The sequence below is a fragment of the Mesorhizobium quangtriensis genome (assembly GCF_040081925.1).
Taxonomy (GTDB): Bacteria; Pseudomonadota; Alphaproteobacteria; order Rhizobiales; family Rhizobiaceae; genus Mesorhizobium_K; species Mesorhizobium_K quangtriensis.
On record NZ_JBEBMF010000004.1, the window covers coordinates 461991 to 570475 of the forward strand.

The window sequence follows — 108485 nt, forward strand, 5'->3', positions numbered from 1 at the left end:
TTACATTGTGCCGGAGCGCTTCGGCGACACCCTCGCGAACCAGGCGCTCAATGCTTCCTACGGCGTGAAGATCGTTCCCGAGAACGTGTCGGTCACGGCGCGGACGGATTTCGAGGAACAGAGCGTCGTATACGCCGAGGACATCATTCCCTTCACAGTCGACCGCAAGGTGGACAAGGCCTTCGAGGACGCAGGCTACGCCGGCGAGGACGCGACCGGCATGGCCGACGCCATCGCCAAGCTGCTGAATGCCACGGCGCTGAAGGCCGGAACGGTCCTGCGCGTCGGGCTCGAGGTCAAGGGCGAGGTCGCCAAGGTCGTGCGCACCAGCGTCTACGATCGTCAGACCCACCTCGTCTCGATCGCGCTCGACGACAGGGGCCAGTTCGTCCCGGCCGCAGAGCCCGAGCCGAACCCGGAATTGCTTACCGCATTCGACGAGAACCGCCCGAAGCCTGCGGTGCGAGGAAACCTGCCCTCCGTCTATGACGGCATCTATCGCACAGCCTATTCCTACGGCATGTCGAAACGCCTGACCCAGCAACTGGTCAAGCTGCTGGCGTCGGATGTCGATTTCCAGTCCCGCCTGAAACCCGCCGATACGATTGAGGTCCTCTTCTCGCAGCCCGACAGCAACGATGAGGTGTCGGACGATTCGGAACTGCTCTTCGTCTCCGCGACGTTCGGCGGCAATACGCGCAACCTTTACCGCTTCCAGATGGAAGACGGCAGTTTCGACTATTTCGACGAGGACGGGCGGAGCGCCAAACAGTTCCTGCTGAGGAATCCGCTGCCCAACGGCAAGTTCCGCTCTGGCTTTGGCAGCCGCAGGCACCCGATTCTCGGCTATACGAAGATGCATACCGGTGTCGACTGGGCCGCGCCGACGGGATCGCCGATCATCGCGGCTGGCAACGGCGTTGTCGAGAAGGCAGGCTGGGCCGGCGGTTACGGCAAGCAGACGATCATCCGCCACGCCAACGGCTACGAGACATCCTATAACCACCAGAGCCGCATCGGCGACGGCATCAAGGCGGGCGCGCGTGTCCGCCAGGGACAGGTGATCGGCTATGTCGGATCGACCGGCCTGTCGACCGGCGCGCACCTGCACTACGAGCTTATCGTGAACAACCGCAAGGTGGACCCGATGCGCGTGCGCCTGCCGGTTGGCAAGGTGCTGAAGAACAAGGAGCTCGAAGCCTTCAAGCGCGAGCGGACCCGCATCGACGAGCTGCTGAAGGACGGCGACGGCAACTCGATGAAGATGGCGAGCGCCAAGCTCGGCGGCTGAGCAGCCTGTCCTCCGAAAGTGAAAGGCGCCGCGAGGCGCCTTCTTGATTCGCCTCCCCTACTCCACGAACTCGACCGGCACGCCGGGCTTGACCAGCTTGGCGAGTTCCTGCGCGTCCCAGTTGGTGAGGCGTACGCAGCCGTGGCTCTCGGTCTTGCCGATCTTGGAAGGGTCGGGCGTGCCGTGGATGCCGTAGGTGGGCTTGTCGAGCGCGATCCAGACATTACCCACCGGCCCGTTAGGTCCCGGCGGAATGGTCAGGATTTTGGTGTTCTCGCCCTGCTTGAAGTTGAGATTCGGATTGTAGGTGTAGTCGGGATCGAGAACCACGCGCGAGATCGCATGCGTGCCCGTCGGCGACGGCGTGTCGGTGGAGCCGATCGTCGCCGGGTAGGACACGACAAGCTTGTTGCCCGCGTCGTAGCCGAAAACCTGCTTCTTGCCCTTGTCGGCGACGATGCGCGTCACCTGCCGCGTCGCCGGCTGGCCGATATTGGCGACCCGGATAATGGTGCCGACCCGGCCGAAATTGGCCTGCGGATTAAGCGCCTTCAGATAGGCTTCGTCCATGTGGAAACGCTCGGCCAGCATCTCGGAAACCGAGGTGTAGCTCATCTTGTCGAGCTTGGCCTTCTCGCCATAGTCGGACGGAACCGAGGCCACAAAAGGCCCGGCCGCGTCGGATGCGGTGATCGTATAATTGATGAAGGGGTCGCCGCCCGATTCGGCCAGCGCCTTCTTGATTCCCTCGGAGTCGGTGGATTTGAGGTTGTCGCTGTTGATCGAACGATAGGCGACGATGGCCTTGTCGACATTGGAGCCGAACCGGCCGTCGATGACACCGGGCGACGCACCGCGACGGTCGAGCAGGATCTGCAGCGCGGCGACATCCTCGCGCTGGCCGAGCTTCAACGATGGATCGATGGCCCCTTCGACGATATTGGGCGTGGCGGGCTGAGGGACTTCGGCGACGGCCGGCTCCTGCGGCTCGCGCGCGGCATTGTCGAGCGGTCGGCGCTCGATGGACCCCTGGGAACCGGGAGCCGGCTCACGGGCGTAGACATCCGGCGGCGGCTCGTCGGGGAAAGCGCGGCGAGGCGCTTCGGGATAGTCGTCGATTCCCCCGGGAAACTCGCGCGAATAATCCTGATAATCGTCGACGGGCGGGCCGGGAATGATGCCGGCGTCGCGCAGCTTCTGCTGGCGCAGCCGCTCCATGTCGCGCGGGTCGTCCAGATAGTAGCGCTCCTGGTCGCCACGCATGGCGTCGCGGCGCTCAAGCATCTGCTCGCGGCGTTGACGGCGCTCGTTGTTGCGTGGGCGCTGCACGGCAATGACCTCGCCGGTATAGGCATCGACGATGACACGGCGACCGAACTCGTCGTAATAAATCTCGACATCGCCATCCTGCGCGAGCTGGATGCGCTCGGCCGCGATGCGCGGCGCGGGCCGAGCGTCGCCGGCAAAAGCCGAGGCGGAAGCCGGCGCGCAGAAGGCGGCAAGGCCGGCCGAAAACGCCAGAAGCGCGATTGTACTGCGGATCATACTGTCCTCTGTCCGTCCAATTATCCGTCCATCTTCCACTCTTAAGCCCCCGCCAGGCGCACCCTACGGGCCGAAGCTGACGCAGGAATGGATTCGAAGGCTATCGGTTGCAACATGAACGGGGCATGAAGATGGCGCGGCCGGGCGTCCGTCATCGCCTCCCGCCGCCGGAAGCGGCCTCGGCCAGCGCGTCGGCGATCTCCTGCCTGGTCTTAGGGTCCAGTTCGTCGATGAGCTTGCAGATGCCATCGGCGATCTGCGGAAGTGCCGGCACAAGCAGGTCGACGAAATTGTCCACCGCCGCGCAGGCGAACACGGACATCTGCGCTGCGCGCAGCATCGTCTCGTCGGAAAGCCCCCCGCCGCAGGACAGCGGCGGCGCTCCGGCGATGGTCAGATGGCACTGACCATCCATCTGGCAGGCGCGCCGCGGGCAGCGTGCCGGTGCGCCGTCGATGGCAAGTGCGAAGCGGAGCGCAGGCTGCCACGTCATCGCCGCGATCATGTCGCGAAATGCGAACGGGCCTCTTTCCACCCCCTCCACGGTTTCCCTGAACGCAGCCCGAGATTTACGCGGCGGTTTTCCGGCAGTGGCCTTTCTTGTCTTTGGCATGGCTTGCTCCTCTGGGCTGGCCGGTTTCGATGGTCGGGTTCGGTCCGGCATGGGCGCGCGAAAACGTGTTGCCGCCGCAAAAGCGGACGGCAAGCGGAAGACAGGCAAGTGGGAGGCGGACACAGGAACCGCGCCTCACTCATATGAAAATGCGGCGCGGTCGTCGGCGTCCGCCGGCGCTTTCACCTCCGGTGACGATGGGGTGGACTTGGCATTCGCGCCTCCACCGCTGACCATCACCGGGGCCCGGGTCTTGGGGATCGACTCCCTAAACCGCGCTACCGATGGAGCATGATCGCCAGAGGCGGTTTCCCACCTTCGCGATCAGCTCCGGCGCTGCCGGCCCGGACACCGCCACCCTCCCCGTCATCCGGTTCATGACCCGGGCTCCCGCGAGGGCGGTGAGCGAATTATGCGGGAGGGGAAATGGGTGTGAAGAAAAGGGGCGCGGATTTTTTTTGAGGAAAGCGCCAAGGGGTTGAGAGGGTTGGGGAATTTTTGCTGGCGAGAGTGGAGGGTGGGAAAATCACCTCACGTTTTGGGTGGGTGAGGTAGGATGAGCATGACGGCATCGGGGTGGGTTCCTGCTGTCCGCTTTTGGCAGTTGCGGTTAGGATGACAGAGGCTTGACGCCAAATGGCTGTTTGCAGTGTAAGCGCCACCTATCGAGCAAATTTAGTTACCATTTAAAAGCCCACATCGATCATATTGACAGCTGTGTTAGAGTAAACTTGACCATGACCAAGAGTACGCCAGCACTGATCAACCCAGCCATCCTGCGATGGGCTCGGGAGCAGGCCCGCCTCAGCCCCGAGGCGGCCGCCGAAGGCATTGGCGTGAGTGTCAACAAGCTGCTCGCATGCGAGGCCGGCGAGAAATATCTCACTTTCCCCCAATTTCTCACCGCCGCCAATTTCTATAAGCGCGCGCCTGCGATCTTCTATCTCGACGAGCCACCTAAAGGTTTCCAGCCTATCCAGGATTTCCGCCGCTTGCGGGAGACGCCCGAGGACGCTTTCAAGTCCGGCCTTGAGTGGTCCATCCGCCAAGCCCAAGAACGCCGCGAACTGGCGCTCGAGCTGCACAGGGACGTTGGCGAACCGATCCAAGAATTTAGGTTGCAGGCGACCGTCAATGACGACGTGGAAAAGATCGCCTCTGCTATTCGCGAATATCTCGGAGTGACCCGGACTGGCCAACAGGGTTGGCGTGCGAAAGCGTTCGACAACTGGCGCACGGCGATCGAGAGCAAGGACGTGCTGGTATTCATGGTGCCACGCCTGGCACTAACCGAAATGCGCGGCGTCGCCATCGCCGAGACTCAGTTGCCCATCATACTGATCAATTCCAAAGATCGCACCAACGGGCGGACATTTACGCTGTTGCACGAATTCAGCCACCTTGTCGTTCGCGCCAGCGGCATCAGTGGTATTGACTTTGTTGCGCCCCAGCCGGCGAGCGCCATCGTCGAGCAATTCTGCAACGCCGTCGCCGGAGCGACCCTCGTCCCGGCCGAATGGCTGCTCAGCGAGCAGTTGGTGCGCGCCAAAGGTAACGCCATCACCTGGGATGACGAGGAGCTAGCTGCCCTCGCCAGTCGGTTTGGAGTCAGCCGTGAAGTCGTGCTGCGCCGACTGCTAACGCTCGGACGGACCACCCAAGCATTCTATGAAAGCCGGCGAGCCAGCTTCCAAGCCGAGTACGACGCTTTGGCGGACAAAAGAAGCAGCGGCGGACCAGAGCGCCACCTGGTTGTTCTCAGCCAACTCGGCCGCAACTTCACCCAGTTGGTGTTCCAAGGTTACTATGATCGGGCGCTGACGCTGCGCGATGTTGCCAACCACCTCAACATGCAAGTCACCGCCGTTCCCAATATCGAGCGCGCGGCCTTCGGGCTGACAGGGTAGCGTGCGTGCCAACGATCTATTGTATCGACACATCGGCGCTGATCGCCGCCTGGTATGAGCGGTATAAGCCGAAGCGCTTCCCAAAGCTGTGGGTGCAGTTTGACGGGCTGATCGGCGAGGGTCGTATGGTGTCATCGACGCTGGTGCTGGCCGAATGCGAGAAGCGCTCTCCGGAGCTGTATGCGTGGCTCAGAGAGCGGAATCACATGTTCATCGCGCCGGACGAGTCGGTCCAGAGGAACGTTCAAGTCGTGCTCAACAAATACACGGGCCTAGCGATGGCCGGCAAAGAGAAATTTGCGGCCGACAGCTTCGTAATCGCCACCGCAAGCTATCACGGTCACACTGTCGTTACGGAGGAGACGGGACCGAACAGCCTCCGCAAGATCCCCGGTGTCTGTCAGGATATGGCCGTGCCCTACTGCAATCTGATGCAGCTATTCGACGCCGAAGACTGGATGATCGGCTAGCCGCGCTTACGCCTGATGCGGATCTAGCGTGGGTTGCGGACATAGTTTCGGATCTCAGCCCAGCGAAGCCAGTCGCAAGCCGCGCAACACTACCCTGCAAGCCCTCACGCAGCCGTCATTCAACGGGCATTAATTCTTCAGGCTTATACTTGCCACCCGTCGGACGCCTCGTGCGAGGATTGGACCGCTTCCGCTATTTCGGCCCTTATCGCCAGCAGGCAAGCATTGCATGACGAACGCCACGCTTCTCGAGATCGACAAGAATGACGCCCGCGTCGGCATGTTCATCCATGGATTTGGCAATCAATGGCTAAACAGTCCCTTCGCGCTGAGCCAGTTCAAGCTGAGCAGTGCGACTGAGCTGAAAGCGCTTCGCGAAAGTTCGGTGAGCACCCTGATCATCGACCTGTCCAAGGGAATCGGGCCCGCCAATGCTAAGCCCGGGCAGCCGAACGCCCGGCAGAGCGCGGCAGCGTCGGGCAACGGCGGGGCAACACTGACACAGGCGACCGGGATGGTCCGCTCGATCTTCAGCAGCGCCTTGTCGCCGACAGGCATCGACCGCGAGCAGGTCGAGGCGGTCGTGGATGTCGTCGATCAGCTCGTGTGCACGCGCCCTGCAACGATTCTGAACCTCACCAAGCTCAAGACGAAGGATGAGACCAGCTTTCAGCATTCGATAGCTGTCTGCGCGCTTGTCGGCCTGTTCGCGCGACATCTGAAGCTCGACGCGAATCTGGTCCGGATCCTGTGTATTGGCGGCCTTCTGCACGATATCGGAAAGGTTCGCATTCCGACTGCGATCCTCGCCAAGACCGGGATGCTCACGTCCCAAGAGGCGGCGGTCATGCAGACCCATCCGAGCAGAGGGTATGAGATTCTGGCGAAAGGAAGCGGCCTCCCTGACATCGTCGGGAAAGCCTGCCTTCATCATCACGAGAGGCTGGATGGGAGCGGCTACCCAACTGGCCTGAAGGGCGACGAAATCTCGGCGGCGGGTCGGATCGTCGCAATTTGCGATGTCTTCGACGCCTTGACGTCCGTCCGGCCATACAAGCGGGGTTTCGCGCCGGAAACCGCAGCGGCGATGATGGCGACATGGACGGGTCATTTCGACGAAATGCTTCTGAAAAAGTTCTTCAATTGCATCGGCCTTCGGGGGACTGACGCGGGAATGGTCACACCAGACAGAACGCAGGCAGCTGACGGGACGGCTGGGCTGACCCAGGCGGACCTGGACGATTTCAACTTCGCCTCCCCCGGCTTCGCCGCGTAACGTTTGCATGCGATCCAGACGGCAGGCCCTATGAGCGACCGCTACGTCCACCACAATCTCCTTGGCGGAGGATGGGACCACCGGCAAGACAACCTGGTCCTCCTCGGCAGGCATCTCGTGCTCAATGCGCAGGCGATCAGGGCGGGCGGCGGGCTGGGTTTCGACGAGAGCATGGGCGCGTTTGCGTCGCCGCAAAGCGTCGCGGCGGGGAATGGAGGCGGGCTGCCGCCGCTGGCCCATGGTCCGCGTGCCGGCCTGCCTCCCCAACCGGACGAGGACTGGGCCGGCTATTGCCGCCGTGTCTTCGGCATCGGCGACGAACGCGGCCTGCTGACATGGCTGCAATCGCCGCTGTGGAGAAAGACCGATCCCAGCCCTGAAGGCGCGGCGCTGAGGATCGCCTACCTCCTGGACTATGGCCTGCCCCACGACCACGTCGAGATCGCGATGGGCCAGGCCTACAGCGACTACGACAGCAGCGGCTTCCTGTGGGAAAAACTCAACCTGTCGCCGCCTGCTCATGCGGATGGGGAAAAGCCCGTCGGAAGGCGCAAGCGCCCCGCCTGGATCGGCGCCGTGGAACTCAACCGACGCAGGGCCGAGGCGCGGAAGGGCAGCTATTTCCTTCCGCCGGACGAAGCGCCTTTCTCCGCAGGGGTGCCGCCTGAACGGCTCAGGGCGCTGGAAGCGCGTTTCGGGCCGCTGCCGGCGACCTACCACGACTTTCTGCTGCTGTCGGGTCGTCGGGTGGGCGGCGGCGATAGCGGCGCCTACGCGGACCGGCTCGACGCAATCGACCGGCTGGCGCGCCAACGCATCTTCGCGGGCGAGCGGAAGGACGACGATCCGGTGCCGCAGGACGCGATCTTCATCGGCCTGGCTGACGGCAGGCATCCGGAGTTCATCCTGGCCGGCAAGCGAAGCGACAGCCCGGTCTTTCGCTTCGATGCCAATGACGGCCGGGTGACCGAGGTGGCTATCAGCGTTTTCCCGTGGATCGAAGCGTTCATGAAGAGCGCGAACGCACCGCCACCGGATGCCGTCAATGCGCCGGCGGGTAACGAGCGCTCGCTGTTCGGCATGGTCCGGAAGCTGTTTCGCTGAGGGCCGGCCTGCTTTTCCGGTGTCAGCCCGTCTGTTCGGCGAGGCATTTTTTGCCCGCCGCCATGGCCTTGTAGGTGCCGGTCAGGTCGACGACGAACGCGCCCGCCGTCTGCGGGAAGACGGTCATCGTGTATTGCTTGGCCACGGCGCGCTTGAAACCAGGATCGTCTGTCAGGATGTAGCCGCCGGAATATCCGCCTTTCAGCTGGCCGGTCGTGGTCGTGACGACGCCGGCGTAGAGTTTGCCACCGATTTCGACGAAGATTTCATTAGCTCCGTTCTGGATGCCGATATCCAGTGTGGTGAAGACGCCAAGATAGCCGATGGCCTGGTCATCCGCCGCGACGCCCATCTGCACCGAGGCGGGACCGAAGGAGCTGACGATCAGGCAATCCCCGCGCGTCTTGTTGGCGTAGACGGTCCAGCCCTCGATGTCGGGCCCGAACCGGACAAGCTGGTCGGTGGCGAGCGGAAGCGGGTTCTGTTGCTGCGCCCAGACTGCGGTGGCGCATGAGAGCGACAGCGAAGCCGCCGCGATGAGTTTCGAGAGATTTTGCATTCCATACCTCCGTCATCGCCGTTTCCAGAGGCGAGCACCTGGAATTGGCATGGCGGAGCGAACGGGCGGAAGTAACTTACGGTAAAGAGGAAGTGCTTGGCGCCGCCCGAAAACGCAGGCCGTCGACGAGCAGCATCACCATCCGCCGTGCCTCGTCGGCCCCGCCGTCGCTGGCCGGCGTCGCCAGCCTGAGCGCGGCAAACAGCAACTCACGCGCGTCGACATCGCCCCGGACTTCGCCGGACGCAGAAGCGGAATCCAGTAGCTGGCGCAGCGCGGGGACAAGCTGCCCCTGAACGTAGTCCGGCAACGATTGATAGGCCGGATCGCCTGAATGAAGCGCAGGGCCCAGACCCCGTTTGATGCTGACAAAATCCACGAGACGGCTCATCCATTCCGCGAGCGCTTCGCCCGGCGGCAGGACTTGGCTCAGGCTGGCGGCTGCCTCCACGCAGTCGTCGACCTCCCGCTGGATGATCGCCTTGATGAGATCCGAACGCTGGGGAAAATGCCGGTACAACGTGCCAACGCCAACCCCCGCCGCCGACGCGATCGCGCGCATTGGCGCATCCACACCCGACGTCCCGAACACGGTCATCGCCGCTTGCAGGAGCGCGTCGACGTTGCGGCGCGCGTCCGCGCGCATCGGGCGATCGTGCTCGTCGCGAGCGTCATTGACGCCGGAATCGTTCTCCAAAACACACCCCCCTTGATAAACGGAACAATGTTCCATATAAATGGACGCCCGTTCCGTTTATATATGACATTCCACGGAATGTCGCCAGACGTTCAAGGAGACACACATGCAATATCGTCCGCTCGGCCAGACCGGCATACAGGTCAGCGCCTATTGCCTGGGCACCATGATGTTCGGGAAGATAGCCAATCCCGACCATGACGAGGGCATTCGCATCGTCCACAAGGCGCTCGACTTCGGTATAAACTTCGTCGACACCGCCGACGCCTACAGCCAGGGCGAGTCGGAAGTGATCGTCGGCAAGGCGTTGAAAGGCAGGCGTGACAATGTGGTGCTCGCCACCAAGGCTGCGCTTCCAATGGGCGATGGCCCCAACATGCAAGGCGGTTCACGACGCTGGATCACGCGCGCGGTCGACGATTCGCTCAAGCGCCTGCAGACCGACTACATCGACCTGTACCAGATCCACCGCCTGGCCCCCGATACCGATATCGAGGAGACGCTCTCGGTTCTCACCGACCTGATGCGGGCTGGCAAAATCCGCACATTCGGGGCCTCGACGGTTCCCGCTTCCGACATTGTGGAGGCGCAGTGGACGGCTGAACGGCGCGGGCTGGCGCGCTTCCGCACCGAACAGCCGCCCTATTCGATCCTCAATCGCTCGATCGAGCGCGAGGTGCTTCCCACCTGCCAGCGCTACGGCATGGGCGTGCTGGCATGGAGCCCGCTGGCCAAGGGCATGCTGACCGGCAAATATCGAAAGGGCAAGGAACAGCCGGACTCATTGCGCGTAAAATTCTTCCCGAAGGCGATGTCAGACGAGGCGAGCCTGAACGCGGTCGAGGAACTGATTCCGCTGGCGGAAAGCGCCGGCATTTCGCTGATGCACATGGCGCTTGCCTTCGTGGTGGCGCATCCCGCGCTGACGTCAGCCATCATCGGCCCGCGCACGATGGATCAACTCGATGGCCTGCTCGCCGGAGCGGAGGTGAGGCTCGGCGACGACGTCCTCGACCGCATCGACGAGATCGTCCCGCCCGGCACGGATGTCGCTCCGCTCGAGCGCGCGGCATATCAACCCCCGGCGATTTCGCAGCCGTCGCGACGCCGTCGGCCAGTGGATGAACGGGCGGCCGCCTAACACGCCACATAAGATGATACGAAAAGGCCCCGCCTTTCAGCGGGGCCCTCTTCTTCAGTCTTGCCTGGGCGGTCAGGCCGCTTCGGATTCTTCGTTTACCACTGAGGGTTTTGCCCGGAAGTTCAAACGGTCGGAGCCGGCCGTGATCTTCACGACGGAACCATCTCTGATATCGCCGAGCAGGATCTTCTCCGCCAGCGGGTCCTGAAGCTCCTTCTGGATGACGCGCTTCAGCGGACGCGCGCCATAGGCCGGGTCGTATCCTCTGTTCGCAAGCCAGTCGATCGCTTCCGGATCGAGGTCGAGCGTGATCTTGCGCTCCTCCAGAAGCTTCTCCAGCCGCTTGAGCTGGATCTCGACGATGCGGCCCATGTCTTGACGGCGCAGGCGGTGGAACAGCACGATCTCGTCGATGCGGTTATAGAACTCCGGCTTGACGCTCGCCTTGACGATGGCCAGCACCTGATCGCGCACCGACTGCACGTCCTCGTCCTCGCCGAGATTGACGAGTATCTCCGCGCCAAGATTGGACGTCATGATGATCAGCGTGTTCTTGAAATCGACCGTGCGGCCCTGTCCGTCGGTCAGGCGACCGTCGTCCAGCACCTGCAGCAGAACGTTGAAGACATCCGGATGCGCCTTCTCGATCTCGTCGAACAGCACGACCTGATAGGGACGCCGGCGCACCGCTTCGGTAAGCGCACCGCCCTCCTCGTAACCGACATAGCCGGGAGGAGCGCCGATGAGCCGGGCGACGGAATGCTTCTCCATGAACTCGCTCATGTCGATGCGCACCATCGCAGTCTCGTCGTCGAACAGGAAGTTCGCGAGCGCCTTGGTGAGTTCGGTCTTGCCGACGCCGGTGGGGCCGAGGAACAGGAACGAGCCGATCGGCCGGTTCGGGTCCTGCAGGCCCGCACGGGCACGCCGCACGGCCTTCGACACGGCCTGAACCGCCTCGCCCTGGCCGACGACACGCTTGGCGATCTCGTCTTCCATGCGCAGCAGCTTCTCACGCTGGCCTTCGAGCATCTTGTCGACGGGGATTCCCGTCCAGCGTGAGACGATCTGCGCGACGTTGTCGGGCGTCACCGTCTCCTGCAGCATGCCGCCATTGTCGCCGCCGGCTTCGGCCTCGCGCAACTGCTTCTCAAGCTCCGGGATCGTACCATAGGCAAGCTCGCCGGCGCGCTGGAACTCGCCCTTGCGCTGCGCGATGGCGAGCTCGTTGCGCGCCTCTTCCAGCTTGCCCTTGAGGTCGGCGGCGAGGCCGAGCTTCTGCTTCTCGGCCTGCCACTTGGCAGTGAGCGCATTGGATTCTTCCTCAAGGTCGGCGAGGTCTTTCTCGAGGCGCACGAGGCGATCCTTCGAGGCGTCGTCCTTCTCCAGCTTGAGCGCTTCGCGCTCGATCTTGAGCTGCATGATGCGGCGGTCGATCTCGTCCAGCTCTTCCGGCTTAGAATCGACCTGCATGCGCAGGCGCGACGCGGCCTCGTCGACGAGGTCTATCGCCTTGTCGGGCAGGAAGCGGTCGGTGATGTACCGGTTGGACAGCGTCGCAGCCGCGACCAGCGCGGAGTCTGCAATGCGAACCTTATGGTGCTGCTCGTACTTCTCCTTCAGGCCGCGCAGAATGGAGATGGTGTCCTCTACCGTGGGCTCGTCGACGAAGACGGGCTGGAAGCGACGGGCAAGTGCGGCATCCTTCTCGACGTGCTTGCGGTACTCATCGAGCGTGGTCGCGCCGACGCAGTGCAGCTCGCCGCGCGCAAGCGCGGGCTTCAGGAGGTTGGACGCATCCATCGCGCCATCGGCCTTGCCTGCGCCGACCAGCGTGTGCATCTCGTCGATAAACAGGATGACGCCGCCGGCAGCCGCGGTGACCTCGTTGAGGACGGCCTTCAGGCGCTCCTCGAACTCGCCGCGATATTTCGCACCGGCAATCAGCGCGCCCATGTCGAGCGCCATCAACTGCTTGTCCTTCAGGCTCTCGGGCACGTCGCCATTGACGATGCGCAGCGCGAGGCCTTCGGCGATGGCGGTCTTGCCGACGCCGGGCTCTCCGATGAGGACGGGATTGTTCTTGGTGCGGCGCGAGAGAACCTGGATCGTGCGGCGGATCTCGTCGTCGCGGCCGATGACCGGATCGAGCTTGCCGCTTCTGGCGTCAGCCGTGAGGTCGCGCGCGTATTTCTTCAACGCGTCGTAGCCCTGCTCGGCCGACGCGGTGTCGGCCGTGCGGCCCTTGCGCAGATCGTTGATCGCGGCGTTGAGCGCCTGCGCGGTGACGCCGGCCTTGGCGAGGATGTCCGACGTCTTGGCCGACTTCTCGACCGCGAGCGCGGTGAGCAGGCGTTCGACCGTGACGAAACTGTCGCCGGCCTTCTTCGCCATTTCCTCGGCGGTGGAAAACACCTTGGCGAGCGGCTGCGCGAGATAGAGCTGGCCATTGCCGCCCTCGACCTTCGGCAGCGCATTGAGCGCCGTCTCGACGCCCATCTGCACGGCCTTCACGTCGCCGCCGGCGCGCTGAATGAGCGACGCGGCAAGACCCTCCTGGTCATCGACCAGGACTTTCAGAAGATGCTCTGGGGTGAACTGCTGGTGGTTGCGGGAGAGAGCCATGGTCTGCGCGGACTGAATGAAGCCGCGCACCCTCTCCGAGTACTTTTCAATATCCATATCTGTCTCCTATCCATCTCTCGGCCCGCTTCGCGGCGCCGGTCAGGCTGGTTGACGGACCCCCTCCTTCGGAGCAGGGCCCTTATTGTCTGTTTTAGCATGATCTTATCCGAAAACCGGTTCCCACTTTTCGGGATCATGCTCCGCCCGATATGGGTATATCTCCCTATTCCCTCAAGATGCCTTGACCCTGGTCAATAAAGAAAAAGCGGCGGAGACTTTCGCCTCCGCCGCCCGGACCACCACCCCAAACCCTTACGGGTCGCGTATCAATTGTCGGCGTCGGCCAACGCCGGGTCGCCGCCGGCCTGCGGTGCGGCCGGCTGTTCCTGCGGGACTGCCGCCGAAGCGCCGCGCGACAGCGTCGCCGCAAGACCCTCGGTCGCAACCGTGTCGTCGGCACTGTCATTGGTATCCGGCCGGCTGCGCTCGCCACGGCGGGGACGCCTGCTGCGGCGACCGGCCTCTCGGCCTTCACCGTCGTTTCCGTTGTTGCCATTGAAGGAACGTTCGCGCTGAGCGCCGTTGCCTTCGCCCGCCGCTTCCGGATTGAGCGCAACCTCGGCCGGCATGCCCTCTATCTCGGGCTGCGGGCCGGAACCGGCTTCGGAGCCCGCGTTGAACTGCTGCGGCTGCTGATAGTCGCCATTGCCGCCCTGCGGCTGACCCTGGTTGGCCTGCGCGGCCTGCCCGGGATTGTTCCCGGCGTCGAACTCATCGCGCTCCTCATCGTCCTCGTCGGACTGGTCGCGCTGCTGCTGAACGTTCTGGATCGGCATCTGCGCCTGCGCGGCCGCGATTATGCGGTTGTAGTGCTCGGCGTGCTGGAGATAGTTCTCGGCCATCACGCGATCGCCGGAGCTCTGGGCATCTCGGGCGAGCTGGGCATACTTCTCGGCGATCTGCTGCGCGGAGCCGCGAATCTTAACGTCCGGGCCATTGCTCTCGTAGTTGCGCGTGAGGGGATTCGGGCCCCTGCGGTTGTTGTTATTGTTGTTGTTATTATTGTTGTTGTTGCCGCCACCATTACGGCCGCGCATGCGCCTGTTCTGCTGTTGTGGCCTCATCAGTCTCTCTTGGGTTTACAAAGCATCGGAGGCGGAGCGACGAAGCCCGCTGTTCCATGTTGATCTAACGGTGCTCGCCCGCGTCTGCGTCGGCGCCACGTCTTCCGTTCCAGTTACGTGTTTAACTGCCGGACAATCCCCCTGCACGAAGCTAAGGCGTCGTCATCGCAAGAAGGCAGACTGTCCTTTTGGAAAAACCCGGTGGTGACAGCACTGCCTGCTTCGTCTCATCCGGTTGGCCGGACCCTAGCTGCATTCGCAAAGCTTGCCAAGCGGTTTTTATGACAGGTTCACGGGCTATTTTGTGGTCAACTTGGGGTCAACTTCCTGCGAAAACCAGCACCCTGTCACGACCTCCAAAGTCTTGTCTTGTTTCCAGAAGACGATAGCCCCGGCCCTCGAACAGGCTGATGACATCCGCCTTCTGGCTATAACCGATCTCGACGCAGACGAACCCGTCCTGCTCGAGATGCTTTCGCGAACCTTCCGCTATCGACCTGTAGGCATCGAGCCCGTCCGGTCCGCCATCAAGGGCCTTTGCCGGATCATATTCCCTGACCTCGTCCTGCAAGGTCACAAGCTCTTCGGTGCTTATGTAAGGCGGGTTTGAGACAATTGCATGGTAAGTTCCGGAAATATTTTCGAACCAGTCTGAAAGAGTGGTCTGAAACCGGCCGGAAAGCCCGTTTTCCAAGGCGTTGCGGGTAGCGGCAGCCAGCGCGTCGGCGGAGATATCGACAGCTATGGCGCTGGCTTGCGGCAGGTTCGCGAGCAGGGCAAGCGCGATCGCGCCGGTGCCCGTGCCGAGGTCGAGAATGCGCAAAGCACCATCGCTCGCGGGGCTCTGGCGCAGCCGCTCCAGCGCGGCGTCGACCAGCGTTTCGGTATCCGGACGCGGCTCCAGCGTCTCGGGTGAAAGGTGAAGCTTCAGGCCGTAGAATTCGCGAAAGCCTATGATGCGATGAACCGGTTCGCCGGCAAGCCTGCGCAGGATGGCTGCGCGTACGGCTGCGACCTTGTCGTCAGCTACGGACAGGTCCGGACGAGCGATGGCGTCGGTGCGGGTCGTCTGCGAAAAATGCTCGACCAGCAACCGTGCATCGAGATCGGCATCGCTGATTCTGCCTTCCGCAAGGGAAGCGCGCGATTCGGCGTGCAGGGCGGAAAGCTTCACAAACCTTCCGCCGCCAAAAGCTTCGACTGGTGGTCTGCGACCAGCGCATCGATCAGCTCGTCAAGCTCGCCCTCGATCACCCTGTCCAGCTTGTAGAGGGTGAGGTTGATGCGGTGGTCGGTGACGCGCCCCTGCGGGAAATTGTAGGTTCGGATGCGCTCGGAACGATCGCCCGATCCGACCTGAAGCTTGCGCGCGTCGGAGCGTTCCTGATCGGCACGCGACCGCTCAAGATCATAGAGACGGGCGCGCAGCACCTGCATGGCGCGGGCTCGGTTCTGGTGCTGCGACTTCTCGGCCTGGACGACGATGATGCCGGTCGGAATGTGCAGGATGCGAACCGCCGTCTCGGTTGTGTTGGCATGCTGGCCGCCCGAACTGGAGGCCCGCGTCGTGTCGATGCGGATATCCTCTGGCTTGATCTCGATGTCGACTTCCTCGGCCTCCGGCATGACGGCCACGGTGGCGGCCGAGGTATGGATGCGCCCCTGCGCCTCGGTGGCGGGAACGCGCTGGACACGATGCACGCCGGATTCGAATTTCAGCTTGGCGAAGACGCCTTTGCCCGAGACGCTGGCGATGATTTCCTTGTAGCCGCCGGCGTCGCCATCACTCGCCGACATCAGTTCCATGCGCCAGCCCTGGTTGGCGGCGTAGCGCTCGTACATGCGAAACAGGTCGCCGGCGAAGATCGCCGCCTCATCGCCGCCGGTGCCGGCACGGATTTCGAGGATGGCGTTCCTCTCGTCGGCAGCGTCCTTCGGCAGGAGGAGTATCTGTAGGTCCTGGCGCAAGGCCTCAATGCGCTTTTCGACATCAGGCAGGTCGGCCTCGGCAAGAGACCGCATCTCGGCGTCGGTGGATTTGTCTGCGACCATGGCCTCGAGGTCTGCAAGCTCGCCTTCGGCCTTGAACAGTTCGCGGATCTTGCCGGCGATGTCCTGAAGCTCGGAATATTCCGAAGCCATCTTCACATACGCATCCGCATCCGGCCCGGCCGCCATCTGCGCCTCGAGCATGTCGAAACGCTTGACGAGCTGGTCCATACGGTCGCGGGGAAGAGAGATCATCAGGTCTGGTACCCAAAAGAGACAGCGAGGGCATTAGCCGAGAATGCCGCAAACCTCAACGAAGGCGACGACCTTCAACGCAGGAAGATGATGCCCATGCCGATGGCGACCAGTACGGCACCGATCCATGCGCCGCCGGCAGGGCGCTCACCGGTCTTGAGCCAAAGCATGGGCAGGATGATGACAGGCGACGTCGCCGAAAGCGTCGAGATAACCCCGACATTGCCGCCCGACAGAGCAAAGAGCAGAAGCGTCATTCCGACTCCGAGCCCCAGTACGCCCACCAAGACGGTCACGGTCGCCACTCCAGGCGTCACGGGCGCCTTTGGCTTCGCCACCTGGATGGGCAGGACCATCAGCACGGTGAGGCAGGTGGCGGCCACACCTACCCGCACCATGGAAGCCAGGAATGGATCGACACCTGACGCCATCACCGGCTTTGCAATCACCGACCCGACCGCCTGACCCGCTGCCGCCCCCAATCCAAAGAGTATTCCGATCCAGAGCGGCCCCTTGACCGCTTCCCATGCGTGAAGCTGGTCACGCCGCTTGCCGAAAATGATCGCGAGGACCACGCCGCATACGGTGAGCGCGATGCCAACGACGACCTGCACCGGCAAACGTTCGCCAAGCAGGACGAAGCCGAGCAGAGCCGCCATGGGTGCATTGAGCGCGAAAATCACGCCAGCCCGGCGCGGACCAAGTCGATTCAGGGTCGCGAAAAGCAGCGTGTCGCCGAGAAAGATACCCATCAAGCCGGAAATGGCGAGCGGGCCGATGGTCGCCACGTTCAACTGGTGCCAGACGCCGGTCGCCAGCATGACGATAGCAAGCAGGACGGTGACTGATACCTGCCTTATCCAGTTGAATGCCCATGCGCCGAGGTGGCCGGCGGGACCAGCAGCAATGATCCCGGTGAGGGCCCAGCATGTCGCGGCACCAACGGCTGCCAGTTCATAGATCGGCATAACTCCCGTCCGATTTCCGGGGAAAAGACTCCCGCTAGTCTCTCAAAGAGGTATGCCGCGGTCGTCGGCGAAGGCCTGCAGGAGCGCGCGCATGGGGAGGTTGGCGGCGTTGCCGGCGAGGTTCTCGTCGAAGAACTTCGTCAGTTCCTCGACGGGCAGTTCGGTCAGCATGGCCTTGACCGGGCCGATCGAGGCCGGCGACATGGATATGGATCGGAAACCGAGGCCGATCAGCGCCATCGCCGAGATGGGCTTGCCGGCGAGTTCGCCGCACAGTGTGACCTGCGTATGGTTGCGCGCGCCGGCGTCGGCGATCTGCTTCAGCACGCGCAGGAACGGTACGGACAGTGTGTCGAATCGGTCGGCAAGCTGGGTGTTGCCGCGATCGACCGCCATGACGAACTGGAACAGGTCGTTCGAGCCGACGGAAACGAAATCGACGGCCTGCATCAGCTCGTCGAGCTGCCAGAGAAGGGCCGGAACCTCCAGCATCGCGCCGAGCTTGAGGCGTGTCGGCAGGTGATGCGCGAAGCGGGACAGATGGCGCACTTCCTTGTCGATGATGTCGCGCGCCTGCGCGACCTCGGAAAGCACGGTGACCATGGGCAGCATGAGACGCAGTTCGCGCCCGCCGGCGGCTTTCAGCAGCGCGCGGATCTGAGTGCGCAGGAGGCCGGGGCGGTCAAGCGTCAGGCGGATCGCGCGCCAGCCGAGCGCCGGGTTCTCCTCATGCGCGATATTCTTGAAATAGGGGAGGATCTTGTCGCCGCCGATGTCGATGGTGCGGAAGGTGACCGGCTTGCCCTGCGCGGCATCCAGCACATCCCGATAGAGGCCTTCCTGCGCCTCGGCGCGCGGGAAGGTCGATGCGACCATGAACTGCAGCTCGGTACGGAAAAGCCCGATGCCGGCCGCGCCCGATTCGGCAAGCTGCGGCAGGTCGACCGCCAGCCCGGCATTCATCAGAAGATCGATATGCACGCCGTCCTTGCTATCCGACGGCTTCTTGCGCAACTCGCGGTAAAGCTCCTGCCGGCGCGCACGGAAGCGCACCTTCTCGGCATAGGCGGCTTCGAGGTCGGCCTGCGGGCGAAGATGGATGACGCCCTCATCACCATCGACGATTATGGCGTCGCTGTTTTCCGACATGGAAACCGCGCCCTTGACCTGGCCGGCGACGGGAATGCCCATGGCGCGCGCCACGATGACCACGTGGCTGGTGGCGGCGCCGTCCTCCAGCACAAGACCGCGCAGCTTCTCGCGCGGATAGTCGAGCAGTTCGGCAGCCCCCATCGAGCGCGCGACGACGATCGCATCCTTCGGCAAGGCCGCCGCGACATCGTCGGGGCTACGGCCTAGCAGCATGCGCAGAAGGCGGTTGGCGAGATCGTCGAAATCGCTCATCCGCTCGCGCAGATAAGGGTCGGTCATGTGCATCATGCGCGCGCGCATGTCGCTCTGCACCTTCTCGACAGCCGCCTCGGCCGTCAGGCCGTTGCGCACGGCTTCATCCAGCCGGCGCACCCAGCCCTGATCGTTGGCGAACATGCGATAAGCTTCGAGGACGGCGCGATGCTCGCCCTCGAAGGCGACGTCGCGGCGCGACAGCATGTCGTCGATCGAGAGACGCAGCGAGCCGAGCGCGGCCTCCAGCCGGCGCATCTCCTCTTCGGAATCCTCATTGAAGAGGTTGGTGACGACGATGCGCGGCTCGTGCAGCACGACATGGCCAAGGCCGACGCCTTCGTTGAAGGAAATGCCCGTGAAACTGACGGGGCGGCGCAGATCGAGTTCGAGGCCAGGGCGCGTGAGGCGCGTCAGTTCGCCGGCTGCGATCATCTCCGCGATCACCATGGCGGCCGTTTCGAGCGCCTCGACCTCGTCGTCGCGGTACTGGCGCTGGGTGCGGTTCTGCACGACAAGCACGCCCAGTGTGCGCCCTGCCCTCAGCACCGGCACGCCGAGGAAGGAGTTGTAGATCTCCTCGCCCGTCTCCGGCAGGTAGGCGAAGGCGGGGTGCTGCTGGGCTTCCGACAGGTTGAGCGCGCGGGCCGACGCCGCAATGGTGCCGACGAGACCCTCGCCGAGCTTCAACTGGGCAAGGTGGACGGATTCGCGCTTCAGACCCTCGGTGGCGTAGAGCTCGAGTACGGAATCGGCGCGTAGCACATAGAGCGAGCAGACCTCGGCAACCATATTTTGGGCGATGTCGTGCACGATACGATCGAGCCGCTCCTGCGGCTCGAGCGCCTCCGCCATCAACTCGCGGAGCCGTTTCAAAAGAACGCGCGGGCCTGAGGCCATGTCACGCATCAAGCGGCTCTCCATAGGCAAGGGCAAAAACGCGCCCAAAACCTCCGATGCCGGATGATTCCGGCGCAAACAGAATAACCGTGTAAGCTAGTGCTTATCCAGCCCGTAGACGGAATGCAAAGTCCGCACGGCAAGTTCCGTATAGGGCCCGTCGATCAGGATCGATATTTTGATCTCGGACGTGGTGATGGCCCGAATGTTGATCGACTTCTCGGCCAACGCCTGGAAGGCGGTCGCCGCGACGCCCGCGTGGCTGCGCATGCCGATGCCGATGACCGAGACCTTGGACATGCCTTCGTCATGCTGGAGGACGTCGAAACCGACCGTTTGCCTGACCTTCTCAAGCACGGCGAGCGCCTTGGCGACGTCGCCGGAAGGCACGGTAAACGTCATGTCGGTCGACTTGCCGTCCTCGGAGATGTTCTGGACGATCATGTCGACATTGATGTTGGCCTCGGCCAGCGGCCCGAAGATGCCGCCGGCGACGCCCGGCCTGTCGGCCACGCGCCTGAGCGAGATCTGCGCTTCGTCCTTGGCGTAGGCGATACCGGTGACGACCTGCTGTTCCACGATTTCATCCTCGTCGCAAATGAGCGTTCCGGGCGGATTCAAGAGATCGCCCATTCCCGGCGCGTCCGGGTCATCGAAAGAGGAACGCACGAAGGTGCGCACCTTGTGAACCATGGCAAGCTCGACCGAGCGCACCTGAAGCACCTTGGCGCCGAGCGAGGCCATTTCCAGCATTTCCTCGAAGGAAATCTTCGGCAAGCGGCGCGCCTTGGGCTCCATGCGCGGGTCGGTCGTGTAGACGCCGTCCACGTCGGTATAGATGTCGCAGCGGTCGGCCTTCACGGCGGCGGCGATCGCCACCGCGCTGGTATCGGAGCCGCCGCGGCCAAGCGTGGCGATGCGGTTGTCGGGCGCGATGCCCTGGAAACCGGCGATGACGGCGACCTGGCCTTCGCCGAAGCGCTGGACCAGAAAGGAGCCGTCGATGTCCTCGATGCGAGCCGCGCCATGCGCGTTGTCGGTGCGGATCGGTATCTGCCAGCCCTGCCATGAACGGGCATGAATGCCCATGGACTGCAGAACCAGCGCCAGCAGGCCGGACGTGACCTGTTCGCCGGACGCAACGACGGCATCGTATTCGCGCGCGTCGTAGATGTTGAAGTTCGAACCTTCGGCCTTCGAAGCGTCCTGCACCCAGCCGACGAGCTCGTTGGTCTTGCCGGACATGGCCGAAACGACGACTGCGACCTGATGGCCTGCATCGACCTCGCGCTTGACGTGGCGCGCGACATTGCGGATGCGGCCGATATCGGCCACGGAGGTTCCGCCGAACTTCATCACGATGCGCGCCATGGAAACCGAATGCCCTGGCGGGGCCGGGAGCCCCGGAATTGCCTGAAAGTCTGGGGCCGAAGATGGCTCCCGGATGTGCGCGGCCTCCATATCCAATCGAGCACCGGCAAGCAAGGGCGCTTGGTCGCCAAACGGGCAGAAGCTTAATCCCTGCAAGGGATAAGCTGGCTATGGAATCGCATACACGCGTACCTCGCGCTCAATTCCGCGAAGCGCGACATTGCGGGACTGGGGCGCAAGAGCGTGGCTCTTCAGGAGTTCCGCCGTCTTTCGGTCCTCGACCACCGGGCCAGTGGCGAAGATCGCCTGTGTGTCGGCAAGCCCCTGCACGCGAGAGGCCAGATTGACCGTCTGGCCGAAATAATCCTGCCGCTCGTTCAGCGTGACGGCGATGCACGGGCCTTCGTGAAGGCCGATCTTCAGGATGAGATCCTCGCGGCTGTTGCTGCTGTTGAGGTCGCGCATAGCCTCACGCATCCGAAGCGCCGCCGAAACCGCGCGGTCGGGCGTCGGGAAGGTCGCCATGACAGCGTCGCCGATGGTCTTGACGACCGCGCCGGCCTCCGACGCCACGATCTCCTGCAGGACGTGGAAATGCGCCTTGACCAGATCGAAGGCAACGAGATCGCCGACGCGTTCGTAAAGCTCGGTGGAGCCGCGCAGGTCGGTGAAGAGGAAGGTCAGGCTGGTGATCTTGAGGCGCTGGTCGACGTCGAGCGTGTCGGTGCGATAGAGGTCGCGGAAGGTCTGGTTGGACAGAAGCCGCTTTGCCGTGAGGAAGGGCTGGCGCTTGCCCAGCATTTCATGCAGGGCCTCGCCCGCAATGCAGATGCTGGGAAGAACGCGCACGTCGGTGCGATTCTCGAGGCTGAGGCGCAGCGGTCCGGGCTGCATCTCCAGCGTCTGGTTGTGCATATGCTCCCGGTCGAAGGTCAGCGACAGGGTCTGCCGTTCGCGGGTTGGCTCGCCCTTCACGTCGATGAACTGCGCCGAGTGGGTAATCGGCTCGAACACGATGACGAATTCAGGCGGAAGCTGGATAGACAGCACACCCTTTTCGCCGGGTGCGAGTTCGACATGATCGATGACGAAGGAATCCACCGTCTCATTGTAGTTCTCGGGAAGATCGACACCCGAACCCCAATAGAGCTGCCGGTAGTATTCCGTCAGCGGCAGCGATTTCGGATCGTGCGCCGCGATTCGACGCACGCGCGGGCTGACCGTGAAGGTGACATCCACCATCTCGTCCAGCGTGGGTTCGTAGGAATCGGCGCAGAGCGCGCAGGTATATTCCGCCTTCTGCACGGTCTTCAGCGTGGCGTTGGTGTCCAGCACGCCGCCGCAACCCGGGCAAAGGACATTCCAGGCCATGTCGAACATCCCGATGCGTGCGCCGTGCAGGAAGGCGGCGATCGTGCTCTCCTCATCGAGGCCCCTTCCTGCGGCGAAGGCCAGCGGGTTGACGCGGCAGAGCTGATGATCGACGCCTTCGGCGACCAGACGCTCGATGGCATCGACGGTCGGCCCGTCGGCGGACTGACGCAGCAAGGCGAAGAGATTCGTGATTTCATTCATCACAGCACCCTGAGAGCCGGATACTCGCCACCTGCCGCCATCATAGCGGAAAACCGGCGGCGGAAGTTTGGCAGGCTCCGGGTTGACATTACGCCCCCCGTGCACGACTTCCTAGCGCCACTTCACCACCACGGAGAACAGGAATGGCCGAAGCGAAGCGAACGACGATCGACGCCGCCGAGGTCGAGCGTTTTTCGGCGATGGCGGCGGAGTGGTGGAACCCGAACGGGAAATTCCGCCCGCTGCACAAGTTCAATCCGGTGCGCCTCGCCTATATCCGTGACCAAGTGGCGGCGCGTTTCGGCCGCGACCCCCACGCTGCGCGCCCCTTCGAGGGCCTGCGCTTCCTCGACATCGGCTGCGGCGGCGGGCTGCTGTGCGAGCCGATGGCGCGGCTCGGCGCGGAGGTGGTCGGCGTCGATCCTTCCGAAAACAACATCGAGGTGGCCAGGCTGCATGCGGCGGAATCGCGCGTGACGATCGACTACCGCGCAGCGACCGCCGAGGACCTGGCCGATGCGGGCGAAAAATTCGATGTCGTGCTCAACATGGAGGTGGTCGAGCACGTTGCCGACATGCCGCTCTTCGTCGCGCGCTGCGCCGAGATGGTGAAGCCCGGAGGCATCATGTTCATCGCCACCATCAACCGCACCCTGAAGGCGCTGGGCCTGGCGATCGTCGGCGCGGAATATGTGTTGCGCTGGCTGCCGCGCGGCACCCACCAATTCGGCAAGCTGGTGCGCCCGGACGAGCTGGAGAAGGCGCTGGCCGACGCAGGGATGACAATCGCCGACCGCACCGGCGTCAGCTACAACCCGCTGGCCGACCAGTGGCGGCGCTCAAAGGACATGGACGTGAACTACATGCTGCTGGCGGAGAAAGCGGGGTGAGGCGTTAGGCTGCCTATCCCGGATACGTTATTCAGTTCGGGCCTGCGCCTTCGTCGTCACCATGACGCCGATGCAAATGACTGCCGCGCCGAGCCAGGTGAGCAAACCGTAGCGCTCGCCGAGAAAGAGCGTTCCCGACAGCAGCCCGACCGCAGCCGCAACGTAGCCGATCTGGCTGAGATAAACGGGGCCGCCAACCACCTGCAGGCGGAAAAAGAAAACGAACATCGCGGCGGATGCGGCAATCTGGGCCAGCACGAGCAGCGGCATGGCAGCGAGCGGGCTGAAGGCCGCACCGCCTGAACTGACGAGGACTCCCGCAAGCAGGACGAGGGCGGCGGCGAGGTTGCTGCCTACGGCAAGCTCCGTCGGCGCGGTTCCCTCCGGCCAGTCGGCCGTGCGGTAGATGTTGCCCGCCGCGAGGCTGACCGGAATGAGCAGCGCTACGGTCACCCAGAACAGCGACGCGGGCGCGCCAAGTTGTCCTCTCGTCGTGGCCACCATGATCGCGCCGAGAAACCCGATCGCAATGCCGGCGATGCCGAGGCTGTTCGGACGCCGGACACCGGACAGGATCGAGAACACCAGCGTCATGATCGGCGACAGCGTGTACATGATGCCCGCGTAACCCGCACCGACATGCGGCATGACAGAGAAAAGCAGCAGGTTGGGGATGGCGTAGGTGATGATCGCCGTGACCAGGAAATAGCGCAGCTTGTGGCGGGTGAAGTGAAAGCCGTGCCCACGCAGAAGCATGCCCAGCATGATCGCACCGCCCCCACCGGCCGAGATGACGAAAGCCCAGACGACCGGCTCAACGCCAGCCGCCGTGGCGATTTTCCCGAACGGCAGGGAGAGGCCGAGCAGGCTGCCCGTGATGATCAGCAGACCGAAGGCGGATTTCCAGATCATGTCCATGGCGGCGAATTAGGGTCACAGGCCCGCTCGCGACAGGGTCAGCACGGGTCGATCGACTGCGTCAGCGGTCGATCGACCTCAGCCCAGCAGGCTTTGCCCGGCGCCAAAAGCCAGCAGGGCGAGCGCGGCGAAATAGACGATGGTGAGCAAGATCATCACGTAGCCGGCGGCGACCACCAGCCCGTCGCGCTGCGAAATGCCGGTCGACAGGAAGAGGATGGCGAGGCCCGGCAGGGTGTTGGAGAAGGGGATCAGGCCAAGCGGCAGCATCAGCAGGGCGCCTGCGCCGATGAGCGCGAGGCCATTCACGCGGTTCATCAGTCCACCCGACGTCAGGGCCGACAGCCTCGGCTTGAAGAAGTGGTCTATCCGCCGCAGGAATTTGACGCCGCGCTCAAGCACGGGCAGAAGCTTCGCGCTGTCGAGCGGCCGGTCGGCGAGCCGGGCCGGGAGCCAGGGCAGCCGGTTCAGTGTGACCGCAACGGCGATCAGGATGATGCCCGCTCCGAAGACGGTGGACACGCCGGGAATTGAGACGGGGAACAGGAAGGGTAGAGACAGCAGGCCACAGACCAGAAGCAGACCGTTCTCGCCCATGATGGCGAGAAGCTGGCGCAATGTTATGTCCTGGCCATGAAGTGACCGGATAACGTCTTCAAGCAGTTCGCTGGTCTTGCGGTCGGTGTCCCCAAGTTCGATCGCCGCCGTCATCGCATTCCTTCTTTATCAGTCCGTCGATCGACGACGGAGCAAGCTGGCCCGGTCAACTCTACCTGCCGGTTAGCGCCAAACCTAGCCTCCGGGGCCGCGACGAAACGGCTTGGATGTAACCTGCCTTACCAGTTCCTTCAGCAGGCCGCTGCGGGCTTCGGTGAGTGACTTCAGTGATTTCACTTCACGGCGAAGCATCGTGACGGCTGCATCCATGTCAGGCAACACCCCGGCATCAAGCGGATCACCTCCGGATGAATTCAGACATCTCTCGGCAATCGCGTAGATTACCGACTGCTGGAGGAGCTCGTCTGCAGGCATATGCATATTTGCCAAGCGTACACCAAAATGCTCGACTTCCAGGAAATCCGCCTGCGCTTCCACAGGCCTGTAAACCGCGAAGGTGCGCGCCAGCGAAGAGGTAGCGCCGCTTTCCAATGGACCGACCCAGTTGACCTTTCGATCATAAAACGAAGGATGGCTCATCCAGAACTCAAGTTGGCGCGCCGTCAGAAAGCAGCAGCCGGAGTGCGGATTTCCGGGCATCTCGAAATCGATATCGAAGCCGCGCCAGTTTCCATTCAACTGCGTTGGGCTGCGCGGCTTCGCGAACAGGGGCTCAGGCTTCTTGACGGGGTCGAGCAAGACCTTGCGGATCACGCCGCGCCTTGAGATTTCATAGCGGTGGGCCTGCAACAGGGTGGTCTCACCGAAACTTTCGCAGAACCATTGTATCTTATCGAGGAACAATGGATCGCGAATGGAGATGTCGTCCTCCATCACGCCATAGATGTCATAGTCCCCGAAACGCTCGCGAAGAACACGCTGCGCCTCGAACTGGAGCATCATGGGCTCGCAGTCACAATACTCGACCGTCACATGGCGGTCGTCGACGCCGACGCGGTCAACGATAGAGGCCCCTTCCTTGGCAACGATAACAATGTCGACCTTGCTTTCAGGCCTGACCGAAACGGCATGCGACCACTGAGGTGTCCGAAAGGGACCGAAATAGGCGAATAGCGACTGGATCTGCTCGCTCATGGCCACGATTCGCGGCAGGACGAAAGCGCCACTCCCAAAGGGAGAATTGGGATCGATCCTAGCCGAAACGAAATGCGGAATTACGACGAGAAGCCGCATACAGCACTCAGTTCTGGTCCTCGGGGAAAACCGGGATCGGCATGAAGCCGACGCCGTCCTCGGCGAGGCCCTTGGCTTCGTCGAGCGTCGCCTCGCCATAGATGCCGCGCGCTTCGGTCTCGCCGAAATGAATCTTGCGCGCTTCCTCGGCGAACTTGTCGCCGACATAGTCGGAATTCTCCCGGATTTTCTCCGACAGGGCCTTCATCTCGGCCATGGCCTTCTTCTGCATCTCGTTCATGGCGAGCGCGATCGTTTCGCGCTTGCGGCCAGTCGAGACGGCAGGCGCCATCAGGGCCTTGTCGACCTTCTTCGACCCGCAGGAAGGGCATTCGACGAAACCGCGCTTCTTCTGCTTCTCGAAGTCGTCATTGTTGCGGAACCATGCCTCGAACTCGTGGTCGTGGTCGCAGATCAGCGAGAAGCGGATCACGATGCCGCCCTCTGCGCGCGCCACTCCACGTTGGCGACGGCGAATTCGCGAGCGTTCCTGAGATTGGGAATCTTGCCTCGAGCGGCGGCGGACTGCGCCGTGTCGATCTCGGCGATCGCGACGCCCGGCTCGTCGCCGTCTACCTCTGCGAGCACGCGGCCCCACGGATCGACGATCAGGGAGTGGCCATAGGTCTCGCGGCCATCTTCATGCAGGCCGCCCTGCGCAGCGGATATGACAAACGCGCCGTTCTCGATGGCGCGGGCGCGCTGCAGGACATGCCAGTGGGCTTCGCCAGTCTGGCGCGTGAAGGCGGCGGGCGCACTGAGAACCTCCGCGCCCGCAAGCGCCTCGGCACGGAAAAGCTGCGGGAAGCGAACGTCGTAGCAGATGGCGAAACCGAGCCTGGCATTGCCGATATCGGCGACGACGCCTTCGCTGCCGGGCTCATAGGTCGCGGATTCGCGCCAGCTCTCGCCATTGTCGAGATCGACGTCGAACATGTGAATCTTGTCGTAGCGCGTAACCAGCGAACCATCAGGTGCGAAAAGGAACGCACGGTTGGCGATCTTGCGGTCGTCGCGCAGGATGCCGGTGGAGCCGACATGCAGGAAAATCCCGAGTTCGGCCGACAGGCGGCGGGCGGCGGCGACGATGACGTCGCTGCCCTCCGGCCGGAAAGCCTGCGCGCGGTCGGCCTTGTCGCGGATGATCGCGCCGGTCATCTCCGGCGTCTGCACGTAGGACGCGCCCTTGCCGGCGGCCTCGCGCACCAGCGCCTCGAAATCCACGACGTTGCGGCCCGGCTCCCTGCCGGAGCGCATCTGGACGGCGGCGGCCTTGAAGATGCCCATGCGACTGTTCCTAATTCAATTGTCCGCTTTCGAGCAGGCCGTCGAGACGGCCCTCGCGCTCGAGTTCGTGCAGGTCGTCGGACCCGCCGACATGATAGCCGCCGACGAATATCTGCGGAAAGGTGCTGCGGCCGTTGGCGCGGGTGATCATTTCCCGCCGAAGTTCCGGCGAGAAACTGGCGTCATGCTCGGTATAGGCGACGCCCTTGCGCTCAAGCAGCCGCTTGGCAGCTGCGCAGTAGCCGCACATCATGCGCGTATAGATCGTCACGTCGACCATTTGTGGTTCCGCAAACCCTTGAGGCCAGCGCCTTTCAGGACATTGTCATTTGTCGACTATATAGGGTCAACCTCCTCGGCCCGGAAGTCCCCCACAGCCAGGTCGTGCAAATCGCCAGGCAGGACGCGCGCGAAGGTCAGCACATCGACGGCGCTGGCGCCGCTTTTCTTCAGCGTCTTTGCCACCGCCGACACCGTCGCACCCGTGGTGTACACGTCGTCGACGAGCAGGATGCGGCGCCCGCGAACGGCGATGTCCTGTTCCGGCGGAACGCGAAAGGCGGCGCGGACATTGTCCTGCCGCTCGGAAAGCCCAAGCCCCACCTGCTGCTTCGTCACCTTGACGCGACGGACCGCCATCGGCTCGAACGGCTTGCCCGAAAGCGAGGCAATCGCCCGCGCAAGCTCCGCTGACTGGTTGAAGCGACGGGAAAAGAACCTCCGCCAATGCAGTGGCACCGGCACGATGACGTCGGCATCTGCAAGGAGTTCGGCGCCAGCCCGCAGCATCCAGCGCGCCATCCACGGGGCGAGGTCGGTGCGGTCGGTATATTTCAGCGCCTGCACCATACGCCGTGCCACGCCGCTGTAGGCCACGGCGGCCCGCGCCCGCTCAAAGGGCGGCGGGTTGGCGATCGCCTCGGCCGAAAGGAAACCCTCGCCCATGTCGTTGATGAACGGCGTTCCCATCACCGCGCACCACGGTTTTTCGAGGAAACGCAGCTTCGGCCAGCACGAACCGCAGAGCGTGCCTGGCGAGGAAACCAGCCTGCGGCAGCCGGCGCAGAGCGGCGGGAAAAGCAGCCGGGACGGCAACGCCAGCGTCTGCCCGACCAGCTCTCCCATCCTCGACGCCATCGTATGCCCCTTGCGAACCCCGCCGGAGAATAGCAGAACGACCGCCATTGCGAGCGGATTTTCCGCAATCTGGACGAGATGACGTGACCCAGGCGCCGGAAAAGATCATCGATACCGACCTGCTGCTCCAGCGCAAGCGACGTGCTCTCGCGCGCAACATCGCGGGCGCGGACTTCCTGATGCACAGGACAGAGGAGGACATGGCCGACCGGCTGGCCGCGGTCAGCCGGCGCTTCGAGCGTGCGGCGACCATCTTCTGCGGGACGCCAAGCGTGGCGGAAACTCTGCTTGCGTCCGGCAAGGTCGGCGAGGTGCTCCAGATCGAGGCTGACACGGCGTTTCTAGGCCACCAACCGGGCACGGTGGCTCTGCCGGGCGTCATTCCGCTGAAGCCGCAAAGCATCGATCTCGCTGTCTCGCTGCTGTCGCTGCAGGACGAGAACGACATTCCCGGGATGCTGGTGCAGATACGCCGCGCGCTGAAGCCCGACGGCCTGTTTCTTGCAGCGATGGCCGGCGCAGGGACACTGGCCGAACTGCGCGAAAGCCTGCTTGCGGCGGAGGTCGAAATGTCAGGCGGGGCGAGCCCGCGCGTCCTGCCATTCGCGGATGTGCGAGAGGCCGGCGCACTTTTGCAGCGCGCCGGCTTCGCCCTTCCAGTCACCGACGTGGAGCCGGTGACCGCCCGTTATTCGACATTGTTCGACCTGATGGCCGATTTGCGCGCTATGGGCGCAACCAGTTCGCTGTCGGCACGCTCCCGCAGGCCCTCGACAAGGCGCTTCTTCACGCGCGCAGCCGAGATATACGCGGAACGCTTCTCGGATGCGGATGGAAGGATCAGGGCCACTTTTTCGCTGATCTGGGTCTCGGGCTGGGCTCCGGCCGAGTCACAGCAGAAGCCGCTGAGGCCCGGTTCGGCCGAGGTGTCACTGGCGCGCATCCTCAAGCCTGGCGGCGGAGAGTGACTAGCGATTGAAGGCCCGCTGCAGTTCCCGGTCCTGATTGCCGAACATGTCGCCGACCTCGTTGCCGACGGCCCCGACCCCCGCCACGATGGCGAGCGTTATCAAGCCGACGATGAGCCCGTATTCAATGCCGGTGGCGCCGCTCGTGTCTGCCAGGAATTCACGGATCCGCTGCATGACGTCCTTTCCCTCTTCGGCGATGACCCTAACCGGGACCCATTAAGAAAGGTTAACGACGCAGCGTTAAGAAAGTTTAAGGCCGTGGCCTGAGAATTGACCGAATGAGGTCAGCAGTCGCCGCTCTGACGGCCGTCAGCGCGAATAATGCAGACAGCGCCTGTCTTCTGCAGCACGCTACGGCGGATGGTGTAGCTGTTCGAAGGCGCGATCGACCCGGTGGACATGTAATCCACGCCTTCGATGGCGGCGGACTGGGTTCTGGAATAGCGATCGGCGACCGGAGCGAGGATAAGTGCGAGCGCCGCGGCGGCCGAACCGAACAGCAGCGTCACGCGCAGCACGCTCATGCCGGCAGAACCCAGCAAAGGCACGCTCCGCTTGCGGATGGAATCCCAATCGTCCTGCATCATGTCGACCATCCCCTTGGCGCCACGGTCGGTGACTGGCCTGATCCTCGAACGAGGCCGGCAGATGGCTCAATTTTCCATATTTGCCTGAACGCTTTGTTAACGCTGATCGATGTCGTTCACAGCAGGTCGATCAGATGCGGGATCAGCGGCAGGTCGGCCGGGGGCATGGGATAATCCCGCATATCGCGCGGCCGGACCCATTTCAGGACCTGCCCCTCCCTCGGTTCAGGAATTCCCCAGAAGCGCCGGCAGACATAGAGCGGCATCAACAGATGGAAATTCTCGTAGGAATGGCTGGCAAAGGTCAGCGGCGCGAGGCAGTCGACCTTGGTCTCGACGCCGATCTCCTCGCGGATCTCGCGCACGATCGTCTCCTCCGGCGTCTCGCCGGGCTCGACCTTGCCACCCGGAAACTCCCAAAGCCCCGCGAGGGACTTGCCTTCCGGGCGCTGCGCGAGAAGCACGCGGCCGTCGGTATCGACAAGCGCGACTGCCGCGACGAGCAAGAGTTTTCTTGGAGTTTCCATAGTGATCAATCGTCGGCGCGGCGTCGGTAGTGATAGCGGTAGACCTCGCTGAAGCCCAGCGTCTCGTAGAGACGTCGCGCCGCGAAATTGTCGGCTTCGACCTGCAGCCACGCCCGACGCGCGCCGCGCAGCCGCGCCCATTTCAGCGCCGACAGCAGAAGACGCCGGCCATGTCCCTGCCCGCGTTCGGCCGCGGCGGTGGCAACCTCGAACAGACCGGCGAGATTACCATCATGCACGCAGATGGCGGTAGCAAGCGGCCGCTCGTCCTCCTCCAGCGCGAAGAGGCCGACTTCCGGCTGGATCGCGCCGATGATCTCCGAAAGCCCGGGGCGCAAGGCTGGGTCGGTGCCGTGAGTCGCCATCGAGGCCGAAACGAAACGGCCCATGTCCTTCAAAGGAATCTGGTCCATCGCATCTTGGACGGCTTCGTGGTCGAGGTCGGCCTGCATGACGAGCGACTCGCCGAACACCGCCATGCCTTCGGCATCGAGCAAGCGCGGCAGGGCGGAGCCCGCCAGCGGCGACAGCCTGAACGTCAGCGGCCGGCCATAAGCCTCGAACCGCCGCTCGGCGCGCATGATGCGGTCGGGCAGGTCCTTCATGTCGTGCGGGTCGAGCGGATTGACCGAGTTCAGTCGCTTGGCGGGATGGCCAGCCGTTAGCCTGATCACCCAGGTACCGTCATAGTGCACGGCAGCCGCCGGCCAGGCGCGAAAGCCCGCCGCCTCGAACTGGCGCACGACCGCGAGTTCCGTCGGGTGTGGCCGTCCGGCCATCCCGTCAGCTCCGGTAATCGCCGTTGATGGCGACATATTCCTTGGTGAGATCGCAGGTCCAGACCGTCGCCTTGCCCCTGCCGATGCCGATGTCGGCGCGGATGCGGATATCTTCGCCCTTCATATAGGCGGAGGTTTTTTCCTCGGAATAGCCGGGATCGCGTTCGCCTTCGTGGGCGAGGCGGTTGTCGCCGAACCAGATCGACAGGCGGTCGCGGTCGGCTGGCTCGCCGGACTTGCCGACAGCCATGACGACGCGACCCCAATTGGCGTCCTCGCCGGCGATCGCCGTCTTGACCAGCGGGGAATTGGCGATCGACAGCGCAATCCGCTTGGCCGAACGGGTCGACTTCGCACCGGTGACGGTGACCTCGACCTGCTTGCGCGCGCCCTCGCCGTCGCGCACGACCTGCAACGCAAGCGACTTCAGCACCTTGCCAAGGCCGCGCTTGAAGGCGGAAAGGCGTGGGTCCTTCACGTCGTCGATACGCGGCGCGCCGCGCTTTGCGGCCGCCCCCGTGGCGAAGAGCAAAAGCGTGTCGCTGGTCGAAGTGTCGCTGTCGACGGTGATCGCGTTGAAGGTCTTGCCGACACCGCCCGAGAGCAGCGACTGGAGAACGGGAGCGGCGATCGGCGCGTCGGTGGCGACGAAGGACAGCATGGTGGCCATGTCGGGCGCGATCATGCCCGCGCCCTTGGCGATGCCGTTGATGGTGACGTCGGTCGCGCCGAGCTTCAGCGTCACGGTCGCGACCTTGGGATAGGTATCGGTGGTCATGATGGCGCTGGCCGCCTCACGCCAGAAATCCGGCTTCGCCTGCTTGGCCATGTCGGCGAGCAGGTGCGAGAAGCGGGTGGCGTCGAGAGGCTCGCCGATGACTCCGGTGGAGGCCAGGAAAACCTCGCCTTCGGCGCATTTGGCGGCCTTGGCCCCGGCCTTGCCGGTGATCGCCGTCGTCTCACGACCCTTCTTTCCCGTGAACGCATTGGCGTTGCCGGAATTGACGACCAGCAACCGCGCCTTGCCGCCGGCAAGGTTCTGCCGGCACCAGTCGACCGGGGCGGACGGGCATTTCGACTTGGTGAAGACGCCGGCGACCTGCGTTCCCGCGTCGAACACCATGACCAGAAGGTCAGTGCGGTTCCTATATTTGATGCCCGCCTCGGCCGTCGTCATGCGGACCCCGTCGATGGCCGGCATTTTCGGATAGTTTTTGGGAGCGAGCGGGGAGACGGTCGTGGACATGGAAGCCTCGGCGGATTGACCTGTGCTGCGAGCGCCCCGTTTGCCCCATGAAAAAAGGCCGCGCAAGCCAATTCAGGGCTGCGCGGCCTTGATTTCGGGCGAGGACGGTCAGGGGGTCGATGCGTCCATCGCGTCGACCGCCGTCTTCAGCTCGGGGTCAGTGATGTCCACATTGCCGTCCTTGCGCAGCTGGTCCACCAGCGCGAAGTATTTTTCGCGGAAGACGAGGTTGCGGATCTGGTCCTTCACTTGCTCGAAGGCCGGCGGCTGTTGGGCGCGCTTGTCCTCGACCTTGATGATGTGCCAGCCGAACTGGCTCTGCACCGGCTCCTTGGTGTAGCCGCCGACTTCCAGTGCGAAAGCCGCCTTCTCGAACTCAGGCACCATCTGGCCCGGTGCGAAGTAGCCGAGGTCGCCGCCGCTCGTCTTGCCGCTAGGATCCTTGGTGTGCTCGTTGGCAAGCGCCACGAAATCGGCACCGCCTTCGAGCTGCTTGATGATCGCCTCCGCTTCTTCCTTGGTCTCGACCAGGATATGGCGGGCATGGACCTCGTTGACGGGCGGAGTCTCGGAAATCTGCTTGTCGTAGCGGGCGCGAACTTCGCCGTCCGTGATCTTCGCGGCAATATCCTTCTCGATCACCTCGCTGTGCAGGGCACGGTCGCGCAGGAAGGCCATGCGCTTTTCGAAGTCGGGATCCTTGTCGAGCCCTTCGGCAACCGCGCGGGCGGCGAGAAGCTTGATCTCCAGAACAGCCATGAAGGCCGCAGCGCGCCGCTGTTCGGGCGGAAGCTGGGCATATTGCTGGTCGACGCTTGCCAGCGCCAGCGCCATGTCAGCCTCGGTGACAGGCTGGCCGGCGATCGTGGCGACGACCTTGTTCGGGTCAGGCTGGGCCGGCGCGGCCGGTGCCGGTTGGGCAGCTTCGGCCGGAGCCGGTTCGGCGGGCTGGGCTTCCTGCGCGGCGGAGGGGAAGGTCAGCGCCGCTAGCAGCGAAGCCGAAAGCGCCAGTTCTGCTAGCCGGGACTTGTGCCGGGGCCTGACAGGCAAGGCGCGGCGAAACGATAAGGACATGGAGTTCTCCAATCGGGAATTCGAGACGCCCTGAAACGCGTCCAATTGTGGCGGAATTCAGCGCCGTTTGGGACGGATCGGCGCGTTGACATCGATTGAGGCCCCTCTTATCTGTCCTGCGTCTTTGCGTCCAGAAGGGTTTCCGGGCGCTTTTCGCTGTTTTTCGGGTCCGCCACACCCGCCCGGCCCAGGCGGATCATGCCGACGCCAGTCGGCCAAACCACGGTTGAAAGGACCATTGTATGGTCAGTCTCGGCGTTCTCGCCCGCAAGATCTTCGGCTCCTCCAATGACCGCCGCATCAAATCCACGCGACCGCGCGTTGAGTCGGTCAACGCCATGGAAAACGAGCTTCGGGCGCTGTCCGACGAGCAGCTCGCCGCCCGCACCCAGCAGTTCAAGGCGGATATCGCCAACGGCGCCAGCCTTGACGACCTTCTTGTGCCGGCCTTCGCGACGGTGCGCGAGGCTGCCCGCCGTGTGCTTGGCCTGCGGCCGTTCGACGTCCAGCTCATCGGCGGCATGGTGCTTCACAATGGCGGCATCGCCGAAATGCGCACCGGCGAAGGCAAGACGTTGGTGGCTACCCTTCCCGTGTATCTCAACGCTCTGGCCGGCAAGGGCGTGCATGTCGTCACCGTCAACGACTACCTGGCCAAGCGCGACTCCGAATGGATGGGTCGCGTCTACAACTTTCTCGGACTGACGGTCGGCGTGATCGTCCACGGTCTCTCGGACGAGGAGCGCCGCGAGGCCTACGCGGCCGACGTGACCTACGCCACCAACAACGAGCTTGGTTTCGACTACCTGCGCGACAACATGAAATACGACCGCGCCTCGATGGTCCAGCGCGGCCACAACTACGCAATCGTCGACGAGGTGGACTCGATCCTGATCGACGAGGCGCGCACACCGCTGATCATTTCCGGTCCGCTCGAAGACCGCTCCGAAATGTACAACACCATCGACGCCTTCATCCTCAAGCTGAACCCGTCAGACTACGAGGTGGACGAGAAGCAGCGCACCGCGATCTTCACCGAGGAAGGCACCGAGAAGCTGGAAGGCCTGCTGCGCGAGGCCGGCCACCTGAAAGGCGACGGACTCTACGACGTCGAGAACGTCGCCATCGTGCACCACGTCAACAATGCGCTGAAGGCGCACCGCCTGTTCCAGAAGGACAAGGACTACATCGTCCGCAACAACGAGATCGTCATCATCGACGAGTTTACCGGCCGCATGATGCCTGGCCGCCGCTATTCGGAAGGCCTGCACCAGGCGCTGGAAGCCAAGGAACACGTGGCGATCCAGCCGGAGAACCAGACGCTGGCCTCCGTTACCTTCCAGAACTACTTCCGCATGTACAAGAAGCTGGCCGGCATGACCGGCACGGCGCTGACGGAAGCCGAGGAATTCGGCAACATCTATGGCCTCGAAGTGACCGAGGTGCCGACCAACCTGCCCGTCAAGCGCCTCGACGAGGACGACGAGGTCTACCGGACGGTCGAGGAGAAATACAAGGCGATCGTCAAGGACATCCGCGAAGCGGCTGAGAAGGGCCAGCCGATCCTCGTTGGCACGACGTCCATCGAGAAGTCCGAGCAGCTTGCCGAACGCCTCCGCAAGGAGGGTCTAAAGGACTTCCAGGTCCTGAACGCCCGCTACCACGAGCAGGAAGCGGCGATCGTCGCCCAGGCCGGGCGGCCGGGCGCCGTCACCATCGCCACCAACATGGCCGGCCGCGGAACCGACATCCAGCTCGGTGGCAACGCCGACATGCGCATCCAGCAGGAGCTCGGCGACCTGGAGGCAGGGCCGGAGCGCGAGGCCAAGGAAAAGGCGATCCGCGAGGATATCCAGCGGCTCAAGGAAAAGGCGCTTTCGGCCGGCGGCCTCTACGTGCTTGCCACCGAACGCCACGAGAGCCGCCGCATCGACAACCAGCTTCGCGGCCGCTCGGGCCGCCAGGGCGATCCCGGCCGCTCGAAGTTCTACCTGTCGCTGCAGGACGACCTGATGCGCATCTTCGGCTCCGACCGCATGGACGGCATGCTGCAGAAGCTCGGCCTCAAGGAAGACGAGGCGATCATCCATCCGTGGATCAACAAGGCGCTGGAAAAGGCGCAGAAGAAGGTTGAGGCGCGCAACTTCGACATCCGCAAGAACCTGCTGAAGTACGACGACGTCGCCAACGACCAGCGCAAGGTTGTGTTCGACCAGCGTCTGTCGCTGATGGACGGCGAAAACCTCTCCGAAACCGTCGCCGAGATGCGCAACGACGTGATCGAGGATCTCGTCGCCAAGCATATCCCCGAGAATGCCTATGCCGAGCAGTGGGACGCCGCAGGCCTGAAGGAGGGCGTGCGCTCCGGCCTGAACCTCGACCTGCCCATTGATGAGTGGGTGAAGGAAGAAGGCATCGCCGAGGAGGAAATCCGCGAACGCATCACCGCCGCCGCGGATGCCGCCGCGGCCGACCGCGCCGGCCGCTTCGGACCGGAGGTCATGACCTATGTCGAGCGCTCGGTCATGCTGCAGACGCTTGACGCCCTGTGGCGCGAGCATCTGGTCAATCTCGACCATCTGCGCTCGGTGGTGGGCTTCCGTGGCTACGCCCAGCGCGACCCGCTCCAGGAATACAAGCAGGAAAGCTTCGAGCTGTTCCAGACGATGCTGGCCGGCCTGCGCCAGACGGTGACGGCCCAGCTGATGCGCGTCGAGCTGGTGCGCGAGGCTGCCGAGGCCCCGCCCCCGCAGGCGCCGGAAACCTACGGCCACCACATCAACGAGAGCACCGGCGAGGACGAGTTCGACGGCTTCGGTGACGCGCAGGTGGCGACGACGCTGACGGCAGCCCGCACAGTTGCACCCGAAGAGCGCGATCCGAACACCCCCGCGACCTGGGGCAAGGTCGGCCGCAACGAGCCCTGCCCCTGCGGCTCAGGCAAGAAATACAAGCACTGCCACGGGACTTTCGCCTGAATCCGAGCAGTATCTGAGCCGTTCAGAGCACCATCAACGTAGCCAGCGCCAGCATGAGACCCATGCCGGCGATGTCGGTGCCGGTGGTGAGGAAGATGCTGGAGGCCGTGCAGGGATCCGCGCCGAAGCGCCTGAGCGCCAACGGCACCAGCACGCCGAACAGGCCGGACGCCATGCAGGCACCGGTCATGGCGAGCAGGATGACCAGACCGAGCATAGGTCCTTCAGCGCTGGAGAAACCGCCTGAACTCCAGATCATCGCAAGTCCCGCGACGAGGCCCGTCAGGAAGCCGTTCAGCGCTCCGAGGATCAGTTCCTTTCGGATAAGGCTGCGCACGGGGTAGTGGTTTAGATCGCCGAGCGTGATGCCGCGCAGCGTGATCGCCAGCGCCTGGCATCCGGTGTTGCCGCTCTGGCCCGCAAGAATGGGCAGGAAAGCCGCCAGCGTGACGATCTGGGCGATGGTGCCCTCGAACATGCTGACGACGGCGCCAGCTGCGAACGCGGTCAGCAGATTCACCTGCAGCCAGCCGTGGCGCATCTTGAACGCCGGCCAGATGCCGGTGTAGAGCCGCTCTTCCTTGTCGACGCCGACCATCTGGCCGGACTGGGCGCTGATCTCGATGGCCTGGCGCTCGAACAGCCGCCAGCCGCGCACGACGCCGATGACATGCATGTCGGCATCGACGACGGGATAGACTGGGTAGTGGCGGTGGATAGCTGCCTTGTCGGCCTCGGCAAGGTCCATGTCCTCCGTCAGCGCGAACGGCTCCGGCAGCATGACCGACGCCAGTGTTTCTTCGGGTTTGGCGAGGATGAGGTCGCGAATGACGATGAGGCCGGCGAGTTTCTCCTCGCTGTCGGTGACATAGAGATAGGTGATCAGCCGTGGCGTCTCGTGGTTGCGCAGGAAATCGATCGCCTCGCGCACCGTCATCGTTTCAGGCAAGACCGCCAGGGCAGGTTCCATCATGGCGCTGACGGTTGCTTCCTCGGTCTCTCCGAGCGCTCCCTTTATCTGCGACTGGAGTTCGGCCGGCAGATACATCCGGATGTGGTCGGCGAGAACCTGCGGCAATTCGGCGAACACCGCCTCGATGCGCTCCGGTGTCTCGCGGGAAAGCAGCTTGGCTGCATCGAGAGGAACCCGCCCACGCACCGCCCTGACGAGGTCCGTGATCTCGACTTGCCCGCTCATGGAACACTCTCCGATCGAGGTGCATTGCCGGTTATTCGCTGCGCGACATTGGGATCGAACCGGCGGATTCGGCAAGCAAAATCGCTCAACTATGCCGCGAAATCACAGCATTCCCCTGCTGGAACCGTAGGCGAGCAGGCTGCTCGCACAGCAGGCGCCGAACCGTTTCTTAAAGACTCTCGAATAGCTTGCGGCCATTGACGGGAACCGGAGTGAGGGCGTGCGCTTTTCCGCGGCGACGACCGCTGACAAGCTTTTGCCGCAGCGCATCGCGCTGCGCGTACGGCCGTTCCTGGGACGCATCGACGACATCCTGATGGCCGAGGACGAACGCGGCGAGGCCGGTCGCATGTCGGCCATCGCCTTCGCCATCCGGCTCGTCAGCGCCGCCATCGCCTTCATCAGCCAGGTACTGCTCGCCCGCTGGATGGGCGTTTTCGAATACGGCATCGTCGTCCTCGTCTGGACGACGATGGTCATCGCCGGCAACGTTTCGTGCCTCGGCTTCCACACCACGGTCATCCGCTTCATCCCGGAATACCGGGAAAAGGGCATGCTCGCGGAATTGCGCGGCGTGCTGGTCGCAAGCCGGCTGTTCGTGCTGGTTGCCTCCACCACGATCGCGGTGATCGGAGCGCTTGGCGTCCTCCTGCTGTCGTCTTACCTGGAAAGCTATTACGTCGTGCCCTTCGTGCTCGGCTTCGTCTGCCTGCCGATGATCGCGTTCTCCGACCTGCTGCAGGGCGTTTCACGCGCCTATGCCTGGGCCGTGTTCTCGCTATCGCCGACCTATCTCGTTCGCCCGGTCCTGATCCTCGTCTTCATGGCGCTGGCGCTCGCACTCGGCTATCCGGCCGACGCGAAAACGGCCCTGATTGCGGCGATCCTCGCCACCTGGGCGACGACAATCTGGCAGCTCGCCAGCACCACCGGCCGCATGAGCCGCAGCCTTCCGCCGGGGGCAAGCAGTTTCCGTTTCCGCGAGTGGATGGTCGTCTCGCTGCCCATCTTCCTTGTCGAAGGGTTCTTCTTCCTGCTGACCAACGCCGATGTGCTGATGGTGGGCTTCTTCATGCAGCCCGACGACGTGGCCGTGTATTTCGCCACGGTAAAGACGCTGGCGCTGGTCCATTTCGTCTATTTCTCGGTCAAGGCCGGCGTCGCGCAGCGCTACGCGGCCTATGCCCACAGCAGCCCCGAAAAGCTGGCGGCCTTCGCACGCGAGACGGTGGCTTGGACGTTCTGGCCGTCGCTTGCCATGGGCATCATCGTGCTGGCGCTAGGCGAACTCATGTTGATGCTGTTCGGTCCCGACTTCGTCGCCGGCTACCCGCTGCTCTTCCTGCTTGTCGGGGCGGTCGTCATGCGCTCGACAGTGGGGCCATGCGAGAGCCTGCTCACAATGACGGGAAACCAGAATATTTGCGCTTTCATCTATGCCCTGACGCTGGCATTGAACGTGGTGCTCAGCGTCATCCTGATTCCGGCAGTGGGATTGTGGGGCGCGGCGATCGCGACGGCCGCCGCAATGGTGTTCGAGGCCGCTGCACTTTCCTTCACGGTATGGAGCAGGCTGGGCGTGGTCATGGCAATTTTCCTTCCGGCTGGAAGCAGACGCTGATGGCAGCCACTCCCCTCCTCGAAGAAAGCAATGGCGGCCCCTCCGGGGCCATGATCGCCGAATTCGCCGGCGTGGGCGACAGGCCGATCGACCCAGCGCTGGTCGAACTGCTTGCCGGCAACCGGCCGGAACGCCGGCTCGCCATCTACCCGGCTGCTGCCGGCTTCGAGCTGATCGAGGAACTTGATTATCTCTGCGTCCGCACGGTCGAGCCCAACATCTTCTTCAACCCGCATTTCCTGGCGCCCGCCATGCCGCGTCTCGAGGACCGGGAGGTTCGCCTCGCCGTTATCCGCGACGGCGACGAGTACAGGAACCGGCTGCGGATGCTGGTTCCCTTCTCGATCGAGCGGCCGCCCGTGCCGCTCGGCATTTCGGTGATGCGGACCTGGGCAAGCCCCTTCGGTCCATTGGGGACGCCGCTGCTCGACCGAGACGATCCGGTCGGCGTCGTCGAGGACTTCCTCGCCATGCTGTCGCGGCCGCACCTGAAGCTGCCCAAAGTGCTGATGCTGCCGGATATGCGGCTCGACGGGCCGGTCAGCGCGATTTTCCGCACCGTCGCGGAAACGCAGGGGCTGCCTCTCATCACGACAAATGCGGAAGAGCGGCCATTCCTCGAAAGCAGCCTCGACGGCGACGCGTACCTCAAGACCACGCTGAGCAAGCATCATCTGAGCGAATACCGAAGACTGAAACGCCGGCTGGCCGAGCAGGGCAAGCTTGTCCACAGCGTGGCGCGCGGCCCCGAGGACATGCGCCCAGCGATAGAAGGCTTTCTCGCCCTTGAAGCGTCCGGCTGGAAGGGCCGCAAGCGCACCGCCATGGCGACGGACCGCTACCGCGCGGCCTTCGCACGCGAAGCCGTCCATGGGCTCGCCGAGCACGACCTCTGCCGAATCCACTCGCTGACGCTGGACGGCAAGCTCATCGCCAGCCTGATCGTCTTCGTCGAGGCAGGCGTCGGCTATACCTGGAAGACAGCCTATGATGAGGCATACGCCGCCTTTTCGCCCGGCGTGCTGCTGATGATCGAGGTGACGCGGCAGCACCTGGAAGACCCCAACATCGAGCGCACCGATTCCTGCGCCGTGCCGGACCATCCCATGGTGTCACGCCTCTGGAGCGAACGCCGGCCGATGGGGACGCTGCTGATCGGCATGACGCCGGCGGCGGACCGGATCACGCGGCAGGCTGCCTCGCAACTGCATTTCTACCGCGAGACGCGCAACTTCGTTCGGCTGGTGCACAGCCGCGTGCGCGGATTGCTCAGGCGTCGCTGACGGGGTTTGCGCCCGTTACAGGCGTAGCCTCGCGCCGGGCGCGGTCACGGAAAATCCGCCTTATCACCTTGCCGGTGGTGGTGAGCGGCATCGAATCCACGAACTCCACCTCGCGCGGATACTCATGCGCGGAAAGCCGTTCGCGCACCCACTGGCTGATCTCGGATGCGAGTTCCGGGCTACCTGACACCCCATCCTTCAAGACAACATAGGCCTTCACGATCTCGGTGCGCAGGAGGTCCGGCTTGCCGACGGCAGCCGCGAGCGCAACGGCCGGATGGCCGGTCAGGCAGTCCTCGATCTCGCCCGGCCCGATACGGAAGCCGGCCGATGTGATGACGTCGTCGTCGCGGCCGAAGAACTGCACGTAGCCGTCCTCGTCCTCTACGCCCTGGTCGCCCGTCGTCATCCAAACACCGATGAATTTTTTGGCGGTGGCCTCGGGGGATTGCCAGTATTCGAGGAACATCACCGGGTCGGGCCGCGCCACCGCGATCTGGCCGACATGGCCGGGCTTCACCGGTCTGCCCTCGGCGTCAATGATCGCGACGCGGTGGCCCGGCACGACCTTGCCGATCGTGCCGGCGCGGCTGACGCCTATGCCGGCGCAGGAACCAAGAACGAGGTTGCATTCGGTCTGGCCGTAGAACTCGTTCGGCGTGATGCCGAACGCATCACGGGTCCATTCGTAGGTCTCGCGTCCGAGCGACTCGCCGGCCGAGCAGATTGAGCGGAGATCGAGGCTGAAGCGGCGCGGGATGTCCGTCACCGATTTCAGCATGCGCAGCGCCGTGGGCGGGATGAAGGCGTTGCGAACCCGCATCTTCTCGACCAGCACGAGAGCCGTTTCGGGATCGAATTTCTCGAAACGCGCGGCGACGACGGGAATGCCGAGATAGAGCGCGGGCAGCAGCGCGTTGAGCAGCCCGCCCGCCCATGCCCAGTCGGCCGGAGTCCACATCAGGTCGCGTGGCTGCGGCGGAAACTCGTAGGCCATCTGGAAACCCGGCAGATGCCCGAGGAGGACGCGATGGGGCAGAAGCGCGCCCTTTGGTGGCCCGGTCGTGCCCGAGGTGAAGATCATCAGCGCCGGATCGTCCGGGCTCGTGTCCTCGGCTTCGAAATCAGAGGAATGATTCGCGACCATGCGGGCGAAATCGTCTGGGTCAGCCCCATCTCCGGCAATGACGATGCCTTCCAGCCCCGTCAGCCGCGCCGCGACGCGGGACAGCTTTGCAGCGCCCGCCGGATTGGTGACGACGATCTTCACGCCAGCAGTCTGCAATCTGTATTCGAGAGCTTCCGCGCCGAAGAGCAACGCCAGAGGCACGGCAATCGCGCCAAGCTTGTAGACGGCGAGGTGGGCGATGAGTGTCTCGAAGCCCTGCGGCAGCAGGAGCGCGACACGGTCGCCACGCCGCACGCCGCGTGCCCGCAGCGCGTTCGCGAAGGCGTTGGACCGCCGCGCCAGTTGGTAAAAGCTCAGCCGCTCCGGTTCGCCGTCAGCGCGGTAGTCGAGAAGAGCCGTGCGTTCCGGATCCTGCTTCGCCCAGCGATTGGCGACCGCGACACCGATGTTTAAGCGTGTCGGAATCTTCCAGCGGAAATCAGAATAGAGCGAGGTGTAGTCATCGCGCCGTTCGAGCATGGACGGGCCGGTCTCCGCTCCTCCGCGCAGTTGAGTGGCTCAGCAGCGGATGCGGCCGAGCGCGCGGAACCTAACGGCGCTGGCTCGGGTTGTCGAGGCCGTCGCCTAAGGCTTTAGCCACGACTTGCGGCAGTTGGTGCCCCTGGCCGGGGTTAGGCTCAAAATCGACCCTATCGTAAAGAGACACAAAAACAGGTATTTAGATGCGCATCCTAGGAAAGCGTTCCAGCGCAAGGGTACCTGGATGGATCGAGAGATTGTACCTCTCGTGAACAGAGGCGCTAGCCGCAGCACGGCTGCCCCGCTTTCGGTGAACCGCACGCCGACTTCGACGCTTCCTCCACAAGCCAGCGGTCACGCGGCTTGCAGCTTGCTGGTCGGGGAGAAAGGTTTACGTGCACCTCCCCCTCACCAAGCACGGGCGTTGCCGCTCGATGCAGTTGCATGGGGCGAACACCGTCGCTCACTTCAAACGTCAGCCTGGCCAACTGATCTAGCGCAACGTGATCGGCAACCTTCCGTATGATCGCCGCGAACTTGCCAGCGGCCATGTGCCGACGCTCATCCTCGTTCACGTCCCACAACTGTATGAAAATCTCGGTCCATGCTTCTGCGTTTGCCCCGCAGTCAAGCGCAGCAAACTGTCCGGCCTTGACCTCTGTAACATGGTAGCCGGGTTTAACGGGACGCCCTTCGTAGAAAAATACGAGCGGCAAGTCCGCATGTGAGCCAAGCGCCGATAACAGGCTGCCTATCGTAATGTCATCTGCATCGCCTTCAACTGTCGCTGCGATTTTCTCATTGCTTAGGGCGAGCATGTCAGCTATTCCTCATTTCAACATTTCAAGGATTATTGAATTATGGACGAGCGTCAAGCTCTGATTGCATTCGGTGCTCTCTCCCAGGAGAGGCGGCTGCGCATCCTCCGCCTGTTGGTGACTGCTGGACCTGAAGGCGTAGCGGCAGGGTCGATTGCCGAAGGCGTCGAGGTGTCTCCGTCGAATGTCAGCTTCCACCTGAAGGAGCTTGAGCGGGCTGGGCTTGTCTCCGCCAGGCGAGACAGCCGGTCCATAGTGTACAGCGCCGAGTACGACGCACTAACCGGCCTGATCCGGTTCCTCATGGAAGACTGTTGCTCCGGCAAACCTGAAATCTGCGCACCTGCAATTGCGGCGCCGTGCTGTTCTCCAGCAGGCGAGGGATGCGTGCAATGAAAGCCGAGCGGCTGTCCGATGTGCCAGACGACATGACGGCAGCCTTGCTTGCAGCCGGTCTCCCTGTCGATGATCTGGCCGAAGATGGCCGCACCTTCTATCGCTTCTTGCTGGACGGCCAGACAGTCGGCTTTGGTGGCTACGAACGGTATGGTGAAGCCGCCCTGCTCCGCTCTATCGTTATTGCTCCTGGCAAGCGTGGCGCGGGTCTAGGGCGTGCCTTCACGGAAGCTCTCATGACCGATTTATCGGCGCAGGGCGTGACCGATGCGTACTTGCTCACCACGACAGCGAGCGGCTTCTTCCAGGCTGTCGGGTTCACCGAAACCGATCGATCAAGCGCACCCGCCGCGATACTGGCGACCCGTCAGGCGTCCGCCTTATGCCCGTCCACAGCTAGTCTTCTTTCTCGATCAACGAAACGGTGAACGCCATGTCCGATCGCATGTACAATGTCCTGTTCCTCTGCACCGGGAACTCTGCACGCTCCATCCTGGCGGAGGCAATCCTAAAGAAGGATGGTGCAGGCAGATTTCGTTCGTTCTCGGCGGGCAGCCAGCCCAAAGGCCAGGTTCACCCGCTCGCGCTGAAGGTACTCGCTGCCCTCGACTATCCGACAGATGGTTTCCGGTCGAAAGCATGGGACGAGTTTGCGGTACCGGGCGCTCCCGTCATGGACTTCGTTTTTACCGTCTGTGACAACGCAGCGGGCGAAGCCTGTCCAGTATGGCCGGGACAGCCCATGACGGCGCATTGGGGCATTGAAGACCCCGCCGCCGTAGAGGGAACCGACATTGAGAAGGAGCGCGCTTTCAGCCTTGCGGCCCGATACATGAAGAGCCGTATAGACGCTTTCCTGTCCCTGCCGCTGGCGTCGATTGACCGCATGGCGCTGGGAACCAAGCTGCACGGCATAGGAGCGATGGAAGGCACCACGTCCGCCACCCAGAAGGCTGGGTAGTGGGCTTCGATCTTTCGCGTCGGCTGGCTGCTGAAGGCTTGGGAACTGCGCTGCTCGTCGCAACCGTGGTCGGCTCTGGGATCATGGCCGACAAGCTCACAGACGACAGCGCGCTCGCGTTGCTTTGCAATGCGCTAGCCACTGGGGCCGTGCTCACGGTGCTTATCACGGTCCTGGGGCCAGTTTCCGGCGCGCACTTCAACCCTGCGGTATCGCTGGTGATGCGATTGAGACGTGAGCTAAAGCCACGCGATCTTGCAGCCTACGTCGTGGTCCAGATCATGGCTGGTATCTTGGGTACGGTTATTGCTCACACAATGTTCGGCCTTCCGGTGTTCACGTTGTCAGGCGCGGTCAGAACTGGCGAGGCGCAGTGGTTCTCCGAGGTCGTTGCCACATTTGGGCTGGTTGCCATCATCCTTTCAGGTGCACGGTTCGCAAGAGAGGCGTTGCCCTGGCTGGTCGGTCTGTACATCACAGCGGCCTATTGGTTTACCGCCTCAACGTCGTTTGCCAACCCTGCGGTCACGATAGCGCGCTCGTTGACGGACACGTTCTCAGGTATCCAACCGCGTGATGTCCCGGCATTCATCGCCTTCGAGTTGGCCGGTGCTCTGTTGGCTCTCGTGTTCATCGGCTGGCTGCTGCGTCCCCTTAACAGTTCTCCGGTCCGTACGGGGAGCTAGCCTGCTTGGAAGCTCCGGCGTCGTCGTCTCACAACCGCTCCGTACTGGTATCTGCACTAGGCATCACGCAAATCCTCGCCTGGGGTTCCTCGTATTACCTGCCCGCTGTTTTGGCCGGGCCTATTGCGGAGGATACGGGCTGGTCTCTCGCAGCGGTTGTGGCCGGGCTGTCGTGCGGCTTGTTGCTCGCAGGCATCGTGTCACCCACAACGGGTCGCCTGATACAGCGTCATGGTGGGCGACCTGTGTTGGTGGCAAGCTCGCTATTGTTTGCCAGTGCCCTTGCGCTGATGGCGATATCGGAGGACTACCCGATCTACATCCTCGCCTGGCTGCTGATGGGGCTTGGGATGTCGAGCGGCCTCTACGACGCAGGCTTTGCTACGCTGGGGCGTCTCTACGGTCCAGGGGCCAGAAGTGCCATCACAACGCTAACGCTGTTCGGCGGCTTCGCTAGCACGGTTTGCTGGCCGCTTAGCGCCTTTCTGGTCGAGAGCTATGGATGGCGGACAGCCTGTATAGCCTACGCTGCAATTCACCTGCTCATCTGCTTGCCGCTTCACGCTCTGCTTGTTCCTAAGCTCGCGTCCGTAGCCGTCCTGCGCAGCCACGATCCTTCTCCGGTGCGCACAACAGAACCCAGCGTGCGCAATCGCTTCGTGCTGCTCGCAGTCATCTTGACCTTAGCTGCTCTGATTGCATCCACGTTGTCCGTGCATCTGATAGCTGTGCTTGAACTAAGAGGCTTGGACCTGGCCGTTGCTGTAGGCTTGGGTGCTCTCATCGGTCCTTCCCAGGTTGCTGCTCGTGTCGTGGATCTAGTGGTCGGACGCAATCGACACCATCCAATCTGGACGATGCTCGCCTCTGTAGCTCTCCTCGCAACAGGAATTGGATTGCTGATTGTAAGCCTGCCGCTCACTGCTCTGGCGCTAATCCTGTACGGTGCTGGCAACGGCATTCATACGATTGCCAGAGGTGCGCTGCCCCTGATTATCTTCGATCCGAAAGAGTATGCAGCAGTGATGGGAAAGCTGGGTATGCCTAGCCTGCTCATACAGGCTCTCGCGCCATCGCTAGGAGCTATTCTGCTGGCTCACAGTGAGACCAGTATGCTTGCGGTCCTGTTCAGTTTCGCAGTTCTGAACGTTGGGCTCGTTGTAGTGCTAGCTCGTACTCTACGGTAGCCGATTTTCAGTGCTAGATAGCTTTGCGTCTCGTGTACTTGGCACTAGCGGAGCGTGTTTCAACTTGTTCATACCCCAGGCTACCCTCCGAGCTAGATACTGTTCTCTAGCGTCCGCTGAACATGTTTCAACGCGAGCCTCATAATGCACCCTAAAATGTACCTTAAGAGGCGCATCCGCCTGTTTTCGTTGCTTTTATTGACCTCACCCTGGGTAGGTGGTGCCCCTGGCCGGGATCGAACCAGCACTCCTTGCGGAACTCGATTTTGAGTCGAGCGCGTCTACCAATTCCGCCACAGGGGCCAAGCCCTTAGCGAGCCTGAACGGCTTGCCGACTACTTGAGACGCGCTTCGCCGTCAACTGACGAGCAGCGGAACCCCTTAAATTTGTCGATGCCCTAGGCATCCGATGGTGCTGCGGCCTTTGCGCGCAAGCGTGCCCGACAGCGCGAGTTCAGGCCAGTTTGCCATCCCACGGTCATTGTGCGGCGCAAGAATTCTTCCTAGAGGTTCGGCGGCGACCGGCAGGGCCCGCTTTCGAAAGGATCTAACTGGAATCCCGCATGCTTCGAAGGCTTTACGACTGGACGTTGTCGCTGGCCGCCCGCAATTCGGCGGAATATTGGCTGGCCTTCATCGCATTCATCGAGAGCTCCGTCTTCCTGGTTCCCGCCGACGTGCTGTTCGTACCCATGGCGATCGCGCGGCCAGACCGCACCTACCGCTACGCGATCATCGCGACAGTCGCCTCGGTTCTGGGCGGCGTTGCCGGCTGGATGCTCGGGCACTTTGCCTATGAGGCGCTGGCGAAGCCGATCCTGGAATTCTACGGCAAGCTGGACGACTTCGAAGCGCTGATGCCGAGCGGCGGGTCGGTCACGGGATTCATCCTGCTGATGCTGGTTACGTCGGGCCTGGCGCACCTGCCGCCGATCAAGGTGGTGACGATCCTCGCGGGCGTGCTCGGTTTTCCGCTCGGCTGGTTCATCCTGTCGGCGGTGGTGGCGCGCGGCGCCCGCTTCCTGTTCCTGGCGTGGCTGCTGCGCCGCTATGGCGAGCCGATCCGCCTTTTCATCGAAAAGCGCCTCGGCCTGCTTGCGGCAACGGCGGCGGGCGTCCTAATTCTGCTCTACTTGTTCATCCATTACCTGCGCTAGCACGCAGCCTGCGGACACTTTCAATGACATCCATCACAGCACAAACCGGCAAGCCGCACCTCGCCACGGCCATCCTCCTGACCGTCGGCATGGCCGTGGTCGTCGGAAGCGCGCTCGGCTTCGAGCACATCGGCGGCTACATTCCCTGCAAGCTCTGCCTCGAGCAGCGCATCCCCTATTATGTCGGCATTCCGGTCGGGGCTCTTGCAGCGATCTCGGCATCGCTGCGCTGGCCGCCCGTCCTGACCCGACTTCTGCTGCTGGTCGTCGGGCTGTTGATGGCCTGGAGCCTGTTCCTCGCCGTCAAACACTCAGGCGTCGAATGGGGATGGTGGGCTGGCCCTACCGACTGCGGCGCGGTGGCGGCTCCAGCCGACACCGGCGGACAGGGCGTGCTCGACGCCATCGACACCTTCGTGCCGCCGTCCTGCGACAAGGCGGCGCTACGGGTGCTCGGCCTTTCCTTCGCCGGATGGAACGCGGTCGCCAGCCTGATTCTGGCGGCAATAGCGTTTCGCGGGGTCCTGAAGAGAGGCTGAGGCCGCTTACGGCTCCAGTTCGACGTCCCAGTAGAGATAGTCCATCCAGCTTTCGTGCAGATAGTTGGGCGGGAACAGCCGGCCGTTGTTGTGCAGATCGTGCACGGTCGGCTTGTAGGGCTTCTGCAGCGGCCACATCTTGGCCTGCGAAGTCGTCATGCCGCCCTTCCTGAGATTGCAGGGGGAACAGGCCGCGACGACGTTTTCCCATGTCGTGGCGCCGCCGCGATGGCGCGGAACGACATGATCGAAGGTCAAATCCTCGGGCGTGCCGCAATACTGGCACTGGAAGCGGTCGCGAAGGAAGACGTTGAAACGCGTAAAGGCGGGATGGCGCGACGGCTTCACATAGGCCTTCAGGCTGACGACGCTCGGAACCTTCATCGAGAAGCTGGCCGAGGACACCTTGTGCTCGTATTCAGCGACGATGTTGACGCGATCGAGGAACACCGCCTTGATCGCATCCTGCCACGACCAGAGCGAGAGCGGGTAATAGCTGAGCGGCCGGTAGTCCGCGTTCAGCACCAGCGCAGGCAGCCCGTCAGGGGATACCGCGATCGTCACCTGCGATTCCCTCCTTGGACCTCAATGCGATGCGCCGGGATATTGTAAGCAGGAGGTGACAGGAATGTGAAGCGGCCCGCTGGCCGCGGGACGCGGAAAAACGCCGCGAATTCAGCCGTGATCGATGCGTTTATGAAGGCGGAGCGCCCTCCCTTCCTCTGATTTGCCGATAGTAGGCCCAGAAAAGCCGCGACGCTACCCCCCTGTGGGGCGACCATGATTCGGCGATTTCGATGAGCTGTTTCTCACCCGGACGAGGCGCGATTCCAAGGGCATGGCCGACCGCCGACTGCAAGGCGACATCCCGCGCCGGGAAGACATCCGGATGGCCGGCGGCGGTGAGCAGGTAGACTTCCGCCGTCCAGCGACCGATGCCGGAAACCGAAGTGAGCAAGGCAATGGCCTCTTCGGCCTGGAGGTCGCAGACACGGCCGAGATCGAGCCCGTTCATGACCGCCTCGGACAGGGCGAGCAGCGAGCGCTGCTTGGGACGGGACAGGCCAGCCTCGCCAAACAGGCTATCGTCGGCAGAAAGTAGCATTTCGGGCGAAAGCGGGTCGGCAAGCCTGGACAGGCGCGCAAGGATGGCGCCCGCGCTGGCGCGCGAGACCTGCTGGGCGACCACAATCGACACGAGGCTGGCAAAACCGGGATCGATTCGCCGGAGCGGCACGTCGCCGGCTCCCGCGCGCACGACTTCGAGGCGCGGATCGAGGCGGCAAAGAGCGTCGAGGCCGGCGGCAATGTCCTTCAGGGTCGAAATCGGCCGCATCCGCGCTTGCTCGTCACTTGTGAAGTCACCGGCCGAGGGATAGCAATCGGCTGAGGACGGCGACAACCCGAAAACATGCCACCTCCCGGACGCGGTTTCGCACATGACAACGCCAGTTTTCCGCTTTGCGCCAAGCCCGAATGGCGAATTGCATCTCGGCCACGCGCTGTCCGCCCTGCTGAACCGGCAAATGGCCGATGCGGTCGGCGGCAGGATGCTGCTCCGCATCGAGGACATCGACACGACACGCTGCACGCCTGAGTTCGAGGCCGGCATCTACCGCGACCTCGAATGGCTCGGGATCGACTGGGAGAGGCCGGCGCGACGCCAGTCGGAGCATTTCGTCGACTATGCAAAGCTTCTGGACAGGCTGATCGCCGATGACCTTGTCTATCCTGCCTTCATGAGCCGCAGCGAGGCGCGCGCCTGGATCGTTGAACACGGCGAAAGCCGCGACTGGCCGCGCGATCCCGATGGCGCGCCGCTTTATCCGGATGCGGACAAACGGCTGTCTAAGCGCGAACGCAGGCGGCGGATCGCCGAGGGGGCGCCCTTCGCCTGGCGGCTCGACACGGAGAAAGCTTTGGCTGGATTGGCGGGACCACTGTCATGGACGGAGTTTTCCGACCCGCAGTTGGGATCGACACGTAAAGTGGACGCGCAACCGGAATTGTGGGGCGATGTCGTGCTTGCCCGCAAGGACGTGGCGAACAGCTATCACCTTGCCGTGGTTGCAGACGATGCGCTGCAGGGCGTGACCCATGTCGTGCGCGGCGAAGATCTGTTCGCGGCGACCGGCATCCATCGGCTGCTGCAGGAACTGCTCGGTTTCCCGCCGCCCACCTATTTCCATCACTGGCTGGTCACGGACAGGGAAGGAAGAAAACTGTCAAAAAGCGAGCAGGCGACGGGCCTGAATGCATTGCGTGCGGCCGGAGTGACGCCGGAAGAGATCAAGGAAATGGTCGGACGGTAAAGGCCGGCAATTGCGGCAACGGCTCTAAATCTTGGCGATCGCGGCCTTGAGCATCGCCAACATGCTAACCGTGGCGAACGCGCCGCCGAGTCCGTAGGCCATGGCAAGCTTCAGGTCACGCAAATTGATGCCGAAAGAGTTGGCGATCAAAATGGCTGCAAAGAAGCCAATCGTGAACAACACCATGTTGCCGATCGGGCCGAAGCCGTCCTCGCGCATGATCGCGTTCAGCGCGGCGCCGAAGAACATCGCGAGCACGGCGACGGCGGCAATAGCCATCATCAGCCAACCCGTATCGAGATTCCAGATCATGCGCAGCCCCCTTGCCGCCCACGGCAATCCAAACAGGGGTTCCTGTTTCAATCTGGCTCATCATAAGCATCAATCGTTTAGTTTTGCTTGATGAGAAGCCGGGCATTAGACCGACCACACGCCATGACATCCTCGTACCGCCTGATCCCGGCACTCTTCGTCTTCCTGTGGGCCACCGGGTTCATCGGTGCGCGCTATGCCATGCCCTGGGCCGAGCCGTTCGCCTTTCTCGCCGTGCGCTTCGTGCTGGCGTTCGCCATACTCGGTGTAGTGGCGCTTGCGCGGGGGTCGGCAAGGCTGTCGCCGCGCGATATCGGGCTGGCGGTGGTGGCGGGCGTGCTGATGCACGGCATCTATCTCGGCGGCGTGTTCTGGGCGATCCGCAACGGCATGCCGGCTGGGTTGTCCGCCCTGATCGTCGGGTTGCAGCCGCTGATCACCGCCGTGCTCGCCGGGAGCCTGCTCGGCGAAAAAATCCTGCCGCGGCACTGGGCCGGGCTGGCGGCAGGCTTCGTCGGCGTCGCCATTGTCCTTGAACCGAGGCTCGGGGCGATCGGGGCGGGCGTGAACTGGGAGACGCTGATCGCGTCCTTTGTCGCCGTCGCCGCCATGAGCGCCGGGACCGTGTGGCAGAAGCGCTTCCTGACCGGGAGCGACCTGCTGGCCGGAACCTGCTGGCAATATGCGGGCGGCGCGGCGCTGATGATCGCGCTTTCGCTCGCATTCGAAACGGGAGAGTTCGTCCTCACCGGGGAACTCGTCTTCGCCATGGTCTGGGCGGTTCTGGTTCTGTCGATCGGCGCGATCGTCCTTCTGATGGTCATGATCCGCGACGGCGAGATTTCGAAGGTCGGCTCGCTGTTTTATCTCGTGCCGGCGGTGACGGCGCTGATCGCCTGGGTGCTGTTCCGCGAGCAGCTCAACTGGATACAGATCGGCGGCATGGCGCTGACCACTGCAGGCGTGGCACTGGCGACCGCACGGCGAGAACCAGCCGCTGCCGCCTAGAGCCAGTCCGGGACGGAATCGAGGGCGATCAGTTCCTCGTAGGTGCCGCGCGGCCGCACGACATGGAAGCGGTCGCCGTCGACGAGGACTTCGGGAACGAGCAGCCGAGAATTGTAGGTGCCGGACTGCACCGCGCCATAGGCGCCGGCGGTACCGACCGCGATCATGTCGCCGGATTTCAGCCTGGGCAGGTCACGGTCGAGACCGAGGAAATCGCCGGTCTCGCAGACCGGGCCGACCACATCGACCCTGAGACGCGGCGCATCCGCGGGCTGCTCGACCACCGGCCTGATGTCGTGGAAGGCGTCATAAAGCGTGGGGCGGACGAGATCGTTCATAGCCGCATCGACGATGAGGAAATTCCGCGCGTCGCCTTCCTTGGTGTAGATGACCTCGGAGACGAGTATACCGGCGTTGCCGACGATCAGACGGCCAGGCTCGAAGAGCACCTTAACGCCGAGCGGCCCGATGCGCCGGTTGACGATCTCGCCATAGGCGTCGGGCAAGGGTGGCGGGTCGTTGTCGGTGCGGTAGGGGACGCCGAGCCCGCCGCCGAGGTCGACATGGCGGATGTCATGACCATCGGCCTTCAGCGTCGCGACCAGTTCGGCGAGCAGGGCAAAGGCGGAATCGAAGGGCTGGAGGTCGGTGATCTGGCTGCCGATATGCATGTCGATGCCGGAAACCTTGAGGTTCGGCAGTTCGGCGGCGCGGCCGTAGACGGCACGCGCGCGCTCCCACGGAATGCCGAACTTGTCTTCCTTCTTGCCGGTCGAAATTTTCTTGTGGGTTTTGGCATCGACATTCGGGTTGATGCGCAAAGACACGGGCGCAGTCACGCCCAGTCGCATGGCGCGGGCCGACAGCAGTTCCAGTTCCGGTTCGGACTCGACGTTGAAGCAGAGGATGCCCGCGTCGAGCGCGAAATCGATCTCGCGCGCCGTCTTGCCGACACCGGAAAAGACGACCTTGCTTGCCGGGATGCCGGCGGCCAGCGCGCGGCGCAACTCGCCTTCCGACACCACATCCGCGCCAGCGCCGAGCTTTGCCAGCGTGCGGATGACGGCCTGGTTGGAATTGGCCTTCATTGCGTAGCAGACCAGGCTGTCCATGCCCGAAAACGCCTTGGAGAAGACGTGGTAGTGGCGGGTCAGCGTGGCCGTTGAATAGCAGTAGAACGGCGTGCCAACCGCCGCCGCGATCGACGGGATGGACACATCCTCGGCGTGCAGGACGCCGTCACGGTAATGAAAGTGGTTCATGGCCTGTCAGGGACGAAAGAGGTCTAGAGAAGCGGATCGAGAATGAACTTCCTGTCCTCTTCCGGTTTCTCCGGCTCGGGCGGCAGCGGGGCGCCGGTCCTCTCTGCTTCCTTTCGCGCGTCGACCTGTGCCTGATACGGCGTATCGAGGCCCGACTTGCGACCACAGCCGGCAATGACGCTTGCCGCCAAGACAAGGGCGACCACCGCGAAAATCCTGCTGCCGTTCATAGAGCCATCCGTCCGATCAGAAAACCGTCCGCTGCTTGTAGCGAAGTTTTTTTGCCTTTGCATCCGGCAAATCCGGCGTCGCGATCAAAGCTTCGCCAGCCGCTTCTTCCAGGCGCGGACCTGCTTGCGGACCTCGGACGGCGCGGTGCCGCCATAGCTGGTCCGGCTTTTCACCGAGTTCTGCACCGAGAGTACCGAGAACACGTCGGCGGTGATGCCCGGGTGGATCGCTTGCAGGTCGGCGAGATCGAGCTTTTCCAGTCCGATCTTTTTGCTCTCCGCCAGCGCCACGGCGCGCCCGGTGACGTGATGCGCCTCGCGGAAGGGCAGGTTCAGCGTGCGCACCAGCCAGTCAGCGAGGTCGGTGGCCGTCGAGAAGCCTGCGCCGGCCGCGCGCTTCATGGCGGCGGTGTCGATCGTCATGTCGCGCACCATGCCCGTCATCGCCGCCAGCATGAGGTCGAGCGTCTCGGCGGCGTCGAACACCGCTTCCTTGTCTTCCTGCATGTCCTTGGAATAGGTCAGCGGCAGGCCCTTCATGACCGTGAGCAGACCGACCAGATGGCCGTTGATGCGGCCCGTCTTGGCGCGCACCAGTTCGGCCGCGTCCGGGTTCTTCTTCTGCGGCATGATCGAGGAGCCAGTGGAGAAACTGTCCGATAGCCGCACGAAGCCGAACTGCGGCGTCGACCAGATGACGATCTCCTCGGCCAGTCGCGACAGGTGCGTGGCGCAGATCGCGGCGACCGACAGGAACTCGAGCGCATAGTCTCGGTCGGAGACGGAATCCAGCGAGTTGCGGGTCGGCTCGCGGAAGCCGAGCGCTTTTGCCGTCATATGACGGTCGATCGGGAAGCCGGTGCCGGCGAGCGCGGCCGCGCCGAGCGGGCTTTCATTCATGCGCTCGACCGCATCCTTCACCCGCGACAGGTCGCGCGCGAACATCTCCACATAGGCCATGCAGTGATGGCCGAAAGTGACCGGCTGCGCCGCCTGCATGTGGGTGAAGCCGGGCATGACGGACGCTGCGTGCTCTTCCGCGCGTTCGAGGAAAGCCGCGATCAGTCCCTTCAGCGCCTCGGCGACGCGCAGGAATTCGTTCTTCGTCCAGAGCCGGAAGTCGACGGCCACCTGATCGTTGCGCGAGCGCGCCGTATGCAGCCGACCGGCTGCGGGTCCGATCAGCTCGGCCAGCCGCGCTTCCACGTTCATGTGGATGTCCTCCAGCTTTTCGGAGAACGCGAACGTACCGGCCTCGATCTCGCCGAGGATCGTCTTCAGCCCCTTGGCGATCTTCTTCTGGTCCGCCTTGGTGATGATCCCCTGCTCGGCCAGCATCTCGGAATGGGCGATCGAGCCGCGGATATCCTCGGCGAAAAGCTTCCTGTCGAAGGAGATCGAGGCATTGATCGCCTGCATGATCGCCGCCGGACCCGAGGCAAAACGTCCGCCCCACATCTGGTTGCCAGCTATGTTACTGGTCTTGCTGTCGCTCATCGTGATAACCGGGCGCCTGAATTTCGTGGATTGCTTCTATGGCCGAAAAGAAAAGATCGATGTTCCCGCCGTTGCGCCCGATCCTCGTGGCGGGGATCGCGGGCGCGCTTGCCGGCGCGGTGGCGGTATATGCCACGAGCCGCATGGCTGGCAACACGCAGCCGGAGACGCCGGCCGTCGTTGCCGCGGGCGATGCAACCCCCGACGCCTGCGCAGCCAAGGCAGATCGCGCAAAGCAGGTCGCCGAGGCGGCGACCGGCGATGTCGCCGCCATGCTGCCCGCGGACCCGCCGCAGTCGCTGAAGGCGCTGGCCTTCAATGCGCCGGACGGAACGCCGATGACGCTCGCCGACCGGGCAGGAAAGACCGTGCTGCTCAACCTCTGGGCCACATGGTGCGCGCCCTGCCGCGAAGAGATGCCTGCGCTGAATGCGCTCCAGAAGCAGAAGGGCAGCGACACTTTCGAGGTAATTGCCGTCAATGTCGACACCGGCGACGACACCAAGCCGAAGAAGTTCCTCGCCGAAACAAGCATCGATACGCTCGGTTATTATCGCGACAACACGCTCGCGCTGTTCAACGATTTGAAGAAGCGCGGACTGGCGCTCGGCCTGCCGGTCACGCTGCTGGTCGATGACGAAGGCTGCCTGCTCGCCCACATGAACGGCCCGGCGGAGTGGTCGGGGGCGGACGCCGCGAAGCTGATTGCTGCCGCCACCGGCGGCTGAAGTTCTCGCAACGCAGCCCGACCGCATCGACCCGCGCGCTCCGCCGGCAACCATGCCCAACGGCAGGGAGTTCTCAGCCGTTCCGCTATCTGCTGCCTCATCACTGTAAATGCGTCCTCCGCAAGATGCGGTTCGGAGGGTCCGCAATCATGGCGAACCAACGGCCTCCTGTTGGACCAGTCGATCCCGGCGCGGGCGCCGCAGCAGGGACGGTGGGAGATCGTCGCCTTGTCGCAGTCGTGTCGGTTGATGTGGTCGGTTACAGCCGCCTCATGGAACTGGACGAGGCCGGCACCCACGAGGCGCTCCGCGAATTCCGGCTCAATACGGTTGACCCGCTGATCGCGAGCCACCACGGCCGCACCGTCAAATTGACCGGCGACGGCGCGCTGCTCGAATTCCCAAGTTCCGTCGATGCCGTGCGCTGCTCGTTCAGGGTGCAGCAGGCCGCCGCGACATGGAATGCGGAACGGCCCGAGGATCGCTAGATCGTCTCCCGCATCGGCGTCAATGTCGGCGAGGTCATTGTCGAGGACAATGACCTCTACGGAATCGGCGTCATCGTCGCCGCGCGCCTGCAGGCGCTTTGCGATCCGGGCGATGTCTTTGTCTCCGCCGGCGTGGTCGAGCAGGTCGGGAAACGCAGCGGCCTCGGGATCGGGCTGCTGAAGCGATTCCAGGAGGTCACGAACCGAGCCGGGTTCGGCAAGTCCTGGGCGTAACTGTTCGCCAAGGACATCGCAATAGCCGAAGGGCTGCTGGCTAACGGCAAGCTGGCCAAGCGCGGCGCGAACAAGAAGCCAGCGCCGAGAAAGAGAGCGTCCTGAAGCGTAAAGCGGAAGTCTGCTACTACCGCGTCGGCACCGGATGCTCGCCGCGGTAGTCGTAGAAGCCGCGGCCAGTCTTGCGCCCGAGCCAGCCGGCCTCGACATACTTCACCAACAGCGGACAGGGTCGGTACTTGGAATCCGACAGTCCGTCATGCAGGACCTGCATGATCGACAGGCAGGTGTCGAGGCCGATGAAGTCCGCAAGCTGCAGCGGACCCATCGGGTGGTTGGCGCCAAGCTTCATCGCCGTGTCGATGGCTTCGACGCTGCCCACGCCCTCGTAGAGCGTGTAGATGGCCTCGTTGATCATCGGCAGCAGGATGCGGTTGACGATGAAGGCCGGGAAATCCTCCGACACGGTGACGGTCTTGTCGAGCCTTGCTGCATAAACACGTGCGGCCTCGAAGGTCGTGTCGTCGGTGGCGATGCCGCGAACCAGTTCGACGAGCTTCATCACCGGCACCGGGTTCATGAAGTGCACGCCCATGAAGCGCTCCGGCCGGTCTGTCGCCGCGGCAAGCCGCGTGATGGAGATGGACGAGGTATTGGTGGCGAGGATCGCCTGCGGGTTCAGATGCGGGCAGAGCTGTGCGTAGATCTTGCGCTTGACGGCCTCGTCCTCGGTGGCGGCCTCGATCACGAGATCGCACGAAGCCAGCGCGCCAAGCTCGGTTGCTGGCGAGATATGTGACAGCGCGTCCTGGCGCGCCTCCTCGGTCAACTTGCCTGACGACACCATGCGCGCGAGGTTGCCGCTGATCGTGGCCAGTCCCTTTTCCACGCGGTCTGCCGAAATGTCGTAGAGCATGACCTGGTAGCCGGATGCCGCGCTGACCTGCGCGATGCCGCAGCCCATCTGCCCCGCGCCGATGATGCCAACAGTCTCGATCGCCATTTTCCTGATCCCGTGTCGGGCTTGTTCTCGCCCATTTTTGTGCAGCGCACAAACTAAAGGGCCGGGGTGGCTTCGTCCACCCCGGCCCTCATGAATTTAATACAAGCCTGCCGAAAGCGTCAAAGCGCCTTTTCGAGTTCCGGGAGGATGGTGAAGAGGTCGCCGACGAGGCCGTAGTCTGCGACCTGGAAGATCGGGGCTTCCTCGTCCTTGTTGATGGCGACGATGACCTTCGAGTCCTTCATGCCGGCCAGATGCTGGATCGCGCCGGAGATGCCGACCGCAATGTAGAGTTCGGGCGCGACGACCTTGCCGGTCTGCCCGACCTGCCAGTCGTTCGGCGCGTAGCCGGCGTCGACTGCGGCGCGTGACGCGCCAACGGCGGCACCGAGTTTGTCGGCCACGGGCAGGATGACCTCCTGGAACTTTTCCGATGAACCGAGGGCGCGGCCGCCCGAGATGATGATCTTGGCGGAGGTCAACTCCGGACGCTCGGAGGCCGACAACTTGTTCTCCACGAAGGAGGACAGGCCGGGATCGGCAGCGGCGTTGACGGCCTCGACCACGGCCGAACCACCCTCGGCAACAGCCGGGAAGGAGGCCGTGCGCACGGTGATCACCTTCTTGGCGTCGGTGGACTGCACAGTCTGGATGGCGTTGCCGGCATAGATCGGGCGCTTGAACGTGTCGGCAGAGACGACCTCGACGATTTCGGAGATCTGGGCGACGTCGAGCAAGGCGGCGACGCGCGGCATGACGTTCTTGCCCGAGGTCGTGGCCGGCGCGATGATCGTGTCGTAGTTGCCGGCTATGCTGACGATGGTCGCCGCCAGCGGCTCGGCGAGGCGGTTTTCCAGCGCCGGAGCTTCGGCGAGCAGAACCTTGCGCGCACCAGAGAGCTTGGCGGCGGCGTCCGCAGCTGCCTTCGCGCCGTTGCCGGCGACCAGCACGTCGATGTCGGAACCGATCTTTTGTGCAGCCGAAAGCGCCTTGGCCGTCTGGTCCGACAGGCTCTGGTTGTCATGTTCGGCGATGAGGAGAATTGCCATTGTCTTGTTCCCTATCCCTATCGCTTACAGGATGCCGGCGGTCTTGAGGCTCGACACCAGTTCGGCCACGTCCTTGACCTTCACGCCAGCCTTGCGACCGCCCGGCTCTTCGGTCTTCACAACCTTCAGGCGCGGCGACACGTCGGCGCCGAAGTCGGCAGCCGTCTTCTCGTCCAGCGGCTTCTTCTTCGCCTTCATGATGTTGGGCAGCGAGGCATAGCGCGGCTGGTTGAGGCGCAAATCCGTCGTCACGATCGCCGGCAGCTTCACCTCGACCACCTGCAGGCCGCCGTCGACCTCGCGCGTCACCTTGGCCTTGTCGCCCTCGATCTCGACCTTGGAGGCGAACGTCGCCTGGCTCCAGCCGAGCAGCGCCGAAAGCATCTGACCGGTCTGGTTGGCGTCGTCGTCAATGGCCTGCTTGCCGAGGATGACGAGGCCCGGCTTCTCCGCCTCGACGACACCCTTCAGCACCTTGGCGACGCCAAGCGGCTCCACCAGATCGTCGACCTTCACCAGGATGGCGCGGTCCGCGCCCATCGCAAGCGCCGTCCTCAGCGTCTCGGCGGCCTGCGCCGGACCGATCGACACCACAACGATCTCGTCTGCCTTGCCGGCTTCCTTCAGCCGGATCGCTTCCTCGACCCCGATCTCGTCGAACGGGTTCATCGACATCTTAACATTCGCAAGCTCGACGCCCGAACCGTCCGCCTTGACGCGGATCTTGACGTTGTAGTCGACAACCCGCTTGACCGGGACCAGAACCTTCATTGCTTGATGCCTCTCCGTAGGTTTGTGGCGCGTGTAGCAGCGCCGCGTCCGGCTCGGTTGTCGCTAGCCGACATTCCTGGCGCTAAAATAGACTTTTGTTGCGGTTTCCGGGCTTTACCGGCCCAAAATCGCGCGGACCCTAGTTTGGGCGGCTGCGGGCGTCAATATCGTGGAATGCGTCAAATCGGTTCAGTTCGGACAGATGCTACTGCCGTCCCCAGCGTGGCGACGGTTCGGCCTCCACGGGGCGCACCGCGCTCGGCTGTTTCACCACCACGGCATGCGGCGTGACGATCTCGCGGTCGAAGAGCGGCACGTCGCGGCTGCGCAGGATGACGACAAGGATCGCGCCCGCGATGATGCCGCCGACATGGCAGGCCCAGGATATCTGCTCCTCGCCTGCGATCCCGAACATGGCAAACTGGAACAGGATCCACATGACGAGCGCGATATAGGCCGGAATGCGCAGCGGAATGCGGGCGAAAGCCAGGATCCAGATTTTCACGCGCGGATGCAGGATCAGGTAGGCGGTCACGACGCCGGCAATGGCCCCGGACGCGCCAATCAAAGGCACCTGCGAGTCCGGCGCCACAAGCCCATGCAGCAGAGCGCCGGCGATCGCGCAGAGAAGATAGAAGATCAGGAACTTCACATGACCGAGCGCGTCCTCGACATTGTCGCCGAAGACCCACAGGAACAGCATGTTGCCGCCAAGGTGGAAGATGTCGCCGTGCAGAAAGGCGTAGGAGATGTATGTCAGGTCTTCCGGGACGAGTTCCAGGTCGGGAGGCAGGTCGACGGTGTCGAATACCACCGACGGGATGTAGCCTAGGCCATAGACGGTGGCGATCTGCGCCTGTTCGGAACTGAAGGACGTCAGGAAATAGATGATGACGTTGGCGAGGATCAGCCCGATGGTGACGTATTGAAGCCGGATGCGCTTGAGGCTGTTGGCGTCGTGGAGCGGAATGAACATCCTGTCGCGGCCTGCCCCTCATCGAATCCTAGCGATTCTTGCCGGGAACCCATAGCACGTCGGCGTTTCCGTTGTCATTGACCACGCGGCCGGCGACGAACAGCAAGTCGGACACCCGGTTGATGTAGCGGACGCCTTCGGGATTCACATGCTCGCCCTTGACCTGGGCAAGCGCCACCATGGCGCGCTCGGCGCGGCGCGCCACTGTTCGCGCCAGATGCAGCGCGGCGGAGGCCGGCGAGCCCCCCGGAAGGACAAAGGAACGCAAAGGCTGCAAATCCTTGTTCAATGCGTCGATGTCAGTTTCGACGCGCGCCGTCTGCGCAGCGATGATGCGCAACGGCTCGTAGTCCAGCTTCTTGCCGGTGTCGGGCGTGCTGAGGTCCGCGCCAAGGTCGAACAGATCGTTCTGGATGCGGCCGAGCATGGCGTCGAGGTCGGGATGCGACTGCGCCGTATGCAGGCGGGCCAACCCGATGCAGGAATTGGCCTCGTCCACCGTGCCGTAGGCCTCTACCCGGAGGTCCGATTTCAGCCGCCGCTCGCCGCTGCCGAGGCCTGTTGTGCCGTCGTCGCCGGTTCGGGTGTAGATCTTGTTCAGCTTGACCATGCGGCTCAGAACCGGCCGGCCGCGTAGGCGCCGAGCAGGATCAGCACCAGCGCGATGAACTGCAGAAGCACGCGCATCTGCATCAGCTTGTTAGATGTGTTGCCCGAGCCGCCGCGCAGCATGTTGGCAAGGCCACGGATAAGCACGACCACCACGGCGAACATCACGACGAGCGCGAGAATGTTGAAGACGGTTGACATAGACTGTTCCTAAGATCGCGCCGCCAGAATGCGATAGACCATCGCTGCCGGCAGGATGCGCTTCATGGCTGCTCCGATTCTTGCCGGCCACGTCACCACATAATGCGGCCGGGGCCTCGAGGAAAGGAGGGCGTGACGCAATGCCTTGTGGACCACCTCAGGGCCTGGCTTCAGGCTGGACGTGCTGCCGCCGGCCTTGAGCCGGTCGAGTTGCGCCTGATAAGCCTCCCTGTGGGACGAATTGGCATAGTCAACGTTCTTCAGGAACCAGCCGAGCGCATTAGTTGCGATCCTGGACTTCACCGGCCCCGGCTCGATCAGCGAGACGTGAATGTCCGTGTCGAGCAGTTCGGACCGGAGGCAGAGCATCAGACCCTCCAGCGCGTATTTGGACGCCGCATAGGCACCGCGAAACCGGAAGGGCGCCAGCCCCAGGATTGAAGAGCAATGGACTATGCGGCCGTGCCCCTGGGCGCGCATGACGGGCAGGACGCGCCTCGTCAGGTCATGCCAGCCGAAGAAATTCGCCTCGAACTGTTCTCGCAGGGCGTCGACGGAGATGTCTTCCACCGCTCCTGGCTGCGAATAGGCGCCGTTGTTGAAGAGGGCGTCGAGCCGGCCACCGGTTCGCGCCAACACCTCGTCGACAAGCCGGGCAATCGAGTCGACTTCACGGTAGTCGAGATAGAAAGCCTCGATCCCGTCCGCCTCCAGCACCGCGATGTCTTCCGGCTTCCTTGCCGTGGCGAAAACGCGCCAGCCCTCGGCTTTCAGGGCGCGGGCGCAGTGGGCGCCGATGCCAGACGATGCTCCCGTCACGATGATCGTGCGCAACGCGCTCATTGAACTGCCACTGTCCCGAGCTTGCCATTTTCGCAAATCCCTTCCCATATTCGCCGGCAAGTGACAATGACGCGCGAAAGGCCACGGGAGCATTGGCGTTGACGATTCGAGTCCTGGTGGAAGCCGCCTGAATGATGCGCAGGATCGTTGCCCTGAAGCGTATCCTCTACGATGCGCTCGGCCACTTCAACGACGATGACGGCTGGTCAATGGCGTCGCATCTGGCGATCAGCGCGCTGATGGCGCTGTTCCCGTTCCTCATCTTCGCAACGACACTGGCAAGTTTCCTCGGCGCGGACACCTTTGCCGAGGACATCGTCCATATCGTGTTCGATACGTGGCCGGAGCAGATCGCAGAGCCCATCTCGCAGGAAGTCGTCAACGTACTGACGGTCCCGCGCAGCGACCTCCTCACTTACGGTGTCGTGTTGGCGGCATTCTTCGCTTCCAACGGCATCGAGGCAGTGCGTACCTCGCTGAACCGAGCCTACAGGGTTTTGGAGACCCGATCCTTCATCCGCCGGCGCATCCAGAGCCTCGCCTTCGTGTTCATCGCGACCGTCGGATGCGTGGTCATCAGCGTGCTCCTGGTCTTCGCGCCGCTGATCGTACGGCTGCTCGTGGCGAGGTTCGAATGGCTAGAACCCTACCTCGGCACGATCACCATATGGCGCTTTGGAGTCGCCTCGCTGGTCATCGTGCTCGGGCTGTTCGCGGTCCACATCTGGCTGCCGGCCGGGCGGCGGCGTTTCGTTGATATCCTGCCCGGGATAATTTTCACACTGGTCGGCTGGCTCGTCGGCTCTTCCGTCTTCGCGACGTACCTCGACAATTTCTCGTCCTATGTGACGACCTATGCAGGGCTGGCGTCGATCATGGTCGCGATCGTCTTCCTCTACATCATCTCGATGATCTTCATCCTCGGTGGCGAACTGAACGCGGCGATTAGCCGGTATTTCGAGGCCAGGGCCCGGGTGCCGGGCTGACGGACAAGGGCCCCTCGCCAGTCTCTGACCCCCGTTCATTCCCAGAAACAATGGTCTGGAGCACGATCACGATTTGGCGACTGCCTCGCCTTTGCCGCGATTGGTGCTATGTTGCATGTGCTAAGGTCGCGCCGCCGCGCGGCTGCAGGAAAGGCGGATGACGGAACAAGACGCCGCAGGAAACAGATCGCAACCGAAGGCAGGCCAAGCCTCAGCCCAGGCAGCATTGACGCGAACGCGTCTTGTGGTGCGGGCCGCGATGATCATCGAACGCGGCTGGCCGCTTGTCCTGCCCATCCTGCTTGTCGCCGGCCTGTTTCTTACACTTTCGTGGTTCGGTGTCTTCCGCATCCTTCCCGACATCGCGCGGCTGGTCGTCATGGCCGGCTTCGCCATCACTGGGATCGCCGCGCTCTATCCGCTTCGGTTCTACCGCAGCCCCACCGCCGGCGAGATCGATCGGCGCATCGAACGCGCCAACCAGCTGGCCCATACGCCCGTCCTGGTACAAACCGACCGTCCCGTCGGCGAAGCAAGCCCGTTCGGCGATGCGCTGTGGCGCGAGCACCAGCGCCGCATGGCGGCTAGCCTCAACCATGTCGGCGGCGACCTTCCGCGCACACGCGTTCCAGAGCGTGACCCATGGGGCCTGCGGGCCGCCGTTGCGCTGCTGCTGGTGACGGCCTTTGCCTTCTCATTCGGCCCGTTCGGCGGCCGGCTCGGCGACGGCTTCCGTTCGCATAGCTGGCTGCAAACCGTTCCACCGCGCATCGACGCCTGGGTGACGCCGCCGGCCTATACCGGCAAGGCGCCGGTGTTCCTGACGACGACCCCCAATGCCGGCGACAGCGCGCAGGCGCAGGCAACCGCTCCGGACGCGCCGCCCTTCTCCTTCTATACGGTCCCTGCGAACAGCGAGTTGTCGCTGCGCGTCACCGGCGGATCCGGCACCGAAACGCTGGCCTTCACCGACGCGGAAGGAAATATCCGCGATCTCCAGCCCGAGGGCGCTCCCGCCGCGGAAGGCGCGAACGCCGAGGCTGCCGCATCGTCGCCGACTGTCCCCGGCGCGCCGCGCCAGTTTGCCGGCAAGCTGACCGGCGACGGCGTGCTGACGCTGAAATCCGGCGACCGCGAGATTTCCAGCTGGACTTTCGCGGTAACGCCGGACCACGCGCCGGTGATCCGCTTCGCCGACGAGCCCAAGCGCGCGGTGAACGGCGCGCTCGAACTCGCCTACGAGGTCGAGGACGACTACGGCGCGACGGAAGCCTTTGCCGAATTCGAGCTGGAGGAAGCGCCCGCCCCCAATGCGCGGCCGCTCTATCCCGCGCCTGAAATGAAGCTTTCGCTGCCGCGCCGCGACGCCAAGGGACCGGCCGTCAAGACGGCGCGCGACCTGACGGAGCACGTCTGGTCGGGCGCGCCGATCAAGCTGACGCTCAAGGTGAAGGACGCGGCCGGTCAGGAAGGCGTGAGCGAGACGAAGACGCTGACGATGCCGGCGCGCATCTTCACCAACCCGCTGGCGCGCGCTGTTGTCGAGCATCGCCAGATCTTCTCGCTCGACGCGAACCGAAAGCAGGACGCGATTGACCTGATCGACGCGATCACCCTGCGCCCAGAGGACACCATCCAGAACCCGTCGCATTATCTCGGCATCATGACCGGCCGGACCAAGCTGGTGATGGCCGAGAGCGACGAGCATCTGCGCGAGGTCGCCGACTATATGTGGCAGATGGCGTTGTCGATAGAGGACGGGGACCTCACCGACGCCGAGCGCCGCCTGCGCCAGGCGCAGGAAGCCTTGCAGCAGGCGCTGGAGAACAACGCGTCAGACGAAGAGATCGACAAGCTGATGTCGGAGCTTCGCCAGGCGATGGACGAGTTCCTGCGCGAATTCGCCGAGCGCGCCATGCAGAACCCGAACATGGCGCAGCAGATGCCGCAGAACAGCCAGGAACTGCGCCAGAACGACCTGCAGCGCATGCTCGACCAGATCGAGAACCTGGCGAAGTCGGGCAATCGCGACCAGGCGCAGGACCTGCTGTCGCAGTTGCAGAACATGATGAACAACCTGCAGGCGGGCCGCCAGCAGCAGAACCAGAATGGCCAGCAGAACTCCGAGATGCGCCAGCAGATGGACAAGCTCGGCGAGATCATGCGCCGCCAGCAGGAGATGATGAACGAGACGTTCCGCATGGACCAGATGCGGCGCGACCAGCAGCAGCGGGGCCAGGATCGCTCCGAGCAGCGCGGCGAGAACGGTCAGGACCAGCAGCCTGGAGAAGGCCAGCAAGGCCAGGGCCAGCAGCAGGGTCAGGGACAGCCGATGACGCCGGAAGAGTTTGCCGAAGCCTTGCGCCAGTTGCAGGAAGGCCAGGGCCAGCTGCAGAGCGAACTCGAGGCCCTGACAAAGGGCATGGAAGGCATGGGAATGCAGCCCGGCGAGGGTTTCGGCGAGGCCGGTGAGGCGATGGGGCAGGCCGAAGGTTCGCTCGGACGCGGCGATGGTGGACGCGCCGTCGGCGAACAGGGTCGCGCGCTGGAAGCGCTGCGTCGTGGCGCGCAGGACATGATGAACCAGATGATGCAGGCTCAACAGGGCCAGGAGGGTCAAGGACAGGAAGGCGGCCGGCAGCAGAACGCCGACCGCGATCCGCTCGGCCGCCCGAGGGCCACAACCGGCCCGGACTTCGGCGACTCGGTCAAGGTACCCGATGAGATCGACGTGCAGCGCGCGCGCCAGATTCTGGAGGCCATTCGCAAGCGTCTCGGTAACGCGCTGAGTCCAGAACTGGAGCGCAGCTACCTCGAACGCCTGCTGGAGATGCGGTAGAGGATCAGCCTGCCATCCCCGCTTCGCGGGCCAATTCGTAGTCCTTACCGGAGGAACGCTTGAACGCCGGGCGTTCCGAGAGCCTTGACAGGTAGTCGGCCAGGACGGGCCTGTCCTTCAACTGCCCGAGCACATTGATCGCATAGTGCACGCCCAGGCCCATCTGGGTGTCTGCAGCGGTGAAGCGGTCGCCGGCGATATAGGGTCTCGACGACAGCGTTTTCTCAAGGTGGCGCACCATGTCCTCGTAGGACCCGAATGAGAAATCGCTCGGCTTGTAGTCCCAACCATGCGCCTTGACTGCGATAGCAGGATCGTAGACCGCATCCGCGTAAACAAGCCAGGACAGGAACGGGGCGCGATCCGGATCGCCAGGCTTGGGCGCAAGCCCCGCCTCGGGAAAGGTTTCCGTCAGATAGAGCACGATCGCGGCGCGTTCGGTGACCACCGTGCCGTCATGGACGATCGCCGGGACCTTCTTGTTCGGCTGGATCGCGCGATAGTCCTCGGGCACGCCACCCGGCGCGCGGATGTCCACGATCTTCATCTCGTAGGGAACGCCCAGTTCCTCAAGCAGCCAGAATATGCTCGATCCGCGCGACCACGGGCAATGATAGAACGTCAGCATCCGATACCTCCTGTTTGCCGGAGGACACTAGCAGACGCCTCCTGACAACTGACTGTCAGGAACCTATGCAGGACGTTTCGGTTCCTTCGCCCGGCGGAAATCGAACGGGTGGAAATCGCGCCGGGGACGGTTCGCTCAGGCGTCGGCCTTGACGATGCCGACGAAGGGCAGTTCGCGGAAGGCGTGCGCCACGTCCATGCCATAGCCGACGACGAAATAGTCGGGGCAATCGAAGGCGACGTAGTCAGCGTTGAGGTCGGTCTGGCGGCGCATGCGCTTGTCGAGCAGCACGGCGACGGAACAGCTTTTCGCGCCGCGCGACAGGAGGAGTTCGCGCGTGAATTTCAGCGTCTTCCCGGACTCCAGGATGTCGTCGATAATCAGGACGTCGCGACCCGCCACCTCGTTGTCGATGTCGCGCAGAACGCGCACCTCGCCGCTGGTGGTGCCCGTTCCATAGCTGGAGATGAAGATGAACTCGACCTCCGGCGACAGGCCGACGTCGTGCATGGCGCGGATGAGGTCGGCGGCGAAGATGAACGAGCCCTTCAGGACCGATACGACAAGCAGGTCGGTATAGTCCTTGGCTGCGATCTCCTTGGCGAGTTCGAGATTGCGTCGGGCAATCGCCGACGCGGAGAACAGAACCTCGATCTCCTTGCCCCTGACAACAGGCATTCTTGTCGTTCCCTATTCCGCGAAGCTGACCGTTACGGTCTTCACTCCGTTCTTAGGGGCATCGAGACGGCTGGAAAAGGCGAATGTTTCGCCGGGAGCGAGCGGACGGCCGGATGTCCCCAGCCTGTAGCGGGTCACGAGCCCGTCGTTGCCGGTGACGGCGATCTCCAGCGGCGGCAGGTGCTCCGTCGTCTTGCCGTCATTGGCGGCCTCGCCGTCGACGAACAGGACCGTGCGCGAGCCCGACCCGTCGATGCGTGACGTGACGCCCGAAATGCGGAGCGCGCCCTGCGGGGCCAGCGTCCCGGCCGAAGTCATCTCCCGAACAATAGCATGCCCACCAGAGACCCAGAATGAAGCGATGACGAGTGCGATTCCCGTGGCCCAGAAGAGTGGGCCTCCGCGCACCGGATTGGTCGGCCCGGCCGGCTTGTCTTTGCGCAGCATGTCCATGCCGGCGGCCGGCGCGGCGGAACTGATTGCGGCAGGCGATTCGGCGGGCTTTCGGAGTTCGCCCGCAACCTCCGGCGGCAGGCTTATGTAGTCCGCGTCGATGACGTCGGCAGACGGTTCGCTCCGGCCCATTCCAGCCGCGACGCCATCGGTCATGATTTCGCCGGAAACGGCGCGTGGCTTCGCATCATCAGCCATCCGGCGGCATCCTGTGGAGCGTTCGTCGTCAGGGAGTAAACCGGAATGGTTAAAGTTTCACAACTTCGACCCCAATCGGGACCAAAATTAACCCATGATTAACCATACGGGTCCGATGGTCGGGAGCCGGACGGCGGGATCGCCGAAGCCGCAACGAAGGTATTCCAGCATTTGATCCGTTTCGAAAATGTCGGGTTGCGATACGGGATGGGCGCGGAGGTCCTGCGCGACGTCTCCTTCGACATTCCCGCGCGCTCCTTCCAGTTCCTGAGCGGCCCTTCGGGCGCGGGCAAGACATCGCTGCTGCGGCTGCTGTTCCTCTCTCTCAAGCCGACCCGCGGGCTGATCACGGTCTTCGGCAAGGACCGCTCGCGGATCACACGGCGCGAACTGCCACTCATTCGCCGGCGCATCGGCGTCGTCTTCCAGGATTTCCGGCTGCTCGACCATCTGACGACTTACGAGAACGTGGCGCTGCCCCTGCGCGTGCGCGGGCGCGAGGAATCGAGCTACCGCAACGACGTCGAAGAACTCCTGAAATGGGTCGGGCTCGGCGAGCGCATGCACGTCGTACCGCCGGTATTGTCGGGCGGAGAAAAACAACGTGCGGCGATCGCCAGGGCGTTGATCGAGCAGCCCGAAATCCTGCTCGCCGACGAGCCGACAGGCAACGTCGACCCACCGCTGGCAAGACGCCTGCTCCGGCTCTTCATCGAGATGAACAGGCTCGGGACGGCAGTCGTGATCGCCACCCATGATCTCGGCCTCATGGAACAGGTCGACGCCCGGCGGATGATCCTCTCCGGGGGGAGGCTCGATATCTATGACTGATACGACGTCCGGCGCGACATTCACGGAGGACGGCATCGCCGAGAGCGAGGTCGCGTTGCCGCGCGTGCGCCGTCGCATGGCGCCGATTGTCCCCGCACAGAACGTCGTGGGCCGCGCGCTGGTCTCGGTCATCGCCATCATGACCTTCCTGTCCTGCCTGACGCTTGGCGTGGTGTCGCTCGTGCGCGACACGGCATCGGTCTGGGAAGCCCAGATCTCGCGCGAGGCGACGATCCAGATCCGCCCGGAGGAAGGGCTGGACATGGAGGCGGCGCTGGAGAGCGCATCGCTGATCGCTCGTGGCTTCCCCGGCATCACAGGCGCGCGCATCGTGGACCGCGCGGCGACGACGCGGCTTCTGGAGCCTTGGCTCGGCAGCGGGCTGAACATCGACGAACTGCCGGTGCCAAGGCTGATCATCGTAACGATCAACGAGGACTATCCGCCGAATTTCGCAAAACTGCGCGAGGCCATCGTCTCGCAGGTGCCGCACGCGTCGCTCGACGATCACCGCACGTGGGTCGACCGGCTGGTGACCATGGCGCGCACGACGGTCGCCATCGGCATCGCCGCGCTTGTGCTGATGCTGGCGGCAACGGTGCTGTCGGTCGTCTTCGCGACGCGCGGGGCGATGGCGGGCAACGGGCACATCATCGAGGTTCTGCATTTTGTCGGCGCGGAAGGCCGCTTCATCGCGCGCGAATTCCGCCGGCATTTTCTCGCCACGGGCATGAAGGGCGCGGCGGCGGGCGGCATCGGGGCCGTGCTGGTCTTCCTGATCGTCTCATTCTGGTCGTCACGCAACCTGGCGACACCCGAGGCGGACCAGGCCACCGCCCTGTTCGGCAATTTCGCCATCGGTCTCAGCGGCTATGGCGGCGTGGCGTTGATCGTGGTGGTGATCGGCATGCTGACCGCCGCCACCTCGCACCTGACCGTCGTCGCCTATCTGTCGGACATCGAAAGCCGGCAATCGGATGCGGGATAATGACGCGGCTCCTACCATTCGCCTCAACTCGACGTTACTCATGCTGGCGATGAAGGGACATCGAATCGAAGACGTGACCGGAGTGGGGGCCGGACACGACATCGAGGCTGTCGCGCGACCGCGCAGGCTGCCGGTACCCTTGCGCATGGCCGGGACGTTCGTCGCCTGCGGCATCGTCCTGTTGCTGGTAGGCTTCGCCCTCTTCGCCACTCATGTCAGCCGCCTTTCGACGCCGCGCAACCCGCAGTCAGCCGATGCGATCATCGTGCTGACCGGCGGTCAGGCGCGGCTGGACGCAGCGGTCGGCCTGCTGAAATCCGGCAAGGGCGAGCGGCTGCTGATCAGCGGGGTGCATCCCTCGACGACGCGCAAGACGCTGCAGGCTGCGACCGGCGGCGACGATGCACTGTTCTCCTGCTGCGTGGACATCGACCGCGCCGCGCTCGATACGATCGGCAACGCCGAGGAGAGCGCTAAATGGGTGCGCACCCACGCCTATGAACGGGTTATCCTCGTCACCAACAACTACCACATGCCGCGCAGCCTGCTGGAAATGCAGCGCCTGCTCGATACCGCGCAACTGGAGCCTTACCCGGTCGTCAACAGCAGCATCGACAAAGGCAGCTGGATTTCGCGGCCGGAAGTGCTCCGCGTCCTGTTCATGGAATACGGCAAATACCTGCTGGCGCTGGCGCGGGGCGCGTTTCCGACGCATCTGCCCGATGGCGGCATGATTTCCGCAAGCGCATCGGCGCCCGGCCAGCACTGACGCGGCCGCACTTCCCTTCGAGGCGCCGTCTGGTGTAACCAACGCGGGCTTTCTCACCGGGCCTCGCGCGCAATGCTCCAAATCCGATCGCTGGCGTTCAACTTCGCCTTCTACGTGAGCCTGATCGTCCAGATGATCTTCTGGACCCCGTTCTATTTCCTCGCGCCGCGCCACAAGGCCTGGTTCGTGCCGAAATTCTGGTCGCGCACCAGCATGTGGCTCTACGAGAAGATCGCCCTCACGAAGCGCGACATAAGGGGCAGGGAAAACCTGCCCGAAGGGTCGTTCATCCTCGCCCCGAAACACCAGTCCTTCTGGGACACGATAGCGTTCTTTCCGTACCTTGATGACCCCATCTACATCCTGAAGCGCGAGCTGACCTGGATCCCCTTCTTCGGCTGGTACATCCTGAAGATGCGCATGATCCCGGTCGATCGCGGCAGCAAGGGCAAGGCGCTGAAGGCGGTGGTGGCCGCGACCAAGGCAGAGCTTGCACGCAACCCCCGCCAGTTGATCATCTACCCCGAGGGAACGCGCAGGCCGCCGGGTGCGGAGCCGGCCTACAAATACGGCATCGTGGAGATCTATTCGCAGCTCGGCCTTCCGGTGGTGCCGGTCGCCCATGTCGCGGGGCTGTACTGGCCGCGCCGGAAGTTCCTACGCTATCCCGGGACGATCCAGGCGCGCTTTCTGCCTCCGATCCCGCCGGGACTTTCCAAGGAAGACTTCATGCAGCGGCTGGTCACCGAGACGGAAGCCGCTTGCGACCAGTTGCTGATCGAGGCAGCCCACTCCGAAAACCCGCCGCACCTGCCGCCGACGGCGGTGAAGCGCCTGCAAGAGCTTGGCGCACTGCCAGGCTGACCTTCAGGCGCGGTTCTAGCTTAGGCTCTGGCCCCTATGCGCTGGCGTTGTCGAGTTCCGCTACGTCTTCGCCGCTCAGCTTGAGCGACGCGGCGCGGATCAGGCTGTCGGTCTGCGTGATCGAAGTCGCACTGGCGATGGGAGCGGTGACGCCCGGCCGCGCGATGACCCAGGCCAGCGCCACCTCGGCCGGCTTCGCCCCATGGCGCGCCGAGACGGCATCGAGCGCGGACAGTATGCGATAACCGCGCTCGTTCAGATAGGCAGCCGCATCGCCGCTGCGCGCACCCTGGCCGAGGTCCGCCTCGCTGCGGTATTTGCCGGACAGGAAACCCTTGGCGAGCGAGAAATAGGTGATGACACCGATCTCCTCGCGTACGCAGAGGTCGCGCAGCGCACCGTCGAAGGATGAGCGGTCATAGAGATTGTATTCCGGCTGCAGGACCTCGTAGCGCGGCAGTTTGCGCTGGCTGGCGACGCGGAGCGACGCCTCGAGCTGACCCGCGTCGAGGTTCGAGCATCCTGCCCAGCGGATCTTGCCCTGCTCGATCAGGCGCTGGTACGCGCCTAGCGTCTCGTCGTAGGGTACGGTGTCGTCGGGCCAGTGTGACAAGTAGAGATCGATGGCCTCGACCTGCAGGCGCTTCAGCGAGTCCTCGACCGCGCGGGCGATATGGGAGGCCGATAGGTCGGTCCTGCCCTGCCCCATGTCGGAGCCGACCTTGGTGATGACGACAACCTTGTCGCGATTCTTGCGGCTCTTCATCCAGTTGCCGATGATCGTTTCGGATTCGCCGCCCTTGTTGCCGGGCACCCAGCGCGAATAGACGTCCGCCGTGTCGACGGCGTTCAGGCCTGCGTCGACGAAGCGATCGAGAATATCGAAGGAAGTCTTCTCGTCGGCGGTCCAGCCGAAGACATTGCCGCCCAGAACGAGCGGCGCAATGTCGAGGTCGGTTCTTCCGAGGCGGCGTTTCTGCAAGATGCTTCTCCGTGGTCCGATGGTCCCAGCGGCCGCGACTCGAAAGCAGCGGCCGGCGGCAACCTAGTCCCCCGATACCTGAAGTTCAAATCACTCTGATCAAGGCATTCGTGACGATCACGACACCAGGCGGCCGACCTCTTCCAGCCAATGGTCCCGGATGCCGAGCGCCTTCAGGTGGTCGATCGTGTTGTGGACATATTCCTCGTTAGGGCCGGCCTGCCCGACGGCACCGGACACGATCCGCGCCGCAGTCGGCTCGTCGAGCGCCCCGGCATACTGTCCGTGCGACCGGTCGACGACATAGGTGACAGCCTCGACGCTCTCGCCGCTCTCCAGCCGGACGGGCAGCATGCGTTCGAGATAGACGCTGGTGACAAGTTCGCGGTCGCGCAGGTAAGCAAGCACCTCGTCACGAAGCTCGCGCGGCACGCGGAAAGCAAGACCGACGCAGGAGCCACCGCGATCCAGGCCAAGCACGAGGCCCGGCCTTTCAGGCGATCCCCGATAGATGACCGAGGACACGCATAGCGAGCGCCGGAAGCCGTGCAGTCGCGCGCGGCGTGTCTCGACATGCGCAAAACCCGGCCTCCACATCAGCGAGCCATAGCCAAAAACCCAAAAATCGCCCATATCCCGAGCCTATGTCCGTTTCATCCAATCCGGAACGGCTTGAACGAGTAGCGCATGATTCCCGAAAGGTTGAGACCTTTCGGACACAACCGCAGACCACCAAGGGAACGCCGATGACCGAGACCGCAGAAAGGACGCCGAACTACGGTCGCCGAATCATCTGGCTCGCCATCTTCGTGATCGTGCTGATCGCGGGCTACAGCGCAGGCTGGTACTGGCTGGCAGGCGGCGTGGTCAATCGCACCGAACAGACGATCGCGGAAATGAACCACGATGGCGTGACCGTCGAATGCGAAAACCCCGTCGCGCGTGGCTTCCCCTTCCGGCTCGGCATATACTGCGACCGGGTGGCCTATGCGAATGTGCCGGAAGCCGTCGGCCTCACCGCCGGCAACCTGCGGACAGCAGGGCAAATCTACGATCCCCGGCATTTCATCGCCGAACTCGACGGGCCCGCGACAATCGCCACGCCCGGTAGCGGACAAGTGAACCTCGACTGGCAGAAGCTGAGGGCCAGCGTTCGCTGGGCGAGACCCCTGCCGGAACGCATTTCGATCGAGGGTGGTCAACTTGCTGCCACGTCCGCAACTGGGGCTCCGCTTGCGACTATCGACACCTTCGAGGCGCATATGCGGCCGAATGCACAGGATCTCGACGTCGCCAGCAGCTTCCGCGGTCTTACTGTTGACCGCACGATTGCGGACGGGCGCACATTGCCGACATTCTCCGGCGAGTATGACCTGACCATCGCCGACGGCGTCACGCTTCGCGGCCTGCGCCCGGAGGATCTGCGCGGACGTTCCGGCGTCATCCGCAATGCCACGCTGAACATCGGCGAGAATGGCGGCTTCACCGTTACCGGGAATTTCTCGGTCGCAGAAGACGGCCTGCTCGATGCTGACCTGCGGGTCACGGTGCGCGACCCGCAGAACCTTTCGACCGCCGTAGCAGAGGCGTTTCCGGAGAAGCGTCGCGAGATCAACAACGTCGCCTCGGCGTTGACCTTCATGGGCAACAACCCCTCGTTGCCCCTGCGCATCCAGCGCGGCGAGGCGAAGCTCGCCTTCTTCACGCTCGGCAACATACCGGCCTTCTGAGGCCGGTCCAGGTCAGTTCTTCGGATGCTCGACCGCCTGGCGGCCGAAGTCCGGCACGTCGATATCCTGGCCTGCCTCGATGATGGAGCGGCGGATCGCCCGTGTGCGGCTGAACAGCTCGAACAGCTTGTCGCCCTCGCCCCAGCGGATCGCGCGCTGCAGCGATGCCAGGTCTTCCGAGAAGCGCGCCAGCATTTCGAGGATCGCGTCGCGATTGTGCAGGCAGACGTCTCGCCACATGGTCGGATCGGATGCGGCGAGACGGGTGAAATCGCGAAAACCGGAGGCGGAGTACTTGATGACTTCCGACTTGGTCACCGTCTCCAGATCGTCCGCCGTTCCGACTATGTTGTAGGCGATGATGTGCGGCAGGTGCGAGACGATGGCGAGCGTCCGGTCGTGATGTTCGGGGTCCATCGTGTCGATGTTGGAGCCGCAACGCCGCCAGAACTCGGAGAGCTTTTCCAGTGCGTCAGGATCCGTGCCGGGCAGCGGCGTGAAGATGCACCAGCGGTTTTCGAACAGCTCGGCGAAGCCGGCGTCCGGGCCAGACTTTTCCGTACCCGCCAGAGGGTGGCCCGGGATGAAATGCACGCCCTCGGGCACATGCGGCGACATCTGCGCGATGACGGAGGATTTCGTCGAGCCGACATCGGTGAGGATCGCGCCCTTCTTCAGTGCGGGCGCGATTTCCTTCGCGACTTCGCCGGACGAACCGACCGGCACCGAGACGATGACGAGATCGGCATCCGCGACCGCCTTGGCCGGATCGGTCGAATAGCTGTCCCCGAGGCCGAGTTCCTCGGCGCGGGCCAACGTCTTTTCGCTGCGCGTCGAGATGGCGATGTGGCGGGCGAGGTTCTCGCGACGCACGACGCGCGCCAGCGACGAGCCGATCAGGCCTATGCCGACAAGCGCGACCTTCTCGAACATGGGTTCCGATGACGATCCGGTCATGGCGTCAGCTTCTCAAAAATTCGGCCAATGCTGCGACGACGCCGCGATTGGCCTCCTCGGTGCCGACGGTCATTCGCAATGCGTTGGGGAAGCCGTAGGCCGCCACACGGCGCAGGATATAGCCACGTTCGGAGAGCCAGGCATCGGCCTTCGCGGCCGAGTGCTTCTCGTCGGGGAAGTGGACAAGGATGAAATTGCCGACGGACGGCGTGACACGCAGGCCGAGCTTCGGCAGTTCTTCCGACAGCCAGGCCAACCAGCGGTCGTTGTGCTCGATGGTGCGCTCGACATGCGAGCGGTCCCTCAGCGCCGCGACGCCGGCCTCGATCGCCGTGGCGTTGACATTGAAGGGACCCCGCATGCGGTTTATGGCGTCGATGATGTGCGACGGGCCGTACATCCAGCCCAGCCGCACGCCGCCGAGGCCATGGATCTTCGAGAACGTGCGTGTCATCACGACATTCTGCGAATTGCCGACAAGCTCGACACCGGCTTCATAGTCGTTGCGGCGGACATATTCCGCGTAGGCCGCGTCGAGCACGAGCAGGACATGCTTGGGCAGGCCTGCATGCAGGCGGCGGATTTCCTCGAACGGCAGATACGTCCCGGTCGGGTTGTTGGGGTTGGCAATGAAGACGATCTTCGTCTTGGCCGTCACCGCCGCGAGGATGGCATCGACGTCCGCGCGCTCCTCGACCTCACGCACGGTGACCGGCACGCCGCCGGCGGCCTGGATGTAGATCTTGTAGACCAGGAAACCGTGCTCGGTGATGATCGCCTCGTCGCCTGCGGACAGGTAGGTCTGCGCCAGCAGGCCGAGGATTTCGTCCGAGCCGTTGGAGCAGATGATGTTGGCGGGGTTCAGCCCGTGCGCCTCGGCGATCGTCTCGCGCAGCCGCGTAGCCGAGCCGTCAGGGTAGAATTCCAGCCGGGCGGCCACGTCGCGCACCGCCTCGATGGCCTTCGGCGAGGAGCCGAGCGGATTCTCATTCGAAGACAGCTTGTGAACCTTGACGGCGCCCGGCGCGCCGCTCTTGCCGGGCACATAGGCCTCGATGTCCATGACGCCGGCGCGCGGCTGTGGACGGGAAAGATCGGCTGCCTTGGTCATGATATTCGTCCGGAAATGCCCAGAAATCGGGGTTGCAGCGCAATACAGGCGTGAGCCCGCAATGTCGAGGGGTTCACCCGGCCCCATTGACGCCTTGCCGGCGCAGGACTATGTGAGACCCGATCCGTGGTGATTTGGCCGGTCGGCTTGCAGCCACGTTAAACAAGTAGCTAAAGGGCCGTTCGCAACAAAAGTCCGTTGGGACCGGCCGCGATTTCGCCGCCGGTCTTTTTGTTTCGGAGATGGCTCATGCCGATCAAGATTCCAGATCAGCTTCCCGCCCGCGAGATACTCGTGCGCGAGGGCGTGTCCATCATGGATGAGCGCACTGCGCGCCGCCAGGATATCCGCCCCCTGCAGATCGGCCTGCTCAACTTGATGCCGAACAAGATCCGCACGGAGACGCAGTTCGCCCGCCTGATGGGCGCGACGCCCCTGCAGGTCGAACTGACGCTTGTGCGCGTCGGCCACCACAAGTCCAAGAACACGTCGGAAGACCACCTTATCTCCTTCTACCAGACGTGGGACGAGGTGAAGGACCGCAAGTTCGACGGCTTCATCATCACCGGCGCGCCGATCGAGCTGCTGCCGTTCGAGCAGGTGGACTACTGGAAGGAACTCGAGCAGATCCTCGACTGGACTACCACCAACGTCCATTCCTCCTTCTTTATCTGCTGGGGAGCAATGGCGGCGGCCTGGCACTTCCATCGCGTACCGAAATACACGCTGGAGAAGAAGGCCTTTGGGGTCTACCGGCACGGCAACAACGTGCCGGCCTCGCCATATCTCGCCGGTTTCTCGGACGATTTCGCCATTCCGGTTTCGCGCTGGACGGAGGTGCGCAGCGCCGATATCCCAACGGAATCCGGGCTGGAAATCCTGATGGAATCGGACGTGACGGGGCCTGGCTTGCTGTCGGAACTGATGGGCAACCGGCTCTACATGTTCAACCATATCGAGTACGATTCCACCTCGCTGAAGGAAGAATACGATCGCGATGTCGCAGCCGGCGTGCCTATCGATGTGCCGCACGAATACTACCCGAACAACGACCCCGGCCGGCCGCCGCTCAATCGCTGGCGTTCGCACGCCCATCTGCTGTTCGGCAACTGGATCAACCGGGTCTATCAGACCACGTCCTTCGAGCTCGGCAAGGTCGGCGTCTCCAAGGTCCAGAAGTTGACGGCCTGACGTATTTCAGCCCTCGATCGCCGCCTTGTCGGCGGTCGAGGCGTGCGGCGCGAGGCCTATGCCGAGGCTTGTCGCACCCTGCGGCGAGAGCACCGGCACGAACACGCGGCGCGAAGCACGCTTTGCAACGGGCACGCCCTGATAGAGCCGCTTCTGCGCCTCGACTATGATGACCCCCGAGAAGATCGGCCACAGCCGCCGGCCAGTGCGCTCGAGGATATTGTGGAAGCGCATCATGAAACGCTTCTTTGAGGGCGGAAACAGCAGGGCCTCCGACCATGCCGACGGCGTGAAGTTCGCCTCACGCAGCAATTCGTTCAACTGGGTGCGGGAAAAGGGCCGCCCTGTGCCGAACGGCGTATGCTCGAAACGCGCCCAGACCCCACGCCGGTTGGGCACGACGATGACGATTCGGCCGTTGGGCGATAATACCCGCCACACTTCCTTCAGCGTCTCGCGCGGGCTTTCGGCATGTTCCAGCGAATGCACCAGCAGCATGCGGTCGATGGATGAATCGACCAGCGGCAGCTCCTCGTCGAAGACGAGAGCCGTCGCCGATGGCCCTCCCGCCGGCCAGACGACAGCCCCCTGCGTCGCCGGCATGAAGGCGAAGACACGTTCGCAATCCGTACCGAAGCGGTCGAGCCAGGGCAGCGCATAGCCGAGACCCACAAGCCGCTCGTTGGGGAGTTTGGTCCAGATCGAGGAAAGCGCCATAGCGATAGCCCGGTCGGCCAGACGCCCGAGCAGCGATGAATAAAAGGACCGCAGGTCGACTATGTCCGAATTCATGCCCGGATCGTAACGTCTGATCGGGAAATAATGAAGCCACGTCTCGCCGATGTGATGACAGCGGGGGCGCGCGGCCCTATGTTCCGCGCGACGATTGGAGTTGACGATATGACATTGCAGATCGACCAGTTCATGTGCCGCGAGGACAATTTCGGTGTCCTCATCCATGACCCCAGGAGTGGCGAGACGGCGCTGATTGACGCGCCCGAGGAACATGCCATCCTGGCGGCTGTGGAGCGCACCGGCTGGACGCCGACAATGATCATGACGACGCACCACCACCAGGACCATGTCGAGGCCAACCTCGCGCTGAAGCAGCGCTTCGGGCTCAAGATCGTCGGACCGAAGGGGGAAGCTTCGAAGATTCCCGGTATCGACGTCGAGCTTGTCGAGGGATCGAAGCTTGAATTTGCCGGCCAACCGGTCGAGGTGATCGAGACGCCCGGACATACGGCGGGGCACATCTGCTACTACCTGCCGAAATCGCATGTCGCCTTCGTGGCCGACACGATTTTCGCCATGGGTTGCGGCAGGCTGCTGGAAAAGCCAGCTCCCGTGATGTTCCACTCGCTGACCAAGCTCGTCGCGCTGCCGGCAGCGACTAAGCTCTATTGCGGCCACGAGTACACGCTTTCCAATGCGCGGTTCGCGCTAACAGTCGATCCGACCAATTCGGCGCTGAAGGAACGCGCGGCCAAGGTCGAAAAGCTGCGAGCCGACGGCAAGCCGACATTGCCGACGACGCTGGCCGAGGAACTGGCGACGAACCCGTTCCTGCGCTGGCATGATCCGGCGATCCGCAAGAATCTCGGCATGGAAAAGGCTTCCGACGAGGAAGTCTTTGCCGAAATCCGCAAACGCAAGGACGTCTTTTGAACGCTGCCGACATCATCGCCGCTCTTGGCATGAGCCGCCACCCCGAGGGCGGCTGGTATGTCGAGACGTTTCGCGACAATGAGAGGACCGGTGGACGCGGCCATTCCACGGCGATCTATTTCCTACTTGAGGAAGGCGATGTCTCGGCCTGGCATCGGGTGAAGGACGCGGCCGAGGTCTGGCACTTCTACGCAGGCGCGCCGATCGAAATCCTTTTCCTCGACCAGCATAGCCGGGAGGTTCCGGCCATTCTGGGCACTGATATCAATCTGGGAGAAAGGCCGCAGGTCGTCGTCCCGGCCGGCTGCTGGCAGACGGCGCGCAGCCTCGGCGAGTGGACGCTGGTCGGCTGCACCGTGGCGCCCGGCTTCGATTTCGCGCAGTTCGAGATGGCGCCGGCAGACTGGCAGCCGCCGCGCGGATAGTCACGCTGGCTAACGATTGGACTTGTGGCCGAAGATCATCGACTTCGCCGCCAGCACCGCGCCGGCGGTGATCAGCAGGCAGGCGGCGAGAATCCTGAGCGACGGCTCGGCGACGCCCGCGGCAATCAGGATCAGCGTCGATAACAGCGGCGCGGCGTAGCTTGCAGCGCCGAGGACCTGGATGTTGCCGCGCTTCACGCCGATATCCCAGGCATAGAAGGCAGCGCCGACCGGCATCAACCCCAGCCCGATGACCGCCAGCCACTGCCCGGACGTGGCCGGCAGCACGGTTTCTTCCAGCAGAAGGTGGCAGAGCAGGGAAAGTGCCGAGGTGGCGGCGCAGAACCATGTCACGATGCTGGTCGGAACGGCCGGAAACCGGCGCGACAGCAGCGAATAACCCGACCAGAGGAAGGCGCAGACGCCAGCCATCGCGTAGCCAAAAGCGTAGCGGCTCTCGAAGGCAACGCCGCCGCCGCGCGTGACGATCAGAACGGTCCCGGCAAGCCCGAGAAGCGCGCCGCCGACATGATACCAGCGCAGCCGCTCGCCGGGCATCAGCGCAGACCCGAGCACTATGAAGAGCGGCCACAGATAGGCAATCAAGCTGGCTTCCACCGCCGGCGCATTGCGCAGTGCCGTGAAATAAAAGAAGTGGTAGCCGAACAGGCCGCCGATGCCGATGATCCAGACCTGGAACGGAATTTTAGCGGGCTTTTCCGGCGCCGGCATGAAAAGCCGGGCGACGAGCCCGACTGCGGTGCCTATGGCGAAGGTAATGGCGGCAAGCAGGAACGGCGGCACCTGGCCAGACGCATCGGTGAGGAGCGCCAGCAGCGCCCACATGGCGATCGCCGAAAAGCCGATGAGTGTTGCACGCGCCATGGTCTTCTCCGGCGCGAGACGGGGCTCAGGACGCCTTGGTAGCTTCGAAACGCCGCGCCCTAACCGTGATCGTGCCGATCTGCGTTCCGATCGTGGCGTGGATGGGCGCGTATATTCCGGTTTCGCCGATCTGGGCAAATGTCACCATGATCCGGCTCTTGGTCTTGAGATATTCGAGCGACCGACGACCGTTGCGATAGCCGGAAGAAGGGGTGAATTTCAGGCGGCAGGTGACGGTCGGGCCCTCGAAGCCCTCGACGGAAATCGTGCCTGTGCTGACGAAGGAAAGCGTAAGGTCGGCGCGCAGTTCACCGTCGAACATGCGCGAACTACCCTTGCAGACGTCGTCCAGCCGGTCCGCCTTGACGAGGCTGGCGGCCAGCGGATCGACGACCGACTTCAAGTCTTCGGGCGGTATTGGCACCCAGTCGCTGCCGCGCTTCTTGAGCGGCGGCTCGTTCACGACCTTGACCACGTTTCCGCCGGCGAACCGGATATCGACCAGCGTCGGCTTGCCGTCATAGCTGTACTGCGCACGGAAACTCTCGGCTTCGATGCGGTCGCCTACGCGCCCGGTCGCGGTCAGCGTGCCTTGGGTGTCGTAGAAGAATGCGCCAATACCTGCGCTTTCAACCTTGCCTTCGACACGGTATCCGTCGCCCTCCATGCGGCTGTCGAAATCAATGCGCGCGACCGGCAGGCCGAGGAAGGAGATCGAGAACTCGCCGCGATAGCCTGGCGTATCGGCACGCGTGGCAACCCCTGATGAGGCAAGAACGGCGGCGCTGATCGTAAGGATGCGGAGTGTGGGAAACGCTGGCAGGATCGGACCTATTCGTATTCACTGCGGGTGACCAAACCCGCTTTTCCGACAATAGTGCTTGAAATCCGGCCATTCTGTGAAAGAAGACCGTCCGACACTGCCTGTCCGCGCTGCTTGACGCCGTCGGCAAATGCCACTATGGAACGCCAACTTTTCCATAAGGCCGCCTGCAGCACTGCGCGCCAATATTCCGGTGCGCTGTCAGGTTGCCGTTGAAGACCCGAAGGTAAGTAATATGTCCCGCATGTGCGAACTGACCGGCAAGGCCGTCCTGACCGGCAACAATGTGAGCCACGCCAACAATAAGACGAAGCGCCGCTTCCTGCCGAATCTCGTCAACGTGACGCTAATCTCTGAAGCGCTGAACCAGAACGTGCGCCTGCGCATTTCGGCCAACGCCCTGCGTTCGGTCGAGCATCGCGGTGGCCTCGACGCCTTCCTGGCCAAGGCAGACGCGGCTGAGCTGTCGCAGCGCGCCAAGCTGTTGAAGAAGCAGATCGCCAAGAAGGTAGCCGAACAGGCTGCCTGATCGGTATTTCCGAGGGCGGTGACGCCCGGCTGGTTCCATTACCCAGGATAAAAAAATGTCTCGCACTATAGCGTATCTGCCTTTTGTGGCTGCCATGGCTCTTGTCGTGGTGGCATCGAACGTGCTCGTCCAGTTCCCCGTCAATGCCCAGGTCGGCAGCGTCGCGCTGGCTGACATCCTGACCTGGGGTGCCTTTACCTATCCCTTCGCCTTTCTGGTCACCGACCTCGCCAACCGGCGCCATGGCCCGGCCGTTGCGCGCAGCATTGTCTTCGTCGGCTTCGTACTGGCGGTCACCTGCTCGATCCTGCTGCCGCCCCTGCTCTACCAGCACGGATTGATCGAATTCGAGACGTCCGCCAACCGCCTGGTGCGTATCGCCATTGCCTCGGGAACCGCATTCCTGACGGCGCAGCTTCTCGACATCACCGTTTTCAACTGGTTGCGCCGGCAATCGTGGTGGCGGGCGCCCGTGTTCGGCTCTCTCGCCGGCTCGGTGCTCGATACGGCCATCTTCTTTAGCATCGCCTTCTCGGCAACATTCGCCTTTGTCGGCCCCGATGACGGCTTCGCGCTGGAAGCCGCACCGCTTCTTGGGTTCCTGCCCATGGAAGCTGAACGCTGGGTTTCATGGGCGATTGGAGATCTCAGCGTCAAGCTGCTGATCGCGGTCTTCGCGCTGATTCCCTACCGGCTGATCGCCGCGAAATGGGCGCAGCCGGCGACCGTGACGTCTTGATACCCTGGGTCCATCTGGACAGTGCCCGGATTTCGGGCGGCGGCGAATTGCGTCTGAAGCGACGCGGCGACGAATTCTCCATCATGCTCGGAACGAACGAGTTGATGAACAGCCGGCTCTCAGGGTCGGAGGAAGCGCTGGCACGACTGTCCATCGCAAAGCTGGCCGGGCGAAAAGCGCCTCGCGTACTGATCGGCGGGCTCGGAATGGGCTTCACGCTGCGCGCGGCGCTGGAAGTCCTCGGTTCCGATGCGCGGGTGACGGTAGCCGAATTGGTGCCGGAGGTCGTCGCCTGGGCCCGAGGACCGATGGCGTCGGTCTTCGAGGGATGCCTCGACGATCCGCGCGTATCCGTTTTGGAAGGCGACGTCGGCGTACCCATCCTTGAGGCGGCGGCGACGTGGGACGTGATCCTGCTCGACGTGGACAATGGTCCGGAAGGCCTTTCGCGCGAGGCCAATGACAGCCTCTACGACCCTCGTGGACTGGCGCGGGCACACCGCGCATTGGCGAAGGGCGGCGTTCTGGCGGTGTGGTCGCAAGGTCCGGAGCCGCGATTCACGAAAAGGCTCAACGCCGCCGGCTTTTCGGTCGAGGAAGTCAAGGTTCGCGCCAATGCCGGGAAAAGCGGTGCGCGGCATGTCATCTGGCTCGCAACGAAATAGCCGTTCCCGGCATTTGCGAAACCGCGCAAGTGTCGCTACCGGAGCGGATTACGGGGTGCTGCTTGCCTGCGGCTCCGCTTCGTCGTGCAGCACGAATTCGAGATAGAGATTGCGCTGGATAAGCGAATGGTTGTCGTCCGATATCAGGGACACCATCTGCGCCCCGTCCTCGCGTGTCCAGACGTCCATGCCCTCCATATTGTCGATCTGGTGGAGCATGTCGGCCTCGAACAGCACCGGCCCGTCGGCGACCGCGCCCTTGGTTATACTCTCGCCATAGATGCGCCGAAGCCGCATCCGGACGCCGGTGGCCATGGAGAAGCTGCGTTCAAGCAGCAACAGGTCGCCATTGGGCAGGAACGCACCGTCGGTGATGTCGAACTCGCCATTGCGTCGGATGGAGAAGATGCCCTTGTTGGGGCCTTCGATGATTGCGGCAAAGATGTTGCCGTCCTTGTCGAGGCTCTTCTCCGTCACAGCGACCAGCCCGCCTTCGTGCTGCCCGTACGGATGCGCGTAGGCGATTGTTTCGAAACCGCGATTCTCGCGCAACTCCCGCTTCGGGATCAGGAAATTCAGATCCTTGAAGGCCGGCTTCATTCCCTCCGGCTCGACGCGAAACTGCGATATCCTGTGGTCCCGCTCGAAGCCGACGGTCGCGACGCCGTCCTTTACGGCAAGGCTTTCGGCATCGACCTGCCACTTTTTGCCGGAGAGCTTTCCGGCCCGGTCATACATCTGCTGCATGCGGAAGTTGTCGAAGCCGGTCGGTTTCCCCTCGGCGTCGCGTGCGACAGAGCCAAAAAACCAGAAGCCTGAGTCGGACACGCCGATGAAATCGCTTCCGGGCTTGAGAAAGCGGAAAGACGACAGCCCGCCGAAGTCGCGCGAAGGCGAGGTCATTTCCAGACCGCCGACGAACTCCAGCGGTCCGAACCGCGTCTCGGAACTTCCGATCCGGAAATTGCTGATCGGCCGGGCAGACACTTCGATCTGTTCGATCGCATCAGCCGCCGCGCGGACGGGCTGCCGGGACGTGAAAGCAAAGGCGCAACCGACGGCAATGACGGCGAACCCGAAGTAGAAGGCACCCCGACGGAGGGCGACGCTCATCCAGCGCGCCTCAGCGAACCACGGCGAGCATTGCGCACCGTCTCCTCGCCGAACAGAGAGGCAAGCTGCTCGGTCATCGCGCCTGCAAGCTCCTCGGCGTCGACGATGGTGACGGCGCGGCGGTAGTAGCGGGTCACGTCATGGCCGATGCCGATGGCCAGAAGCTCGACCGGCGAACGCGTCTCGATCAGCTCGATGACGCCGCGCAGGTGCCGCTCCAGATAGTTGCCGGGGTTGACCGAAAGCGTCGAGTCGTCGACCGGCGCGCCATCCGAAATCATCATCAGGATCTTGCGCTGTTCCGGGCGCGCGATCAGTCGCTGGTGCGCCCACAGCAATGCCTCGCCGTCGATGTTTTCCTTGAGCAGGCCCTCACGCATCATCAGGCCGAGATTGCGGCGCGCACGCCGCCACGGGGCGTCGGCGGACTTGTAGATGATATGGCGCAGATCGTTCAGCCGGCCGGGGTTCGGCGGCTTGCCGTCCTTCAACCACTTCTCGCGCGACTGGCCGCCCTTCCACGCGCGCGTGGTGAAGCCGAGAATCTCGACCGAGACACCGCAGCGCTCCAGCGTACGCGCCAGGATATCGGCGCAGGTGGCCGCCACAGTGATCGGACGTCCGCGCATCGATCCCGAATTGTCGAGAACGAGGCTGACCACAGTGTCGCGGAATTTCGTGTCGCGCTCCTGCTTGAAGGAGAGCGGCTGCATCGGATCGATGACGACGCGCACAAGGCGCGCCGGATCGAGATAGCCCTCTTCGAGATCGAAATCCCAGGAACGGTTCTGCTGCGCCATCAGGCGGCGCTGCAGGCGGTTCGCGAGACGACCGACGACGCCCTGAAGATTGGCCAGCTGCTTGTCGAGGAAGGCGCGCAGACGGTCGAGCTCTTCTTCCTCGCAAAGCTCCTCCGCCCCGACGGTCTCGTCGAAGGCGGTGGTGAAAACCTTGTAGTCGACCTGATTGGGCAGGTCGGCGAAGGGGTTGTCCTTGCGCTTGGCCTCGCCCGGCGTTTCGGCGTCCGGATCATCATCGTCGGAGAACTCGTCGGAGGTGGCGTCGGCCGCTTCCATCTCGCCGGCCTGCTCCTCCTCGGAAGAGGCGTCCTGATCATCGGACTGCGACTGGTCGGCGCCGGAATCGTCCTCGCCGCCGTCTTCGGACTGCTCCTCGCCCTGCGGCTGCGGATCCTCGCTGTCCTCGGATTCGTCGGACTGTTCTTCGTCGCCGAAGTCCTCGGCCATCTCCATCGAAGCCAGCATCTCGCGCACGACGCGCGCGAAAGCCTGCTGATCCTGGACGTTGCCAGCCAGATGTTCGAGGTCGGGCCCGGCCTTTTCCTCGATCCAGTCGCGCCAGAGGTTGACCACGCGCTCGCCGCTCCTGGGCGCGGCGCGGCCGGTCAGCTTCTCGCGCACCATCAGCGCGAGCGCCTCCTCGATCGGCGCGTCGGTGCGGTCGCGCACGTCTGCCAGATTGGCTTTGGCGTACTTGTCTTCCAGCATATGGCCGATGTTGTCGGCCACGCCCGTCATACGAAGCGCGCCGATCGCCTCGACCCGCGCCTGTTCGACGGCATCGAAGACGGCCCGCGCCTGCTTGCCCTCGGGCGCGAACTTCGTATGCACGCGCATGTCGTGGCAGGCGCGTTTCAGGGCCATGGAATCGCCAAGCCCGCGCGTCACCGCGATGTCGGTCGCCGTGGCCTTCTTGGGGATTTCCGGAAGCCGCGCCCGATTGCCGGCAAGCGCCGGCTTGTCCTTGGCGAACCCGACCTCAAGCTCGTTGTCGCCGGAAATGGCGCGCATGCAGACAGTGACCGCGCGCTTGAACGCGTCGGTGTCAGAGCCGCTCTTGGACCTGTTTCGCGTGTTGTCGCCGGGACCGGCCATCGAAGCTCCGGTCCGTCAGCCCAGAACGACGTTGGACGCGCTCTCGGGCAGGTCCTGTCCAAAGGCGCGCTGGAAGAACTCGGCAACGATGGAGCGTTCGAGTTCGTCGCACTTGTTGAGGAAGGTCAGACGGAACGCCAGCCCGATATCGCCAAAGATCTCGGCGTTTTCGGCCCAGGTGATGACCGTGCGCGGGCTCATCACGGTCGAGAGATCGCCGTTGATGAAGGCCTGGCGGGTCATGTCGGCGACGCGCACCATCTTGTTGACGATCTCCTTGCCCTTGGCGTCGCGATAGTGCTTGGCCTTGGCGACGACGATGTTCACCTCATTGTCGTGCGGCAGGTAATTCAGCGTCGTGACGATCGACCAGCGGTCCATCTGCGCCTGGTTGATCTGCTGCGTGCCGTGGTAGAGGCCGGTCGTGTCACCGAGGCCGACGGTGTTGGCCGTGGCGAACAGGCGGAAGGCCGGATGCGGACGGATGACGCGGCTCTGGTCGAGCAGGGTCAGGCGGCCCGACGATTCCAGAACGCGCTGGATCACGAACATGACGTCCGGACGGCCGGCGTCATACTCGTCGAAGCAGAGCGCGATGTTGTGCTGGTAGGCCCAGGGCAGGATGCCGTCGCGGAACTCTGTGACCTGCTGGCCGTCCTGCAGCACGATGGCGTCTTTGCCGACAAGGTCGATACGGCTGACATGGCTGTCGAGGTTGACGCGGACGCAGGGCCAGTTAAGGCGCGCCGCCACCTGCTCGATGTGGGTCGACTTGCCGGTGCCGTGATAACCGGAGACCATCACGCGGCGGTTGAAGGCAAAGCCCGCGAGGATAGCGAGCGTCGTCTGCTGGTCGAACAGATAGTCCGGGTCGATATCCGGCACATGCTCGCTCGCCACCGAATAGGCGGGAACCACCATTTTGGATTCGAAGCCGAAAGTGTCCTTGACCGAGACGGTGGTGTCGGGAAGGTTGGCGATGTCGCGGTCGACCTTGTTCATAACATCCTCGCGCGCGGCGCGTCCTTGCGCCGGCAAATACCTTGTTTTGTCCGGGGGCGTCTTAGCAGACCCTGCGGCAAGCACAAAAGGGCTTTATTGCCTCAGCACAGGCCCGCTTGTTTCAGCACGCGATAGGCCTGCAGCACATCGCGAAACCGGTCTTCAGAACCCCTGTCGCCGCCATTCGCGTCGGGATGGTGGCGTTTCACCAGTTCCTTATAGCGCGCCTTGATGTCTGCGCCAGTCGCCTTTGCGTCAAGGCCAAGCGTTTCCAGCGCCTTGGCCTCAAGCGGCTTGGCCTTGCGCTCGCGCGGCTGGCGCTGGTCCTTCGGACCACCGAACAGGTTGTACGGATCGCGCATGCGGTTGTAGTAGCCGGCGCGGCCGGAGCGCATTTGCGCCATCTCCGGCGATGAGCGGGTGCCTCCGGCTGTTCCCATCTTCCATGTCGGGCGGTGTCCGGTCAGCGCTTCCTTCTGGAAGCGCGCAATGTCGGAATCCGGCACACCCGAGAAGTAGTTGAATCCCTTGTTGTACTCGCGCACGTGATCAAGGCAGAAGCGGAAATATTCGCCCTCCTTCATGCGCCCGACCGGAGCCCGATGCGTGCCGGCCTCCTTGCAGCCATCCCACTGGCATGCCGGCGCGCGCGACTTCAGCTCCGCGTCCTTCTCCGGGCGAATGCGAATCTTCTCGAAATATTTCGGATACGGCTTCATCTGCCAGCGTTATGGGCGCATCGAGGATGCGATACAAGAATTGACATTTTGCGGAAACGTCCCCACCCCGGACAAATCACCAGATCGTGTGCGGGTGGCGCTCTGAAGCGGCCTAACCATATATGGGAAAAGGAGACGCCGATGTCGATACAGGCAAGCATCGAAGAAAAACTTAAACGCGCCTTTTCGCCCGAACGGCTCGTCGTGATGAACGAGAGCCATCTTCACGCCGGTCACCATCACGAAGAATCGGGCCATCACGCCACGTATGACGGAACCGGCGAGACGCATTTCCGCGTCCGGCTGGTTTCGCCTAAATTTGCCGGCATGAGCCGCATCGAACGCCACCGGGCAGTGAACGAACTGCTCGGCGACGAACTGAAGGGCGGCGTGCACGCGCTGGCGATCGAGCCGGCAGCGCCAGGCGAACCGACGCGCTGGTAAAATCTAGAGCATGATCTTTTCCGAAAACCGGTTCCCACTTTTCGGGATCATGCTTTACCCCGGCAGATTTTCCCGCAGGAAGGACAACACTTCCGACGACGGCACATTCTTCGCAATGAAGGACTGGCCGATGCCGTGGGTCAGGATGAAGGTGAGTTCGCCACGCGAAACCTTTTTGTCCTGTGCGATGTAGCCGAGCAGGCGCTCGGCGTCCGGTAGCGAGCCGGGGATGTCCGACATCTTCATGGGAAGGCCGACCGCCTTCAGATGCGCCTCTACACGCAAAGCGTCGTCCATGCTGCAGAGGTTGAGGCGCGACGAAAAGCGGTGCGCGAGCGCCATGCCGATGGCGACCCCTTCGCCGTGGACGAGCCGCTGGCTGTCGTAACCTGTCGCAGCCTCGAGCGCGTGGCCGAAGGTGTGGCCAAGATTCAGGAGCGCGCGGTCGCCGGTCTCGAACTCGTCACGCGCGACGACATCCGCCTTGGCGCGGCAGGATTCGGCGATAGCCTGGGTGCGGGCCGGGCCGCCGGCGAAAACCTCGCGCCAGTTCGCCTCCAGCCATGCAAAGAAGTCCGGTCGGTCGATCAGGCCGTATTTGGCGACCTCGGCGTAGCCTGCCCGGAACTCGCGCTCGGGCAGCGTGTCGAGCACGTCGGTATCGGCCAGGACCAACTGCGGCTGATGGAACACGCCGACGAGATTCTTGCCATGCGCGCTGTTGATGCCTGTCTTGCCGCCGACGGAGGAATCCACCTGCGCCAGCAGCGACGTTGGCATCTGCACGAAGCGCATGCCGCGCCTGACGATGCCGGCCGCGAAACCCGCGAGATCGCCGATGACGCCGCCGCCGAGCGCGATGACCGCATCGCCGCGCTCAAGGCGCGCAGCCAGAATGGCGTCCACCACCTTCTGGAGGGCGTCGAAACTCTTCGTCTTCTCGCCGGGCGGAAGCGTAATCACGGTCGATGCGACATGGGCCTTCTCAAGACCTTCCACCAGCGGCGCCAGATGTGGGCGGGCGACGTTCTCGTCGGTGACGATGGCGACGCGCACGCGCGGCAGCCGGCTGGCGATTTCCCCGCCCGCCCGTGCGATCAGGCCCGAACCGATCAGGATGTCATACGTCCGGTCGCCAAGACGAACCGGAACAGTCTCGATGTTCATGATATTTTCTCGCCGACCATATCGCGCGATGACAGATGCTTGCCGAGTGCTTCCAGAACCTCGGCGGCGATCACTTCCTTGCGCTCGTCGCGGGTGGGCACTGTGAGGTCAGCCAGGGCATAGACCGGATAGCGCTCGTCCATCAGCTTTTCGAGCACGGCGCGCGGATTGGCATTCTTCAGCAGCGGACGGTTCTGTTTTTTGGAAACGCGATCGAACAATGTATTCAGATCGGCCTTAAGCCAGACGGACAGGCCGTGGTCCGCGATCGCTTCGCGCGTCTGGGGATTCATGTAGGCCCCGCCGCCGGTCGACAGCACCTGAGGCCCGTTCTCCAGCAACCGCAGGATGACGCGCTGCTCCAGCGCCCGGAACTCGGCCTCCCCATAGCGTTCGAAAAGGTCAGGGATCGTCATGCGTGACACGCTCTCGATCTCGTGATCGCTGTCGATGAAGGGGATAGCAAGTGCGGTCGCCACCTTGCGACCGATGGCCGTCTTTCCGGCTCCCATGAGACCGACAAAGACGATCGAACGCCCGCCGAGCCTGCCGAGCAGGCCCGCAGCGTCATCGATAGCCAAGGCCGTCGTCGCAATCATGCCGCGTTTCGACATCAAAAGCCGGGTTGCGTCAAGGTTGCGCCCCACGCGATTGAGCCGAATGGTCCGCCCGCCCTTGTCTTGGCCAGATTCGCACCGCATAAGGGCGCGGGACGAAAACAGGTGCGGGCGAGTCGGGGATAGATGCCGACCCTTTTCAGGTTTGTCATAACACTTTGCATTCTGGCGGCACTCGGATATGGCGCGATGCTCGCGCTGGTCATTCTCGTCGAACCCCGGACGGCCGAAATGAGCGAGCGCATCCCGCCTGACAGGATGAACATCCAGAACCAATGAGCGGCGCGGCGCGCATCGAAGCCTTCCTGGAAATGATGGGCGTCGAGCGCGGCGCTTCCGACAACACACTGGCGGGCTATCGCCGCGACCTCGAAGATGCTTCCGAAGCGATGAAGGGCGGGCTCGCCAATGCCGGCACGAACGAGATACGCGCCTATCTCGGAAGTCTTGCGTCGCGCGGCTTCGCGGCTTCGTCGCAGGCGCGAAAGCTGTCCGCGCTTCGGCAATTCTACAAGTTTCTCTACGCCGAGAACCTGAGGGCTGATGATCCGACCGGACCTCTTGATAGTCCCAAGAGGGACCGCTCGTTGCCCAAGACCATGTCGGAATCCGAGACCGGACGTCTCTTAAACCGGGCGGCGGTGGAGGCAGAACAGCAGGAAGGCGATCTCTTCGCGGCGAAACGCATGCATGCGTTGGTGGAGGTCCTCTACGCCACCGGCCTGCGTGTTTCTGAACTGGTCAGCCTGCCGGTGACGGTTGCCCTGCGCGACGACCGGTTTTTCGTCGTCCGCGGCAAGGGCAACAAGGAGCGCATGGTGCCGCTGTCCCCCAAGGCGCGCGAGGCCATGCGCAACTGGCTTGCCGCGCGCAACGAGAATGAGGCATTGGCCAAGAGTCCCTATCTGTTTCCCTCGGGTTCCGAGAGCGGGTATTTGCCGCGGCAGGTTTTTGCACGCGACCTGAAGGGACTGGCGGCGCGCGCCGGGATTTCCGCCGCAAAAGTCTCGCCGCACGTGCTCCGGCACGCGTTTGCCAGCCATTTGCTGCAGAACGGCGCGGACCTGCGGGCGGTCCAGCAACTGCTTGGCCATGCCGATATTTCGACCACGCAGATCTACACGCATGTGCTGCAGGAAAGGCTGGTCCGGCTGGTCAACGACCACCATCCGCTTGCCGACCCGCCGTCGTGAGGTTATGTGAGGCTTGATTTCACGGCCCGGAACCCCGATCTGGACGGTTTCGCGCGATTTCTGCTCCGGTGCATCGGTCCGCTTAAGCAATGTATAATTATCTCGATTTCGAAAAGCCCGTTCAGGACCTTGAGGGAAAAATCCTCGAGCTGAAGAAGCTCTCCGAAAGCGGCGAGGCCGTCGATGTTGCGGACGAGATCGCGCGGCTTGAAAAGCGTTCAACGGACGCTTTGCGCGAGGTCTACCGCTCCCTGACCCCGTGGCAGAAGGTTCAGGTGGCGCGCCATCCGGACCGGCCCCACTGCCTGGATTACATGAAGGGCCTTTTCACCGACTTCACGCCGCTGGCCGGTGACCGCAAGTTTGGCGAGGACGCGGCGATCGTCGGCGGATTTGCGCGTTTCCGCGGCGAGCCGGTCGCCGTGATCGGTCAGGAGAAGGGTTCCGACACGAAAAGCCGCCTGAAGCACAATTTCGGTTCGGTGCGGCCGGAAGGCTACCGCAAGGCGGTGCGCATCATGGAGCTTGCCGACCGCTTCAAGCTCCCGATGATCACGCTCGTCGATACCGCCGGGGCCTATCCGGGCATCGGTGCGGAGGAGCGCGGGCAGGCTGAGGCGATCGCGCGATCCACCTCCGCCTGTCTTGCCCTTAAAAGCCCGTCCATCTCCATCGTTATCGGCGAAGGCGGGTCCGGCGGCGCGATCGCGATCGCAACCGCCAACCGGGTCTACATGCTCGAACACGCGATCTATTCCGTGATTTCGCCGGAAGGTGCAGCCTCGATCCTGTGGCGCGACACAACGCGCTCCAAGGAAGCGGCGACCAACATGAAGATCACCGCGCATGACCTCCTCGACCTCAAGATCATCGACGCCATCATTCCGGAACCGGTCGGCGGAGCCCACCGGGCGCCGGACGCAGTGATCGGAGCAACCGGCGACCTGATCGCGAAAACCCTTGCCGAGTTTGCGCAATCCAACGCCGATTTCCGCGAACATCGGCGCGAAAAATACCTTTCCATGGGTAGATCCCTATAGGAACTGGCGCGATTGTGACGCAGAGGCAGCATTTTGCCACAAAATTGCCGAAGCCTGCCTGTCGATTGCGCCCGGGGACTGGGACAGCCGTTAATTTCTGCGGTAATCAGTTTTCAAGTTAACGGGCCTAGGCTTCCCGCCTTGAGGGGTTGCCGGTCGTTCCGACAAGACATGCCTGCCGGCCAAAGACGACATAGAGACAGATGATCGCGAATTTGCTCAGAGCCGGACTTCTGACCGCCGCCGTTGCGTTGGCCGGGTGTAATGCTGCCGAGATCGAGCAGGTCACCACAGTCGGGACGGTCAAGGCCGAGAAGCAGCTTTCAGCCAAGCGAGTGGCCGAATTGCAGAAAAAGGGCATGACCCGGACATCTCCGATCATAGCGCGCATCTTCAAGGAAGAAGCCAAGCTTGAGATCTGGAAGCAGAAGACGAACGGACGCTACGACATCGTTGCGAGCTACAACATCTGCAAGATGTCGGGAAAGCTCGGCCCGAAGTTCATCGAAGGCGATCGCCAGGCTCCTGAAGGGTTTTATACGGTTCGTCCGTCGCAGATGAACCCGAACTCCAGCTACCATCTCGCCTTCAACATCGGTTATCCCAACGCCTATGATCGGGCCAACGGCCGCACCGGGTCGAATCTGATGGTTCACGGCGCCTGCTCTTCCTCTGGATGCTTCGCAGTGACCGACCGGGAGATTGAGGAAATCTATGCGTTCGGCCGCGACGCCTTCCGTGGCGGACAGACGGAGTTCCAAGTCCAGTCGTTCCCCTTCCGCATGACAGCCGCCAACATGGCGCGCTACCGCAACGACCCGAACTTCGAATTCTGGACGATGCTGAAGGAAGGCTACGACCAGTTCGAGCTGACCAAGGTGCCGCCAAAGGTGGACGTGTGCGAAAAGCGCTATGTCTTCAACCGCATCCCCGAAGGCACGGCGACGTTCAACCCGACCGGCGCATGTCCGCCCTCGGCCCAGCCCAATACCTTGACCACTGCCTACCAGTCGTACGCCAAAAACTACGATGCAGCCTTCGCCGTTGCGGCAAAGAAGGGCGACAAGGTGCCACCGAAGCCCTCGATCGCGGGGCTGCAAGAGGCGAACATCGTTTCGGACTGGACGAAAAAGCGGGCACGCGGCGAGCGCATCTCGATCGAGCCTCCTTCGATGAATGCCGACGGAACGATCACCCAGACGTCTCAGATGGGCCGCATCGATTCGCCGGCTGGACGCAAGCAGGCAGCGCTTGATGCGGCGGCTGCGCAAAAAGCGAAGGCAGAGGCCGAGAAGAAGGCACTCGAGCTCGCCAAGGCCGAAGAGAAGAAGCGGCTTGAAGAAGAGGCGAAAGCCGCTGCAGAGGCCGCCAAGGTAGCGGAAAGCGCTCCGGCAGCCGAACCGTCTGTTGTGCCTGCATCCGCCGAGGCCCCGCCTGCCGAGGGATCGGGTTTCCTGAGCGGCGCGCGCAAGCGCATCGTCAACATCTTCGGCAGCTGACCGTCTTGACCGATATCTACGATCTGAGGGGGCTGAAATGCCCCCTGCCCGTGTTGCGGGCGAAGAAGCGGCTAGCCGCCATGCAGGCCGGAAGCAGGCTCTGGCTGGAAACCACCGATCCGCTGGCCGGCATCGACATTCCGGCCTTCTGCAACGAGGACGGGCATGCACTGATCAAGCAGGAGCGAACCGGAGACGGACACCGGTTTCTGGTCGAGCGCGGCCCGCAGCCGGCCTGACAAATTTTTTATCGAACCGCGGAACTTTCGCCGGCCATGCAAGTTTCTTTGCAGACGGCCGACTGTCCCCCGACCCCCCATCCGGTCTGTCGTCCAAATTAAAGCCGGTCGAAAGGCCGGCTTTTCCTTTGCATATGCCGATTTAGGACAGACCGGCGATAGCGAGCGGATTGCTCTGGACGGCGTCTCTGTCGGGCGTATCGATAGCTGGCGTATTGGTGACGGCTGCGAACAGGCGTCTGACATAGTCTTCCGGCATATCAAGCGTGATAAAGACAAGCCGCGTACCCCGAACTCCATCCGGCCAGGACGGAAGGGACGCCGGCGGATGCAGCAGCCTCTGCACCGCATGTACAACAAGCGGTCGCGACGGGTCTTCGGCGATTTCAACGATCCCCTTCATGCGAAGCAGCTTGTCGCCATGCGTCAAACGAAGGAGGTCGAGAAAGGTCTCGATGGCCGAAAACGGAACCGGTCGATCGTAAACCAGAGAAAACGTCCTGACGCTGGAATCGTGCCGATGCTCATGGTCATGATGATCGTGTTGATGACCATGGTGCAGGCGCGGATGATCGGCTTCCTCGCCGAGCCAGCGGCGGACATCAGCCGTCTTCGTCTCCGGGTTGTAGAGGCCGCATTCGAAGAGGGCCGCAAAACCGACTTCCGGCGTCCGGACATCGATGACAGGCGCCGAGGGGTTTAACGCCTCCAGCCGCGCCTTCAGACGGGCCAGCGCTTCGGGTTCGTCCACAAGATCGGTCTTGGTCAGGACGATGCGGTCCGCGACCGCCACCTGCCTGACCGCTTCGAGGTGATCGTCGAGCGTGGTGCCACCGTTCACCGCGTCGACCAGCGTGATCACGCCGTCCAGCCTGAAGGCCTGCACGAGCGCCGGGTGACCCATGATCGATTGCAGCACGGGCGCCGGGTCGGCCAATCCCGTTGTCTCGACGATGACCCGCTTCAGCTTCGAAATCCGGCCGGTCTGCAACTGGTCGACGAGGTCGGCGAGCGTATCGACCAGTTCGCCGCGCACTGTGCAGCAAAGACAGCCGTCGGCAAGCTGGATGATGCCGTCAGACGACCTCTCGACAAGCAGGTGGTCGATGGCGACGTCGCCGAATTCATTGATGATGACGGCCGTGTCGGACAACGCCGGGTCCTTGAGCAGCCGGTTGAGAAGAGTGGTTTTTCCGGCGCCCAGAAACCCGGTCAGCACGGAGACCGGGATCGGAACCTGGGTCATTGCTCGACGGTCGTTTCGTCCGACATGGCCGCATCGTCGCCGAGCGCCGCGGAATCGCCGATGTCGGCAGGGTCGGAGCCCTTCGGAGCAGGCATGTCCGGACGCCAGGTCGGCAGCGGAATGTCAGGGTCATACCCGGCGGCGACCGCAGCCTGTTTCTTGGTCTCTTCCGCGGCCTTGGCGGCCTTTTCGACAGCGTCCCGGGCCAGCAATGCCGCGATGGCCGGGGTGGCCGGGCCTGTCGCCGTGCCGATGCTGATCGGAATGAGGTCACGCGGGCTTTCCCGTTCGGCGAGATATGTCGCCGGTTCGGGCTTGCCTTCCTTCTTGCGCTGGGCGGCGATCTCCCGCTCCTTCTTGCGCAGCGCTTCGCTGCCCGCCTTGGTGCACAGCGCCTGCCGCATGTTATGCGGCTCGTCGAGGCCGGTACCGGACGGCTTCATGGCTGCCAGCGTCAGTCCGCCGGCAGTCGGCTGCGAAAATCCTTTCGCCAGCATGCCGGCAGCTCTCTCGTTGCGCGACTTGACCGACGTGGCTCCGATGACGACGGCCACAAGCGTGCGTCCCTCGCGCGTGGCCGATGCCACCAGATTGTAACCGGCCGGGCAGGTGTAGCCTGTCTTCATGCCGTCGGCGCCTTCGAAACGGCCGATCAGGTTGTTGTGGTTGGGCAGCACCTGCTTGCCGAACGACAGCCCCTCGATGGAGAAATAGGCGGAATATTGCGGAAACTCATCGCGAAGAGCGGTCGTCAGGAGGCCTAGATCGCGGGCGGTGGTGTATTGCTGGTCGTTGTGCAGGCCGTGCGCGTTAACCCAATGCGAACCCGACATGCCGAGACGCTTCGATTCGGCGTTCATGCGCCCGGCGAACGCTTCCTCCGATCCGGCGACGCTTTCGCCAATCGAGGTCGCGATGTCATTGGCCGACTTCACCATGATGATCTTGATCGCATCGTCCAGGGTGAGGACAGTCCCTACCGGGAAGCCCATCTTGCTCGGCGGTTCCTTGACCGCATTCTCGGAGACGCGAACCGGCGACTGCAGCGTCATCTCGCCGGCTTCCACTGCGCGAAACGCGACATAGGCCGTCATCAACTTGGTGAGCGAGGCCGGATACCATCGCGCAAAAGGATCCTCACTCTCGATGATCTGGCCGGTCTTGGCGTCGAAGAGCAGCGTCGGGCCGGCACTCGCCGTGCCGACAGCTGCCGCCACGAGCGCCAGTGTCGCGATACCATAGGAAAGCATGCGCCGCATCGATTCTACCCGCTCCTGACCACAGCGCCCAATGGGCTGGGGCACTTTAAATCGCATGAAAGCCACGAGCCCGCTCTATCGAGAGCAGCCCGTTGCTCCGTGCTATCTAGCCTATATGACCTCAAGATGGCAAAAAGCCTGTCAACGGGCAACCATCGGCCCGTCGGAACCACGGGAAATGCAATGCCGATTTTGAACCGAGCCGCCGAGATGCAGGAAGAGATAACCGCCTGGCGGCGACACCTGCACAAAGAGCCGGAAATCGGCTTCGAGGTCTTCAAGACCGCGGCGTTCGTTGCGCAAAAGCTCGAGGAGTTCGGCTGCGACGAGGTGGTTAACGGGATCGGTCGCTCGGGCGTGGTCGGCATCATCGCGGGCCGGCTGGGAAGCGGACCAGCCATCGGGCTGCGCGCCGACATGGACGCGCTGCCGATTCTGGAAACCAGCGGCGCGCCCCACGCGTCCACCATTGCCGGCAAGGCGCATGCCTGCGGCCATGACGGGCACACGGCCATGCTGCTCGGCGCGGCCAAGTACCTCGCGGAAACCCGCAATTTCGCCGGCACCGTGGCAGTCATCTTCCAGCCCGCCGAAGAAGGCGGCGGCGGCGGGCGGGAAATGGTCAAGGACGGCATGATGGAGCGTTTCGGCATCGGCCGCGTCTTCGGCATGCACAACCTGCCTGGCCTGCCGGTTGGCCGTTTCGCGGTGACGGCCGGCCCCATCATGGCGGCGACCGCCGAATTCGACATTCGGATTCGCGGCAAGGGGAGCCACGCCGCCATGCCGCACAAGGGCGTCGACCCGGTCGTGGTGGCCAGTCAGGTCGTGCTGGCCTTCCAGACGATCGCCGCGCGCACCATCGACCCCATTGATTCGGTCGTCGTCTCGGTGACGAAGATTTCAGGCGGAGACGCCTACAACGTAATTCCCGAGCATGTCAATCTCGCGGGAACCGTTCGCGCCCTCAAGATGGAAGCGATGTCGACCGCCGAGGAGCGCATGAGGACGATCTGCGCCGGCATGGCGCAGGCAAACGGCGCGGAAATCAATTTCCGCTTCAGGACCAACTATCCGGTGACTGACAACCATCCCGAGGAAGCGGCCTTTGCGGGCACAGTCGCGGCGGAGGTTTCCGGCGAGGCCGGAATAGACCGCAACGCTCCGCCTCTGATGGCCGGCGAGGACTTTTCCTACATGCTGAACGCACGGCCCGGCGCCTTCATCTTCATCGGCAACGGCGACACGCCCAACCTTCATCACCCGGCCTATGACTTCAACGACGAAGTGACGCCCTATGGCGTGAGCTACTGGATCAGGGTGGCCGAGACGGCGCTCGCGCCCTGACGCCAAAGAACCGGCGCTGAAAGGCTTGGAAAGGCGGTTGGCGAAACGGGAGGAAACCGCTATGTGTGCTCCCGGCTGGTCCCGTAGCTCAGTAGGATAGAGCGGCAGATTCCTAATCTGTAGGTCACAGGTTCGATTCCTGTCGGGATCACCACTCAACCAGTTGCAATTGCATGTGTTTTTAATTTCTCGGTGAAGTAGTGCGGTCGAGCGCTGCGCTCGGGGCGTCACGGGGGCGTCACCGGCCGGTAAATTGGACGCCGATAGCTGGGAATAGACGGGATTTGCCGGGAATAGGTGGTTTCGTCAATTTGCTAGATGTCCCCTGTTCCGATTTAGCTTTCGGCGCGGAATTGTTCCGCCTCTTTTTTTGCCCGTTCAAAATTCCCCCTGTGCCGCTTTAGAATTTCACGTGCCTGCTGCGGTGAGACCTCCGTCGTTTCAGAGAGCCGCAACACTGCATCTTCGTCAACGCCAGTATCAGTTGCCGTGGTATGCAGGTCGTTGGTCATCATAGCTTCTCCTTCCGCCAACATGGGATTTCGATCTTCATTCCTGTTTGGAACTTCGAGCAAAGGTATCTGTTCCGGAAAGGAAGGAGATATTTCGATGAACCCCGACGACAAGAACAAGTCCGAGCCAGGCGCAGAAGCAGCGGAACCATCATCCGAAGAAATCCTGGCGGGCCTACTTGCCGAGTCGATCCACCCGCACCAGAGGCGCGTGGGATGACAAACCTCCGAACGACGTAAAAATCGCAAAGATCGATGATCAATGGGCGGTGTTCGTTGTGGAGAACGGCAAGCTGGCAGAGCGGCGGTTCCATACCGAACCCTTCGCGAAGAGCTTCGCGGAAGGCCAGCGGCTGAGACTCAAACTGAAGTCTGTCGCGCAAGAAATCCCTGCCGCGTTGATCGAACACAATCCAGAAATCGATAGACGGGCAGAGATCGACAAGTTCCTTCTGGAGGACGCCATACGCCGGCGCTCAAAACTGGTGAGAAAGCCGGTACGGGGGCGTGAGCGTTAGGACTGTCTTGCTGGACTTAATCCGTAGGCGTGCCCTGATTTTCCATGGGTGCCGCACCGGGCGCGCCGTTGACCGTTCCATCCGGAGACGAGGATTGAGACTCGCCTCCAGTTCCGCTATCGGGCGTCGGACTTGTGTCGATCTGAGGAGTGGGGTCAGTTTCGGTTGAAGGCGCAGTCACCGGATCGGGTTGACTGCAGCCCGCAAGCGCACACATCGAAATGCCAATCAGCAACCTTTTCATCGGAACATTCCTTTTCGGTCGGGTCAGCGTCCCCGCCACGCATTAAACGCAATCGTCGCAATCAGCGCCGAAAACGCTGAGACTAACGCGACACCGATAATTCCTGTCCGGTCGGGTACCGGACCGTTTACATGCACTATAGCCGTCCCAACTTCCACCCGAGCATCAATCGCATCGTCTCTCCGAATGTCAGAGCGGGTACCATAACGAACTGCGTAGGCGCGAGTGATTTCGGCACCTAGTAGGAATGTCGCCGACGAGTAAAATACCCAAAGCAGCAGAAGAATAAGGCTGCCCGCAGCGCCATACGACGACGCGACAGCACTAGTGCCGAGATACCAACCGATCAGGGATTTGCCGATCGTAAAAAGGATAGCTGTAACGACCGCTCCAAAGCCAACGTCGCGCCATGTTAACGAACGGTCGGGCAGCACCTTGTAGATCGCGGCGAAAAGCACAGTGATCAAGCTGATGGAGATCAATGTGTTTATGGTTGCAATAACGACGGTGCCGAACGGCAGTTGACTGTTTAAGACGTCGCTGAAAGCGGAGATTGCGGCGCTGGCTGCGAGTGATATAAGCAATAAGAAACCGAGCGACGCAACCAGTCCCAGGCTGGCCACCCGGGCCCTCACAAGCGCTGAAAGATTGGTGCTCGTCGCGGGCACTTTCCAGATTTGGTTCAAGGACGATTGCATCTCCCCAAACACGCCAGAGGCGGTGACGATCAGCGTAAGTGAAGCAACCGTCCCGGCCACTATCCCGCTCGTGGCATTAGCCGCTCCGCGCACAACAGACTCCAGAAGTTCTGCGCTCGTCGGCCCCAGTAAGCCGGATAGCTGGGCGGCTAGAGCAACCTGGGCCGCGTCTCTACCGACAACTAGCCCAGCAATGGCAATGACGATGAGAAGGACCGGTCCCAAGGACGTCGTGGCATAAAACGAAATGGCGGCCGAACGGCTAAGGGCATTGTCGTCGATGAAGCCTTTGACAGACTCCATTACGAGCGCCCACGTGTTCACCAATGCCAGTCGAACCTGCATTCACGAAGAAGGAGGTTGGCAGGTTTTGGTTCCAGAGTGCGCTTCCTTGGGAGGTATTTTGCCGGGCACCAAGGCAGGTGACTGGCTGCTGGCCGCTCGCGGCGCGCGGTGCGTAGCATGGCGATTGCGCGATAGAGCCGGAGGGCGGTCATCGAGGGGCCTCCCGGAAGCTGCATATCGGCGCGAGCGCATCTTCATCAGCAATGCACCAGTCCGGTTCGCCTTCGTCGTCGATCCGCTCTGCCTCGTCTCGGGCAATGGACGTTAGCGCCTGCGCGCGCGCGACCATGCCTTGCTTGTCCGCAGGAGTGTTCATCACCACCTCGGCCATAACGTCCAGCAGTTGGTAGAGGTTACGCGTAGCTACGTTGATGTCCTGAATGTGAGCCATTGGTCAGCCCTTCCTCTCTGGCTTGCGCGAGGCATCAACAGCGTCGGACCACTCTGATTTTGCGTTCCTGACCAGTGTCAGCGTGTGCATGGTCGCGAAGGCCAGCAGCCGCATGCTGTCCTCATCGATCAGGAAACCTTTGGAGGTCCGTTGAGAATGCAGCGCCGTAACGTGGTCAGCAGCAATCTCTGCCATGTTGAGGGCGTCCCACAGCGCACCCTCAAGGTCCATGAGGTCTTTGCGTTCGGTCATCGGTCAGCCCTCCAGAACGCGGACGAGCGAAAGCTGGCTTTCGGAATAGCGACGCCATCCGCCTTGGGGCTTGCCCTTCCACCAATGAGCGCAGCGGTATCCCTTGGGCGTCTTTTCAACCCAATAGACCGGCTGCTCACCGGTTTTCGTTTCACGGCATTCGTAGAGGCCAGCGCCAGTCCAAGGGACGACGCAGACGCGTGCAGACCGGCCGACAATGAACATCACTGGAAGAGCTTCCGACTTGTCGCCGGGCGTCCCGTAAGACTCCCGCCAAATGTCAGCGTCGGGCCAAAGCTCGGCAGCGGCTAACTTCAATTCAGCGACGGCGGCATTCATGCGTTCCTGTGCCGACCGAGTTGGTTCCACAGCGGCGACCGTTAAAGTTGGCACGGCGACGACAGGCGCAGCGGCGAGGCCAGCGAGCAGGCTGCGGCGGTTGAGATTGGGCAAGCCTTCGGCGGCCGCCGGAACATGGTCCGTCATTGGTATTCTCCCGATACTGGTGTGTTGTCAGTGCGCCCTTAGGCGCGGTTCACTCGTTACGCGGCGATGCTGTTGGTGGCTTCCATCTGCTCAATGAAAGCATCGAGCGTTGCGAGGAAGCGCTTGCGGGCTTGCTGGCGACGTTCACCGATCCAAGAAGGGGGCGATGCAACCCAACGCTTCATTGCGCGGTGTGCGCCTTCGATGGTCGCGTTGAGGCCGCATGCGAAGTCGCCGGCCACTTGACGGAATTCCGCGCGGCTTTCCTGCGGCAAGGTCCGATAAACGTCGCTGAGGAAGCTCGGGGCGGTGTCTGCGAGAAGCGGCATTGCTAATCTCCCGTTGCGCCATTTGGGTTCATCTGTTAACCAGAATGGCTAATCAAACATGCAATGTCAACCTTTTTGTTTAGTATGATAGCCAAAATGTCTAAGATGTGAGGAATGATGCTGACTGCAAGCCAACTTCGCGCCGCCCGAGGGCTGGTGAACTGGAGTCAAACCGACCTTGCCGACAAAACCGGCTTGGCGCTGGCGACAATCAAGCGAATGGAGAAGCTCGGCCCGGGGCGCAGTTCCGCCGACAACGTGATGGCCGTCCAGCGGGCACTGGAATCAGCCGGCGTTCAGTTCATCCCGGAGAATGGCGGCGGCGCTGGCGTCCGGATGGCGAAACCCAGAGAGGGCCATGCGTAGACTATATGCGTTCACTCTCGCCGGAGCATGGCTGGCTTCCTCACCTGCCCAGAGCGGCGAGTTGTACGCATATTTTGCGAAAGACGCAGCGCATAAGCGGGCGTCAATCGACTACAGTGAATGCACAGGCGCGGAGGTAGCAGAGTGCATCTCCCATTCCCTGTGGTGCGGTGAGTTCGGCTCGCTAAATTTCACCGTTATCGTCGGACCTGTGGAGCGGATTGCCGCTACCTTGATTATTGACACCGAAGGTGCAGCAGAAGGCCAGCTGTTGCTGGCTGGCGGGTGGCCTACTACGCTCGAAATCAACTCAATCGAAGTCTCATCTAACGAACTCGACGGTGGATGGATGCTGTCGCTCTCCATCGCAAACGGTGAAGCAATTTTCGAGCACTGGAACGACTCAAGTACCGAGGGTGCAGAGATAGAAGTTGGCGGGCAACGCTTCCCGCTCTCTCCCCGATCCGGCGATGGCGCAAAGCTTATGGAGTTAAAAGCAGCGTGTGCTGGCTTTCGGCAGTCCGTGCCGCCCGGCGATACATCATGGACGCTATACGGAAACCCCCGATTCGGTTTCTGGATCGATGTGCCCCCAGGTTTTTCCGGGATCGAAGAGTCCGCCAATGGCGACGGGGGAATAGCAAAGTCGGCTGACGGGAACGCTGAGTTATCGGTTTGGGGAAGCCACCTCCCCGACGGCAATTTCCAATCCGAAGTTCGCGAGCGGATTGAACTCACCCAGTCTTACGGGTGGCAGATCACATATGAGAAAACAGATAAGTCCTGGGCGACTTGGTCGGGCACCAAAGGGGCGCGTGTGATGTATGAACGAGCAATCGCAACTTGCGGTTCGGCGTCCGCTTTCTTCCTGCTGGAATACGATAAGGCCGACATTGCCAAGTTTGATCCCCTGATTAAGCGGCTGGTAGAATCTTTCAAACCCGGCGGCACGTGCAATTGATGTGGAGGGTGAGGCGATCTGCTGATCCAATGGATCAAACGCCCCTCTTATCCTTCCATACAATCCTCCGAGTGTAGACGATGCGTTCAATCTTCCGCTGGATGGCAATGTCCACCATGTCGCTCGGTGGACCTCCCAACTTGAAATCCAGCGATCCCTTCCCGTCGCATTGCCGGCACTTCAGACCTGTCACCCTGATCACGTCGTCGCATTCCATGTCGCCGAAAGCCGTCAGCAGGTCGGAGATGAAGTAGTATCGATGACGCTTGCAATAAGTGCAGCGGATAGACGCGTACTGCCCGTTCTTCGCGGCCTCGGACAGCCAATATGATCCTTTGCGTTTTGGCCAGTAAGGTTCGGGCATACGCCGAATTAGAAGCGCTCGACGGTGCCGGTCAATCCGCCAGTTGACTCTTTTGTTCCATTTTTGTTCACTGCGGCAAAATTCGGAGAAGGTTGCCATGTGCGGCCGGTTCACGCGCTTTCACACCTGGGCTGACATTCATCGGATGTACAGCCTGTTGCCGGCGACGGAGACGGGCCGCAACACCGAAGCCCGCTACAACATCGCGCCGACTGAGGACGTGTACTTCGTCACGGCTGACAAGGATGGCGGCCAGCAGGTCAGGGAAGGCCGCTGGTGGCTCGTGCCGTATTGGGCGAAGGAAATGCCCAAGGCGGCGATGTTCAACGCCAGGATCGAAACTGCGGACACGTCTGGCGCCTTCAAGGACGCATGGAAATCGAAGCGGTGCCTGATCCCGGCCGATGGCTTCTACGAGTGGACCAAGAGCCCGATCGACGAGAAGCGCGACCCATGGTTCATCCATCTGCCTGAGAACAAGCCTTTCAGCTTCGCCGGTCTCTGGGCACACAACGACAAGCTCGGCGTCACCAGTTGCACGATCATCACCATGCCGGCGGGCGAGCCCATGAAAGAGCTTCACGACCGACAGCCGGCGATCCTGGCGCCGGAAGCATACGACGCTTGGCTCGACCCTGCGACACCTTTGTCGGATGTGAAGCCGCTGCTGGCGAGCAATCTCGATGGCGATCTGCAATTCCATCGCGTCGATCGCAAGGTGAATGCGTCGAGCAGGACCGACAGGCCGAACGATGATGCTTCGATGATCGAGCCGGTTTTAGCCGCCTGAGTCGTCGTCAACATCATCGCCTTTTTCCGGTAGCGACTCTCGTCCCTTGCGCTCGATCTCCAGATGCCAGGCACCTTCCCCAGGGGACATGTGGCCGTTGTGCCGGTGATAGTCCGGGGGTCGGTTACCAAGCACGTTGATGGCTTTGCGCAGATCCTTGCGGAGCTGCATCATCGCCTCGCCATGCGGTGTGTAGTGGTTCATGCCGACGCTGGCTTTTGAGATAGAGACTTCCAGCAGTTGAGCGCGATACTCGATCTCGTCAAAGTCGGTGCGGTAGATTTCCTTGCGCAGTTTTTTGCGGCCAGGCATGGCGCGCGCTCCTCCGAGCCCCTGAGGTTGCGGTTACTCCCCGAGGAATATGTTCCTCTATCAAGCGCTGGCGTCAACGGGCCGGTGTGTTGCCGTTGGGTAACAGCACATCCTTCGCCCCTGTGCTACTGAAAGGCCTTGGCTGTTTGGGTAAGGGGGCAATATCAGTGAAAGCATATCTCATTACTGCCGCGCTGTTGGTTGGGACATCCAGCTTCGCATTGGCTGCCGATGCAATCGTAGAAGAGGTTGTCGTGGTAGACAGCGCCTACAACTGGTCGGGCGTTTATGTAGGTGCACAGGCTGGCTGGACTTGGCTCAACTCCGATCTATTCGAGTTCGAGAGCCCCAGCGACGAAATCATTGACGAGGGCTTCACACTCAATCGCAGTTACGACGGATTCTCCGGTGGAGCCTTTGTCGGATACAATCATCAGTTCACAAACAACGTCGTCCTGGGTGCAGAAGCCGACTTCACATGGACCGGCATTGACGAAAGCTCGCTGTCCGATCTCGATGCGGGTGACGGCGTCGAAGGTGACGATTTCCAGCGTACCTCGCTCGACTGGTATTCGACCATCCGCGCCAGGCTCGGTTACGCAACTGGACGGTTCCTTCCGTACGTGACCGGCGGTGTCGCATTCGGCAAGGTTGCTGTGGAGTTTGGCGACCTCGACAGCGGCGTGCCGGATGACGACGACTTCGTGAGCGGGTCGAGCACCCAAGTTGGCTGGACGATCGGCGGCGGTCTGGAGTACGCGTTCTCCGAAAATCTCGTTGGTCGCGCGGAATATCTATACGTCGATCTAGGCGACAAGACTTACGGCAATGCCGACGGCGACAGCGTTCGCTTCGACACGGATTTGAGCGCCGTACGTCTGGGCATCGCCTACAAATTCTGACCGCCCTCCCAAGCATCAGACCAGAGCCCGGCCTCGCGCCGGGCTTTTGCTTTGTGGGCGGACCTTGCCGGCTTAGCCCATCTGTTGCATCCTGACCGTACCGTGAGGGTTGGGGCCATCTATGAGCGCGAGGGAGCGCAATCTGGAACTCCGTAGAAGTCGGGAGTATGTCTGGGGCATGCTCGTCGAACTGCGACAAATGTCCGACACCAATGGTGATGCATTCCTGACGTACCTGATCGGCATGGCGCTCGATGAGGCGGATAGGCTGACGCCCGACCGTCAAGTCGGCGGGGTCGCCCTCCGGGTCTGCGTGACTAGCGGGCCGCCACCACGACGATCAAATCGAAACAGCCCCCCACCTTGCCCGCCTACCGCATCTGCGGCATCCTCCGAGCGCCGGGAACGAGGCCGTTGGCCAGGCTGCTTCAATTCCCCCAATCCCAGAGGCGGCCGGGCCTCCTGCCGCTGGTAAAATGAGACAGTTCGATTGGAAGGCCCTGATCGAAACCTTTGTCTCCGGAAGGATGGACGGTCCAACCTTCGAAAAGGCGTTCCTTGATGCTCGCAGGGCAGAGATCGAAGCCGGGATATCAGAGCGATTTTCAATCGACCTGTTGTTCTACGAAGTCGATGCCTATTGTTCCGACCCAACTATGATGGGTCCAGACGATATCGATGTGGAGCAGCTGCGTATCGAGGCGCGCAAATGCTTGGCCAGATGGGGTGAACCTTGGCCGGAGATCTGAGGTGCACGCGGTCCCCGACCTTGCCTGCATAGCGAAACTTTGTGCTAGGTCACTGCCATGGTTGAGATACCTGCTGAGGTGCGAGCGTCACGTGTTGAGCTGCAGTGTAACGAATCCGTCGCCTCAGCGATTGCTGGGATAGGCAGAACCGAAGACATCCGCTTCTCCCCGAACAACAACTGCTTGGCGATTGCTGGCTTTGCCAAAAACAAACTGCTGTGCCTGAAAGTCGAAATCCAAGCTGACGCTCGCGGGCCAAGCGTGTCGGCGCACAGCTTTATGGAAATTACCTCCGACGGCATCGAGGATGCGCATGGGCTGGACTTCATTGACGACAAGACCCTCGCGGTAGCAAACCGGAACGCGGATGTAGCTATCGTTCGGCTCCCGGAGCTTTGGAATGAGAATTGCCATGGGACGGCCAAGGTCTTGCGGAGGATCAGCGGCCCGAGATGGCGCAGGATATCGTCGCCGGGCTCGTTGGTCGTCACGCATTCGCCCTTCGCGCAATTGCGATTGCTGGTCTGCAACAACTATGCCCGACGGGTGACCGAGCACATGGTTTCTCCCCTACTAGGCTACATCAGTTGGAAAAATCGACCGCTCTTGCGTGAAGGTCTCCACATCCCGGACGGGATCGCTGTCAGCCCCGACGGAAGATGGATTGCCGTCAGCAGTCATGGAACAAATGACGTGAAGATTTTTGATGGATCTACACGACTCGACAAGCGCGCCAAACCCGCAGCCGTTCTGATGAATGCAGGCTATCCGCACGGATTGCGTTTTACCAAGGATGGCCAGTTCATAATTGTCGCTGATGCAGGCAGACCAACCGTCAACGTCTACAGAGGTCGCGATGGATGGACGGGAGAATACCCCCCTTTGAAGACGATTACGGTGCTAGACGAAGAGACCTACTTGCGGGGCCGCAATAACCCGCTGGAGGGCGGGCCCAAAGGTCTGGACATCGATAAATCGGGGAGGGTTCTCGCCATTACGTGTGAGGAGGAGCCGCTTGCCTTGTTCTCGTTGCAATGTGTGCTAGCCGGCAGCGTGACCAGCCCTGCGACGCCCGCCGTGATCGGGGCAGCCTTACGAGACTAAGCAAGCTCTCACGATATCGGCATGAGCAGCTGAAATATCGTCGCTGATCAACGAGCAATCTTGGATCGCGCGGATCAATGAAGCCTCAAGGTCGCACACCGGCTTAATTTTCCCATCGAACCTCTTTTGGAGTGCGCGTTTTGAGTCGAGCTCATAAAACTCGTTGAGACAAACCCAAGTTGTGCCCCTGAGGTAACAGGACTGGGGTGGAAGAAAGAAATTGTGAAACCTGTCAGCCGGCTGACAGCCGAACGTCGTACCGCGACCGTGTTGCTGCGAGGTTGTTTTGACCATCACAGACACCGTGCCAACCGTGCCAAGGATTACGAAGAGCTTTTCGCCCGTTTCACCGTCGTGAAAGACAAACTCTTCATCAAAGAATACCGACCCCGGGTTCATTCGGCAGCTTCTCTAGCAGCTCTTTTCGCTCATTCGCTACGCGCAGTACCGCCTCTCGCTCATCGGCTCTGACTGCGAGATCGTACGGTATCTCCGCCTGTTTTTTGCCCTCGACTTCGTATATTTGGTGCCAAGGCAAATTCTCTAGGTGTGTTGCCTCGACCATATCGTCGGCCGTCGCGGTATAGTGCTCCTTGGCTAGTCCGTGCATCAAACGCATTTCGCGCTTTGAGAAAAGTGAGCCTGAAAAAGCCCTGCTGGGGGCTATTGCAAGCATTTTACCACTCTTCGTTTCCTTCTCTGCGATATGCACAGCCTGCGCCAAATCTTGAGGGGGGCTTTCGATTTGATCGTGGAGAGTGACTGGTACTGGCCCCATAGGCCAAGCGTGATACCTAAGGCCAGTCACACTCCGGCCAGTCTGCTTGAAGTGCTCAAAATCGAGAAAATACAGAAGCTTGTAGAGCTTCGTCTTACCTAGCTTGCGCGTGTTGTGAGCAAAAAAAACGATCACATCGATCAGCTTCTCTCGCTCGTGAGTAATGAGCATGCCGGGCGTCCTTCCCCCAAGAGCCGGTTCGAATCAGTGTAACACAAATCCGTAAAGGCGGAGTATTGTTCCGATTTCTCGGTAAATGCGGCGCATTCAAGACCAGTTCGTTCGTTCCGCATCAGCGAACAAAGCCCGACAAGAAGGCAGGATACATCGAGTTCTCGCGCTGCAATTCCCGCGCGATCTCAATGCTGGGCGTGCGTACTGAATCGATGAAGCGGCGGGCGGTGGCCTCGTCCATCCTCTCTACCGTGCCTGCCTGAAGCTGCCGTTCCAGCACATTGGCATATTCGGCGACGGGCATCCCAACGCTGGTTTCGATCTCGCGATCCAGAGCATCCAATGTCCCAACGATGTGTTCGATGCTCATGTTGACATAGGCATCGCCTGGAGCATGTTTCTGCTCTAGCCGGGC

General features: G+C 62.8%; 118 protein-coding genes, 2 tRNA genes and 1 riboswitch (2 of these 121 cut by a window edge). Of the genes, 50 read left to right on the forward strand and 70 right to left on the reverse strand.

The window, feature by feature from the left end:
• Positions 1 to 1291: the 3' portion of a M23 family metallopeptidase gene (locus ABMA32_RS21750; protein WP_349015824.1), read on the forward strand. Its footprint begins 671 nt before the window's first position; the window shows 1291 of its 1962 coding nt (coding positions 672-1962); its start codon lies beyond the left edge, outside the window; it ends in the stop codon at positions 1289 to 1291.
• A 57-nt stretch (positions 1292 to 1348) separates the two neighbouring features.
• Here the strand turns inward: ABMA32_RS21750 and ABMA32_RS21755 are convergent, their stop codons facing one another.
• The gene (locus ABMA32_RS21755; protein ID WP_349015825.1) at positions 1349 to 2836 is read right to left on the reverse strand and encodes a L,D-transpeptidase family protein; all 1488 of its coding nucleotides are present in this window, start codon (positions 2834 to 2836) and stop codon (positions 1349 to 1351) included.
• 151 nt (positions 2837 to 2987) lie between these two features.
• The gene (locus tag ABMA32_RS21760; RefSeq protein WP_349015826.1) at positions 2988 to 3449 is read right to left on the reverse strand and encodes a hypothetical protein; all 462 of its coding nucleotides are present in this window, start codon (positions 3447 to 3449) and stop codon (positions 2988 to 2990) included.
• Positions 3450 to 4186: 737 nt separating this feature from the next.
• Between ABMA32_RS21760 and ABMA32_RS21765 the strand changes: the two genes are divergently transcribed.
• The 4 genes from ABMA32_RS21765 (at position 4187) to ABMA32_RS21780 (ending at position 8206) form a co-directional block, all read left to right on the forward strand.
• Positions 4187 to 5356 carry an ImmA/IrrE family metallo-endopeptidase gene (locus ABMA32_RS21765; RefSeq protein WP_349015979.1) on the forward strand — a complete coding sequence of 390 codons (1170 nt, stop codon included), beginning with the start codon at positions 4187 to 4189 and terminating at the stop codon, positions 5354 to 5356.
• A gap of 5 nt (positions 5357 to 5361) precedes the next feature.
• Complete coding sequence (locus ABMA32_RS21770; RefSeq protein WP_349015827.1) at positions 5362 to 5826, forward strand: DUF4411 family protein; 465 nt, start codon at positions 5362 to 5364, stop codon at positions 5824 to 5826.
• 229 nt (positions 5827 to 6055) lie between these two features.
• A complete protein-coding gene (locus tag ABMA32_RS21775; RefSeq protein ID WP_349015828.1) occupies positions 6056 to 7102 on the forward strand; it encodes a cyclic di-GMP phosphodiesterase in 1047 nt (348 codons plus the stop codon).
• A 30-nt stretch (positions 7103 to 7132) separates the two neighbouring features.
• Entirely contained in the window at positions 7133 to 8206 is a 1074-nt protein-coding gene (locus ABMA32_RS21780) for an SMI1/KNR4 family protein (protein WP_349015829.1), read from the forward strand.
• A gap of 22 nt (positions 8207 to 8228) precedes the next feature.
• Here the strand turns inward: ABMA32_RS21780 and ABMA32_RS21785 are convergent, their stop codons facing one another.
• Both ABMA32_RS21785 and ABMA32_RS21790 read right to left on the reverse strand, forming a co-directional pair.
• Positions 8229 to 8765 carry a hypothetical protein gene (locus ABMA32_RS21785; RefSeq protein WP_349015830.1) on the reverse strand — a complete coding sequence of 179 codons (537 nt, stop codon included), beginning with the start codon at positions 8763 to 8765 and terminating at the stop codon, positions 8229 to 8231.
• Positions 8766 to 8841: 76 nt separating this feature from the next.
• On the reverse strand, positions 8842 to 9411 hold the full coding sequence (locus ABMA32_RS21790) for a TetR/AcrR family transcriptional regulator (RefSeq protein WP_349015980.1): 570 nt from the start codon (positions 9409 to 9411) through the stop codon (positions 8842 to 8844).
• 157 nt (positions 9412 to 9568) lie between these two features.
• On the opposite strand from ABMA32_RS21790, the gene ABMA32_RS21795 reads away from it, so the two are divergent.
• Positions 9569 to 10603 (forward strand): aldo/keto reductase, encoded by a 1035-nt coding sequence (locus ABMA32_RS21795; RefSeq protein WP_349015831.1) that lies wholly within the window; start codon positions 9569 to 9571, stop codon positions 10601 to 10603.
• 72 nt (positions 10604 to 10675) lie between these two features.
• On the opposite strand, the gene clpB is transcribed toward ABMA32_RS21795, so the two are convergent.
• The 8 genes from clpB to ABMA32_RS21835 form a co-directional block, all read right to left on the reverse strand.
• Positions 10676 to 13285: an ATP-dependent chaperone ClpB gene (clpB, locus tag ABMA32_RS21800; RefSeq protein WP_349015832.1), complete on the reverse strand. Its 2610-nt coding sequence runs from the start codon at positions 13283 to 13285 to the stop codon at positions 10676 to 10678.
• A 269-nt stretch (positions 13286 to 13554) separates the two neighbouring features.
• The gene (locus ABMA32_RS21805) at positions 13555 to 14352 is read right to left on the reverse strand and encodes a DUF4167 domain-containing protein (RefSeq protein ID WP_349015833.1); all 798 of its coding nucleotides are present in this window, start codon (positions 14350 to 14352) and stop codon (positions 13555 to 13557) included.
• Positions 14353 to 14671: 319 nt separating this feature from the next.
• Positions 14672 to 15526, reverse strand: a complete 855-nt coding sequence (gene prmC / locus ABMA32_RS21810; protein ID WP_349015834.1) for a peptide chain release factor N(5)-glutamine methyltransferase — start codon at positions 15524 to 15526, stop codon at positions 14672 to 14674.
• Positions 15523 to 16596 (reverse strand): peptide chain release factor 1, encoded by a 1074-nt coding sequence (gene prfA / locus ABMA32_RS21815; protein ID WP_349015835.1) that lies wholly within the window; start codon positions 16594 to 16596, stop codon positions 15523 to 15525. The genes prmC and prfA overlap by 4 nt, the downstream gene beginning before the upstream one ends.
• Positions 16597 to 16670: 74 nt before the next feature.
• Positions 16671 to 17564, reverse strand: a complete 894-nt coding sequence (locus ABMA32_RS21820) for a DMT family transporter (RefSeq protein WP_349015836.1) — start codon at positions 17562 to 17564, stop codon at positions 16671 to 16673.
• Positions 17565 to 17606: 42 nt separating this feature from the next.
• Positions 17607 to 19877, reverse strand: coding sequence for a phosphoenolpyruvate--protein phosphotransferase (gene ptsP / locus ABMA32_RS21825; protein ID WP_349015837.1), 2271 nt, complete (start codon positions 19875 to 19877; stop codon positions 17607 to 17609).
• 87 nt (positions 19878 to 19964) lie between these two features.
• On the reverse strand, positions 19965 to 21239 hold the full coding sequence (locus ABMA32_RS21830) for an aspartate kinase (protein ID WP_349015838.1): 1275 nt from the start codon (positions 21237 to 21239) through the stop codon (positions 19965 to 19967).
• Positions 21240 to 21407: 168 nt separating this feature from the next.
• Positions 21408 to 22814 (reverse strand): adenylate/guanylate cyclase domain-containing protein, encoded by a 1407-nt coding sequence (locus tag ABMA32_RS21835; RefSeq protein WP_349015839.1) that lies wholly within the window; start codon positions 22812 to 22814, stop codon positions 21408 to 21410.
• Positions 22815 to 22957: 143 nt separating this feature from the next.
• Between ABMA32_RS21835 and ubiG the strand changes: the two genes are divergently transcribed.
• Positions 22958 to 23704 (forward strand): bifunctional 2-polyprenyl-6-hydroxyphenol methylase/3-demethylubiquinol 3-O-methyltransferase UbiG, encoded by a 747-nt coding sequence (gene ubiG, locus ABMA32_RS21840; RefSeq protein WP_349015840.1) that lies wholly within the window; start codon positions 22958 to 22960, stop codon positions 23702 to 23704.
• Positions 23705 to 23731: 27 nt separating this feature from the next.
• On the opposite strand, the gene ABMA32_RS21845 is transcribed toward ubiG, so the two are convergent.
• The 7 genes from ABMA32_RS21845 to ABMA32_RS21875 form a co-directional block, all read right to left on the reverse strand.
• Positions 23732 to 24622 (reverse strand): DMT family transporter, encoded by an 891-nt coding sequence (locus ABMA32_RS21845; protein WP_349015841.1) that lies wholly within the window; start codon positions 24620 to 24622, stop codon positions 23732 to 23734.
• A 78-nt stretch (positions 24623 to 24700) separates the two neighbouring features.
• Positions 24701 to 25333 (reverse strand): exopolysaccharide biosynthesis protein, encoded by a 633-nt coding sequence (locus tag ABMA32_RS21850; RefSeq protein ID WP_349015842.1) that lies wholly within the window; start codon positions 25331 to 25333, stop codon positions 24701 to 24703.
• 81 nt (positions 25334 to 25414) lie between these two features.
• Complete coding sequence (locus tag ABMA32_RS21855) at positions 25415 to 26374, reverse strand: hypothetical protein (RefSeq protein ID WP_349015843.1); 960 nt, start codon at positions 26372 to 26374, stop codon at positions 25415 to 25417.
• Between the two features lie 106 nt (positions 26375 to 26480).
• The gene (locus ABMA32_RS21860; protein WP_349015981.1) at positions 26481 to 26906 is read right to left on the reverse strand and encodes a DUF1178 family protein; all 426 of its coding nucleotides are present in this window, start codon (positions 26904 to 26906) and stop codon (positions 26481 to 26483) included.
• Positions 26903 to 27760 carry a carbon-nitrogen hydrolase family protein gene (locus tag ABMA32_RS21865; protein WP_349015844.1) on the reverse strand — a complete coding sequence of 286 codons (858 nt, stop codon included), beginning with the start codon at positions 27758 to 27760 and terminating at the stop codon, positions 26903 to 26905. Before ABMA32_RS21865 ends, ABMA32_RS21860 begins: the two co-directional genes overlap by 4 nt.
• 10 nt (positions 27761 to 27770) lie before the next feature.
• Positions 27771 to 28040, reverse strand: a complete 270-nt coding sequence (gene grxC / locus ABMA32_RS21870) for a glutaredoxin 3 (protein ID WP_349015845.1) — start codon at positions 28038 to 28040, stop codon at positions 27771 to 27773.
• A 56-nt stretch (positions 28041 to 28096) separates the two neighbouring features.
• Positions 28097 to 28897, reverse strand: a complete 801-nt coding sequence (locus ABMA32_RS21875) for a ComF family protein (RefSeq protein ID WP_349015982.1) — start codon at positions 28895 to 28897, stop codon at positions 28097 to 28099.
• Positions 28898 to 28980: 83 nt separating this feature from the next.
• On the opposite strand from ABMA32_RS21875, the gene ABMA32_RS21880 reads away from it, so the two are divergent.
• Positions 28981 to 29865, forward strand: coding sequence for a methyltransferase domain-containing protein (locus tag ABMA32_RS21880; protein WP_349015846.1), 885 nt, complete (start codon positions 28981 to 28983; stop codon positions 29863 to 29865).
• Here the strand turns inward: ABMA32_RS21880 and ABMA32_RS21885 are convergent, their stop codons facing one another.
• The 6 genes from ABMA32_RS21885 to ABMA32_RS21910 form a co-directional block, all read right to left on the reverse strand.
• Positions 29866 to 30042: a Flp family type IVb pilin gene (locus tag ABMA32_RS21885; protein ID WP_349015847.1), complete on the reverse strand. Its 177-nt coding sequence runs from the start codon at positions 30040 to 30042 to the stop codon at positions 29866 to 29868. It abuts the gene before it with no gap.
• A 110-nt stretch (positions 30043 to 30152) separates the two neighbouring features.
• Positions 30153 to 30455, reverse strand: a complete 303-nt coding sequence (locus tag ABMA32_RS21890; protein ID WP_349015848.1) for a hypothetical protein — start codon at positions 30453 to 30455, stop codon at positions 30153 to 30155.
• A 116-nt stretch (positions 30456 to 30571) separates the two neighbouring features.
• The gene (locus ABMA32_RS21895; protein WP_349015849.1) at positions 30572 to 30982 is read right to left on the reverse strand and encodes a (deoxy)nucleoside triphosphate pyrophosphohydrolase; all 411 of its coding nucleotides are present in this window, start codon (positions 30980 to 30982) and stop codon (positions 30572 to 30574) included.
• A 5-nt stretch (positions 30983 to 30987) separates the two neighbouring features.
• Entirely contained in the window at positions 30988 to 31761 is a 774-nt protein-coding gene (locus ABMA32_RS21900) for a GNAT family N-acetyltransferase (RefSeq protein ID WP_349015850.1), read from the reverse strand.
• 4 nt (positions 31762 to 31765) lie between these two features.
• Positions 31766 to 33007, reverse strand: a complete 1242-nt coding sequence (gene argJ, locus ABMA32_RS21905) for a bifunctional glutamate N-acetyltransferase/amino-acid acetyltransferase ArgJ (protein WP_349015851.1) — start codon at positions 33005 to 33007, stop codon at positions 31766 to 31768.
• Between the two features lie 108 nt (positions 33008 to 33115).
• Positions 33116 to 34081 carry a peptidylprolyl isomerase gene (locus ABMA32_RS21910; RefSeq protein ID WP_349015852.1) on the reverse strand — a complete coding sequence of 322 codons (966 nt, stop codon included), beginning with the start codon at positions 34079 to 34081 and terminating at the stop codon, positions 33116 to 33118.
• A gap of 242 nt (positions 34082 to 34323) precedes the next feature.
• Here ABMA32_RS21910 and secA point away from each other — a divergent pair, with 242 nt between their 5' ends.
• Entirely contained in the window at positions 34324 to 37059 is a 2736-nt protein-coding gene (secA, locus tag ABMA32_RS21915; RefSeq protein ID WP_349015853.1) for a preprotein translocase subunit SecA, read from the forward strand.
• A 22-nt stretch (positions 37060 to 37081) separates the two neighbouring features.
• Here the strand turns inward: secA and ABMA32_RS21920 are convergent, their stop codons facing one another.
• Positions 37082 to 38257 (reverse strand): magnesium transporter, encoded by a 1176-nt coding sequence (locus ABMA32_RS21920; protein WP_349015854.1) that lies wholly within the window; start codon positions 38255 to 38257, stop codon positions 37082 to 37084.
• 220 nt (positions 38258 to 38477) lie between these two features.
• Between ABMA32_RS21920 and ABMA32_RS21925 the strand changes: the two genes are divergently transcribed.
• Both ABMA32_RS21925 and ABMA32_RS21930 read left to right on the forward strand, forming a co-directional pair.
• Positions 38478 to 39878 (forward strand): oligosaccharide flippase family protein, encoded by a 1401-nt coding sequence (locus ABMA32_RS21925; protein WP_349015855.1) that lies wholly within the window; start codon positions 38478 to 38480, stop codon positions 39876 to 39878.
• Complete coding sequence (locus tag ABMA32_RS21930; protein ID WP_349015856.1) at positions 39878 to 41161, forward strand: GNAT family N-acetyltransferase; 1284 nt, start codon at positions 39878 to 39880, stop codon at positions 41159 to 41161. Before ABMA32_RS21925 ends, ABMA32_RS21930 begins: the two co-directional genes overlap by 1 nt.
• On the opposite strand, the gene ABMA32_RS21935 is transcribed toward ABMA32_RS21930, so the two are convergent.
• A complete protein-coding gene (locus ABMA32_RS21935; protein ID WP_349015857.1) occupies positions 41148 to 42809 on the reverse strand; it encodes an AMP-binding protein in 1662 nt (553 codons plus the stop codon). The two genes, ABMA32_RS21930 and ABMA32_RS21935, sit on opposite strands and share 14 nt — an antisense overlap.
• 281 nt (positions 42810 to 43090) lie before the next feature.
• Positions 43091 to 43627 (reverse strand): DUF6428 family protein, encoded by a 537-nt coding sequence (locus ABMA32_RS21940; RefSeq protein WP_349015858.1) that lies wholly within the window; start codon positions 43625 to 43627, stop codon positions 43091 to 43093.
• A 42-nt stretch (positions 43628 to 43669) separates the two neighbouring features.
• Between ABMA32_RS21940 and ABMA32_RS21945 the strand changes: the two genes are divergently transcribed.
• Genes ABMA32_RS21945 through ABMA32_RS21965 form a run of 5 tightly spaced genes read left to right on the forward strand, consistent with a single transcriptional unit; the run spans position 43670 to position 46857 of the window.
• A complete protein-coding gene (locus ABMA32_RS21945; protein WP_349015859.1) occupies positions 43670 to 44023 on the forward strand; it encodes an ArsR/SmtB family transcription factor in 354 nt (117 codons plus the stop codon).
• A complete protein-coding gene (gene arsN2 / locus ABMA32_RS21950; protein WP_349015860.1) occupies positions 44020 to 44451 on the forward strand; it encodes an arsenic resistance N-acetyltransferase ArsN2 in 432 nt (143 codons plus the stop codon). Before ABMA32_RS21945 ends, arsN2 begins: the two co-directional genes overlap by 4 nt.
• Positions 44452 to 44456: 5 nt before the next feature.
• Positions 44457 to 44984 (forward strand): arsenate reductase ArsC, encoded by a 528-nt coding sequence (locus tag ABMA32_RS21955; RefSeq protein ID WP_349015861.1) that lies wholly within the window; start codon positions 44457 to 44459, stop codon positions 44982 to 44984.
• Positions 44984 to 45670 carry an aquaporin gene (locus tag ABMA32_RS21960; protein WP_349015862.1) on the forward strand — a complete coding sequence of 229 codons (687 nt, stop codon included), beginning with the start codon at positions 44984 to 44986 and terminating at the stop codon, positions 45668 to 45670. The genes ABMA32_RS21955 and ABMA32_RS21960 overlap by 1 nt, the downstream gene beginning before the upstream one ends.
• A 5-nt stretch (positions 45671 to 45675) precedes the next feature.
• On the forward strand, positions 45676 to 46857 hold the full coding sequence (locus tag ABMA32_RS21965; RefSeq protein ID WP_349015863.1) for an MFS transporter: 1182 nt from the start codon (positions 45676 to 45678) through the stop codon (positions 46855 to 46857).
• A gap of 218 nt (positions 46858 to 47075) precedes the next feature.
• Here ABMA32_RS21965 and ABMA32_RS21970 read toward each other — a convergent pair.
• Positions 47076 to 47160 (reverse strand) — tRNA-Leu (locus ABMA32_RS21970).
• A 260-nt stretch (positions 47161 to 47420) separates the two neighbouring features.
• On the opposite strand from ABMA32_RS21970, the gene ABMA32_RS21975 reads away from it, so the two are divergent.
• Together ABMA32_RS21975 and ABMA32_RS21980 are read left to right on the forward strand one after the other, a co-directional pair.
• Positions 47421 to 48014 (forward strand): YqaA family protein, encoded by a 594-nt coding sequence (locus ABMA32_RS21975; RefSeq protein ID WP_349015864.1) that lies wholly within the window; start codon positions 47421 to 47423, stop codon positions 48012 to 48014.
• 23 nt (positions 48015 to 48037) lie between these two features.
• Positions 48038 to 48553 (forward strand): disulfide bond formation protein B, encoded by a 516-nt coding sequence (locus ABMA32_RS21980; protein WP_349015865.1) that lies wholly within the window; start codon positions 48038 to 48040, stop codon positions 48551 to 48553.
• Between the two features lie 6 nt (positions 48554 to 48559).
• Here ABMA32_RS21980 and ABMA32_RS21985 read toward each other — a convergent pair whose 3' ends face one another.
• Complete coding sequence (locus ABMA32_RS21985; RefSeq protein WP_349015866.1) at positions 48560 to 49117, reverse strand: HNH endonuclease; 558 nt, start codon at positions 49115 to 49117, stop codon at positions 48560 to 48562.
• A gap of 130 nt (positions 49118 to 49247) precedes the next feature.
• Complete coding sequence (locus tag ABMA32_RS21990; protein ID WP_349015867.1) at positions 49248 to 49889, reverse strand: DNA-3-methyladenine glycosylase family protein; 642 nt, start codon at positions 49887 to 49889, stop codon at positions 49248 to 49250.
• Between the two features lie 103 nt (positions 49890 to 49992).
• On the opposite strand from ABMA32_RS21990, the gene gluQRS reads away from it, so the two are divergent.
• On the forward strand, positions 49993 to 50865 hold the full coding sequence (gene gluQRS, locus ABMA32_RS21995) for a tRNA glutamyl-Q(34) synthetase GluQRS (protein ID WP_349015868.1): 873 nt from the start codon (positions 49993 to 49995) through the stop codon (positions 50863 to 50865).
• Positions 50866 to 50889: 24 nt separating this feature from the next.
• Here the strand turns inward: gluQRS and ABMA32_RS22000 are convergent, their stop codons facing one another.
• The gene (locus ABMA32_RS22000; protein WP_349015869.1) at positions 50890 to 51228 is read right to left on the reverse strand and encodes a hypothetical protein; all 339 of its coding nucleotides are present in this window, start codon (positions 51226 to 51228) and stop codon (positions 50890 to 50892) included.
• 72 nt (positions 51229 to 51300) lie between these two features.
• Here ABMA32_RS22000 and ABMA32_RS22005 point away from each other — a divergent pair, with 72 nt between their 5' ends.
• Complete coding sequence (locus ABMA32_RS22005) at positions 51301 to 52185, forward strand: DMT family transporter (RefSeq protein ID WP_349015870.1); 885 nt, start codon at positions 51301 to 51303, stop codon at positions 52183 to 52185.
• Here ABMA32_RS22005 and lysA read toward each other — a convergent pair.
• The 3 genes from lysA to argH all read right to left on the reverse strand — a co-directional run bounded on the left by lysA (position 52182) and on the right by argH (position 55174).
• The gene (gene lysA / locus ABMA32_RS22010) at positions 52182 to 53447 is read right to left on the reverse strand and encodes a diaminopimelate decarboxylase (protein ID WP_349015871.1); all 1266 of its coding nucleotides are present in this window, start codon (positions 53445 to 53447) and stop codon (positions 52182 to 52184) included. The genes ABMA32_RS22005 and lysA overlap by 4 nt on opposite strands.
• A gap of 23 nt (positions 53448 to 53470) precedes the next feature.
• On the reverse strand, positions 53471 to 53677 hold the full coding sequence (locus ABMA32_RS22015) for a lipoprotein (protein ID WP_349015872.1): 207 nt from the start codon (positions 53675 to 53677) through the stop codon (positions 53471 to 53473).
• An 84-nt stretch (positions 53678 to 53761) separates the two neighbouring features.
• The gene (gene argH, locus ABMA32_RS22020; RefSeq protein ID WP_349015873.1) at positions 53762 to 55174 is read right to left on the reverse strand and encodes an argininosuccinate lyase; all 1413 of its coding nucleotides are present in this window, start codon (positions 55172 to 55174) and stop codon (positions 53762 to 53764) included.
• Positions 55175 to 55212: 38 nt separating this feature from the next.
• Here argH and tlpA point away from each other — a divergent pair, with 38 nt between their 5' ends.
• A complete protein-coding gene (gene tlpA, locus ABMA32_RS22025; RefSeq protein ID WP_349015874.1) occupies positions 55213 to 55902 on the forward strand; it encodes a thiol:disulfide interchange protein TlpA in 690 nt (229 codons plus the stop codon).
• 149 nt (positions 55903 to 56051) lie between these two features.
• Positions 56052 to 56390, forward strand: coding sequence for a nucleotidyl cyclase domain-containing protein (locus tag ABMA32_RS22030; RefSeq protein WP_349015875.1), 339 nt, complete (start codon positions 56052 to 56054; stop codon positions 56388 to 56390).
• Positions 56391 to 56751: 361 nt separating this feature from the next.
• On the opposite strand, the gene ABMA32_RS22035 is transcribed toward ABMA32_RS22030, so the two are convergent.
• From ABMA32_RS22035 to ABMA32_RS22065, 7 genes are all read right to left on the reverse strand, one after another.
• Positions 56752 to 57627, reverse strand: a complete 876-nt coding sequence (locus tag ABMA32_RS22035) for a 3-hydroxybutyryl-CoA dehydrogenase (RefSeq protein WP_349015876.1) — start codon at positions 57625 to 57627, stop codon at positions 56752 to 56754.
• 119 nt (positions 57628 to 57746) lie between these two features.
• The gene (locus ABMA32_RS22040; RefSeq protein WP_349015877.1) at positions 57747 to 58676 is read right to left on the reverse strand and encodes an electron transfer flavoprotein subunit alpha/FixB family protein; all 930 of its coding nucleotides are present in this window, start codon (positions 58674 to 58676) and stop codon (positions 57747 to 57749) included.
• 24 nt (positions 58677 to 58700) lie between these two features.
• Positions 58701 to 59447, reverse strand: a complete 747-nt coding sequence (locus tag ABMA32_RS22045; protein WP_349015878.1) for an electron transfer flavoprotein subunit beta/FixA family protein — start codon at positions 59445 to 59447, stop codon at positions 58701 to 58703.
• A 205-nt stretch (positions 59448 to 59652) separates the two neighbouring features.
• Entirely contained in the window at positions 59653 to 60423 is a 771-nt protein-coding gene (locus ABMA32_RS22050; protein WP_349015879.1) for a rhomboid family intramembrane serine protease, read from the reverse strand.
• A gap of 28 nt (positions 60424 to 60451) precedes the next feature.
• Positions 60452 to 61033: a cob(I)yrinic acid a,c-diamide adenosyltransferase gene (locus tag ABMA32_RS22055; protein ID WP_349015880.1), complete on the reverse strand. Its 582-nt coding sequence runs from the start codon at positions 61031 to 61033 to the stop codon at positions 60452 to 60454.
• Between the two features lie 5 nt (positions 61034 to 61038).
• On the reverse strand, positions 61039 to 61233 hold the full coding sequence (locus tag ABMA32_RS22060) for a twin transmembrane helix small protein (protein WP_292765514.1): 195 nt from the start codon (positions 61231 to 61233) through the stop codon (positions 61039 to 61041).
• A 9-nt stretch (positions 61234 to 61242) separates the two neighbouring features.
• The gene (locus tag ABMA32_RS22065) at positions 61243 to 62076 is read right to left on the reverse strand and encodes an SDR family oxidoreductase (RefSeq protein ID WP_349015881.1); all 834 of its coding nucleotides are present in this window, start codon (positions 62074 to 62076) and stop codon (positions 61243 to 61245) included.
• Positions 62077 to 62207: 131 nt separating this feature from the next.
• Here ABMA32_RS22065 and ABMA32_RS22070 point away from each other — a divergent pair, with 131 nt between their 5' ends.
• Positions 62208 to 63062, forward strand: a complete 855-nt coding sequence (locus ABMA32_RS22070; protein WP_349015882.1) for a YihY/virulence factor BrkB family protein — start codon at positions 62208 to 62210, stop codon at positions 63060 to 63062.
• 157 nt (positions 63063 to 63219) lie between these two features.
• On the forward strand, positions 63220 to 65901 hold the full coding sequence (locus tag ABMA32_RS22075) for a TIGR02302 family protein (protein WP_349015883.1): 2682 nt from the start codon (positions 63220 to 63222) through the stop codon (positions 65899 to 65901).
• 4 nt (positions 65902 to 65905) lie between these two features.
• On the opposite strand, the gene ABMA32_RS22080 is transcribed toward ABMA32_RS22075, so the two are convergent.
• The 3 genes from ABMA32_RS22080 to ABMA32_RS22090 form a co-directional block, all read right to left on the reverse strand.
• A complete protein-coding gene (locus ABMA32_RS22080) occupies positions 65906 to 66529 on the reverse strand; it encodes a glutathione S-transferase family protein (protein ID WP_349015884.1) in 624 nt (207 codons plus the stop codon).
• A gap of 135 nt (positions 66530 to 66664) precedes the next feature.
• Entirely contained in the window at positions 66665 to 67207 is a 543-nt protein-coding gene (gene hpt / locus ABMA32_RS22085; protein WP_349015885.1) for a hypoxanthine phosphoribosyltransferase, read from the reverse strand.
• A gap of 12 nt (positions 67208 to 67219) precedes the next feature.
• Positions 67220 to 67858, reverse strand: a complete 639-nt coding sequence (locus tag ABMA32_RS22090) for a hypothetical protein (RefSeq protein ID WP_349015886.1) — start codon at positions 67856 to 67858, stop codon at positions 67220 to 67222.
• Positions 67859 to 68029: 171 nt separating this feature from the next.
• Here ABMA32_RS22090 and ftsE point away from each other — a divergent pair, with 171 nt between their 5' ends.
• The 4 genes from ftsE to ABMA32_RS22110 all read left to right on the forward strand — a co-directional run bounded on the left by ftsE (position 68030) and on the right by ABMA32_RS22110 (position 71310).
• Positions 68030 to 68689: a cell division ATP-binding protein FtsE gene (gene ftsE / locus ABMA32_RS22095; RefSeq protein ID WP_349015887.1), complete on the forward strand. Its 660-nt coding sequence runs from the start codon at positions 68030 to 68032 to the stop codon at positions 68687 to 68689.
• The gene (locus tag ABMA32_RS22100; protein WP_349015888.1) at positions 68682 to 69677 is read left to right on the forward strand and encodes a cell division protein FtsX; all 996 of its coding nucleotides are present in this window, start codon (positions 68682 to 68684) and stop codon (positions 69675 to 69677) included. Before ftsE ends, ABMA32_RS22100 begins: the two co-directional genes overlap by 8 nt.
• A 145-nt stretch (positions 69678 to 69822) precedes the next feature.
• A complete protein-coding gene (locus ABMA32_RS22105; RefSeq protein ID WP_349015983.1) occupies positions 69823 to 70446 on the forward strand; it encodes a YdcF family protein in 624 nt (207 codons plus the stop codon).
• Between the two features lie 72 nt (positions 70447 to 70518).
• Positions 70519 to 71310 (forward strand): lysophospholipid acyltransferase family protein, encoded by a 792-nt coding sequence (locus ABMA32_RS22110; protein WP_349015889.1) that lies wholly within the window; start codon positions 70519 to 70521, stop codon positions 71308 to 71310.
• A gap of 34 nt (positions 71311 to 71344) precedes the next feature.
• Here ABMA32_RS22110 and ABMA32_RS22115 read toward each other — a convergent pair whose 3' ends face one another.
• Together ABMA32_RS22115 and ABMA32_RS22120 are read right to left on the reverse strand one after the other, a co-directional pair.
• Positions 71345 to 72292: an aldo/keto reductase gene (locus ABMA32_RS22115; RefSeq protein WP_349015890.1), complete on the reverse strand. Its 948-nt coding sequence runs from the start codon at positions 72290 to 72292 to the stop codon at positions 71345 to 71347.
• Between the two features lie 117 nt (positions 72293 to 72409).
• Entirely contained in the window at positions 72410 to 72925 is a 516-nt protein-coding gene (locus ABMA32_RS22120; protein WP_349015891.1) for a gamma-glutamylcyclotransferase, read from the reverse strand.
• A 113-nt stretch (positions 72926 to 73038) separates the two neighbouring features.
• Here ABMA32_RS22120 and ABMA32_RS22125 point away from each other — a divergent pair, with 113 nt between their 5' ends.
• Positions 73039 to 74022 (forward strand): DUF2125 domain-containing protein, encoded by a 984-nt coding sequence (locus ABMA32_RS22125; protein WP_349015892.1) that lies wholly within the window; start codon positions 73039 to 73041, stop codon positions 74020 to 74022.
• 12 nt (positions 74023 to 74034) lie between these two features.
• Here ABMA32_RS22125 and ABMA32_RS22130 read toward each other — a convergent pair whose 3' ends face one another.
• The gene (locus tag ABMA32_RS22130) at positions 74035 to 74955 is read right to left on the reverse strand and encodes a prephenate/arogenate dehydrogenase family protein (RefSeq protein ID WP_349015984.1); all 921 of its coding nucleotides are present in this window, start codon (positions 74953 to 74955) and stop codon (positions 74035 to 74037) included.
• A gap of 28 nt (positions 74956 to 74983) precedes the next feature.
• Positions 74984 to 76090, reverse strand: coding sequence for a histidinol-phosphate transaminase (gene hisC, locus ABMA32_RS22135; protein ID WP_349015893.1), 1107 nt, complete (start codon positions 76088 to 76090; stop codon positions 74984 to 74986).
• Positions 76091 to 76206: 116 nt separating this feature from the next.
• Positions 76207 to 76284, forward strand: a riboswitch (SAM riboswitch).
• Positions 76285 to 76339: 55 nt separating this feature from the next.
• Between hisC and ABMA32_RS22140 the strand changes: the two genes are divergently transcribed.
• Positions 76340 to 77281, forward strand: a complete 942-nt coding sequence (locus tag ABMA32_RS22140; protein ID WP_349015894.1) for a homoserine O-succinyltransferase — start codon at positions 76340 to 76342, stop codon at positions 77279 to 77281.
• Between the two features lie 6 nt (positions 77282 to 77287).
• Here the strand turns inward: ABMA32_RS22140 and ABMA32_RS22145 are convergent, their stop codons facing one another.
• Positions 77288 to 78073, reverse strand: coding sequence for a class I SAM-dependent methyltransferase (locus ABMA32_RS22145; protein ID WP_349015895.1), 786 nt, complete (start codon positions 78071 to 78073; stop codon positions 77288 to 77290).
• Positions 78074 to 78181: 108 nt separating this feature from the next.
• Here ABMA32_RS22145 and gloB point away from each other — a divergent pair, with 108 nt between their 5' ends.
• Together gloB and ABMA32_RS22155 are read left to right on the forward strand one after the other, a co-directional pair.
• On the forward strand, positions 78182 to 78949 hold the full coding sequence (gene gloB, locus ABMA32_RS22150; protein ID WP_349015896.1) for a hydroxyacylglutathione hydrolase: 768 nt from the start codon (positions 78182 to 78184) through the stop codon (positions 78947 to 78949).
• Positions 78946 to 79374, forward strand: a complete 429-nt coding sequence (locus tag ABMA32_RS22155) for a cupin domain-containing protein (protein ID WP_349015897.1) — start codon at positions 78946 to 78948, stop codon at positions 79372 to 79374. The genes gloB and ABMA32_RS22155 overlap by 4 nt, the downstream gene beginning before the upstream one ends.
• Before the next feature lie 9 nt (positions 79375 to 79383).
• On the opposite strand, the gene yddG is transcribed toward ABMA32_RS22155, so the two are convergent.
• Both yddG and ABMA32_RS22165 read right to left on the reverse strand, forming a co-directional pair.
• Complete coding sequence (yddG, locus tag ABMA32_RS22160) at positions 79384 to 80259, reverse strand: aromatic amino acid exporter YddG (protein WP_349015898.1); 876 nt, start codon at positions 80257 to 80259, stop codon at positions 79384 to 79386.
• A gap of 25 nt (positions 80260 to 80284) precedes the next feature.
• Positions 80285 to 81100, reverse strand: a complete 816-nt coding sequence (locus ABMA32_RS22165) for a DUF3108 domain-containing protein (RefSeq protein ID WP_349015985.1) — start codon at positions 81098 to 81100, stop codon at positions 80285 to 80287.
• A 217-nt stretch (positions 81101 to 81317) separates the two neighbouring features.
• On the opposite strand from ABMA32_RS22165, the gene rpmB reads away from it, so the two are divergent.
• Genes rpmB through ABMA32_RS22180 form a run of 3 tightly spaced genes read left to right on the forward strand, consistent with a single transcriptional unit; the run spans position 81318 to position 83015 of the window.
• Positions 81318 to 81611 carry a 50S ribosomal protein L28 gene (gene rpmB, locus ABMA32_RS22170; protein ID WP_292765557.1) on the forward strand — a complete coding sequence of 98 codons (294 nt, stop codon included), beginning with the start codon at positions 81318 to 81320 and terminating at the stop codon, positions 81609 to 81611.
• 55 nt (positions 81612 to 81666) lie between these two features.
• Entirely contained in the window at positions 81667 to 82350 is a 684-nt protein-coding gene (locus ABMA32_RS22175) for a queuosine precursor transporter (protein ID WP_349015899.1), read from the forward strand.
• Positions 82347 to 83015, forward strand: coding sequence for a spermidine synthase (locus tag ABMA32_RS22180; protein WP_349015986.1), 669 nt, complete (start codon positions 82347 to 82349; stop codon positions 83013 to 83015). The genes ABMA32_RS22175 and ABMA32_RS22180 overlap by 4 nt, the downstream gene beginning before the upstream one ends.
• Before the next feature lie 48 nt (positions 83016 to 83063).
• On the opposite strand, the gene ABMA32_RS22185 is transcribed toward ABMA32_RS22180, so the two are convergent.
• The 4 genes from ABMA32_RS22185 to ABMA32_RS22200 form a co-directional block, all read right to left on the reverse strand.
• Positions 83064 to 84128 carry an esterase-like activity of phytase family protein gene (locus ABMA32_RS22185; protein WP_349015900.1) on the reverse strand — a complete coding sequence of 355 codons (1065 nt, stop codon included), beginning with the start codon at positions 84126 to 84128 and terminating at the stop codon, positions 83064 to 83066.
• Positions 84125 to 86023: a cobaltochelatase subunit CobT gene (gene cobT, locus ABMA32_RS22190; RefSeq protein WP_349015901.1), complete on the reverse strand. Its 1899-nt coding sequence runs from the start codon at positions 86021 to 86023 to the stop codon at positions 84125 to 84127. Before cobT ends, ABMA32_RS22185 begins: the two co-directional genes overlap by 4 nt.
• 15 nt (positions 86024 to 86038) lie before the next feature.
• Positions 86039 to 87025 (reverse strand): cobaltochelatase subunit CobS, encoded by a 987-nt coding sequence (cobS, locus tag ABMA32_RS22195; protein WP_349015902.1) that lies wholly within the window; start codon positions 87023 to 87025, stop codon positions 86039 to 86041.
• A gap of 101 nt (positions 87026 to 87126) precedes the next feature.
• Positions 87127 to 87744 carry a J domain-containing protein gene (locus ABMA32_RS22200; protein WP_349015903.1) on the reverse strand — a complete coding sequence of 206 codons (618 nt, stop codon included), beginning with the start codon at positions 87742 to 87744 and terminating at the stop codon, positions 87127 to 87129.
• 141 nt (positions 87745 to 87885) lie between these two features.
• Between ABMA32_RS22200 and ABMA32_RS22205 the strand changes: the two genes are divergently transcribed.
• Positions 87886 to 88188, forward strand: a complete 303-nt coding sequence (locus tag ABMA32_RS22205; protein WP_349015904.1) for a BolA family protein — start codon at positions 87886 to 87888, stop codon at positions 88186 to 88188.
• A 54-nt stretch (positions 88189 to 88242) separates the two neighbouring features.
• Here ABMA32_RS22205 and aroB read toward each other — a convergent pair whose 3' ends face one another.
• Positions 88243 to 89355 (reverse strand): 3-dehydroquinate synthase, encoded by a 1113-nt coding sequence (gene aroB, locus ABMA32_RS22210; protein ID WP_349015905.1) that lies wholly within the window; start codon positions 89353 to 89355, stop codon positions 88243 to 88245.
• On the reverse strand, positions 89352 to 89954 hold the full coding sequence (locus ABMA32_RS22215; protein ID WP_349015906.1) for a shikimate kinase: 603 nt from the start codon (positions 89952 to 89954) through the stop codon (positions 89352 to 89354). The genes aroB and ABMA32_RS22215 overlap by 4 nt, the downstream gene beginning before the upstream one ends.
• A 144-nt stretch (positions 89955 to 90098) precedes the next feature.
• Here ABMA32_RS22215 and ABMA32_RS22220 point away from each other — a divergent pair, with 144 nt between their 5' ends.
• From ABMA32_RS22220 to ABMA32_RS22240, 5 genes are all read left to right on the forward strand, one after another.
• On the forward strand, positions 90099 to 90251 hold the full coding sequence (locus tag ABMA32_RS22220; protein ID WP_349015907.1) for a histidine kinase: 153 nt from the start codon (positions 90099 to 90101) through the stop codon (positions 90249 to 90251).
• Entirely contained in the window at positions 90248 to 91165 is a 918-nt protein-coding gene (locus ABMA32_RS22225; protein ID WP_349015908.1) for a site-specific tyrosine recombinase XerD, read from the forward strand. The genes ABMA32_RS22220 and ABMA32_RS22225 overlap by 4 nt, the downstream gene beginning before the upstream one ends.
• Positions 91166 to 91254: 89 nt before the next feature.
• On the forward strand, positions 91255 to 92205 hold the full coding sequence (locus ABMA32_RS22230) for an acetyl-CoA carboxylase carboxyltransferase subunit alpha (protein ID WP_349015909.1): 951 nt from the start codon (positions 91255 to 91257) through the stop codon (positions 92203 to 92205).
• Between the two features lie 203 nt (positions 92206 to 92408).
• Positions 92409 to 93704: a L,D-transpeptidase family protein gene (locus tag ABMA32_RS22235; RefSeq protein WP_349015910.1), complete on the forward strand. Its 1296-nt coding sequence runs from the start codon at positions 92409 to 92411 to the stop codon at positions 93702 to 93704.
• Positions 93701 to 93943, forward strand: coding sequence for a sulfurtransferase TusA family protein (locus tag ABMA32_RS22240; protein ID WP_349015987.1), 243 nt, complete (start codon positions 93701 to 93703; stop codon positions 93941 to 93943). Before ABMA32_RS22235 ends, ABMA32_RS22240 begins: the two co-directional genes overlap by 4 nt.
• A gap of 142 nt (positions 93944 to 94085) precedes the next feature.
• Here the strand turns inward: ABMA32_RS22240 and ABMA32_RS22245 are convergent, their stop codons facing one another.
• Together ABMA32_RS22245 and ABMA32_RS22250 are read right to left on the reverse strand one after the other, a co-directional pair.
• A complete protein-coding gene (locus ABMA32_RS22245) occupies positions 94086 to 95189 on the reverse strand; it encodes a CobW family GTP-binding protein (protein WP_349015911.1) in 1104 nt (367 codons plus the stop codon).
• On the reverse strand, positions 95186 to 96448 hold the full coding sequence (locus tag ABMA32_RS22250) for a D-alanyl-D-alanine carboxypeptidase family protein (RefSeq protein ID WP_349015912.1): 1263 nt from the start codon (positions 96446 to 96448) through the stop codon (positions 95186 to 95188). The genes ABMA32_RS22245 and ABMA32_RS22250 overlap by 4 nt, the downstream gene beginning before the upstream one ends.
• A 183-nt stretch (positions 96449 to 96631) precedes the next feature.
• Between ABMA32_RS22250 and ABMA32_RS22255 the strand changes: the two genes are divergently transcribed.
• Both ABMA32_RS22255 and ABMA32_RS22260 read left to right on the forward strand, forming a co-directional pair.
• Positions 96632 to 97795: a M20 aminoacylase family protein gene (locus tag ABMA32_RS22255; RefSeq protein WP_349015913.1), complete on the forward strand. Its 1164-nt coding sequence runs from the start codon at positions 96632 to 96634 to the stop codon at positions 97793 to 97795.
• Between the two features lie 77 nt (positions 97796 to 97872).
• Positions 97873 to 97949: transfer RNA gene (locus ABMA32_RS22260), tRNA-Arg, on the forward strand.
• A gap of 181 nt (positions 97950 to 98130) precedes the next feature.
• Here ABMA32_RS22260 and ABMA32_RS22265 read toward each other — a convergent pair.
• Positions 98131 to 98310 carry a hypothetical protein gene (locus ABMA32_RS22265; RefSeq protein ID WP_349015914.1) on the reverse strand — a complete coding sequence of 60 codons (180 nt, stop codon included), beginning with the start codon at positions 98308 to 98310 and terminating at the stop codon, positions 98131 to 98133.
• A 176-nt stretch (positions 98311 to 98486) separates the two neighbouring features.
• Here ABMA32_RS22265 and ABMA32_RS22270 point away from each other — a divergent pair, with 176 nt between their 5' ends.
• Positions 98487 to 98825 carry a hypothetical protein gene (locus ABMA32_RS22270; RefSeq protein WP_349015915.1) on the forward strand — a complete coding sequence of 113 codons (339 nt, stop codon included), beginning with the start codon at positions 98487 to 98489 and terminating at the stop codon, positions 98823 to 98825.
• Positions 98826 to 99092: 267 nt separating this feature from the next.
• Here ABMA32_RS22270 and ABMA32_RS22275 read toward each other — a convergent pair whose 3' ends face one another.
• The 5 genes from ABMA32_RS22275 to ABMA32_RS22295 all read right to left on the reverse strand — a co-directional run bounded on the left by ABMA32_RS22275 (position 99093) and on the right by ABMA32_RS22295 (position 101570).
• Positions 99093 to 100070: a YihY/virulence factor BrkB family protein gene (locus tag ABMA32_RS22275; RefSeq protein WP_349015916.1), complete on the reverse strand. Its 978-nt coding sequence runs from the start codon at positions 100068 to 100070 to the stop codon at positions 99093 to 99095.
• A 190-nt stretch (positions 100071 to 100260) separates the two neighbouring features.
• Positions 100261 to 100503, reverse strand: a complete 243-nt coding sequence (locus tag ABMA32_RS22280; protein WP_349015917.1) for a hypothetical protein — start codon at positions 100501 to 100503, stop codon at positions 100261 to 100263.
• A 3-nt stretch (positions 100504 to 100506) separates the two neighbouring features.
• On the reverse strand, positions 100507 to 100755 hold the full coding sequence (locus ABMA32_RS22285; RefSeq protein WP_349015918.1) for a hypothetical protein: 249 nt from the start codon (positions 100753 to 100755) through the stop codon (positions 100507 to 100509).
• Positions 100756 to 100758: 3 nt separating this feature from the next.
• Positions 100759 to 101241, reverse strand: a complete 483-nt coding sequence (locus ABMA32_RS22290; protein ID WP_349015919.1) for a hypothetical protein — start codon at positions 101239 to 101241, stop codon at positions 100759 to 100761.
• A gap of 56 nt (positions 101242 to 101297) precedes the next feature.
• Entirely contained in the window at positions 101298 to 101570 is a 273-nt protein-coding gene (locus ABMA32_RS22295) for a hypothetical protein (RefSeq protein WP_349015920.1), read from the reverse strand.
• A gap of 114 nt (positions 101571 to 101684) precedes the next feature.
• Here ABMA32_RS22295 and ABMA32_RS22300 point away from each other — a divergent pair, with 114 nt between their 5' ends.
• From ABMA32_RS22300 to ABMA32_RS22310, 3 genes are all read left to right on the forward strand, one after another.
• A complete protein-coding gene (locus ABMA32_RS22300) occupies positions 101685 to 101936 on the forward strand; it encodes a helix-turn-helix domain-containing protein (protein ID WP_349015921.1) in 252 nt (83 codons plus the stop codon).
• A 61-nt stretch (positions 101937 to 101997) separates the two neighbouring features.
• Complete coding sequence (locus tag ABMA32_RS22305) at positions 101998 to 102897, forward strand: hypothetical protein (RefSeq protein ID WP_349015922.1); 900 nt, start codon at positions 101998 to 102000, stop codon at positions 102895 to 102897.
• A 461-nt stretch (positions 102898 to 103358) separates the two neighbouring features.
• Positions 103359 to 104051 (forward strand): SOS response-associated peptidase, encoded by a 693-nt coding sequence (locus tag ABMA32_RS22310; protein ID WP_349015923.1) that lies wholly within the window; start codon positions 103359 to 103361, stop codon positions 104049 to 104051.
• On the opposite strand, the gene ABMA32_RS22315 is transcribed toward ABMA32_RS22310, so the two are convergent.
• Positions 104040 to 104363, reverse strand: coding sequence for a hypothetical protein (locus ABMA32_RS22315; RefSeq protein WP_349015924.1), 324 nt, complete (start codon positions 104361 to 104363; stop codon positions 104040 to 104042). The genes ABMA32_RS22310 and ABMA32_RS22315 overlap by 12 nt on opposite strands.
• A gap of 167 nt (positions 104364 to 104530) precedes the next feature.
• Here ABMA32_RS22315 and ABMA32_RS22320 point away from each other — a divergent pair, with 167 nt between their 5' ends.
• The 3 genes from ABMA32_RS22320 to ABMA32_RS22330 all read left to right on the forward strand — a co-directional run bounded on the left by ABMA32_RS22320 (position 104531) and on the right by ABMA32_RS22330 (position 107118).
• Positions 104531 to 105265 (forward strand): outer membrane protein, encoded by a 735-nt coding sequence (locus ABMA32_RS22320; protein ID WP_349015925.1) that lies wholly within the window; start codon positions 104531 to 104533, stop codon positions 105263 to 105265.
• Between the two features lie 476 nt (positions 105266 to 105741).
• Positions 105742 to 106014 carry a colicin immunity domain-containing protein gene (locus tag ABMA32_RS22325; RefSeq protein WP_349015926.1) on the forward strand — a complete coding sequence of 91 codons (273 nt, stop codon included), beginning with the start codon at positions 105742 to 105744 and terminating at the stop codon, positions 106012 to 106014.
• Between the two features lie 57 nt (positions 106015 to 106071).
• Positions 106072 to 107118 (forward strand): beta-propeller fold lactonase family protein, encoded by a 1047-nt coding sequence (locus ABMA32_RS22330; protein ID WP_349015927.1) that lies wholly within the window; start codon positions 106072 to 106074, stop codon positions 107116 to 107118.
• On the opposite strand, the gene ABMA32_RS22335 is transcribed toward ABMA32_RS22330, so the two are convergent.
• The 3 genes from ABMA32_RS22335 to ABMA32_RS22345 form a co-directional block, all read right to left on the reverse strand.
• Complete coding sequence (locus ABMA32_RS22335) at positions 107107 to 107517, reverse strand: hypothetical protein (RefSeq protein ID WP_349015928.1); 411 nt, start codon at positions 107515 to 107517, stop codon at positions 107107 to 107109. The two genes, ABMA32_RS22330 and ABMA32_RS22335, sit on opposite strands and share 12 nt — an antisense overlap.
• Positions 107492 to 108067, reverse strand: a complete 576-nt coding sequence (locus ABMA32_RS22340; protein WP_349015929.1) for a Panacea domain-containing protein — start codon at positions 108065 to 108067, stop codon at positions 107492 to 107494. Before ABMA32_RS22340 ends, ABMA32_RS22335 begins: the two co-directional genes overlap by 26 nt.
• Positions 108068 to 108188: 121 nt before the next feature.
• On the reverse strand, positions 108189 to 108485 hold the 3' portion of the coding sequence (locus ABMA32_RS22345) for a hypothetical protein (RefSeq protein WP_349015930.1). 21 nt of this gene lie beyond the right edge of the window; only the last 297 of its 318 coding nucleotides appear in the window; the start codon falls outside the window, past its right edge; its stop codon occupies positions 108189 to 108191.

Coding starts and splice junctions, on each gene's coding strand:
- ABMA32_RS21945 (WP_349015859.1), top strand. CDS start 43,670: ATGGACGAGCGTCAAGCTCTGATTGCATTCGGTGCTCTCTCCCAGGAG.
- ABMA32_RS21790 (WP_349015980.1), bottom strand. CDS start 9,411: ATGCGCGCGGACGCGCGCCGCAACGTCGACGCGCTCCTGCAAGCGGCG.
- ABMA32_RS21785 (WP_349015830.1), bottom strand. CDS start 8,765: ATGCAAAATCTCTCGAAACTCATCGCGGCGGCTTCGCTGTCGCTCTCA.
- ABMA32_RS21955 (WP_349015861.1), top strand. CDS start 44,457: ATGTCCGATCGCATGTACAATGTCCTGTTCCTCTGCACCGGGAACTCT.
- ABMA32_RS22265 (WP_349015914.1), bottom strand. CDS start 98,310: ATGATGACCAACGACCTGCATACCACGGCAACTGATACTGGCGTTGAC.
- ABMA32_RS22050 (WP_349015879.1), bottom strand. CDS start 60,423: ATGTTCATTCCGCTCCACGACGCCAACAGCCTCAAGCGCATCCGGCTT.
- ABMA32_RS21755 (WP_349015825.1), bottom strand. CDS start 2,836: ATGATCCGCAGTACAATCGCGCTTCTGGCGTTTTCGGCCGGCCTTGCC.
- ptsP (WP_349015837.1), bottom strand. CDS start 19,877: ATGCGTGACATGGCCTCAGGCCCGCGCGTTCTTTTGAAACGGCTCCGC.
- ABMA32_RS22225 (WP_349015908.1), top strand. CDS start 90,248: ATGAGCGGCGCGGCGCGCATCGAAGCCTTCCTGGAAATGATGGGCGTC.
- ABMA32_RS22055 (WP_349015880.1), bottom strand. CDS start 61,033: ATGGTCAAGCTGAACAAGATCTACACCCGAACCGGCGACGACGGCACA.
- ABMA32_RS21855 (WP_349015843.1), bottom strand. CDS start 26,374: ATGAGCGAGCAGATCCAGTCGCTATTCGCCTATTTCGGTCCCTTTCGG.
- ABMA32_RS21830 (WP_349015838.1), bottom strand. CDS start 21,239: ATGGCGCGCATCGTGATGAAGTTCGGCGGAACCTCCGTGGCCGATATC.
- ABMA32_RS21795 (WP_349015831.1), top strand. CDS start 9,569: ATGCAATATCGTCCGCTCGGCCAGACCGGCATACAGGTCAGCGCCTAT.
- ABMA32_RS22045 (WP_349015878.1), bottom strand. CDS start 59,447: ATGAAGGTTCTGGTCCCGGTCAAGCGGGTTGTCGACTACAACGTCAAG.
- ABMA32_RS22175 (WP_349015899.1), top strand. CDS start 81,667: ATGTCTCGCACTATAGCGTATCTGCCTTTTGTGGCTGCCATGGCTCTT.
- gluQRS (WP_349015868.1), top strand. CDS start 49,993: ATGACAACGCCAGTTTTCCGCTTTGCGCCAAGCCCGAATGGCGAATTG.
- ABMA32_RS21920 (WP_349015854.1), bottom strand. CDS start 38,257: ATGAGCGGGCAAGTCGAGATCACGGACCTCGTCAGGGCGGTGCGTGGG.
- ABMA32_RS22330 (WP_349015927.1), top strand. CDS start 106,072: ATGGTTGAGATACCTGCTGAGGTGCGAGCGTCACGTGTTGAGCTGCAG.
- cobT (WP_349015901.1), bottom strand. CDS start 86,023: ATGGCCGGTCCCGGCGACAACACGCGAAACAGGTCCAAGAGCGGCTCT.
- grxC (WP_349015845.1), bottom strand. CDS start 28,040: ATGGTCGACGTGACGATCTATACGCGCATGATGTGCGGCTACTGCGCA.
- ABMA32_RS21885 (WP_349015847.1), bottom strand. CDS start 30,042: ATGCAGCGGATCCGTGAATTCCTGGCAGACACGAGCGGCGCCACCGGC.
- ABMA32_RS22090 (WP_349015886.1), bottom strand. CDS start 67,858: ATGGCTGATGATGCGAAGCCACGCGCCGTTTCCGGCGAAATCATGACC.
- ABMA32_RS21875 (WP_349015982.1), bottom strand. CDS start 28,897: ATGGCGTCGAGGATGGGAGAGCTGGTCGGGCAGACGCTGGCGTTGCCG.
- ABMA32_RS22300 (WP_349015921.1), top strand. CDS start 101,685: ATGATGCTGACTGCAAGCCAACTTCGCGCCGCCCGAGGGCTGGTGAAC.
- ABMA32_RS22105 (WP_349015983.1), top strand. CDS start 69,823: ATGGCCGGGACGTTCGTCGCCTGCGGCATCGTCCTGTTGCTGGTAGGC.
- ABMA32_RS22005 (WP_349015870.1), top strand. CDS start 51,301: ATGACATCCTCGTACCGCCTGATCCCGGCACTCTTCGTCTTCCTGTGG.
- tlpA (WP_349015874.1), top strand. CDS start 55,213: ATGGCCGAAAAGAAAAGATCGATGTTCCCGCCGTTGCGCCCGATCCTC.
- ABMA32_RS22200 (WP_349015903.1), bottom strand. CDS start 87,744: ATGAAGCCGTATCCGAAATATTTCGAGAAGATTCGCATTCGCCCGGAG.
- ABMA32_RS22255 (WP_349015913.1), top strand. CDS start 96,632: ATGCCGATTTTGAACCGAGCCGCCGAGATGCAGGAAGAGATAACCGCC.
- ABMA32_RS21775 (WP_349015828.1), top strand. CDS start 6,056: ATGACGAACGCCACGCTTCTCGAGATCGACAAGAATGACGCCCGCGTC.
- ABMA32_RS21980 (WP_349015865.1), top strand. CDS start 48,038: ATGACATCCATCACAGCACAAACCGGCAAGCCGCACCTCGCCACGGCC.
- ABMA32_RS22230 (WP_349015909.1), top strand. CDS start 91,255: ATGTATAATTATCTCGATTTCGAAAAGCCCGTTCAGGACCTTGAGGGA.
- ABMA32_RS22120 (WP_349015891.1), bottom strand. CDS start 72,925: ATGGGCGATTTTTGGGTTTTTGGCTATGGCTCGCTGATGTGGAGGCCG.
- ABMA32_RS22235 (WP_349015910.1), top strand. CDS start 92,409: ATGATCGCGAATTTGCTCAGAGCCGGACTTCTGACCGCCGCCGTTGCG.
- ABMA32_RS21910 (WP_349015852.1), bottom strand. CDS start 34,081: ATGTCCTTATCGTTTCGCCGCGCCTTGCCTGTCAGGCCCCGGCACAAG.
- ABMA32_RS22060 (WP_292765514.1), bottom strand. CDS start 61,233: ATGTCAACCGTCTTCAACATTCTCGCGCTCGTCGTGATGTTCGCCGTG.
- ABMA32_RS22205 (WP_349015904.1), top strand. CDS start 87,886: ATGTCGATACAGGCAAGCATCGAAGAAAAACTTAAACGCGCCTTTTCG.
- ABMA32_RS22220 (WP_349015907.1), top strand. CDS start 90,099: ATGCCGACCCTTTTCAGGTTTGTCATAACACTTTGCATTCTGGCGGCA.
- ABMA32_RS22275 (WP_349015916.1), bottom strand. CDS start 100,070: ATGGAGTCTGTCAAAGGCTTCATCGACGACAATGCCCTTAGCCGTTCG.
- ABMA32_RS22070 (WP_349015882.1), top strand. CDS start 62,208: ATGATGCGCAGGATCGTTGCCCTGAAGCGTATCCTCTACGATGCGCTC.
- secA (WP_349015853.1), top strand. CDS start 34,324: ATGGTCAGTCTCGGCGTTCTCGCCCGCAAGATCTTCGGCTCCTCCAAT.
- ABMA32_RS22080 (WP_349015884.1), bottom strand. CDS start 66,529: ATGCTGACGTTCTATCATTGCCCGTGGTCGCGCGGATCGAGCATATTC.
- ABMA32_RS22245 (WP_349015911.1), bottom strand. CDS start 95,189: ATGACCCAGGTTCCGATCCCGGTCTCCGTGCTGACCGGGTTTCTGGGC.
- ABMA32_RS22100 (WP_349015888.1), top strand. CDS start 68,682: ATGACTGATACGACGTCCGGCGCGACATTCACGGAGGACGGCATCGCC.
- argH (WP_349015873.1), bottom strand. CDS start 55,174: ATGAGCGACAGCAAGACCAGTAACATAGCTGGCAACCAGATGTGGGGC.
- ABMA32_RS21930 (WP_349015856.1), top strand. CDS start 39,878: ATGGCAGCCACTCCCCTCCTCGAAGAAAGCAATGGCGGCCCCTCCGGG.
- ABMA32_RS22140 (WP_349015894.1), top strand. CDS start 76,340: ATGCCGATCAAGATTCCAGATCAGCTTCCCGCCCGCGAGATACTCGTG.
- ABMA32_RS21820 (WP_349015836.1), bottom strand. CDS start 17,564: ATGCCGATCTATGAACTGGCAGCCGTTGGTGCCGCGACATGCTGGGCC.
- ABMA32_RS22215 (WP_349015906.1), bottom strand. CDS start 89,954: ATGATTGCGACGACGGCCTTGGCTATCGATGACGCTGCGGGCCTGCTC.
- ABMA32_RS21780 (WP_349015829.1), top strand. CDS start 7,133: ATGAGCGACCGCTACGTCCACCACAATCTCCTTGGCGGAGGATGGGAC.
- arsN2 (WP_349015860.1), top strand. CDS start 44,020: ATGAAAGCCGAGCGGCTGTCCGATGTGCCAGACGACATGACGGCAGCC.
- ABMA32_RS21895 (WP_349015849.1), bottom strand. CDS start 30,982: ATGGAAACTCCAAGAAAACTCTTGCTCGTCGCGGCAGTCGCGCTTGTC.
- ABMA32_RS22130 (WP_349015984.1), bottom strand. CDS start 74,955: ATGTTCGAGAAGGTCGCGCTTGTCGGCATAGGCCTGATCGGCTCGTCG.
- ABMA32_RS22075 (WP_349015883.1), top strand. CDS start 63,220: ATGACGGAACAAGACGCCGCAGGAAACAGATCGCAACCGAAGGCAGGC.
- ABMA32_RS22040 (WP_349015877.1), bottom strand. CDS start 58,676: ATGGCAATTCTCCTCATCGCCGAACATGACAACCAGAGCCTGTCGGAC.
- ABMA32_RS22285 (WP_349015918.1), bottom strand. CDS start 100,755: ATGACCGAACGCAAAGACCTCATGGACCTTGAGGGTGCGCTGTGGGAC.
- ABMA32_RS22185 (WP_349015900.1), bottom strand. CDS start 84,128: ATGAGCGTCGCCCTCCGTCGGGGTGCCTTCTACTTCGGGTTCGCCGTC.
- ABMA32_RS22290 (WP_349015919.1), bottom strand. CDS start 101,241: ATGACGGACCATGTTCCGGCGGCCGCCGAAGGCTTGCCCAATCTCAAC.
- ABMA32_RS21935 (WP_349015857.1), bottom strand. CDS start 42,809: ATGCTCGAACGGCGCGATGACTACACCTCGCTCTATTCTGATTTCCGC.
- ABMA32_RS22315 (WP_349015924.1), bottom strand. CDS start 104,363: ATGCCTGGCCGCAAAAAACTGCGCAAGGAAATCTACCGCACCGACTTT.
- yddG (WP_349015898.1), bottom strand. CDS start 80,259: ATGGCGCGTGCAACACTCATCGGCTTTTCGGCGATCGCCATGTGGGCG.
- ABMA32_RS22295 (WP_349015920.1), bottom strand. CDS start 101,570: ATGCCGCTTCTCGCAGACACCGCCCCGAGCTTCCTCAGCGACGTTTAT.
- cobS (WP_349015902.1), bottom strand. CDS start 87,025: ATGAACAAGGTCGACCGCGACATCGCCAACCTTCCCGACACCACCGTC.
- rpmB (WP_292765557.1), top strand. CDS start 81,318: ATGTCCCGCATGTGCGAACTGACCGGCAAGGCCGTCCTGACCGGCAAC.
- ABMA32_RS21890 (WP_349015848.1), bottom strand. CDS start 30,455: ATGATGCAGGACGATTGGGATTCCATCCGCAAGCGGAGCGTGCCTTTG.
- ABMA32_RS21760 (WP_349015826.1), bottom strand. CDS start 3,449: ATGCCAAAGACAAGAAAGGCCACTGCCGGAAAACCGCCGCGTAAATCT.
- ABMA32_RS21805 (WP_349015833.1), bottom strand. CDS start 14,352: ATGAGGCCACAACAGCAGAACAGGCGCATGCGCGGCCGTAATGGTGGC.
- gloB (WP_349015896.1), top strand. CDS start 78,182: ATGACATTGCAGATCGACCAGTTCATGTGCCGCGAGGACAATTTCGGT.
- ABMA32_RS21845 (WP_349015841.1), bottom strand. CDS start 24,622: ATGGACATGATCTGGAAATCCGCCTTCGGTCTGCTGATCATCACGGGC.
- ABMA32_RS22145 (WP_349015895.1), bottom strand. CDS start 78,073: ATGAATTCGGACATAGTCGACCTGCGGTCCTTTTATTCATCGCTGCTC.
- ABMA32_RS21940 (WP_349015858.1), bottom strand. CDS start 43,627: ATGCTCGCCCTAAGCAATGAGAAAATCGCAGCGACAGTTGAAGGCGAT.
- aroB (WP_349015905.1), bottom strand. CDS start 89,355: ATGAACATCGAGACTGTTCCGGTTCGTCTTGGCGACCGGACGTATGAC.
- ABMA32_RS21975 (WP_349015864.1), top strand. CDS start 47,421: ATGCTTCGAAGGCTTTACGACTGGACGTTGTCGCTGGCCGCCCGCAAT.
- ABMA32_RS21765 (WP_349015979.1), top strand. CDS start 4,187: ATGACCAAGAGTACGCCAGCACTGATCAACCCAGCCATCCTGCGATGG.
- ABMA32_RS22030 (WP_349015875.1), top strand. CDS start 56,052: ATGGCGAACCAACGGCCTCCTGTTGGACCAGTCGATCCCGGCGCGGGC.
- ABMA32_RS21835 (WP_349015839.1), bottom strand. CDS start 22,814: ATGAATGAAATCACGAATCTCTTCGCCTTGCTGCGTCAGTCCGCCGAC.
- ABMA32_RS22015 (WP_349015872.1), bottom strand. CDS start 53,677: ATGAACGGCAGCAGGATTTTCGCGGTGGTCGCCCTTGTCTTGGCGGCA.
- ABMA32_RS22340 (WP_349015929.1), bottom strand. CDS start 108,067: ATGCTCATTACTCACGAGCGAGAGAAGCTGATCGATGTGATCGTTTTT.
- ABMA32_RS22250 (WP_349015912.1), bottom strand. CDS start 96,448: ATGCGGCGCATGCTTTCCTATGGTATCGCGACACTGGCGCTCGTGGCG.
- ubiG (WP_349015840.1), top strand. CDS start 22,958: ATGGCCGAAGCGAAGCGAACGACGATCGACGCCGCCGAGGTCGAGCGT.
- ABMA32_RS22325 (WP_349015926.1), top strand. CDS start 105,742: ATGAGACAGTTCGATTGGAAGGCCCTGATCGAAACCTTTGTCTCCGGA.
- clpB (WP_349015832.1), bottom strand. CDS start 13,285: ATGGATATTGAAAAGTACTCGGAGAGGGTGCGCGGCTTCATTCAGTCC.
- ABMA32_RS22035 (WP_349015876.1), bottom strand. CDS start 57,627: ATGGCGATCGAGACTGTTGGCATCATCGGCGCGGGGCAGATGGGCTGC.
- ABMA32_RS22110 (WP_349015889.1), top strand. CDS start 70,519: ATGCTCCAAATCCGATCGCTGGCGTTCAACTTCGCCTTCTACGTGAGC.
- lysA (WP_349015871.1), bottom strand. CDS start 53,447: ATGAACCACTTTCATTACCGTGACGGCGTCCTGCACGCCGAGGATGTG.
- ABMA32_RS22280 (WP_349015917.1), bottom strand. CDS start 100,503: ATGGCTCACATTCAGGACATCAACGTAGCTACGCGTAACCTCTACCAA.
- ABMA32_RS21900 (WP_349015850.1), bottom strand. CDS start 31,761: ATGGCCGGACGGCCACACCCGACGGAACTCGCGGTCGTGCGCCAGTTC.
- hisC (WP_349015893.1), bottom strand. CDS start 76,090: ATGACCAAGGCAGCCGATCTTTCCCGTCCACAGCCGCGCGCCGGCGTC.
- argJ (WP_349015851.1), bottom strand. CDS start 33,007: ATGTCCACGACCGTCTCCCCGCTCGCTCCCAAAAACTATCCGAAAATG.
- ABMA32_RS22310 (WP_349015923.1), top strand. CDS start 103,359: ATGTGCGGCCGGTTCACGCGCTTTCACACCTGGGCTGACATTCATCGG.
- prfA (WP_349015835.1), bottom strand. CDS start 16,596: ATGATCTCTCTTCCCCGCGACCGTATGGACCAGCTCGTCAAGCGTTTC.
- ABMA32_RS21865 (WP_349015844.1), bottom strand. CDS start 27,760: ATGGGCATCTTCAAGGCCGCCGCCGTCCAGATGCGCTCCGGCAGGGAG.
- ABMA32_RS21990 (WP_349015867.1), bottom strand. CDS start 49,889: ATGCGGCCGATTTCGACCCTGAAGGACATTGCCGCCGGCCTCGACGCT.
- ABMA32_RS21850 (WP_349015842.1), bottom strand. CDS start 25,333: ATGACGGCGGCGATCGAACTTGGGGACACCGACCGCAAGACCAGCGAA.
- ABMA32_RS22335 (WP_349015928.1), bottom strand. CDS start 107,517: ATGAACCCGGGGTCGGTATTCTTTGATGAAGAGTTTGTCTTTCACGAC.
- ABMA32_RS22125 (WP_349015892.1), top strand. CDS start 73,039: ATGACCGAGACCGCAGAAAGGACGCCGAACTACGGTCGCCGAATCATC.
- hpt (WP_349015885.1), bottom strand. CDS start 67,207: ATGCCTGTTGTCAGGGGCAAGGAGATCGAGGTTCTGTTCTCCGCGTCG.
- ABMA32_RS22065 (WP_349015881.1), bottom strand. CDS start 62,076: ATGAGCGCGTTGCGCACGATCATCGTGACGGGAGCATCGTCTGGCATC.